The following is a 115343-nucleotide window of genomic DNA, read 5'->3' on the forward strand; positions in this document are numbered from 1 at the left end:
ATTGTGATTTGAATGCTTTCCCGTCAAACTTCACTGGATTGCCGTTCATCGTCAAGAACCACAAGTTCCCCAGTCGGTCTTCGCGAATCTTGAGTATCGCCATTTCGGGCATTTCATTTTCCGAGTCAGGAACACGAATTTGCTGCCCATCAAGGATCATAACCCCGAGATCCGAGGCAATCCAAAGTCGCTGGTCAGAATCTTGATAGCATTGAAAGAGGTTTTGATCACGTAGACCGTCGGTTTTCCGAAAAACCTCATAAATCGGTTCTTGCCCATTAAGTGCGTAAAATGGTACAATAACACAACATATTATTAGGCCAAAGTATGTTACAAGTTTGCGCATATCAGCGGAAAGTTGTACGAAAGTTGCCACTTAGTCCAGACTTTTCCAAATACATTCTAATTTTCATATTCAGGAACAAATCTAAAAATGCGGGTGCATCCCAGCCCCACTTTTCACTACATTTGCCCCACAAATACCGTCTCTTATGCACAAGACTTCGTTTGCTATCATTGGGTTTGGCTACATTGGCCGCAGGCACGCCGAGATCATCAAAGGGCACCCCGATTGCGATTTGGTGGCTGTTTGTGATATTTTGCCGGAGCGCGAAGAGCAGGCCCAGGCCTACGACGTTCCATTTTTTACCGATGCACAGCAAATGCTTGCCGAGGGACCGGCTGCGGATGTCGTCTGCGTTTGCACACCCAACGGGCTGCATGCGCAACATGCCCTCCTTGCGCTCAACCACAAAAAGCATGTCGTGATCGAGAAGCCCATGGGCATGACCAAGGCGGCTTGCGAAGAAGTCCTTTTCAAGTCCCTGCAAATGTCGCGGCAAGTGTTTTGCGTCATGCAAAACCGCTATTCACCGACGTCTGAATGGCTCAAGGAGGTCGTGAATGATGGCGTGCTCGGCAAAATCGAGATGGTGCAGGTCAATTGCTACTGGAACCGCGACGACCGCTACTATGGCAAATCTCCCTGGAAAGGCCGATTGGACATGGATGGTGGACCACTCTTTACGCAGTTCAGCCACTTCATGGACATCATGTATTGGCTGTTTGGGGACATCACCGACATCTCCGCACAATTTGCGAACTTCAATCACCGTCACAACACCGAATTCGAGGACTCAGGTCTCGTGACATTCCGCCTGATTCAGGGTGGAATCGGCGTGATGAACTATTCGACGGCGGTTTGGGACAAAAACTTTGAAAGTAGCATCACGATCGTGGCCGAAAAAGGGACGATCAAAGTCGGCGGACAATACATGGAGCAAGTCGAATATTGTCACGTGCAGGACTATGTGATGCCGACGCTTGCACCTGCCAATCCGCCGAACGACTATGGGCCTTACAAAGGAAGTGCTGCCAACCACCACTACATCTTTGAAAATGTGATCGCCACGCTCCAAGGCAAAGGCACCATCACCACCAATGCGCTTGAAGGCCTCAAGGTTGTCGAAATCATTGAACGCATCTACCAACAGCGGAACTTGCAGGCGCTATTTGCCTGAACAACAAAGACTTGAGGGCACATGGCTTTGCCAACGTGGCTCGGAAATTCACCAAGGATTCTTCAAGTCGTCGGCCCCGTATTTGTGCTCGCGGTCTGAAAAGTAACTTCCGGATGCCTTTTTGCGCAATTGCAGGAGATCCTTCTTCGAAAGGCGACGCAACAGGGCCAGCGGCGTCAAAATCGCAAAGAAGATCACGCCCAAAATGATATGGGAATTGATGAATCCCAGCACCTTGGCGATGCCCATCCATCCGAGGTGAATGTACTTTCCCGCGAACGGAATGGCCAATCCGAGTACGGAAACACCCAATCCGACGTATAGAAACGCCATTTTCTCCGTCAGCAAGAAGAAAACCGACATTCCCGTGGCGATCACGAGCAGGGTTTCAATATGTTTTCCGCGTTGATCCATGTTCTAGTCGAGGACGTATTCTTCACGCCAATTGTCGGTGTCGGTCCAAGTTGGTTGATCTGTCTTGGCGAACAGGAAATCCCCCAAAACAAGGTAATCCATTTCCGTTCGCATGAAGCAGCGGTAGGCGTCTTCGGGCGTGCCCACGATCGGTTCGCCGCGTACATTGAAGCTTGTATTGACGATGAGCGCATAGCCCGTGAGCTTCCGAAAGGCCTCGATCAATTCCCAGTAGCGAGGATTCGTTTTTTTGCTGACCGTTTGAATGCGTGCCGAATAGTCAATATGCGTAATGGAAGGCACATCCGAACGCAAATGGTAAAGTTTTTCGCGCAGGTCAAGCGTGTTGTAGTTGGCGGGAAGCGCATTGCGACGGCTTGGCGAAACCGGATGCACGAGCAGCATGTAGGGCGAGGGACCGGCCTGGGTAAAGTAATCCCCTGCATATTCTTCCAAAACGGAAGGCGCAAAGGGCCGGAAACTTTCGCGGTATTTGATCTTGAGGTTCAGCTTTTTCTGCATTTCAGGATTCCGGGCGTCGCCAATGATGCTGCGGTTTCCCAGCGCACGTGGACCGAATTCCATGCGACCCTGAAACCAGCCGACAACGTTTCCATCTGCTAAAAGAGAAGCTGTTTTTTCTGCAAGGGAATGATATTCAGTGAATTCAGTCGCGACGGCTTTGTATTTGCGTGCCATCAGCGTGATTTCTTTGGCCGTATAGTCGGGTCCCAAATAGGACCCTTCCAAACCGTCGGGCAGCACCAACCTGCGTTCCTGCCCAAACGAAATATACTCAGCCGCCAAGGCGGCTCCCAACGCCCCGCCCGCATCACCCGCCGCCGGCACGATGAAAATCTCCTCAAAAATCCCCGCTGATTGCAGCTTCCCATTGGCAACGCAATTCAACGCCACGCCGCCAGCCAAACAGAGATGCTTGGCCCCCGTGAGCCGCTTCGCTTCACGCGCCATGCGCAGCACGATTTCCTCCGTTACCTCCTGAATCGCCAACCCCAAATCACAGTGGTGCTGCTCCAGGGCAGCTTCTGGTTCGCGGCGCGGAAAGCCGAACAAATTCGCCCATTTTGCATCTTTCACCATGCGCAAACCTGCAGCATAGTTGAAGAAGTGTTGGTCGAGCCAAAGAGATCCATCGTCTTTGATATCAACGAGTTGCTCTAGAATGAGCTTCTTGTATCGCAAAACATTTACCGAGCCAGAATTCCCGTAGGGTGCCAAGCCCATGAGCTTGTATTCCCCGGAATTGACCCGGAAACCCAGAAAGTAAGTGAAGGCCGAATACAGCAAACCCAACGAATGCGGAAAGCGAAGTTCGCGTAACAGCGTGATGTCTTTCCCCTTGCCGTGGCAGATGCTTGCAGTTGCCCATTCGCCGACACCATCAAGGGTCAAAATCGCGGCTTCTTCGAATGGGCTCGGATAGAAGGTACTTGCTGCATGGGACAAATGGTGATCCGGAAACAGGAGCTTGGTCGCCTTCCAGTCCACCTTGCCGATTTTCTTGAGCTCGTCCTTAAGCAGTTTTTTGAGAAAGAGCTTTTCCTTGATCCAAACGGGAATCGACTTCCAGAAGGAAACAAGTCCTTTGGGTGCAAATCCGTAGTACGTTTCCAGCAACCGTTCGAATTTCAGAAAGGGTTTGTCATAGAATACGATGGCATCCAATTCGTCGAGCCGAAATCCCGTATGTTCCAGGCAATAATTGACAGCTTGCGTCGGAAAACCTGCATCGTGCTTTTTGCGGGTGAAACGCTCCTCCTGCGCGGCTGCCAGAACTTTGCCGTCGATCGTGATCGCTGCTGCAGAGTCATGGTAATATGCCGAAATGCCGAGGATCTTCATTCAGGACTTCGATCAATTGTTTACACCAAGATGGGTAACGATTTCTTTGACAATGAATTCTGCGGCGTGGCCATCTCCGAAAATTTCCGGGAAGCTCAAGTTTTCAGCATGGGCAAAGTACGCGAATGCGTCCAAAATTCGTTGCGTGTCGGCATCGGTGAGGATGGCCGTTCCGGCTTCGACAAGTTCGACCCATTCCGTTTGCGGGCGCAGAACAATACAGGGCTTTTCAAGGAAAAAGCTCTCTTTCTGTACGCCACCGGAGTCGGTGATGACAAGTTTGCAGGCAGCTTCAAGGGCTGTCATTTCGAGGAAAGAAACGGGAAGGATAAGCTTCAGGCGGTCACTGTTGCGCAGCTTTTTGAGCACTTCAGGCTCCAGATTGCCTTCGAGCACCTTTTTGGTACGCGGATGCAAGGGAAGGAGCACGGTTTCGCCTTGATTTTCGGTCAATTCCAACAGTGCCTTAAAAATGCTGCTCAGGCGTTCAGGGACATCGGTATTGGTATTCCGGTGAATGGTAGCCAAGATAAACTGACCACGTTTGAGGCCGAGGCTCGCTACCAAATCCACATGGTCACGGGCGTAGTCCCTGAAAAACAGCGTGTTGTCATACATTACGTCCCCGCAATGGTAGACTTTTGGATTGTCCATCGAATACGGACCTGCATTGTCAAGTGCAAAGCCCTCCTTGGCCAGATTGTCGATGCCGGTCGCCGTAGGGCTAAAAAGGAAGGTCGAGACGTGGTCGCAAAGAATGCGGTTGATCTCCTCGGGCATGCGTTTGTCAAATGACCGCAAGCCTGCCTCCACGTGCGCGATGGGCAAGTAGTGTTTGCTCGCAGCAATTGCCCCGGCGAGTGTACTGTTGGTATCGCCGTAGAGAATGACACAATCGGGTTTCTCCTTGAGCAGAATCGTCTCGATCGCGGCGATCATTGCCCCGGTCTGTGCGCCATGGTCTCCCGAGCCGACTTCAAGCATGTGGTCAGGTCGCGGAATTTTCATCTCGTCAAAAAAGACCTGCGACATGTTGGCATCGTAATGCTGACCGGTATGCACGATGACTTCGCGCACTTGGTCACGGTAAAGATCGTGAATGGCCCTGCTGATGGCGGCCGCTTTGATAAATTGCGGCCGTGCGCCGATGATGGTGACAAACTTGATCATGATGTGATAGCGTCAAAAAGCTGCGCAAACTTGCCTGTGAGGGCTTTTCTGGAGAATGCAGCTACACCTTGGCTTTGCACTTCCAATGCATCGCGTTGGTAAAGGTCGTAGTAGTGGGCAATATGTGCCTTGATTTTTTCCTTGTCTTCAAAGCCAGCGACCAAGCCGGCATTGGCCTCGTTGATGATATGTGCGGCGTCGCCGTCCTCCGGGCCAATGCAGAGAATGGGCCTGCCGGAGGCGAGGTATTCGAAGATTTTGCCGGTGATGACGCCCTTGGCATTGGGCGTATTGTTGATGGAGAGGAGCAGCACTTGGGCGCGGCCCTGCTGTTGAACGGCCTCTGCTTGCGGCAGGTAATCAATCATTTCGACTTGACCCTCCATGCCATGCCGGTTGATGCTCTCTTGTGCGCTCACATCCGCCTTGCCTACGAGCTTCACCCGCAGGTCATTGCCAAACGAAGGAATCTCCTGTTTCAATTCGGCGCAGGCTGCCCAAAAAGCCTCATGATTCCGGTGTTGATTGAGCAAACCAATGTGAATCAAGCTGAATTTTTTGTCGCGGGCCTCCTTGGGTTGTGGCTGCAGGTCGGCTTCGTCATAGCCATTGGTCACCACATCGACCTTGCGTCCGGAGATTTCCTCGAATTCCTCCTTCATCTGATTGCCCACCACGACCACGCGGTCTGCAAGCGTAACCACTTCTTTTTCAAGGCGATGGTGCTTGCGGTCAGCCCATTCGCTCAGCATCAATTCCTGGTAGAAATCGATATTGGTCCAAGGATCACGGAAATCGGCCACCCAAGGCAATCCCGTTTTGCGCTTGACACCCATGGCAATCAGGTGCATCGAATGCGGCGGACCGGTGGAAACAATCGCATCCACTGGATGCTCCTTCAGATAATCCACCAAAAAGGATATACTCGGCTTGATCCAGAACTTGCGCGCATCCGGAATGAAGACATTTCCCCGGATCCACATCGAAACCCGGCGCTTGAAGCTCGGCTTCTTTTCGTTCAAAAATCCGGAGACCACACGTGTTTCCTTCTTCTGCCCGGTGAAGCGCTTGTAAAGTTTGTAGGGCTCCCAAATTGGCCTTCGAATCACTTCCACACCGGCAGGAACCTGGGCTTCCAGAGACATGTCGATCACCGGATACTCGCTGTCAAGCGCAGTGTAAACCACTGGCTCCCAGCCAAATTCGCGGAGGTAGCGCACGCACTTCAGCCAGCGCTGTACGCCTGAACCGCCACTGGGGGGCCAGTAATAGGTGATGACCAGCACTTTTTTCATTGCTCTGCCTCAGACCGTCTTCGGATTCGCAGCGTCTCCCGTCTCTTCCTCATCGTCCTTGCCGCCAGTTTTGAAGTCCATGAAGACCGCTGCTGCAGACAAACCAAAGAGAATCAAGGAGAAAACCAAGGCTAGGGACTCGCCGGTAGCGTAGGACTTCGGCTCCATCTTGAAGACGATTTCGTGGTTTCCAGCAGGCACTTTCATACCGCGCAGGGTATAGTCACAGCGGAAATGATCGACAGGTTGGCCATCGACATAGGCCTGCCAGCCCTTGCCGGAGTTGTAGTAGACTTCGGAGAATGCCACCAATTGCTCTTTGCCACCTGTGCTGGAGAATTGGTATTTGACCTCGTTGCTTTGCCAAGCCGTGAGCTTGACCGAGGCAGAAGGATCGGGCGAAGCCGTAAATCCTTTGATCACCTCAGCATCGGCTTCCTCGACCACCATTTTCGCACGGAGGTCAAGCCCTTCCAATGCAGTCATGGATTCCTTGGGACCTTTGACGACTTCGTAGTTGCCAACGACCCAAGCATGTCCCATCGCCGAAGGATTCGGAATCGGCGGTGCTTCGGGGGCATACATGATGTACTTGCAATTGAGCATGTTCAGTGCCGTGACACCCGCCAAGGCAGCCTGAATCTTTTGCATCTGCGTGCTGTCTCGCGTATTCAAAGCAGCCATGATCTCTTGGCGCTCGTCGTCGAATCGGAAGTCGATCAAGTCTTGGTAACGCTGCATCTTGACAGCGCTGTAACCGCCAATCGACTTGTGATGATAGGAGGTCATGGCGTCATTCCAAGTGTTGCCCGTCAGGTTCAACACACGGTAATTGGGGTCCGGATCTTTTTTGATGGCCTGATCGCATGGCGACGGTGTAAAGGGTCGCATCTGCTCGGAGGACTTGATGAAATTGTCGTCGTCGAGGTAGCGCTTGTCGACGGGCACCATGTCCCAATAGATCAATCCGAATAAGATCAAACCGACGACACCAATGCCGATGGGCTTCATTTCCAAGGATCCGACGCTTTTCCGCGTCATGACGTAACCGATCAGTGTTCCTGCTGCGATCAGCGTAATGAGAATGCCTTTGTAAGCTTGGCTCGTGATCATTTCCTCCCGGTCAGCCGGCAGGGCATCGGTCAATGCCGAAATGAGCTGCGGATCTGGATTTTTGAGACCGACTTGGTTGAGGAACCCGGCAATCGCATTGGCATCTTGCGCTTGGCTCAAATCAGCACCCGGGTGTACCCAAGCCAAAATGAGCAAGAGCAGCACGATCGCTCCCGCTGCCATTGCAACCGTCGTTGCCTGTTGCTTGGGGGTCTTTTTCGCGGAATTCCTGAACAATTCCGCCAAGGCCAATCCAGCCATCAAGGCCATGCAAATGCTCGTGATGGTGAGCCACATCGAGACGGCGCGGAAGTTGTTGTATTTGGGGAGGTTATCGAAGAAGAGGTCGGAGAACCATTGGAAGTTACGGCCCCAACTGAGCATCAGGGAGACCAGTGCCGCACCCAAAATCCACCAACGGTAGCGGGTGGGGACGATGAACAAACCGAGGACGAAAAGGAAACAAATCACGATGCCCATATAAGTCGGTCCGCCGTGCATCGGCTGTGTTCCGATATAGGCAGGCCAGGCATTGGCGAGTTGCTCGGCGCCCTGTGGATTCAACGCCCCCTTCAAGACGTCGTACGTCGCCGATTCCTTGCCCAGTTTCGCGTGAGCGGCATCCCCGAAGTAAAAGGGATTGATGATCGTGAAGGATTCGGCAACGCCGTAGCTCCAGACGTAGGCATACTCCTTGCTCAAGCCGCCGCCGCTCGTCGGCTGAGCATCTTGTGTGGGCGCAGCCTCGCGTGGGTGCACGGCACCTCCGCGCATGGTCACGCTCACGTATTCATTGGTAGTCCACAAACGGCTGATGTTGGGCGCGATGGAAATGCCCATGCAGAGGCCCATCAAAACGGTGGCAACCAAAAATGTGCGCATCGGCTTTGCCGCTGCGGTGATGTCTTTTCCAGTGAGCCAAGCCTTGACCGAATTGCCCTCTTTGCGAAGGTTGAGGAAGGCCAGAACCAAGGGAACCCCAAACAGCAACAAGCCCTCAGCCATCCAGACGATCTTGGGCAGTCCGGCAGCCCAGCTGATGAGAATACTCAAAAACGCTGTCCAGGCAATGCCTTTGCCGACATTGTTGACGGTACGCGTGAGTTCACTGAGGACAATGGCACCCACGACAAAAAAGCCGTAATAGGTGATTTGCAAGTGGTTGGCATTGATTTCCAACCCCATTGCCAAGATCGTCAGGGCAGCGCCCAGCCAAAATCTTCCGCGGTAGAGTAGCAGCACACCTGCAAGGACGAGTGGCATGTAGGCAACGGCATTAACTTTCGAATTGTGACCCGCGCCGATGACGCTGAAGTAATACGTGCACATCATAAACCCAAAGGCTGCCACAGCAGAACTGAAGGGATCAACCTTCAGGGTCATCAGCAAGATGCACATCGTCACAAACAGCAGGAACATGCTCCCGATGGGGTGGGGAACGACGTCCCGCAGGTTCATGATGTTGTCGAGCTTCTGCATCAGGTTGTTGGGGTACCAAGTACTGATTTGGTAGGTTGGCATGCCGCCAAACATGGCATTGGTCCAGAGAGGCTCCTTGTCGTCGTTGGCCTTGCGGAAATCGACAATTTCCTTGGTCATTCCCTTGTGTTGTACGATATCACCCTGATTGATGACATAACCCTTTTCATGTGCCTTGGGCATGTAATTCCACAAAACCATGAAGGAAATGAGCAGCATGACGGCGCATCCGATCAAGCGCCACATTTTACCCTCTGAAAAATAAGAGCTACCGCTTTGAAGCCAAGACTGATTCTTGCTCATGAGAACTTGCTATATGAGAGATGAAGACAATTCGACAAAATTAGCAAAAGGACCAACGGCCACAACAAGGGCTGAAAGTAACCTGCGAATCTAGGTGCAAACAGGTTTGATCGCAACATTCAGAATCCGGGAGTAGGTGGTTGCTCAGGTTCGTCTTCGCGTTTGGGAACTTTGATCGGGCGCGGTAAGGGCTTGCGGTTGTAGTCAAAAAGGTAATAACTCAAGCCGAAATGGTAGGTCGTGCGTCCCATGCCAAAGGCCTTTTCGTTGACCACCAATTGCCATCCAAGACCGGATTCGACCTCGAATAAAAACCCAAAATGTTTGAAGAAAACGGTCTCCAGGCCGAGCAAGGCGGTTCCCGAGACATTAAAACGGGGTTTGCCCTTGGCTCGAAATTCGTTGTACTCGACATAACGGTCCTCGCCAAGGTCGGCGGCATATTCCGTGAACAAGATTTTACTTGTGGGTGAGAGCCCCAATTCGACCTTGACGCCTCCGTAGAAGCGGATGCACTTCAGCACCTTGCGACTTTGTTTGAGTGCGGCGAATGAAATGCTTCCAAAACTTCCTTTTTCCGAGGCAATCCGGCCATAGACCGTATCATTGACTTGATAATCGCTTCCATAGTTGACTGAATCCTCACGATGTGAATAGGCCGCGCCGAATCTGAGTTTGACACCCCGAATGGTATCCACCAACGCGGCACGCAAACCAAACTGATAGTATTCCGGGAGAATGGCAAAACGCGAATACAGCCCCCAATCGGGGTAGATCGGCAAGCCGCTCTGGGCATCTGCATAGAGAATCGACGCATCATACCCTTCGAAAAACTGCACACTTCCATCGACCCAAGAAGCCCCGAATTCATGCAACCGGAAGGCGACGGGCGGTAACGGAGGAAATGAATCAATCATTTCGGGAGCGGGGGCAACAGAGTCGGTCTGCGCAGAAACCCCAAGGCCCGCGACCACCCAACACAGCGCTATGCAAATCCTCTTGATCAATCCTGATACTGAATACCGAATGAATGCCCAGCTGGAAATTTACATGGATTTGATGGAAAATGCTAGGCAGGCAATCCGCGCATTTCAACCGCATTCCTGTAAAGCCAAATACCATTCTCCTCCAACTCCAAACCGGACTCAAAAGCAATAGCCTTCAATTCCGCCTTGAATTGCCTCCTCGAACACCAATTTAAACCCCAAATCAGTGTGCTTCCAGCCAGTTATGGCCGGTTCCGACTTCGACGAGCATTGGCACTTGCATGGGAATCGCGCTTTCCATCTTTTCCTTGATGAGCTTGCTCAGCACCTCGACCTCGTCGAGGACCGCCTCAAAAACCAATTCGTCATGCACTTGCAAGATCATTTGCGAACGCATGTTGCGGGCTTTCATCTCACGGTGAATGTTGGTCATCGCAACTTTGATGAGGTCGGCCGCGCTGCCTTGCACCGGCGTGTTGATCGCGTTCCTTTCGGCAAAGCCTTTGGTCGTCGCGTTGGCGCTGTTGATGTCCGGAATGTACCGCCGTCGGCCGAGCATCGTGCTGGTATAACCCAAGCGACGGGCATCGGCGATGCTTTGGTCCATGTATTCCTTGATTTTGCTGTACTGCGCGAAATAGCTGCTGATGATTTCGGCTGCCTCGTGGCGGCTGATTTTCAGGCGTTGTGCCAAGCCAAACGCCGAGATTCCGTAGATGATCCCGAAGTTCACCATCTTGGCCTTGCTGCGCATGTCGCTTGTGACCTCATCGATGGGCACACCAAAAACCTTGCTTGCGGTTGCCCGGTGAATGTCATGCCCGTCCCGGAAATCCGCCATCATGCCCGGATCCTTGCTCAATTCGGCAATCAAGCGCAATTCCACCTGCGAATAGTCGGCAGACATGATCACGCATCCTTCTGATGCGACAAACGCCTTCCGGATTTCCCTTCCTTCCTCGGAACGGATCGGGATGTTTTGCATGTTGGGATTGTTGGAGCTCAAACGCCCCGTCGCCGTGATCGCCTGACTGAAGGTCGAGTGAATACGGCCCGTCTTGGGATTCACCAACGAAGGCAACGCATCCACATAAGTGCTTTTGAGTTTGCCCAGTTTCCGGTACCGCATGATGTAGGCCGGAAATTCATGTTCAAGCGCAAGTGCGACCAAATCTTCTTCCTTGGTACTGTATTGGCCGGTTTTGGTCTTCTTGGCCTTGCCCAGCTTGAGCTTGTCAAAGATGATTTCACCGAGCTGCTTGGGCGAATTGATGTTGAATTTCATCCCCGCAAGGCGGTAGATGTCCTTTTCAATCGACAGCATCTCGATCTCCAACTGCTTGGAGTATTGGTTCAGGAATTCCTCATCGACATGCACGCCCGCAAATTCGATGTCGGTCAAGACGGGCACCAACGGCATTTCCACGGTTTCAAAGACGCGGCGTAGGTCGGCAGCATCCAACATCGGATCCAGTTTGTGCTTCAGCGAAAGGGTGATGTCGGCATCTTCGCAAGCGTATTCGATGAGCTTGGAAAGTTCGACATCGCGCATGTTGAGCTGATCCTTCCCTTTTTTACCGATCAACGTGGTAATGGAGACCGGCTCGTAATGCAACAGCTCCATGGCCATCGCATCCATGCCATGTGGCTTGTCGGGATCGATCACGTAGTGGGCGAGCAGGGTGTCGTAGAGCGGTTCGCAAACGGTCACGCCATGATTGCGCAGCACGAGCATGTCGTACTTGATGTTCTGACCGATCTTGAGAATGGTTTTGCTTTCGAGTACTGCCTTGAGCAAGTCGAGTTGAGCCATCGCGGCGGTATCGCCTTCGGGAAAATATACCATGAAGGCTTCGCCAGGCTCCAAACTGATCGTCATCGCAATCAGTTCCGCCTGCATGGCATCCAAGCCGGTGGTTTCCGTGTCAAAGCAAAAGTATCCTTGCTTCTGAATGTCGGCGATGAGTTTTTTGAGCTCCTTCTCCGAACTGATCGGCATGTAGTTGTGCTTGCGGTCGGCAATGTTGCTGAATCCCGTTTCGTAGGCCGGCTCCTCGGAGACCGTTTGCGTTCCCCCGGAATAGTCAGCAGTGGCGCCACCCCCAATCGCATTGCCAAAAAGGTCGCGTTGCACTTCTTGGTTGCCTCCAAATATCGGGCTGCTCAAAATGCGTTTGGCGGTGTTGCGAAACTCCAACTCGTTCATAAGCTCCACCGTTTTTTCGCGGTCGGGGTCGCCGACCTTGCAGTGGTCCTCATCCCAGGGAATCGGCGCATCCGTTGCAATCGTTGCCAGCCATTTGGATAGCAGGCCCTGTTCGCCAAATTCTTTGACGGATGCTTGGATCGCCTTTTTGGTGATTTCGTCAGCGCGTTTTACAATTTCTTCGACCGACCCGAATTGGTTGATAAGCTCCACGGCCGTGACATCACCGACCTTCGGAATGCCGGGGATATTGTCAACCTTGTCCCCTTTGAGGCCGAGAAAGTCGATCATCTGAATCGGCGTCACCCCATACCGCTCCTTCACCATCGCTGGATTCAGGATTTCGACGCCTTCACCAGCCCGCGACGGTTTGTAAAGGAAGATGTTGTCGGTGACCAACTGACAGTAGTCCTTGTCGGGGGTGACCATGTACACTTGATAACCATGGGATTCGGCGCGTTTGGCGATGGTGCCGATGACGTCGTCAGCTTCGTATCCTACCATTTCAAGGACAGGAATGTTCAGCGCCCTCAACAGCTCCTTTGTTTTTGGAATCGCAAACCGGATGTCTTCCGGCATTTCCTCGCGCGTGGCTTTGTAGGCTTCAAACTTGTCATGCCTGAAAGTAGGGCCTGACAGGTCGAATGCCACCGCCAAGTGGGTCGGCTTTTCCTTGTCCAGGATTTGCAGCAAAAAATTCACGAAGCCAAAAACGGCCGAGGTGTTTTGGCCATTTGCGGTGATGCGCGGGGTCTTGATGAAGGCAAAATGGGCCCGGTAAATGAGGGCAAGCGCATCGAGAAGAAAAATCTTTTTTTCTGCCATAACGGGGTAGGATGAATTCGAGGATGAAGGTAGAAAATAGTTCAGGATCGGCGTCGTTGCCGCTTGAACTAATTCTCTGCCGATGCAAGTTCTTTGTCTAGCTTCTGCTCAGGTTTGCCTTCGCCAATCTTCATTTTGGGCAGCAGGAACAGGTAGCAAATGACGCCGGCCACGATCATCATGATAAACTGCGAGGTGTGAATGATGAAGGCGATATTGGTGCCGACCACCTTTGCAAAGTCTTCGGTCCATCCAAAGCTGCTGGCATAGGCGGTAAAGCTCATGATGATTGCAAAGTGGTAGGTTCCGATTCCTCCTGGCGAAGGCATGACCATGCCGATTCCGCCCATTGTAAAGGCGGTAATCGCAAAGGTGAAACTCAGGCCGCTTGTATCCTTCAATGCAAAAAACACCAAATAGGTCATCAGAATGTAGCAAACCCAAATCATCACCGTTTGGTAGAGGAATAACCAAGGCCGCTTCATTTTTGTCACGCTCTTGACTGCGAGCCAGATGTCCTTGCTGAAGGCGACCCCCTTTGCAAACAATGCAATGCGCATGAACCGCTTCCAAAATATGATCAGGACCAACATTCCTACCGCGAACGTGATTCCGAAGATCAACTTCCAAGGAATGCTTTCCTCATTCATCGTGGCGGGGGCATTGTTTGCGAATGCCTTGTCCATGATGGCCATGATCTCCTTGAATTGGAAGAGAAAAACGCCCAAAACGAGCAATCCCAATGCAATCACGTCAAAAACACGGTCTGTAACCATGGTTCCGAAGCTCACGGAAAGTGGAATCTTTTCGGATTTTGCTGTCATCGTAGCTCGGGTCACTTCGCCTACGCGACTCAATGCCTGATTTACCAAGTAGCCTACCATGATTGAACAAAACAAGTTCCATGCATTGCTTTTGTAGCCTGCCGCCTCAATCAGCAGCTTCCACCGAACGGCACGGTACCAATGACTCAAAATCGCGACGGCCAAACCGATGGCGACCCAGAGATAATTGGCATCCTTAAAACCCTGCTCGACCTGCGTGAAGTCAATGCCACGCATGGCGAGCCACATCAACAAGCCACCCAGTGCCAAACCGAGCACATATTTGACGATCGTGAAAAACGTTTTGCGACTCAAAGCTGAATGGAATCCGTGATGATGCGATTGTTTTCGTCGAGAATACAGACGACGGGCACATGTGTTTTGGCCTCCTCAGGCGTGATGGCGGCGTATGTGATCACAATCACGATGTCGCCCACCTGAACCATTCTCGCGGCCGGCCCATTGAGGCAGATCACACCCGATCCGCGTTTGCCCTCGATAATATAGGTTTCAAAGCGCGCTCCGTTGTTGACATTCACGATTTGAACCTTTTGATGCGGCACCATCTCAGCGGCATCCATCAGATCGCGGTCGATCGTGATGCTCCCCGTATAATTGAGATTGGCCTCGGTAACCGTGGCGCGATGGAGTTTGGATTTGAAGACCTCTATTAACATGGGGGCGAAATTATGGAAAAAATTTCCGTTGGCAGAATGGCGTTAAGGATTCGTAACGCAATGTCGGCAATTGGCTATCCGCGGGGATGTCTTTTTTAGGCGCCTGAGGGACTGTAAGGTTGCAAATCCACTGAGAAAGCTACCTTCCGAGTCCCAAAACCAAGTTGTCGATGAGCCGCGTGTTGCCGCAAAAAGCTGCAATCAGGGCAACGGGTTCATCTTCCGGCCGCAAGACATCTACAAGTGACAAATCACGGGATTTTCGGATTTCAAGGTATTCCAGCCGGATCAGCGGATATGCAGCAGCCATTTCCGTCGCGATCGTCGTGAGTGGCAGGGCTTCCATTCCTGCCCGTGCACGGGCATCCAGCGCTTGCAGGCAGCGCGATAGGTACAGCGCCTGCTGACGTTCCTCGGTGTTGAGGTAGCGGTTGCGGCTGCTTTTTGCCAAGCCATCGGCGTCACGAACGATGTCGCAGGGCACGATCGTGAGGGGGAAAAACAATTCGCGGGCAAGGGCTTGGAGAATGCTCAGCTGCTGAAAGTCCTTTTTCCCGAAGTAGGCGCGTGTCGGAAGCACAATGTTGAAGAGGCGGGCAACCACGAGCAACACGCCGTCAAAATGGCCGGGCCGCTTGGCGCCGTCCATGTACTTGTCCATGGTGCGCAAACCCATCAACACTTCAAAGTTTCCTTTGCCATCAGGGTACATGGTGGCCTCGGTCGGCGTAAATATGTGCGTTGCACCCGCCGATTTGCACAAAGCCAGGTCGGCTTCCAAAGTGCGCGGGTACTTCTCCAGATCTTCATTGGGTCCAAACTGGGTCGGATTCACAAAAATCGAGACAACCGTGATATCATTTTCGGCTGCGCTGCGGGCAATGAGGGCTCCGTGACCTTCGTGCAAGGCACCCATGGTGGGAACAAAGCCAATTGTGCGCCCCAAACAATTTTCAGCGTGCAGGGCCGTTCTTAAGGCAAATGGATGATCGAAGACTTGCATTTAGGAAAGGAGGGCTATTTTGCCGAAAAAACGGCGAAGATAAGTAAACACAACTTGTATTAGCAAGAGAAATATTGTAAATTTGCAGCAGATAATGGGAATTTACAAAGTAGATTTTCAGATTTGGTTCAAGTAACAGAAGTATGAGCGATAAGTTGAAGATTCTTTACGTAACAACCGAAATTGATCCGTTCTTGAAGATAAGCAGTGCAGCCGATTTTATCAGGTTGCTTCCGCAAAAACTGCAGGAGAAAGGGCACGAAATTCGCATCTTGATGCCAAAGTTCGGGGTCATTAACGAGCGCAGGAACCGCCTTCACGAGGTGGTACGTCTTTCGGGGATCAACATTCGGGTTGGAGAAGAGGAGAAGCCGCTCACCATCAAAGTTGCTTCGATCCCAAATGCCAAGCTGCAGGTTTATTTTTTGGACAATGAAGACTACTTCCAACGCAAATCTGTGTTGGTCGACCCAGTCAACAACGCCTTTTACAAAGACAATGACGAACGCGCCATTTTCTTTTGCAAAGGCGTGATTGAAACCGTCAAGAAACTGGGGTGGCAGCCCGATATTATCCACTGCCATGACTGGATGACAAGCTTCATTCCCCTCTACCTCCGCACGCACTACAAAGACGACCCGATGTTTAAAAACACCAAGGTGGTCTTCACGTTGTACAACAATAGTTTCGACTCCAAGCTGTCTACCAACTTCTTGGAGAAGACCAATATTGAAAACCTGATCCCGTCCAATGGAAGCTTTCAGGAAAACAACTATCTAGGTGTGTGCAAGGGTGGCATCCAACTGGCGGATGTCGCAACAATGGGTGCTTCGAGGATTGACTCTACATTGGAGGACTTCATGCAGAGCACCCACAATGAAAAAATCTTCTTTGATGTCGATGACTCCGACAGCTTCGTAGAAGGTTATCAAAACCTGTATACCACGATTTTAAACTGATTTCCTGAATGAAACGTTATTCAGGTGCATGGCTGCTTTCGGTGACGACAGCGGCGATGCTCTTATTTCAAACTGCTTGCACTTCGCCCAATGATGCCGGTGAGGAGGTGTTGCCCCAAGATGAAAACATCACCGGGCATTACGTCGATACGTTTGGCATTTACATGAAGACGCTGCGAATCGATTCTGTGCAGACTTACAAGTTGAGTCGTTGCCTTTTTGGCAACTACTATGACGACCAATTTGGACACATTTTTGCGGAGACTTACATTCAGCCACGTGTGGCGGGCAGCAACCTTACCTTTGGTGCGGATCCTGCCAAGCTCTCCCTGGATTCGATTGTCCTCACTTTGGATTTGACAGGCTTCTACGGTCGTTACGACGATCCGCTTCCGCTCAACATCTTCGAAATCACGGAGGCTTTCCCGACAGACAGTAGTCTGTATTCGCAAAGCAGGCTGGATTCGGATTCGACCTATGACCTCTCCCGCGGTTACAAGGTGGATTTCAGCGGCCGTGCGGGCTTCTTTGACTTCATCGGCATTCGCTTGGATGACAGTCTTGGTCGCAAGTTGCTGTATGCCAATCCGACGGATTTGGCCTCAAATGATGCATTTACAGCATTCTTCAAAGGTCTGCGCATTCTCACACAATCGGCCTCGCTGGGCACGACACGTGAGCCCGGCGGGGTTTTTGCATTCGATCCACGTAGCGAAAAGAGCTTCTTGACCCTTCATTACAAGGATTCTACAGCAACCAAGAAGTACGTATTTCCCATCAATGCCAACTCCGAACGGTTTCATCATATCGAGCGCAACGATGCGGCAGGAAAATTGATCGATCAAGTTGTGAATGCCCCAATGGACCTCAACACAACCTACGGATGTGTGGAAGCAGGCGCTTTGGTGCAGCTTTATGTTGGGATTCCCTCGATGAAGTCGCTTGATCCGGCGATCATCAACCGTGCAACGTTGGTGCTCAAAATTGACCAACAGTATTTTGGTTCATTGGAACGCTTCGATCCGCCAAGTGAATTGTACTTGTTTGTTTCCGACAGCACCCATTCCAAGCCGGAAAATTACAATGTGATCAACAGTACGGGCAGCTACAACAAGGCGACTTATGAATACCGGATCCCGATGACCAATACGTTGCAACAGATATTGAAGGGTACGCTTTCTGATGAAGGGTTCATTTTGGTCCCCGGCGAAAACGGGATTACCCTCAACCGCGTTGTGCTCGGAGGCCCTGGTCATCCCTCGCTTTCTCCAAGGCTTGAGGTGATCTACACCTCGTTGCCAGAATAATACCTCTTGAAATCGTAGCAAAAACTGGATAACGAAGGAGTTTGCTGCTGGAAACGGCCCTTCCAAATTCATTTGCTTTTATAGTATTTTGCCCGAAATACCGAAAATGATATGTGCGGAATCGTAGGATATATTGGCTACCGTGATGCTTATCCCATTTTGATCAATGGGTTGAAGCGCCTTGAATACCGAGGCTATGACTCTGCAGGGGTCGCATTGCTCAACGGTGACCTCAATGTTTATAAAATCAAAGGCAAAGTCGCCGACCTCGAGAATTTTGCAGGGGAAAAGGAACTCTCCGGCAATATTGGCATGGGACATACGCGATGGGCAACCCATGGTGTGCCCAATGACGTAAATGCCCATCCCCACCTTTCCAATTCGCGCAATTTCGCCATCATTCACAATGGCATCATCGAGAATTACTCCTCCATCAAAAAGGAGCTGATATCGCGGGGATATAGTTTTACAAGCGACACCGACACGGAAGTATTGGTGCAGCTGATCGAAGACATCTACGTGAACAGCAAGGTTTCAGCGGATGAGGCGGTGCGTCTTGCGCTGAACAAGGTTGTGGGAGCTTATGGCATCGTGGTGATTTGCAAATCGGAGCCTAACCAATTGATCGCTGCACGCAAAGGCAGCCCGATTGTGATCGGCATTGGTGAGCGCGAATACTTTGTTGCATCCGATGCCACCCCCTTGGTCGAGTTCACCAAAGAGGTGATTTACCTCGGCGAAGAAGAGGTCGCTGTCATCAAGAACCACGTGATCGTCATCAAAACGATCCAAAACGTGGTCACGACACCACACGTGGAAACGTTGGAAATGGAATTGGAAGCCCTCGAAAAAGGTGGATACGACCATTTCATGCTCAAGGAAATCATGGAGCAGCCCCGGTCGATTGCCGACAGCATGCGTGGCCGGTTCAACATTGAGACTGGCGAAGTGACGCTTGGCGGACTTGCAAGTGTGAAGGACAAATTGCGGGATGCACGCCGTTTGCTCATCGTGGCATGCGGCACATCTTGGCATGCAGGTTTGGTCGCCGAATATCTTTTTGAAGAATATGACCGAATTCCGGTCGAGGTAGAATACGCCTCCGAATTCCGGTACAGGAATCCCGTGATTTTCCCCGATGACGTGGTAATTGCCATTTCACAAAGCGGAGAAACTGCGGATACATTGGCTGCGATCCGGCTTGCAAAGGAAAAGGGAGCCACTGTTTTGGGTGTCTGCAATGTGGTCGGATCTTCAATCCCCCGCGAAACAGAAGCCGGCGTCTATTTGCACGCCGGTCCGGAAATCGGAGTCGCATCCACCAAGGCATTCACCTCGCAGGTAACAGTGCTCATGTTGATGGCCCTGTATATCGGCCAATTGAAAGGAACCGTCGCAAAAGGAAGAAACACCCTCGTCAAAGGCTTGGCCGAAATTCCGGCGCAGGTCGAGAAGATTCTTCTTCAGAATGACAAGATCATCGAGATCGCCAAGTTGTTTACCGACGCCACGAATTTCCTTTACCTCGGTAGAGGCTACAATTTCCCCGTCGCTTTGGAGGGTGCGCTCAAACTCAAGGAGATTTCCTATATCCATGCCGAGGGCTATCCTGCGGCAGAGATGAAGCATGGTCCGATCGCCTTGATCGATCAGAATATGCCGGTGGTGTTCATTGCGCCAAACGACTATAGCCATGACAAGGTCATCACCAACATTCAGGAGGTGAAGGCCCGCAAAGGCCGTGTGATCGCTATCGTTTCCGAAGGCGACCAGGAAATCAACACGATGGCCGAGTTTGTCATCGAGATTCCGCAGACTTCAGACGCCTTGCAGCCTTTGCTGTCGGTGATTCCCTTGCAGTTGCTCAGCTACCACATCGCCGTCATGCGTGGCTGCAACGTGGATCAGCCAAGGAATTTGGCCAAGTCTGTGACGGTGGAGTAATCGACCTTGTTCAAATGCTCCTGAGGAGAATCTGTGAAGAGGACAATTCATTTGTCGTTGGTTACAATTGCATTTTCCCCCCATTCTTGCAACCTTTGCCTCTCAAAATTTAAAAGAATGGCGACAAGGGAAAAGGTTCTTATCATTGGTGCAGGTGGTCAAATCGGCACAGAACTCACAGAATTTCTCCGTGCAAAATATACAGGTGCAGACGTGATTGCCACCGATGTGCGTGAAAATGAGGGCCTCTCCAAAGATGGCCCTTTCTTTTTGCTCGACGTGATGGACAAGGATGCGATTTATGCCCTCGTGGAACGTGAAAAAGTCACGCAGATCTACCATTTGGCAGCCTTGCTCTCCGCAACGGGTGAAAAGAATCCGGAATTTGCTTGGAAGCTCAACATGGAAGGTTTGCTGCATGTGTTGAATGCAGCACGTGACTTGAAAGTCGCCAAGGTTTTTTGGCCGAGTTCGATTGCGGTATTTGGTCCGGGAACTCCCGCAAACAATACCCCTCAAGACACGGTGATGGACCCCAACACCGTCTACGGCATCTCCAAGCTCGCCGGCGAACGCTGGTGCGAATACTACTACAACCGTTATGGCGTCGACGTCAGGAGCTTGCGCTACCCTGGATTGATCGGTTACAAGTCAGCTCCCGGCGGCGGAACCACCGACTATGCGGTGGACATTTTCCACCAAGCACTCCAAAAGGGCAGCTTTACCTGCTTTCTCAAGCCTGAGACGGCCCTGCCGATGATGTACATGCCTGATGCCATCCGTGCGACGATCGCCTTGATGGACGCACCTGCCGAACAAGTAAAAATCCGCTCGAGCTACAACCTTGCGGGTATCAGCTTCACCCCCGCGCAAATTGCAGACGCCATTCGCAGGCACTTGCCCGGATTCAGCATTGACTATGCACCCGACTTCAGGCAGGCGATTGCCGATAGCTGGCCCAATAGCATCGACGACAGTCGTGCCTGTGCCGACTGGGGCTGGAAAATGGACTATGATCTGGAGGCCATGACCTCGGACATGTTGCTCCATATCGGCGAGCAACTTGGGAAAACCGTGACTGTGTGATGAAAATCATGCAACAATCATTTGCCGGATGGGTTAATGGCTGTAAAGAGTGAAAATAATATGGCAGTTGTAACTTCTACAGATCAAGACTTTAAAGCCCAGCTTGCTGAGCATCCGTTGGTTGTGGTGAAATACTACGCAGATTGGTGTGGCGCATGCCGCCTATTTGCCCCCAAGTTCAAGAAGATAGCCGACGATGCGCGATTTGCGGGTGTGCAGTTTCTGGATGTGAATGCCGAAACCAGCCCCGAAGCCAGAAAGCTGGCCGGCGTGAGCAACCTCCCGTTTTTTGCCACCTTCAAAAATGGTCAATTGGTCAAGGGTGACTTCACTGCAAAACCCGAATTGGTCGAGACCATGATTTCCGAAATCCTTTGATGAGAACGCGGTTTCGCCTCAAATAGCATTAGAATGAAACTTGCAGAGATTAAGAAACTGGTAGAAACCTACGATCTGACCGCACTTGCTGCCGCAGAGCAGCACTTGATGGAGGGTGAGCCCCTCGGCATCGAGGTAGGTGGCGCAGACGAAGGGGAGCAACTCACCCACATCATGGCAGCGATGGAAGTCCTGAAGGATGTTCAGGAGAATGGCTCAGACCCCAAGGAGGCGTTGCGGAATTACACCAAACGTGTCAGGGAATCCATCAGCTGAGCCTTGCGGTTTGGGATGATGGGTTGTGGGAAAGAGAAAGCTCCCACAGAAAAGCGAAGGTCGATCCCGTTTCCGAGATCGACCTTCGCTTTTTGGGGTTATCATCCGGCAAATTTACCGGAAAGGAGATCAACCACCCTTTGCCTTTACATACTCCAGCCCTTTTTTGGCATCCTCATCTGCGGGATCAAGTTCGAGGATTTTTTCCCAGAAGGGTCTCGACTCAGCAAACTTCTCGGTAACCGTTGCGAGGTAGGCAGCCTTGTAGCGCAATGCAGTGATGAAATCGGTCTTGTACTTGGCAATTTTTTCAGCATCATTTCCAAGCAAATCAAGCACCTTTTGGTAGTGTGGCAGCGCCAATCCCTGCTTTGAACCTGGATCTTGAGCAGCATTGCTGCGGCCTCTCCAAGAATAGCCAATGTGGAGATCAGGCATTTTCTGGGTCATCACTTCAAAGACACTATCGGCATGGATGAAGTCTTTGATTTGGAAATAGGCCTGACCAAGGGCAAAGTTCTCCTTCAATTGGTACTTGCCTGAAGTATTGCTCTGCACAAACTTGCGCAGGTAGTAAATGCGTTTGACGGTATCCTTCTTTTCCTTGTACATCTCTGCAACAGCATTGTACAATTCAAAGTTGGGAGCCCCCTCTGCACCTTTGGCTTTTTCCATCTCGATGGAAAGCTCATAGTTTTTCACCGCCTCGACATCATTGCCCTGAAGTTGGAAAGCCTTTCCGTACACTTCATAGTCAGTGGCGATAATCGCCTTGGGGTTGGTTTTCACAGCGTCCCAGTAAGCATTGAACCACTGCATTGCCTTTGCAGCATCAGGCGGAGTTTTCTTCACGTAGCTGTAAGCAAGGAGACGCTTCACCAAGGTCGAGTTGGTATCGATGATCACCTTTTCGCCAATCTCAATGGTCTTGTCAAATTGGTCGCCCAAGTAATAGATGGTCATCTGAATGATGCGTGACCCTTTGTCGCCACCCATGATTTCCAAGTACTTGTTGATGTTCTCCTCAGCCTTGTCATATTTTTTGGCAAGGATCCACATCTCGGCCATGGCACGGTATACAGGACCGAAGCCAGGGTCAAGCTCGATGGCTTTCTGGAATTTGTCGGCAGCTTCCTGGAACTTGCTTTGCTTTTTGAACAATTGTCCGAGGCGGAAGTAACCGTAGATATAGGCAGGATCCTTTTCGATGGCCTTTTCATACATGCCTTGTTCCAGTTCCTCGACGCCTTGGAGGCCGTAGAGTTTGCCGAGCAACACATAGCTTTCTGCATCGTTGGGGCTCAACTTTTGCACTTTGTAGAGGTAGAGTTCGGCCTCTTTCAAAAAAGGCTGTGCCTTCGCTTTGTCCTTCGTGCTGTAAGCCATATAGGCCTCAGCAAGTGCGAGGAAAGTTTTGGGATCGTTTTTGACATTGAGTCCCGCGGCTTTGTCGAGTTCAAGTTTTGCCTTTTCAAAATTATCCTGATAGGCTGCCACAGCACCTGCTCCGACGAAATTCATCGGGTTGCGGGACGAGTGGCCTTGACCTTTGGTAAACCAAGCGGAGGCTTCGTTGACTCTGTCCGTCTCGAAATAGGCGCGGCCCATCAAATAATCGATTTTATCGTTTTTGGGATCTTGCGCGAGGATTTTTTGACCCATCGCAATCGCCTCTTCATATTTGCCGATATCGATGAGGCGCTTGACCTCACCTTCGGTCTGGGCCTTGACAACAGATTGTCCAACAAACAAGACAACCGACAGGGCCAAGAAGAAGCGTTTTAACTTTGCTGACATATCCATGGTGTGTGAGAATTTCATGCGAATATAGCTGAATAACCTGTTTTCCTTGAGTTCAATCCTCTTTTTCTGGAAGAACGATGAGTCTGGGCGGCATTGACTTTGGCACAAGGCCAGCTTTGAGTAGGATGCGTTGCCCAATCTCTCCTGCACTGTAGTTTGCAAACCCCGTGCCTAATCCGAGGAAGTGCTCCCTGCTTACAATGATTACGGGTCGCGACAGCGGGTATCTCCCTAATGCAATCTCGTTTTGATAGGGCCGAATGAAAAAGCCGCTCACGTCCGAGGTGTCCGTCGCATCGAGCCGTGCAAGTTTGATCTTTTCCAAAACCGCCTGCACAGCGCGGGAGTCCCGATCAGAAACTTGACAGTAACCGATGAACCCGATGGCATTCTTGTCTTGACTGACGTACTCCACGACCTTTTCTTGACTCGTTGCCTCGAATGCATTTTTGGGTAATGCTTGTTCGGGCTTCAAAAACCTTTCCCGAATCATCCGCACCGTGCTCGAGGTGGGGGCATCAAAAACCAAATTGACCGGATCGTCTGAATCTCCGCCGATTTGCCGCCAAGTATAGGCTTCCCCGCGTACAACCTTGCCCAAAGCCTCCATCGTGAGGCTATCCATTGGATTTTCAGGATGCAAAATTGCCACGATGGCATCGCTGGCAATTTGGGTAACAGTGGTGCGGCTTTGCTGCTTGCGCAAGACCGCCGTCTCCGGTGCTGTCAGTTCGCGGCTCAAAATGATCAGACGCATCGAATCTTGCTGCAGACCCTTCACCAGTTCATCCTCAGTGGCATAAATGGCATTGAGCTCCGCTTTAGGATTCTCGATGTGAAAGGCATCCACCAATTGTTGAATCACCGGCTGCATGGTGATGTCGATGCCGATATTGATGCGGCCGGCCTCGGGGGATTCCTTGGACGAAACTTTCGTACGAGGAGTTTCCTTCTCTTTTCCGCTGCCCGCAAACTCGCATCCCCACATCAATACCACCATCGCCAGCGCAACAAGGATGCACCGGCTAAACGAAGTGGGGACGGAAGAAGCGACACTTTTCATTCTTATTTGTCTCTACGAAGTTAAGGCAAAACTTAGTATTTATCCATTTGCAAAAGGTGCGAGCGTTTGCAGGAAATTGATTAACCGGTCAAAGGAAAAAATCCCGAGCCAGAGCAGTGGAATGCTCATTCCGACCAATATCACGGGTATCAAACCGCGAAATGCAGGCCATGTTTTGATCACAGGATTGCCAAAGACCATCGTGCTCGCGACCCGCAAATAGTAAAAAGCGAAAGCACCGTGTTGAGCAAAACCGCGATCAGCAAGACGACCAGCACAACCTGTCCGGTGGACTGATATTCGGTCAATCCGGCTAGAAAAAGACGGAGCTTCGCGATGAATCCAGCCGTCGGCGGCAAACCTGTCAACGATACCATGGCCAATGCGGTGATGAAAGCCACCATCGGAAGGCTTGCCGACAAGCCCTTGAGTTCTTTGATCGTCTTGATGCCAGCCTCTTCTTCGAGCCAACCTGCCAAGAGGAAGGCAACCATGTTCATGCAGAGATAGATCGTGAGGTAAAACATCACGACAGCAAAGCCGGAACTCTGGAAAAACAGTACGCCGGCAAGGATATAGCCAGTCTGAGCAATGGAACTGTAAGCCAACATTCGACGGAGATTGTCTTGCCGCAATGCAGCCAAGTTTCCCAACAGCATACTGCCCATGGCAAGGATGGCTAGCACCCAGGACAGGTTTTGCATCAAGCCCTGCACGTCTTCGGTTGGTAGAAGGGCAATGCTATGGTGTATGCTGGCAAAGAAGCGAATCAACATGGCAAATCCTGCGACCTTGGGCGCAACAGCGAGCAAGGAAGCGACAGGGTGCGGTGCCCCCTCCATGACATCCGGCATCCAGAAATGGAAGGGCAGGGCTCCGATCTTGAAGGCAAAGCCTCCCAAGACCAAAACCAGCATCATGGTCACCGGCCAGACACCTGCCGCCACTAAACCTTCGCCAAACGCCGCCGAATGCGGGTCGAGCGTGCCGGTAAACCCGTACAACCACGAGATGCCATACAGCATTACTCCAGAGGCAAAGCAACCGTAAATCACGTATTTCAAGGCTGCTTCGGCACTTTTGTTGCGCAGGCGCGCATAAGCTGTGAGGGCGTACGCGGGCAAGGAAACCATTTCCAAGGCCAGGTACACCATCACCAGGTTTTGCGCCATGGTCATGAAGGCCATCCCAACGGCCATGCCCAGCAGCACAATGTAGTATTCGCCCATGCCTTTGGCTTCGGTGCGAAGCTTGGTGCTTTGCTGTGCTGCCAGCAATGCCAGCACGGTTCCCACACCGACTAGCAATTTCATATAGGCGGCAAAGCGGTCTGGGGTGATCATCCCGAGAAAGTTGCCGTGCGTAGGAACCTCCGCGGGCCATAGCAACAGCGTGGTCGCGACAAACAAAACGATGGTTCCGATCGCCGCAAAGGGTAAAATCAGTTTGGAGCGTTTGCCGACGGTGATTTCGAGGATGATCGCCAGTAAGAAGCCAGCAATCAGGACGACCTCAGGAAGAATGCCGCCGACGCTGTCGCTGAGAAGGGACAGTTGATGCGCCAGGTATGAGGTGGAGTTGTCCATTTTAGAAATTGGACAGCAGATCGGTATAGCCAGCCACGGCCGTTTCCATTAGCCCGAGCAATAAACCCGGGAAAAGCCCCAAAACGACCATCATCACCGCGAGCGGCACAAACAGCGCGATTTCCTTGGGGGTCAAATCGGTCAATGCCTTGGCATCTCCCGTGCCGACATAGCTGAATTCGCCAAAGAACATTTGGCGGAAGGTGCGCAGGAAATAGACGGCCGCAAAAACGATCCCCAACACAGAAACGATGGGAATCCACACCGGCATGCCAAACCCCGTCGCCTTGAAACTTCCAAGGAAGACCAGCATTTCGGAGACGAATCCATTCAAACCCGGCAAGCCCATCGACGCAAAAAAGGCGATCAGGACAAAGACTGTATAGCGGGGCATTTTGCTCCAAAGGCCGGTGAAGTGCAGGATTTCGCGGTCATGGACGCGGTCACTCAAGACGCCCGCAATCAAAAACAAGCCAGCGGAAACCACGCCGTGGTTGAACATTTGCAAGACCGCCCCGTCCATTCCTGCCGAATCCAAACTGGCAATTCCAAGCAAGACAAAACCCATGTGGGAAATCGAGGAATAGGCAATCATGGCTTTCAAATCCTTTTGGGACATCGCAACCAAACCGCCATACAGAATGGAAACCATTCCCAGTACCGCCACTACCGTCGCATAGTTCACCCCCGCCTCGGGAAACAGACCGTAGCAAATCCGAAGAATGCCATAGCCGCCAACCTTGAGCAAAACCGCAGCCAGCACCACCGAAATCGGGGTACTTGCCTCTACGTGCGCATCGGGCAACCACGTATGGACCGGGACAGATGGCACTTTGATTGCAAATCCGATGAGCAATACAAAAAAGGCCAACGTCCGTGCATCCATTCCCAGCAGGTCCACGCCTTGGGAGAAAATGCCGGTCGAAACCATATTCGGGAAGGCTCCGGTCAAATCGGGCATCATGTACAGCATGTTAAATGTGTACACGGGTCTGCCCAATTCCGCTGTCAATACCGGGTCCGTAAAGCTGAAGGCCAATCCGACCATGATCAGCAGCATGAACACCGAACCAAACAGGGTGTATAGGAAAAACTTGATAGCCGCGTATTCCCGCCTTGCGCCGCCCCACATGCCGATGAGGAAGAACATCGGCAGCAGCATGAATTCGTAGAAGAGGTAAAACAGGAAAAAATCCATCGCCAAAAAGCAGCCCAGCATGCTCAAATCCAGCAAGAGAAACAGTGCCCAATAGACTTTGGGCCGCTTTTCGACATCAAAGGATTTCCAAGCCACGATCGGCAAGACCAACACAGTGAGCATCACCAAAATCAGGCTGATGCCATCCATTGCAAGGTGAAATTCGATGTTGAGCAAACCTGCACTTCCCAAGTCAAGGCGAATCCATTGCAATTGCTCGACGATGCGGAAATCCATGAAGTTGGCGTCTCCCGACAAGAATGCGGGGAGGATGGCCGCAAAAAACCATGCTGTTTGCAGCAAAGTCGCCAGCAAGCCCACTTGACGCAAAACACCGCTCTTCCCGCCAGGCAAAAAGAGTACCGCCAACAGGGCGACGAGCGGCAACAACAGCAGTATGGTGAGCGATCCCATGAATTATGCGGTAAAAATATAAATCAAAGCCAAGAGCAACACCAGCAAGCCAAGGATGGTGTAAAGAATATACAACTGCAGTTTGCCCGACTGCAATTGACCCACGCGTTTGCCGGCGCGCATGATCGTGCCCGCAAAGCCATTGACGATGCGGTCGATGAATTTTTGGTCGATCCAAGCCGAAGCCCGCGAGAGACTATGTTTTTCCTGCGGTTGTATCACTTCGTTTACCACAGGGTCCACGAGATGATGGTCGGTCCATTCAGCGGCGGTGCTCAGGCTTGGCCGATGTCCCTTGCGAAGGATCAGCCCGGAGACGAGGCGCACCAAACCGTCGATCACGTAATGGTCAAACAGCGCGAGAAGCCGCGTGATGGCTAAAAATGGCTTCACCAAGAACCCCGTGTACAGATCGTCGAGGAAAAAATGCTTGAAACTCAGGTCGAAGACGAAGCTGTTTACACGGGAGGGAAGCGGACCTTTGCGGTAAAGGAAAGCGCCGAAACCAATTCCGGTGACGGCCAAACCAGCGAGTGCCCAAGGCAACATTGGAAAGTTTTCCGTGGGCATCTTAAAATAGTGAATGTGAATAGGATCCTTCGGCGAAAGGATGAGCCAAGTGGAGGCGAGCGCCAAAATCAGCAGGGGAATCAGCATCCGGAGGTCGGTCTTGGGGAGCGCTGCGAAGAAGGAATCTTTTGCGCCAGCGCCTTGGGCGCGGTTGCGACCCAAAAAGACGAGCACGCCTTGGCGCGTGATGTAAAATGCTGTGAGCAGGCTCGTCAGGATGGCTGCTCCGGGGATCAGCCAAGCCCAGAAGCCATTTTTTGAGGCAAATTCCATCGCCCCGATCACGATGCCATCCTTGCTCAAGAAGCCCGAAAAAAGCGGCAATCCGGCGAGGGACGCAGCAAAAAAGATCCAGCAGGCAAAAACGAGCGGCATTTTGCGGCGGAGGCCACCCATGAAACGCATGTCTTGGGCATCAAAATGAAGGTGTTCCTTGTCTTGTGCCTTGTGGATGCCATGAATCACCGCTCCTGCCACCAAAAAGAGGCCACATTTGAAGAATGCATGGGCGATCAGGTGCAAAAACGCGAAGCTTGAAGCTCCTACGCCGATTCCCATCACCATAAATCCCAGCTGCGAAACAGTGGAATAGGCCAAAACCCGCTTGATATCGGTCTGTGTCAAAGCCGAAATCGCAGCAATCAAGGCGGTAAATGCCCCCACGCTCGCGATCACGAGCTTCATTTCCGGGATAAAGATCGGCTCCACGCTGAGGAGCAAATAGACACCCGCCGCCACCATGGTCGCGGCATGGATCAAACTCGACACCGGCGTCGGACCCGCCATGGCATCCGGCAGCCATACCTGAAACGGGAATTGGGCCGACTTGCCGATTGCCCCGACAAACAGCCCGAATCCGATCAGGAAATGGGTGAGCCAACTTGCGTTGGGAGCGAGGCGACTGGGAAAATCAAAATCTCCATATTCCCTCCAAATCAGCATCAAGGCCATGATAAAGCCTGCATCTGCAATTCGGTTGACGATGAAGGCCTTTTGGCTCGCCTTGGCAGCCTCGGGCTTTTTGAACCAAAATCCGATGAGGAACCAAGAGGCCACGCCCACCAATTCCCAGCAGACAAAAACCAGCAGCAGGTTACTTGCCAAAACCAGCCCCGTCATCGACGCTGAAAACAGCGACAGATAGGCCCAATAGCGATGCCGCATCGGATCCTTTTCGATGTAGGCCAAGGAAAAAATGTGAACGAGAAAGGTGATTGCCACCACCAACAACAGCATGAGACGGGAATAAGGATCTTGCTTGATGCTGATGTTGAGGGCATTTTCCCCGATTTTGAACCATTCGACAGAAGCTGCCTCGCCCCGGCCATACACAAGACCATAGATCACCAACGCCAGGGCCAAGCCACTTACCCCCAAAGCAATCGCAGCCCCTCCTTTCATCCGCGACCCGAATACCAATAGCAACACAAATCCCAGCAGAAACAGCAAAGGAATCCCACCCATCAAATAGACGGCAAAATTCGCTGGCTCCACTGAAATTGTACCCGGTATTCTCATTTCAAATCGATGGCTTCCTTTTCAACGTGCATCTTGAATCTGCATTAGCTCGGAGTTCTCCATTCTCAATTCTCAATTCTCAATTCCCCATTATTCCTTCATCGTATCAATCTCATCAATATTCACCGTCTTGAACCGCTGATAGACATTCAACACAATGGCAAATGCCACCGCGACTTCCGCGGCAGCCAATACGATCACAAACAAAGCCGCCATTTGTCCCTCCAAAAGGTCAGCATCCTTGGTCGCAAACGCCACGAAGTTGAGGTTCGCAGCGTTCAGAATCAATTCGATGCCCAGCAAAGCCATGACGGCGTTACGGCGCGTGACGACCATGAAGACCCCGAGGGAAAACAGGAATGCGCCGAGCGTCAGGTAGATTTCTGCGGGACTCATTCTGCTTGACCCTCCTTTTCAGACTTGGTTTTGCGGCTCAGGTAGGCAGCCCCCACCAAAACCGTCAGCAACAGGATAGAAACCAATTCAAACGGCAGCAAATAGTCCGTAACCGTTGCAATGCCGACCCGTCGCGTATTTTGAATGGTCGCAACCGCATCCATCGGCGCAGCTTGATGGACGACCCCTTCCCGAATGACAAACAACAATGCCAAAAACAGCGCAATCGCCGTCAATGCTCCGGGAACCAGATTGATCAGTTCCGTTTGGGGGCGCATCTCCCGGATTTTGGCCGTGAGCATCACCCCGAAGATCACGACGATCAAGGTGCCCCCGACATAGACGATCACCTGCGATACCGCCAAAAATTCGGCGCCTGCAAAAACATAGAGTCCAGCGACGCCGATGAGGACTGCAAACAACAAGAAAGCAGCATAGACCACATTCCGGGACAAAGCCAAGGCCATAGCTGCCCCGGCAGTGAGCAGGACGAACAGGTGGAAAATGACTTCCGTCACGCTCATGCCTCGGGCCCTCCTGTTTGGTCTTCAGGCCTCCGCATGATCGGGCGAGGACGAGCCTTGGGTTTGGGTGGCAATTCGGAGGGAGCCTCTGGCGAATCGGAATTTTTCGGATCCTCTTCCAAGCTGGGTTCAGTTACGAGGGGAACTTCCGATGTCAAGGGCGTCGTTTCTGGCGAATCGGTGCTTTCGACAGGCTTCCGCTGCATGATTGGACGCGGGCGTGGCGGCTTTATCTCGGAAACGGGATTTTCGGACACAGCAGGATTCTCCACGATGAGGGCCGGATTTTCGCCGGAATCTTCCGGCTTGCGCTGCATGACTGGACGCGGTCTTGGACGCGGCGGATTGATCTCTGCAACAGGAATTTCAGGTACAGCAGGATTCTCCACGACGGGAGCAGGATTTTCGCTGGAATCTTCCGGCTTGCGCATGACCGGACGCGGTCTTGGGCGCGGCGGCACATTTTCCCCGCTTGACGAATCGGCCTTCGATTCCTCCAACGACGAATTGTCCAATGGCGCTACGGGAGTTTCAGCTTCGCCGTCCGCCTTTTTCATCACGGGCCGCATCATGGGCCGTGGTTTGGGTGCTGGCGGAGTTTCCGGCTTGTTTTCGGTCGGCACTTCGACTGCGGGCGCATCCTCGGGTTTGGGTTCCGCGGCCGGTCCGCGTTGTACCATCGGCCGCCGCTTCACAGGCGCATCGCTCGATTCTGCAACGGGCGCAGTCGTGGCTGCTTTTTCAGCCTTTTTTGCAGCCAAGGAGGCTTCCGTGGCGAGTCGAATCACATTTTCGTCCTCCGGCGAATAGGCCCCGAAGTGATAAACGAAGTTATCGCGGTCGTATTCGCTGAAGTCATAAACCGGGGTCATCGTCAGGCATTCTGTCGGGCAGACCGTCGTGCAAAGTCCACAGAACATGCATTTGCCCATGTCGATGTCGAAGGTCGGCAAATGCAGGCGCTTCATTGTGCCATCAGTGGTACGCCCGAGGTCGCCGTCGGCCCGAAAGGTTTCGATGGTGATGCAATCGACGGGGCAGATGCGCGCGCACTTGTCGCAGCCGATGCAATCGTCGGTTTCCATATAAAGCCGGTACCGCCCAGTATCTGGAATCGGCACCTTGTCCATCGGATATTGGATGGTGATGGGCCCTTGCTCTTTTTTGAAATAGTTGTCGTCGGCGATGCCCATCGGGGCTTCGCGGTCATAGCCCTTGACATAATGTTTGCCCGTGAGCTTCATCCCTTGCATCATGGCCTTGAACGAAGCGACGACGGTGCGCAGATATCCGGAGCGTGGCTTTTTCATCCGTGTGCGCCGACCTCCAGCAGCTTCCAAATGGCAGAAATGGCAAACAAGAGGAACGCAAGCGGCGTGAGCACTTTCCAGCTGACCTTTAACAGTTGATCGACGCGTACGCGCGGAAGCGTCCAGCGCACCCACATCATGAGGAAAATCGAGAAGAATGCCTTGGCAATGATCCAGAATGCGCCCCAGACAGCCATTCCGGCGGCAGAGGTTCCGGTTGTCAGATGCCCGAATTGGAAATGGGAGAAGAGTTCGCCGACGCCCATGCCTGCGGCTTCACCTGGGGCAAGGGCCATGAAATTGGGCAATGGGCTTGCCCATCCGCCCCAGAAAACGATGGCGGCGATCAGTCCGACCAAAAACATGTTGGCATATTCGGCGAGGAAAATGACCGCGAACCGGAAGCCCGAATATTCCACGTGGAAGCCGCTCACCAACTCGGACTCAGCCTCCGGCAAGTCAAACGGTGCGCGGTTGCATTCGGCCAAAGCAGCAACAAAATAAACCAGCCATGCCACAATCAGGTGAGGATACCGGATCATGGACCAGGAAAGTACGCCTCCGACTTGGGTGACATCCAGCCAACCCAGAAAATAGACAGGCTCCGGACTTGCCAAGGACTGCGCAGCTCCCAATTCGCCCAAATTAAGCGTGCCGTACATCATCACCGCCGAGAGTAGCGCAATCGCCGCCGGTACTTCGTAGGAAATGATCTGGGAAACACCCCGCAGGGCTCCCAGAAATGCATATTTGTTGTTGCTGCCCCAGCCGGCCATCAGCACGCCAATGACATCAATCGAAACTATGGCCATGATGAACAACAGGCCGACATTGAGGGATGCACCCAAAATTCCGGGTCCGACAGGAATCACTGCAAAGCCTGCAAAAACCGAAACGAAGATGACAATCGGCGCCAAAGCAAACAGCCACTTGTCCGCAGCGCTCGGAGTGATGTTTTCCTTGAGGAGCAACTTGAGGATGTCCGCGATGGTTTGGAACAATCCCCGAGGCCCGACTTCCATGGGCCCAAGCCTATCTTGAATGTAGGCGGATACCTTCCTTTCGGCATAGACAGCCCCGAGGGCATACAATGCCACGAATCCCAAGAAGATGCCGACTTGCAATATTTCAGGTGCGAGGTTCAAGCCTGAGCGATAACGACCAAAAGCTACAACCACCGGAATGGCCCGATGGTTGCACAATGGCGCAAATATACAAAGGCGATCACCTTATATGTGCGCGAACCTTGGATTGAAGGTGAAAACCTGACATTCTTGGCCCGTCCATTGGAAAGCTGAGGGAACAAGCCACTTATTCGGCGAGCAACGGAACCTTGAGGCTGTATTGCCAGTCTTCCATTTCGCTGTTGATTTTCAAAACATACATTCCTCTTGACCCATTGAATGCCAATTCCTTGCGACCGTTGACCGGCATATCCACCGTTTGCTCCCAGAGTTTGCGGCCACCGAGGTCATACAATTGCCAATGATAAGTTCCCTGCGGCATGCCTTCCCAACGCAATCCCGTTTCCGAAGATTGTTGTGCGCGGTAGAGGGTCAGTTTCGCTTCGGCGAATGGGCTTTCCGCAGAAAGCAGGTCAAATTGTTGGGGGCAAGGCCCAAGCGAGTCGTGGCCGGCTTGCTCGTAGCACAACATTTGATACGTGGCGTCGAGGCAGGTTGTGGTCGTAAAGCCAATGGCGTGGAGGTGATAGGTGTCTCCAAGACCTTTGGTCCACCGTTCAGGCAACGATAGGTTGCAAGGAGGCATGATATTGGGAACGAATCCGCAAGAGTCGGTTGATCCATCCGCACCTGCGTAGTTAAATGGCAACAGAAGCCTACCATTTAAGCCAGTACCCCAAGGCAGCTGAAAGTGGACGTTCTCAGGACCATAATGGACTTCGTAGGTGGCTTTTTCCAGGCCGCCCAATTCACGGCCGGAATAGATTCGTGTTTCATTGTAAGGCGGGACGATGATCGTATCCGGCGTTTGAAACCAGAGTTGAACCCGTTGACAGGTGAAATTCAATTCGATGCTGTCCATGTTGGGGTAATCATAGCGGTTCGTGACAAGCCAACGGTCATAATTTTCATAGCCATTTCCCGAATTTGCATGGTCGAGCGTATGGTACACGTCCCCGGGTTGCCAATCAAAAAAGGATTTCCAGTCGGGTGTCATCGGCAGGTAGGCAATGGTCGCAGCCCGAAGTTGATCGTTGTTGAAATAGTAACTCAGGTTTGGCCCGGCCACCAAGCCGAAATGCTGCGAAAGTTGGTACTGCTTCCCGTCGCTGATGTCGATCACGATGACCGAGTCCATTGTTCCAAGAACATTGCCTTGGGTACGGGCACTGATGGATGCCGTGAGGTTGCTGTCGGAAAGAAATGTCCACGATTGGCCCGTCGGCAGTTGGGTATGAAAGGTCGCAGTGTCTCCCGAGCGATTCACAAAGGCATAGCCGCCATCCGCCTGCCGAATGAATCGGTCGCCAAAAAAGCCTTCATGCCCGGGAATGAAAAGCGGCGTTCGGTAGTAATTGGGCGGGAAGAAAGTTGTGCAAGCCGGGGAGGGGAACAGGGCGATTTCATTCATCCAAAAGGCACTGTCATTTCCAGCGAGGCCAACAGAATCAACCCTGAGGCTGTAATTGCTGGCAGAACTGAAAAAATGAAGTTTTCCTGCATGGAAAGGTTGATAATCCTGAGCGAAAGGGAAAGCGCAAGCAAGAGCAAAAACGTTGTTAAAAACTGTCGTGTCATGTACTTATGTGTTTGATGTAAGTACAAAAGATTCTGGCAAGTCCCCCATGATTTTTGAAAGGATTTGATCGAATGGTAAAGGATGTTGCTTGAACAGGGTTGGTTGTCGCGAAAGAAGCTCTGCTGTGGGTTGGACAGAAAAGTGCTTTTTCGAAGCAACCCAACTCCTTGATTGGCATGGAAATTGAGAAGATTCGCCAGCTATTGAATCTCTAATCACGCTAAAAATGAAAAGTCGCCTTTTGATCGCTCTTGCAGCGATTTGTTTCTTTGCCCAGACCGGAAATGCCCAGACAATCGTCTACGATAAGTACTTTGTAGGAGTCGATTTGCATTGGATTTGGGGTAAATACAACACAAATCCGTCCTTGTCCTTTAAGATTATCGACTCCAAACGCTCCAAAAGCGGAACTTTTTCTGCACGCAAGGGTTGGCGATTTAGACTACATGCCAACTATGACAAGCTTGCGGGTCTCGGGCAAGTAATTTCTGGAGTTACGTTTCCGACTCAGTATGCCTCGGTAGGTTTCTATCCTGGTTATGAATGGCACAAGAGCTATAAGATGTTTGATTTTTTCTATGGTTTTGACTTTCTCATCGGCACGGATTCCGGACGAGAGCTTTATTACTGGTTCTGGGATAACAATCAAGGCAGCCCGTGGCATCAATGGACTTACTGGACGCGACAGAATCGCGTTGGTGGTGGGCCTATCGCCGGGTTATCCATCCGCATCATTGAGGGATTGCACATTTCCTTGGAATCTGCATGGTATGCGTCCTACTACACCAATAAGTACACGACGGTCTATAACCAAGGTCCTCCAGAAGTGGAAAAGGCAAGGGGCTTTCGCACAGCCTTCTCACCCGTGAACACCCTCCAAGTGACCTTCTCCTTTCGGTAGGTCACTGAATTATTTGCAATCCACCCCCTCAAACAGGGATTCTGATCCAGCTACAACGGCGTAGTTGTCTTCGGTGACATTGTATTCCAGCAATTGACGCTTGGAAAAATCCACACGCAGACGCGCAAGCGTGACGATGTTTTCGTCATGCGATTCGTAGATGCGGTAATCCTGCACCTTTGCGGTGGTTTCGTCAGACTCCGGCATCACCCCAATCGTGGCCTCGCCTTTGGAAAGGGACTGGAATACCGCACTGCGCTCCACGATCTGTTCTCCGGCGGTTTGGCAGGGAATTCCCGATGCCCCACGACGGAACATGATGGTATCTTCCCACATCACCCGCAACTCCAGACTCAGCGTTTGCCCATGCGCATCAAAACGCAATGTGGCATCCTCCAGACGCTTTTCAGAATCTCCGGAGGCGAAGTTGACCTTCCCTGAATAAACCCCCGCACCCTTGTGGTCGAGCTTGCCGTCGATTTGAAGGTCGGTGTCGATGGTCGCTTCCCACGAAACGATGAGCTGTTCGCCATTTTTGGCAACCATCATAGGGTCTTCAGGCGCAAGGGTAGAGACCCAAGGACCGGAAGGGTCTTGGGAACCTGGTTGGCCGGCATTCAAATCATTCATTGTTTTTGTGCTATCTGTGGAACCGGAGTTTGATGTCGAAGCACCGTTGCATCCGACTGCCAATACCAATCCCATGGCGAGCAAAGTACGCCCCAAAAGTTGCTTCATCGTTCAAAAATTGTGCGTGGATTATTTTTCCAGCTTCTTGTAGCGGCCAAAGGTATTGGCCTCCTTACTTTGCACCCAGCTTTTGTCGTCGGATGCAGGGTGCGGACCCGACTGACTTTTCCAGGTGTAGTATTTTTTGCCGTCCTGTGATTTCCACCAGCGGGTCATCAAGCCATCGTTGCCCGTTTCCTTGTTGGTGGCGCCCGTCGATTCAGCCGTGCGGAAGTACACAATCTTGTCCTCAACGACGACTTCGTTGATGATACGGATGTGACCTTCGACGTGCATGGTATCGCCAGCCTTCACATTGGCAATCTCAATCTTGGTGAAATCAGTGGTACCGCCCTTGAGCGAACCGCTGCCGTAGTTGCCGGGTTGCAAGCCATCCTTCTTGTCGATGGTCTGATTCCCATCCATCAAGAAGTTAAGGGCCTGCGACACATAACCCGAGCAGTCGGTGCTTAATCCGTATTTGCTCAGGAATTCGTGCATGGCGCTCGCATCGTGCTTCACCAAACCTTGCGAAACTGCTTCTTCCAAGATGGCTTTGAGATCTGCAGGCTGCGCCTTGCCGATCTTGGCCAATGAATTCACCTTGCCCTGCGATACCAAATCAGCAATCAGTGCCGCAACTTTTGGATTGGCTTTGCGTGCGGCCGCAGCATTGTCCATGCGGTCGCCACGGTTGATGTGGTAAGGCGGGGTGACTTCGATGACCTTGTCGCCGCTTTTGACCTTGATCTTGCTGAAGTCGTTGTAGAATTGATCGAGCTTGGAGCCGGTCGAGCCAGCGGTCTGATTCCCAACCTTGCCGGGAGCGTCTTTGGTCGGCGCATCCTTGACGGGGGTTGTAGCAGGCTTGGTCTCACCTTTGGGCTGTGTAGCGGCCTTCGGCGAAAGCATTTCCAGCGCCTTCGACAGTTCATTGCCAAACATGACCGAGTCGCTCAACTCTGCGCGCAAATCCGTCGTGAGGTCGTGGCCATATTTCTTCTGATAGGCAGCCTTGAGCGATTGAATCTTCGTGGCATCCCTTCCCAGAGAACTCAGAACGGCATAAACCTCTGCTTCATTGGTGCCGAGTCCCGAGCCATAGCCCGTATTGAACATGGCATCATAAAGGCGCTGTGCCAATCCGTCGAAATTAGCGCCCGCAGGCGCAGGTGTTGCAGGCTTTGTCACCGGCTTGGTGGTTTCGGGCTTCACGCCGCCACCTTTGAGCAACGCTTGAAAGGTATTGCCTCCAGGCTCAACCAAGCCATCCGGATTTTTCCACCCCAAAACCTTGCTTTGGTAATCCTTGATAAATCCGATGGTTTTTGGGCCGACATCGGGGGTATTGCTCAGGCCATATCCTGCCTTGATGAGCAATTGCTTTACCAGCAATGCATCGGCAGGTTTGTTGGCACCGCCTTCGCCGACACTTCCGGAGATGCTGTTGCCCGTCGTGGGTGTTCCACCGCCTGTTGTCGGCGTTTTGGTTTCGGTGGTCGTTTCCGGCTTTGGATTCTTGGGATCCGGCGTCGAACCGCCAGGTTTTCCTCCCGTGATCGATTTTGAATTACCGGTCGGAATGGCTCCGGCATCGGCAGGCCAATGTTTCTTGACCGATGCAATCATCGAAACCAAGGTGTCCCCATAATTCGAGGCTGTCGCATAGCCTGCTGCCGCAACCGCTTGCGCAAATGCTTCGGGTGTCGTCGTATTGAATGCGCCTGCATAGCGCTTGTTGGTGATCAAAAACCGGGAGTGGTCTGCCAATCCGGCTTCGACCGTTTCATAGTCACGGAACCAATCCTTGACCTTGTATTTGTATTTTCCGTCTTCGACCTTGGTGATGCTGATGACTTCTGGGAAGCGGTGACCCTGTTTGTCGTCCTTGAAATATTCGGTGGTCGTGACCAACTGCTTTTTTCCTTCCCAGCTTGCACCGGCTTTGATACCAAAGAGGGCATTGCCGATGGCTTTTTCTCCCCAACCGGATTCAAGGGCGCCTTGACCCAGCGTGAACAATGCTGGAATGCCGTCTTTGGCCTCCAAAGCAGCTGCACTTGCAGCATATTTTGCGACAAATTGCCCTTGTTTGCTCAGCGGCTTTTTGTCAGCCTTTTGCGGGTCTTCCTTTTTTTGAATCGGCGAAGCAGCCAATGAAAAGGAAGGAGGAGTTTTGGCAACGCCTAAACTCGATTCTTTAGATTCGTTCTCGGCGGTTTGATTGGCATTTTCCTTGGCCTGAACAGGATCTTTCATACTTCTTGTGATTGATTTCTAGACATAGATAAATTCCCGTTCTGCGCGCACGCAACCCGAGGAGACAATTGGCGTCACCAATATAGACGGAAATTCGGCTGAAAACAAGCCTCAAGCGGCCTCAAGCGGGAAAATCAAATGTCCAGAACAACTTTCTCGAATGTAATGGACTCGCCGAGCAAGTCTGCGCCTGTGCGGGTATAGGTCGCTGTCACGTCGGTAAGGCAGGCTTCCAATTTTCCGCCGGTGGATATGCGTTGTGCAATTTCAGGATGCCGGTGCAGGTAGTCTACTAATTTCGGAGGAACAACTTCGTTTTGGGCGATGATGTCAACGGACGGAGGCAGGATTTCCTTCAGTGCATCCTTGAAAAGCGGGTAATGGGTGCAACCCAGGATGAGACTGTCGATCTTGTCGTCCAACAATGGAGCGAGATAGTCCTGCAGAATGGGTTTTGCGTACTTTATTCCGTCATTTTCGGCCAGCGGAACCAACAATGGTGTTGCCTTTGCAGACAACCTGATCGCCGGATTGAGTTTTCGCAGTTCTTCCTCGTAGGTGCCGGATTGGACGGTAAATGCTGTTCCGATCAGGCCGATGCGGTGGTGTCCAGTGCCGATGGTGGCTTCGATGGTCGGCACAATCACGCCCAACGCGCGTCGGTCTGGATAGTTGATCGGCAGATATTCCTGCTGAATGCAGCGAAGCGCATTTGCACTTGCCGTGTTGCAGGCGATGATCACCAGTGGGCAGCCCTTGTCAAAAAGGTAATCCACTGCTTGCGTCGTGAATTGCAAAATCGCATTCGCCGAGCGCGGTCCGTACGGAACGTGCAGGGTGTCGCCCAAATACAGGAAGTCGTATTGCGGCAGCGCGGCCCTGAAGGCTTTGGTCATCACCAAGCCGCCGAGTCCAGAGTCAAATATGCCGATAGGTCCTTGCGCATTCATCGGGGTCAAATATCGCTGCTTTCACATTCTCCCAAAACAAAGAATGCAAAACGAAACCAAGAGGATTTCATTTTGCATTCTTTGATGCTGCTAAAAGCAAGATTACTCGACGGCAATCCCCAATTTCTTGGCGATGGCGGCTGTGACATTGTCACTTTCCTTGCCGTAGAGGATGCTTGGGATGCCAGCTCCGACCGCTTGGTTCAGGATGTAGGTGTATCCACCTTCCTTCGCAACCGCGTCGATCGCACCTTGCATTTTGTCTTGCACGGGCTTGAGGAGATCCATCCGGCGCTTCATCAACCTGTTTTCGGCCTCTGCAACACCTTTTTGGATTTCAGCTTCCAACCTTTGCAATTCGGTAGTAGCCAGCTTTTCATTTTCTGGAGAAAGCGGCTTGCCCGACTGTTTGTACTCCATGAACTCGATGAGTTTCTGTTGGTAGTACTTTTGTTTTACCTCCAATGCTGAAGAAATCGCCTTCTCCAGTTTGGACAACTCAGTCTCGATAGCCTTGGTTTCTGGCATGTATTGCAAGATCAACTCCACGTTGGTGTAGCCGATCTTGGTAACAGTCTGGGAGTTCCCAACCATTGCCACCAAGCCCAACAAGAAAAACAGAATATATTTTTTCATCTCAATGATTCTTAGTGAAAGACTGCATTTGCCATGCAAGTTGCATGAATGACAATGGCAGCTTATTGTTCAGGATACTTGAGACCAAGTTTGCCAAAAAGAGCCTTGGTGATGTCAGCTTCGTCGGGACCGTAGAGAATCGTCGACACACCTGCACTCGTGGTTTGATTGAGGATATAGGTATATCCGCCAGCAATGGCCACGGCATCGATCGCTGTTTGCAGTTTGGCAAGCACAGGCTCCAACAATGCTTGGCGTTTGGCCATCATGTCGTATTCAGCATCTTGTGCAAGCTTCTGCACTTCCTCGTCCAAACGAAGGAGTTCTTTCTCAGCAGCTTCTTGCTCTGCAGGTGTCAAAAACGCACCACGTTCCTTTTTGTCCAAGTATTCTTGGTACTTCTGCTTACATAGTCGTCTTTCACTTTGATTTTCCACCAAGTTTTCTTCAAAAACCTGGAGTTCTCTTTCCATTGTCTTGGCTTCAGGCATACTAGCCAAGACAACTTCAAGGTTGGTGTAGCCGATCTTCACCTGGGCTTGGGCCGAGAAGCTGGTCACAAGTACCGCCACGATGGCCAACAACATCATTTTCAATTTCATCGCGTCAAAATTTGCGTGCAAAGATAATACTTTCTTTTCGGGGCAGACATTGCCCAAATTATCAGTCGGATTACCTACTTCAATTACAGTGCCAATCATTTTTGGATGCCCAGTTTGATCACCCCATCGTCGGTACGATCAAAGGCAGGATTGCTGAACAAAATGCCCGAATTGGCAGCTTTGTCCAAGATAATGTCGAGTTTCCGCTCCTGCGCAACCTTCTCTACGGCATCGTAGACCTTGTCCTGGATCGGTTTGATCTTATCGTCCTGTACTTTGTACAATTCGCCGTCATAACCGAACTTTTTTTCTTTGTATTCCTTGGCTTTGCGTTCAGCGGCCATGATATCTTCCTGCCGCTGCTTTTTGATGTCGTCGGTCAGCAAGACCTCTTCGGCTTGATAGTCTTTGTACATCTTCTCAATGCCGGCATACAATTCCTCCAATTCCTTCTGCCATTTCTGACTCAGATTGTCAACCTCTTGCTTGGCAGCCTTGTATTCCTCCATTTTGCTGAGGATCAACTCGGTGTCGACATAGCCAAATTTCTGCGCTTGGCTGCTCAGACTGAGTGCCGCTGTGAGGATAAAAAGACCAATAATTCGTTTCATGAATACAGGTTATTAGAATTCTTGACCAATAAGGAAGGTAAACTGACTGCCGTGCGGCTTGGCTGCGGCAGAATTGATTTTGTCAAACCCGTAGCCCCAGTCCACACCAAGTAACCCGACCATCGGAAGCATCACACGCAAACCTACACCTGCGCTGCGCTTCAATTCGAAGGGCTTGAAATTGTTCACGCCCATCCAGGTATTTCCGGCTTCCGCAAATCCGACCACCCAAATCGGAGCAGCCTGATTGAGGGTAATGGGATAACGCAATTCCAATGTGTACTTATTGTAGATGTTGCCACCGGTCGGCTGAGCTCCAGAGGCAGAGCCTTCGGGAAGGGGCCCGATCGAGTTGTCAGGATAGCCGCGCAAGCCGACATATTCCCAGCCATAGAAGTTGAATGCGCCAAGTCCGCTGCCGCCCATGTAAAAACGTTCAAACGGCGAGATTCCATACGACGGGTTGTAGTTGCCCAAGAAGCCATACTGCACCTTTGGCTTTACGACCAAATTCTTGAATATCTGGAAATACCAGGTCGAGCTGAATTTCCATTTGTGGTACTCCAAGAATTTGAACTTCTCAGCATCGGGGATGTCTGTGAAGTCGTCGGTGCCCTTGATCGTACTGTAAGGCGGAGTGGCCTCGACCGAAAGTTGATGGCGGGCCGCTTCGCGGGGAACACAGGCGCATCGATGCTCGTACGGTCGATCGTAAGTCGGGCAGAGATGATGTTGATGAAGGCATCGCCAAAGCTCAAGGAGCCAAACCCTTGGTTGCCATTGCGAATGTCATAGTATTTATAGTTGAGCGAGGCAAATGCCTTGAAAAAGTCATCAGGCCATTTCAAGCGCATGCCGTAATCCAAACCGCCACCCAGGGTTTTCATCCTGAATTTGGTGGTTTGATTCTGGTTGATGGTGTAATAGACGCTCGCGCCGAGGGAGTTGGGTTTTTTGCCGCCCAGCCAAGGCTCCAAGAAGGAAATGCTGTAGTTCTGCCAGCCCACGCCGTTCATCTGAACCGCGAGGTTGAGCTTTTGACCGTCACCGGAAGGAATTGGGGACCAAGCCTTCTTCTGGAAAAAGCGTTTGGTTGAGAAGTTATTGAAACCCAATTGTACCGTGCCGACAAATCCGCCACCGATCACGTTGCCTTGGGTGTCACGGATTCGGCCACCCCATCCGCCTTGTACCTGCAATTGATCGCTTGGCTTTTCTTCGACGACATATTTAATGTCAACTGTGCCACTGACGGGATCGGGAATAGGCAAAACCTGAAGATTTTCCTGGTTGAAGTAGCCCAAGTTCAGGATTTCACGCTGGGAACGGATCAAGTCCGTGCGGCTAAACTTCCAATAAGGCAAAGTTCTGAGTTCCCGAAGGATCACGTAGTCGCTCGTTTTGGTATTGCCTTCCACAATGATCTTACGGATTCTTGCCTGCGGTCCCTCAAACATCCTGAACTCCAGGTCAACCGAGTCACCGACAACGGCTACCTCGATCGGTTCGACGTTGAAAAACAGATAGCCATCGTCCAGATAAAGTCCGGAAACGTCCCGGCCAGTTTGATCGCCATGCAGACGCTGATCGATCAGTTCAGAGTTATAGATATCGCCTTTTTCGATACCCAGAATGCGTTTGAGTGAGTCAGAGCCAAACTTGAAATTACCTACAAACTCAATGTTGCGGATGTAGTATTGGCTGCCTTCCAAGACCTTGATGTCGATGTCGAGCGTCTTCTCGTCAAACATATAGGTGCTGTCAAAAACCACTTCTGCATCACGGTAACCGTTGTTGCGGTAAAATGCGATCAGATTTGCTTTGGCCTCGTCGAGTTTCTTGGGCAGGTATTTGCTGCGTGCCCAGAGGCGCCACCACAACTTTTCCTTCAAGGTCTTCATTTTGGCCTTCAAGCGTTTGTCGCTGAAGTCTTGATTGCCTTCGATCTTGATTTCGTTGATTTTGACCTTGGGACCCTTTTTGACATTCATGTAAACCTTCACACCTCCCGCCATATCGTTGGTGCTTTCGACGACGTCAAAAGTCACATCCGTAGTGTAATAGGCCTTTTCCATGTAATAGTTCTCGATCACGCGACGGGCACGGCGTTCCTTTTCGGCGTTCCAGATGGTTCCGCGCAAAAGTTCATTTTGCCTTTGAGGTCATCAGCTTGGCTCTTTGTCACATCTCCCTTGAAGCTGAAGGAGCTGATACGCGGTCTTTCAGTGACTTTGATGAGCAAAAAGATTTTGTCATCGACGACATTGTCGGCAGAGATGGCCACCTCTGAAAACACTTTTTTGGTCCCAAAGGGTTTCATGGCCTTTGAAATCTCCGATCCGAAACAAGGTGATTTCCTGCCCTAGGCCTAACCCAGAGTGGATGATGACGGAGTTTTTACTGGTGTATTGGCATCCTTCAACGTCCAAGCCTCCAATTTTGTAGGTTTTGGGGTTGTCATAGTCGATTTGGGCTACAAGCCCAAGATAGCCGACCAGGCAAAAGAGGATGGAAAGCGCGGTTTTTTTCATAGGGACTTCAATTGTTCGCTGATCATGCCAAATCTTCTTTCCCGATTTTTGAAAATTGTGAATAGCCTCAAGAGGTCTTCACGGGTAAAATCGGGCCAGAATTTTGTGTGATATAAATCTCGGCATAAGCTAGCTCCCACAGAAGGAAATTAGAAATAGGAGATTCGCCTGAAGTGCGGATCATCAACTCTGGATCAGGCAAAAGAATGTGGTCATTTCGCTGCGTAAATCGGCCTCGGTGATGGTCCCCGGCTCAATTTCGCCTGCCTTGACTTTTGGGCAACCTTGTTCACTGCGGCCAAAATGTCATTGCGTCCGCCATAACTCGGGGCTAGTGTCAGCACAAGTCCTGTGTTGTTGGCAGTGCGTTCCATCCCCTGGTTGAGCTCCCGTTGGGCGCGTTTGGGCAGATCCTCGATGTTTCCGATGGCCCGAAAGCGCACGTTGTTCTGGGTGAGTGTCAGGACTTCCTTGCCGATCGTGCTGATCAACAACTCCATCAATGCACGCACTTCCAACTTCCAGGCGTTTCCAGTTTTCGGTCGAGAGGTAAACGGGGTGATGTGGCCATGCCGAGCTCAACGCCTGCCTCAAAACTTCGCGCACAGCACGTAAAGCCTGCCTGTGACCAAAGATGCGCTACCGCCTTTTGCTTCGCCCACCGCCGTTGCCATCCATTATGATCGCAACATGGCGGGAAGCGCTCCTAGATCAATATGCGCCTTTTTACTTTCCATTCAAAAAAACAGAGGGCAAACTTACGAAAATCTTCCACATACCCACAGGGTAAATCAGATTGCCCTGCTTTGTAGTAACTTCAACCTTGAATTCATCGCCAATACCATGTAAATGAACGATTTTACGGATTAACCGAATTTTGCTTCTGGTTGCCAAAAAAACCAAAAGCGTATTGGCACATTTCAATACGCTTTTGTATGATGATATTGTAATTGCTTAGCGGAACTTAGGACAGACGGCCCAGTCGAGGATATACGTTGCAGAAACCATCAAGCTTTCTAGTCTTTCTGCGTGTTGTCGCCACGGATACCGTTCCAGAACTCACCACCTTGTGGATAGATGCTGCGGTCGATACGGTCACTCAAGAGGCGGCGATTTCGCCTTGCTCGGGCGCAGTTGGTCAACGTTTACATAATAACCGCAGCGTCGTCAATATAGTCGGTGGGAATGTTTGCGAAGGCCAGCTCGGCATTCAGTCAATCTTGTCAGCCAACTTATAGCGGATACCGACACCAAGGATGCTTACACTGACCAAGTTATGGGGTTCAGGAGTCGGCGAATTGGCGGCATCGGCATAAATCTGTCCTTGGTGGGGATTAACCATGAACTGTCCTTCAATACCAAGTGGTTTTACAGATCATACCGCTCATTACCCAATTTGCTTGAAAGTTGAAGGCAAACACACCGACACCACCAAAGATAAGGTGTGTACTGTGTCCTGTAACCGCGGAACTTACAGTCGTTAGCGAAGAACTCCCATACCAAGGTCACCAGCTTCGGTGATGGGGAGCGGAAACTCAAGTTGCGGCGCGGGCGTGGATATATCACCGTGCAGCCTTGGCGTCGAAGCCTTCATCGCCCTGAGCAACATCAACCTCACGGACATGTGAGGTAAGCACCTTATCCGCCGATGAAGCCAAGACCGGGTTTTGTGAACTTTAGTGCGAAGTTATCGTCAAGGTCTCCTTGTAGTTAGTGGCTCCCGCTCACACCTACGCATAAGTACCTTGTCCTCAACAGGCGAGTGGCCCGTGGAAAACCCACGCAAAGTGCAGACAACGTCAGTAAGTACTTAACAGATTTCATAGTAAGCTGCCATTTACTTTTAAAAGTATCGGGCAAACCGTCAAGAAGCTAAAAGCTAGAAACAAATATATTCAATCAACCGAAAAAGAAAACTTATTCACACTTTTTAAGACCCCGTACAGGCTCTTTTCCGCCACTCCTTCGGCTTTTCAACAATCCGGCCAATCTCATCACCACCCTGATAGAATATAAAGGTAGGAATTTTTTTCAATCCCACAGCCTGCGCCAATTTTTTTTCGTCCTTTTTCGTAGTGTCCACAGAGATGATTTCCACGGTCGAAATCGGCAGGTCTGCCTTCAAATCATAAAACCGTGGTACCCACTTTGCTGTCACCACAATAGCAGCCCAAAAACAGCTTCATTGTCACACTATCCGTGATAGACAATGTTTTCAGCGAATCAACCACTTCGTATTGAGCTTGTATTTATCGTCTGAGAAATGATCCCAATGGCATTCCTTTTGAAAGGACGCTGGTGTAATAACTGACCAAGTATTGCTTGTCCTTGCAGCCCCAAATCAACAAAACTGCCAAAACGGGCATCACCAACAATGTTCTTTCATGCTTGCATTCCCCAAAGTGGATCGGGTTCAAAGTAAGCAAATCAACCCAAAAAGTGCCAAATCGTGAAATTAGGCAGCCGAATCCCTATCTTGCCGTTGTGATGGTACTTGCCGCATTTCAGCGAATCAATTGGAAAGGACGGAATGGGGTTCCTGGTCGCATTGCTGCTGGGACTTGCTTTGTGGCCGTTTGGCAAATGCATTCTTCTTGACCAACGACGGCCCATGTCACCTTTACAATGCCAGAATTTTGCGGGATATGCTGCTCGGCAACGATTCAGCGTTTTACGCAGAATGGTTCACACTCAATCCCAATATTGAACCAATTGGCTCAACCATTTTTTACTCACCGTTTTCCAACTTGTTTTTCCTCCGGTCTTTTCCGAAAAGTTGTTTTTGACGCTGTACATCTTGGGCTTTGTATTTGCCTTCAGATACCTCGCGCGGAGCATTTATCCCGCAAATGGCGCCTTTCTGCTCGTCGCGATGCCATTCCTGTTTCACAAGGTATTTCTGATGGGATTTTTCAATTATTCGGCGTCGGTGATCCTGTTTTTGTTTTGTGGGCTTTTGGCTCGAAATTTCGAAAAGGAAGGTTGGCGCTGGCGAATTGTACTTGGAACCCTCATGTTGGTGTTGGGGCTGTCGCATCCGGTGAGCTATGCCATGGCAATGGGGACGATATTTTTCATTGGGTGGGGCAGTTTCTCGCTAGCGTAATGCGTGCAGATCGTGGGGTCAAGTTGAAGGCTTTGGCCTTGCTGGCGCTCAAGACGATTTTGGCAGCCTTGCCTTCGCTCATGTTGTTGGAAGCTTCATCCTTCGCAAAGGCACGGATTCCATCGCAAGCCAAGCGAAGCCCCAAACTATTTTCGAAGACTTTGTCCAGTTGCGGGCCTTGATTCTGTTTCATCCTGAGAAACGACTTGGCCTATCGTGCTCCTCCATCCTCATTGCTGTCATGTTGATGGTGGGATTATTCAGCTTATCGCGCCAATCGAAGGGACATACGGGGCATACTTTTTGATGTTGGGACAACCTTGGTTGTTTATTTTTTTCAACCCGCGGTGGTTGCGGGTGTTGGAATTATGCCTGAAAGACTTCAAATCTACCCTTATTTGATTGCGATCATTTGGCTCGCCTGTAGACCATGGCCTACTTGGATGCTGCGAAGCGCGGCCTTGATTGGCTTTTTGGTCGCAGGAATCTTGTTTTCCATTCGTTTACCCAATTATGCAAATACCTCCTTGGCCGTAGAGGAATTTGTGTCGGTCCAGCCGCACATGCGTCCGCACTCTACGGTTTTGATGCTGGATTATGCACCCGAAGGGCGGTATCCCAACGAAGGGCCGCTACTGTCGGATGAGGCGTACATTTTCATGCATATCGCTGAATACCTTGGCGCCCTGCAACCCCACATCATCCTCAATAACTATGAAGCCAATACGCATTGGTTTCCTTTGAGATGGAATCCGGACAAGGATCCTTATGTGCATCTAGGTGAGGGTCCGGGCTTTGAAGGGTGGCTCCCGACGGTAAATTTTGAAAAGTTCCGAATGGAGACCGGCAAAGACGTGGATTATGTGATCACTTGGTGTCTCAACAACGAATTAAGGCAATACGAAGGTGTCAAGCTTATGCAAGACCGCCTCAAGCAAGATTACACTGAGGTGTTGGTGACTGAAGGTGGACGCGTGCGGCTTTGGGAACGAAAACGCCCATAAAACGAGAGGTGCTTGGGTAAATCTCAGATGCACTGCGTGCTTGCCTACGCAAAAGTCTCTTGCAAGCCCAAGTCAACCCATTCTTTCCTTCCAATTCCGCTTGTCCGTTCCCCACATGAGGCGACCGCGAAGGGTGTCCAGATAGTTGCCCGACTGCACACGCAGCATCTTGACCGGCTCCTTGCTCTTGCGAATGGCGATTTCAACTTTGTCGCTTACGGGCACCGTACGCGTGTCCAAGGCAACCATCGCCCGCCCGGTGCGCGTCTCCAGACTAAAGGAGATCACACAGTCATCGGCCAAAATCATTGGGCGAACGGTCAATGAATGCGGTGCTACGGGCGTGACAACCAATGCATTGGCATTGGGGTGGATGATCGGGCCACCGCAAGACAGCGAATAAGCCGTCGATCCGGTCGGGGTCGCAATCACCAATCCGTCACCCCAATAGCTGTTCAGGAACTCGCCATTGATATAGGTGTGGACGGTGATCATCTCATTGCTTTCGCTTTTGTGGATCGTAAAGTCGTTGAGCCCGAAGTTGTAGTCACCAAACAAGCCCGCCGGCGAACTTTCGACTTCAATGCCCCAGCGCAAGTCGATGCGGTACATGTCTTTCATGATCTCGGTCGTTGCGGCAAGCAGGTGCTCCTGCGTCACGGTCGTCAAAAACCCGGAGCCGTCCGGAAGTTGACGCCCAAAACGGGAGAATGCCCCTTGACCACCATGGCCGTATTCAAAGGTGCCGTCCCCGCCAAAGCTGTAGGCAAGTCGCATTCGTCAAGCTGTTTTTCGTCGGTCAGGATAAACGGCGCGATCTGTTCAGGCCATTCGGGCATCACCTTCTCGAGCTCTTCCGAATATTTGTAATGTACCAGATATGCGACTTTCTTCTCCTTCAAAAGCAGAAAAAGCGGGCCAGAAAGGCGAGGTCGGTGCGTTCCGTGATGCGGCCAAAAATTGCGAGTTTCATTGGATGGATACGAGATTACTGAAATAGATGCCGCCCTCTCCCCAGGGGTGGTTGGAGTCGGTCAGATGTTGCGGCTGTATTCGACGCGAAGGTGAAAGTCATAAATCGTGATCAGGTTGATGCCGGCACCATAGCCGAGCAACAAGCGGTCCTTGAGCGTATTGTCGCGGTTGTTGAACGTCCAATCGTGGACATATCCCGCATCGCAGTAGGCACTCAAGTACAATCCACAGGAAAATCCCGGAATTTCGGAAACGGAATCCACTTCAAATGTGCGAAATGGTAGGGGATGATGCCAAATTTCCATTCGGCCTTGGTCAGGTTGATTGCCGAACCGTCGATGACATGCGGCTCATAACCCCTGAGAAAGCTGCCGAATCCGATAAAATACTTGTCAAAAAACGGCACTTGCCTCCCGAGCAGGAAGAATTGTTGGCTTCCGTAGGCAAAATTCCATCGTTTGTTAAGCGGAATGTGGTGGGAAAAGGAGAGTGCCATTTTCCCGAAATGCGTGCTGCTTACGCCGGGAATCCCCAGAAAGCGGAAACTTCCGCCATACTTGTGCCCAGACAGCGGAAAACTCCGCACGTCCCGTTGGTCATTCCTCATAGCCTGCCGACCGATGGATAATGGATCGCAGTAAGGTTGTAGGGAAGGTATTCCGTGTTGAAAAAGGTAATGCTGTCGTTGATGTGGAAAGTATTGGTAGGCGGCGAATCCATACAAAATCTTCCGCGCCGAGAGAAGCGCTTTCCCAGAGTAAGTTGCCCGGTATAGCTTTGGCGCATCCTTTCATCGTTGAGACGGGCGAGTTGCAGGTAGCCGCCTTGGGTGCCGTAGCCGATTTCCTTGTCGTTGAGGATCGAGAAGAAGGCGGTGCCGTCGACCTTGGCCTTCGGAAACAGGAAGGGTCGGCTGTAAGTTGCCGTCACTGCCTGCGTGTAGCCGCCTTGCGCATAGACCGTCAGCTTGTCATTCCACCCCGAGAGGTTGCTCCACTCCACCCAGTCCGTAAACGAGCCTGTCCAGATCGGGATCGTCAGCCATTCGCTCCAAACGCGCTCCGCAAGATTTACATAGGGATTCGGCCAGATATACCAGCGCTCCTGCACGGAAATGTGGACCTCGATCGAGGAGTCTCCGATCTCATTGGCAAATGCCACGGAGGTGAAAAGGCCCATGTTATAGATATTGTCCTTATTGACCTTGTTCAGTGCTTCGAGCTCCTGCAAGTCGATGGTGTCTCCCTCCTGAAAGACCATTTGACGGGTGATGACCGGACGTTTTGTCTTCTTCAGGCCCGTGACCACGATCGAATCCACCCGCATGCGTTGCGTGTACCCATTCGCAGACGCGAGCAGGCATACGCAGATCACCAAGCCTATCAGCCTAGAGACCTTCCAACAATGTGAGTATCCTTTTTGCAACGTGCCTGGGGTTGGATGCAAGACAAAACGCGGAGATAATGGCCAATCCATGGGCACCGGCAGCGATGACTTCCGCGGCTTGCCGCTCTTCGATCCCGCCGATGGCAATCACCGGCCAAGGGGAAGCTGCGCAAAGCCGCGCCAAACCTTCGAGTCCCAAGTCAGGCAAGCCCGTCCGTTTGGAGCGGCTGCCGTAAACCGGACCGACACCTATATAATGTATCGGCGCTCCCCGCAGGGCTTCCAATTCGGCCATGTTGTGCACCGTGGCACCAATCAGTTTCCCCGGGCCCAGCAAGTCGGCCGCCGCTTGTGGCGCACCATCTCCTTGTCCCAAATGTACGCCTTGGGCCTGCAATTCAAAAGCCAAGGCGGCAGCATCGTTGATGATCAGGCAATGGCCGCCCTCTTGTGCCAATTTTACCATTTTGGTGACTTCGGCGAGGTCCTTTTCCCTGCTGAACAGCTTGTTGCGGTATTGAACGGCACAAGGTCCAGCCTCCCAGGCCATCTTCGCCAGCTCAAAATGGCCATGACGCTGCTGCACCGTGGTATCGGTGATAATGTGCAGGCGAGGAACCTCAGGATGGAAACCGGGAAACCAAGGGACTGTCCAGGGGCGAATGTTAAAGGTTCAAGTACCGCAACAGGTTTTCGTAGCTGTCGCGGAAAATCATTGACTTGTTCGGCGTCAAACACGACCAAGGCAATGTCATATTCAAAACGCTCGAAGGTCGCGATCACCCGGGAGAGTTCGCGGACGTTGAGCTTGATGGTCACATAAAGTTTTCCGGCTTCGTCGCTGTTGCCGACCGAGAGGCTGAGGATTTTGGCATCGTTGCTTTCGCAGATACGTCCAATCTCAGAGATCGAATAGTTGTTGTTCGCGAGGTGCAGCACGATCACACCACCGGTTCCTCGACGCAGAGATATTCGGCGGCACGTTTGAGGAGGTCGCTTTTGGTAATGGTCCCGACAAACGTATTGTTTTCCCTCGAACTCAAAACGGGCAGAATCTCCAGCTTCATCAGGCTCGCCATTTTCAAGACGTCGTAAAAATGGCTGTCTTCGTAGACAAACGTTTTTTCAGGTAGGGAGAGATGAATGGCGCCGATGGGCAAGTCTTCGACCCCGGAATTCAACAGGTCTTCCTCGCTCACAATTCCGAGCAGGCGCTCATGGTTCACCACCGGCAATTGCGCGACCTTGAACTCGCTCATCCACTCGAGCACACGCGTCGCGTTGTCCGATGTTTTGATCGAGGGCAGGGTATCGGTGATGAGGTCCTTGGCCAACAGCATGAATCAGGCGGTAAAAAGGGATGGATAAATGCGTTGCAGGAATCGGTTGAGCACGATGTTGAATTCCTCGGGTTGCTCCATCATGGCGGCGTGGCCGCATTGGTCGATGAAGCGCAACTCGGCATCGGGCAGCAACCGCTGAAATTCATGCGCCACGTGGGGCGGCGTGATGTTGTCGTTGAGGCCCCAGACCAGCAGGGTGGGAACCCTTGACCTTGCCCAATTCCTCACTGAGGTTTTGGTGCTGTGCATCCCGTGCGATCTTGAGGATGCGCAGGGTCATGTAGTTGTCGTTGACCCTTTCAAACACCTCGTCGATCAGCTCCTTGGTCGCCGTTTCGGGTTTGAAGAAGGTGTATTCGACACGTTCTTTGATGTATTTGATGTTGCCGCGGCGGGGGAATGTACTTCCCATACCCGATTCGAAGAGACCCGAACTGCCCGTCAAGACCAAAGCATCCACTTTGGAGAGATTCGCCATGGAATACACCAGCCCGATATGTCCGCCCAACGAATTGCCGAGAATGGTGCAGCGCTCAATTTTTTGAAGCGGATGAAGCCATCAATGAACTCCGCTAGCCGACGATCGAAGGCTTGACATTGGTCTTGCGACGATCGGCATGAGCGGGATAAACACCGTGAATCGCTTGGAAAAGGCCTCCACGACCGCTTTCCAGTTGCTCAGGGCACCAAACAGACCATGGAGCAGCAGCAGCGGCGGACCGCTTCCCTCCTGCACGTAGTCATATCCTCCCTCTTGTTTTACCTGGATTTCCATGCGCTAAATGGCCTTCAGATGAATAACGTTCTCAATTCAAAACCAGTATCTGATGCGCCAAAACTAGACGAATTGGCATTCACCAGCGGCAAAAATAGAGAAATCACATGGATTTACCATCGGAACAAATTTTGGGAGGATTGTCAAGCAGAATCACAGCGCCCAACTTGTCATAGGATGCACAGCTCGTGAGCAACGCACACTGGAATATTGAGCCTTCGAAGGTGGATGGCAATGGGTGTCATTTGAAAAATTCGGCGGTGTTCACGTTACCTAGCCCTTTCCGAAAATCTCGAAATGCCCACTTCAATCGACAGGCGGTGAATGTATGGGTTATGCAGGGGTATCCAAGGAGGTCTTCATTACGGGAGACAAGCCAATGAAGCCCGATATCCTCAGCAACAAGGCCCATGATGGACTTAGTTTGGCATGGTACCCTAGATTGATTTCAGCTCCGGGGATGACCCGTCTCCGGATCCTTCCAAAATTGTCGTTGTAGTCTCCCGTCACCACGTCTCCAATCTGTGGGAAAAAGGTTCGAACCCTGTAGCTGCCTGATGTGCCTGAAGAGATGAGAAGAGGGAGACCTGCCCTGATTTGAAATCCGGAGCCAAGTTTCAACCCAAAGCCAGGGGAAACGCGTGTATAAAGCAATTGCAAATCCGCCTCCAAATGGCGGGAATCACGTGTGCTGCCATATAGATACTTGAGCCCATAACAATCGAGCCCAACCTCGGGTTCGAAATGAAGGCCCCCGTGGATTCGTAAGTTCACACCTCCTCCAAGGCCAAAATACTGCTGGGTTGATTGGTAATCATTGGTATAATACTGGCGAGCTAGGTTCTGAAACCACATTCCGCCGGAGAGGTAGGCGTTGATGGAGATTTTGGGCTCTTGCGCCCTCATTTGGGCAAACAATAAGAGCAGCAGAAGCAGAATAAGAAGTCGTTTCATGGCAAAGAATGTCAATCAAACAATGGTCACATTCGCAAGACAATAGCAAGGTCGGCGGTGGAAGCGCAGATGCCAAAGGTAATGGTGTGCAATCTTACGTCCCCATGGGCCGCTAGCGCGGAGTGCGAGTGTGAAGTTTGAGTGCGCGTTGGGGCCTTTTTTCACCCCGTATGCCCTTTTCGATCAGCTGGATGCTGTGACCCAACCGTTTTCACACCGCGATTTCCCGCACCCAATTCGCTAAAATCGCTGCGCCGCCGACCGTCAAGATCGACTCGGGATGAAACTGAACGCCCGCAATGGGCAGGCTGCGGTGTCGGATGCCCATCACCTCGCCAGCCTCGGTCCATGCGGTGACTTCCAATTCGGCTGGAACTGAAACCCCATCCAATACCAAGGAATGGTAGCGCATCGCTTCAAACGGGCTCGGCAAGCCTTCAAACAACCCTTCGCCGCGGTGAAACACCGGGCTCGTTTTACCATGGACGGGCACACGCCCATGCAGGAGCGGCATGCCGAAATGTTCGCCAATCAGTTGATGGCCGAGGCAAATGCCCAAAACAGGCACCACTTTGCTGACATTCGCGCCACCTTGATTCTGGGCACCGCCCATAGCAAGCCGCAAAACCTCCGGCGAAATCCCGCTGTCGGCAGGTCGCCCCGGACCCGGCGAAATCAAAATTCCCTTGGGATGTAGGTTCATCAGTTCGTTGGCGGTCAGTTCATCGTTTCGGAAAACGGCCACGACGTGATGGCTTTGCCGCAGAAGATCCACCAGATTCCAGGTAAAGGAATCGTAGTTGTCGATCACGACGATCATCTGCGCAGGGAGGAATGCTCGAGGGAGTCTTTGCCCGGGACTTTTTGGCTGCGATTCACCGAATCGACCTCGACAAAATAATGCTCCATGTCGTCGAGCACGTTGTGCGCCGCAGGAATCAGGCCGATGGTATAGCCTTGAACCACCTTGCTGTAGGTCGTGACAACGGGATAAGAGGCGGACCCGGCCACAGTTTCCTTCGTTAGTACCTGCGAATTCCCGACGATGCTGAAAAAGGCGCCGACGAGGAAGCCCCATTTCAAAATCCCGAAGCCGAGCCCGGCAAGGCGATTGGGCAGTTCCAATTGAGCGGTATTGAGCAGCTTGGTGGCTGCCCAGCCGGCCAGATAGACCGCCCCCATGCCGATGGCAAAGGCTGTAAAAAAGGCGATCGCCGGCACCCATTTTTCCGGGAGATGGAAATTGTCGCGGTAGTAATGCGCGAAGATGAACGCCAACCGCATACCCGCCCAAAAGCCGATGATCAAGCCCAGCAGGCCTGCGACCTCGATGAGCACGCCATTTTTGAAGCCTTTGTAGGCTCCGTAGGCAAGCACAATCAGTGCGAAGATGTCGAGAAAATTCACCTTGGGATCAAGGAAGGAGTTCCTTTACAAGCACGGAAATTTCCTTGCCGTCTGCGCGGCCTGCCAATTGCTTGTTGGCGGCGCCCATCACTTTGCCCATGTCCTTGGCAGATGTTGCACCAACTTCGGCGATGATCTTTTGGATTTCAGCGCGCAATTCATCGGGAGTCAAGGATTTTGGCAGGTATCGATCGAGGATGGCAAGTTCTTCTTCCTCGCCAACGATCAAATCCAAGCGGCCGGCGCTGCGGTATTGATCAATGCTGTCCTTGCGTTGTTTGCTCTGCTTGATCAAAATTTTCATGCCATCTTCATCGGAGACTGGGCCCGGGGCACGGCCTTCGGATGTTTCAAGCAGGAGAATGGCAGATTTGATCGCGCGCAAGGCACGAAGCGCAGCTTGGTCCTTGGCCTTCATGGCCGTGACGATGTCTGCGTTGATTTTTTCTTTGAAGTCCATGCGAATCAACTATTGTTGCTTCGCAAACTTAACCAAAATTTCGGGTCTTACTTCGTCTTTGAAGGATGCCGTCCGCAGGTATTTGTTGTTGTAAACATAGATGCTTGGCGAAACACTGTCCCCAAACCATTTATCTACCAAGTAGTCCTTGTCCTTGGTCACAATGAGAGTTCCAGGGAATCCGGGGAGGTACTTGCCCGGAAATTCCTTGATCGCCTCTACTTCTGCCCAAGAAATGAGCACCAATGTGATGCCCTTGAAAAGCGCTTTCTGATCATTGATCATGGTGGAAATCAATTGGCAATGATCACAATCCGGATCAAAGTAGAAGAAAATGGTAGGTTGATTGGCGACAAGGGACATGCGGGTGACCGGCTTGTTGTCCATGTCGTAAAACTTGAAATCGGGGATCAATGTGCCGATTCCTTCGTTGGTATTGCCCTTGGAGACGTGTTGTTCCGTGGTCTGGGCGAATGCGAAGCTCGTGCTAAGCAAAAGGGCGAATGCGAGGAGAAACTGTTTCATAGTATTCTGATGCAGATATCGTGTGGCAGGAGAAAAGCAAATACCGTGCCTGAAAACAAAGATAGTCAGAAAGCGGTGTTCAAATTCATTCGAAGGGGCAAAAGAATGCAACACAGACAAGGATGTGAAAAAATGGAAAATTGAAGGATATTTGCAAACATGGACAACAATGCAAAGCCAGGGATTGGCGCATACTTCCGCCTGTTGATGAGCACCTTCTTTGTCGCGGGTGCGGTGGGCATTTTCCTCGGATATGCCGACAATGACTTTATTCAGCCCAACAACCGCTGGATGTTTGCCTTGCCCATTTTTCTGTATGGACTTTTCAGGCTTTACCTCGCCATCAGGGTAATGCGTGGCAAAAACGATACTTTCAATTCCTGAACGAATGCCAATGATCGATTTTCGCACATTGAGGTTTGGTCAGACCCGGTTCGCGTTGCTGCTGCTTGCCGCTTTGTGCCTATCACATCCGTCGCATGCACAGGAGGTTGTGGCGCGTTTGGACCTCGACCGGCGTGATCCCGTGCCGCAGTTTGTGGAGTACGTCGCAGCCGATGGCGGACTTGTTACACTCGGTAATCAAAGCCGCAAATCCAGCCGCTATCTGTCTATCACCAAGTACGACGATCAATTCAACAAGTCGTGGACCAAGCAGGTGTTGCAGCAAAATGGCCACAGTGACATTGACCTCATGGCCGTTTTGGGCGAAGACGTCTACGTTTTTATCTCCGAATACTTCCCGCGCGACCGCACCGTCCGCACAAGCTACAGCCATTTTGACCTCGAAGGCAACGCCATTGAGACCCGCAAGGTGATTTCAGAGCTTCCCAACGAAAAGGAACTTCGGGTGGACCTGAAGTACACACGCTCGATCAACAAGAAAAAGCTGCTGTGTTACAAAAATCTCGATGAGGGCACCAAATCGGAAACGATTCTGTATTACCTCTTTGATGCCCAATCCAAGGAATTCGTGGAGGGCAAAATCGAAATTCCCTATCCCGACGACAAGTTTCAAATGCGCAAGATCATGGTCAGCAATGCGGGCAAGGTCTACGTACTCGGCAAATTCTTCAAGGTCAACAAGGTCAAGGACCCCGACGACTTCGGGTTCAAAATTTACCAATACGAAGCCGGCGAACCGGCAGCCAAGGAAGTCACCATCGACCTCGGCGAATTGTATCTCACCGACCTGACCATGAAGATCGACCGCGAAGAAAACATCTTCCTCGCCGGATTTTTCTCCCACCAAAGCACCGACGAGATCATCGGCACCTGCTTTTTCCGCATCAACAGTCAGTTGGAAGAAGAAGTCCGCAGTTCTCAGCGATTCTCCGACGAATTCTTGGTCAACTTCCTCCGCGACAAACAAATCGAGCGCGGCCGCGAATTGCAAAATTTTTACCTCGACAACATCATCCTTCGCTCTGATGGCGGCGTCTTGCTGATCGCAGAGAAATTTTACACGACCTTCAACTCTTATGTCGATGTCTATGGCTACTGGGTGGACCAAAAAATCTACCACTACGACGAGGTGATTGTCAATTCCGTCTCTGCGAATGGGGATTTGGAATGGAGCGCGGTCGTCCCCAAGCGGCAACAATCCGAAAGGCGCGACCAACTCAGCTACATCGATGTCGTGAGCGGCACCAATGTCTACCTGATCTACGGCTATCAACCCAGAAAAGAGCCGCGGACACTGTATGTCAACAGCGTCGACTTCGATGGCAAAGTCGCCGAGCGCGAAGCCTTGATCTCCAAAACGACCTTCGACGACAGCTTCTTCCCGAGGTATTCCGAGCAAATCAGCAATACCGAAGCGCTGATCGTCTATGAGCAGGAGCGCGACAAAATCTTCTCGATCGTCAAGGTCGCCTTTGATTGAGCCCGTCCCGAACTCGGGACAGGGCAATTGAACATTTGCCTCCGGCGAAAATTGCTGGAATGAAAATGACCAATAAAGGAGCCCTTGGCCAGCAATAAAAGCAAAACGCGGAAAGACCCAAGTCCTTTCCGCGTTCATCAAGAGCATCAGAGCACCGAAATGCCCGAATTTCCCATTTGTAATTTCTAATTTCTAACCTTCTCCGAAGCCATCTCCAAAGCGGCCTGATAGATGCCATTCCGCCCATAGCCACATTCATCAAACAATTGCTCCGGCGAACCATGCTCCACAAAATGATCCGGAATGCCGAGACGCTTCACCTGTGAGGTGTAACCATTGTCCACCATGAATTCGATCACGGCAGAGCCGAAGCCACCTTGCAAGCAGCCATCCTCAATGGTCAATACCCGGTCAAACCGTCCGAAAATATCGTGCAACATCTCCGCATCGATGGGCTTTACAAAGCGCATGTCAAAGTGGGCAGGGTGTAGCCCTTGTGCATTCAGCTTGGCGACAGCCTCCTTGACGTAGTTGCCCATCGGGCCAAAGCTCAAAATGGCAAGTCCTTCGCCGTCATTGATCATGCGACCTTTGCCGACCTCCATTTTCTCAAACGGCGTGCGCCATTCGAGCATCACGCCTTCGCCACGCGGGTAGCGGATGCTGAAAGGCATCAATTGCTCGTCGAGCTGTGCGGTGTACATCATGTTGCGCAGCTCTTGCTCGTTCATCGGCGAGGCCACGATCATGTTGGGGATGCAGCGGAAATACGCAATGTCAAAGGCGCCATGGTGGGTCGGTCCGTCAGCGCCCACAAGGCCGCCACGGTCCAAACAGAAAACCACCGGCAATTTCTGCAAGGCCACGTCATGAATCACCTGATCATACGCGCGCTGCATGAAGGTCGAATAGATATTGCAAAACGGACGCAAGCCCTGTGTGGCCAAGCCCGCCGAGAATGTCACCGCATGTTGCTCGGCGATGCCGACGTCAAAGGCGCGGTCGGGCATTTGCTCCAGCATGAACTTGAGGCTGCAACCCGAAGGCATCGCAGGCGTGATGCCCATGACCTTGGGATTGAGCTTGGCAAGCTCGACCATGGTATGGCCAAACACATCTTGGTATTTCGGAGGCTGCGGCGTTTGAACTTTGGGTACCAAATGAGCACCTGTCATGCGGTCAAACGGGAAAGAAGGCGCATGCCATTTGGTTTGATCCAATTCGGCGAGCTCGAATCCTTTTCCTTTGACGGTGACGCAGTGCAGGATTTTTGGACCTGGAATCTTCTTCAGGTCGTCCATGATGCGCACGAGGTGGTTCACGTCGTGGCCATCGATCGGACCGAAATAACGGAAGTTGAATGACTCAAACAATTCGCCTTTGCGGCCGAATTGCGCGGTGAACAGGTCTTCGATTTTGGAGGCGACTTTTTGGGCACTTGGGCCGAAGTTGCTCATTTTGCCGAGCAGCTTCCAGACTTCGTCGCGGATTTTGTTGTAGGTGCGGCTTGTGGTGACGTCGGTGAGGTATTCCTTGAGTGCGCCGACATTTTGGTCGATGCTCATGCAGTTGTCGTTCAAGACAACGAGGACGTTGGCATTTTCCCAACCAGCATGGTTGAGGGCTTCGAAGGCCATACCGCCGGTCATCGCACCATCGCCGATCACGGCGATCACGTTGCGGTCGGTTTCGCCGTTGTAGCGGCTGCCGATGGCCATGCCCACGCCCGCAGAAATCGACGTCGAACTGTGCCCGACTCCGAAGGTGTCATATTCGGATTCCGAGCGTTTCGGAAAACCCGAGATGCCCTTGTATTTGCGGTTGCTGTGAAATTCGTCGCGGCGGCCGGTGATGATCTTGTGTCCGTAGGCTTGGTGACCTACGTCCCAAATCAGCTGATCATAAGGCGTATTGAAAACATAGTGAATGGCCGTGGTCAGTTCGACAACCCCAAGGCTTGCACCGAAATGGCCGCCGTATTGGGAGCCATGCTCGATCAAGTAATCCCGCAGTTCGTGGCAGAACTGGTACAAGTCTTCGGGTTTCAATTTCCGAAGGTCTTCGGGGTATTGAACTTGAGCGAGGAGTTTTCCTTCTTGGATCATCTTTACTGTGTCCGCTGTTGAAGCATCGGGTCTAAAAAGCTAAACAAGCCTTGGTGGAAATTGTTTTCAGCAAACGAAAATCCATCAGCCTGAAGCAAGTCGGCCAAAATACGAAATTCGTTACGTTTTTGAAAATGTGCATCGGTGCAGAATGTCGGCATGTCCCGGCTCCTGCAACAAACGTTGAATCGAGCGGGAAGGTTACGCTGTTTTGAGGCGATCCTCCTGACTTCCTGTCGAAATCGCCAACAACAACAAAAATGTGATCGCGCCATTCACCGGCAAAGTCGCGAAACCCAGCCATCCGCTTGTGAACCAGAAGTTGATCATGTAGCAGATGAGCGGCGCGATGATGCAAACCAGTGGTACCAGTTTGTCCCGCACTCCCAGCCGCGTAAACAATCCAAAGGCAAACAAGCCCAAAAGCGGCCCATAGGTATAGGTTGCCACCTGAAAAACGGCATCGATCACCGCGACATTGTTCAGAACCTTTGCCAAAAGGATCACGGCGAATGTTACGATGGACATACCGACGTGTACCCAAAGCCGGGTTTTGTTTTTGACCTTCTGATCGGTCTTTTTTTCGAAGTCCAAAAAGTCAATGCAAAAGGAGGTCGTCAAAGCAGTCAAGGCCGAATCCGCGCTCGCGTAAGCTGCTGCAAACAAACCCAAGATGAAAACCACACCAATTCCGACCGGCAAATAATTGAAGGTCAGGAACGGAAACAGTCGGTCGGTCTTTCCGCCTTCCATCAAACCCGTAACCGGATCGAGGTATTGCAACGGAGCGGCTTTGTCTGCGAAATTTTCGACGACATAGCCCTTCGAAGTTCCGTACATATAAAGGAGTACCCCGAGGGCAAGAAAAAGCAGATTCACAAAGACCAACACAAAGCTGAAGCTGAGCATATTCTTTTGTGCGTCCTTCAAAGTTTTGCAGGTCAGGTTCTTTTGCATCATGTCCTGATCCAAACCCGTCATCGTCATGGAAATGAACATGCCCCCGAGCAATTGCTTGAGCCAATGCCGCGGGTGCGCGAGATCTGTCACCACGACATTCGAATATTTGCTACCCGCAACGGCGTCCCAAATCGCACCAGGACCATCCAAATGCAATTCTTGGGCAATGAACCAAACCGCCAATCCGGCAGCAGAGAGCAAAAAGGTAGTTTGCAGCAAGTCCGTCCAGATCACGGTTTTCATGCCGCCCTTGAATGTAAATACCCAGATCATTAAAATCGCCAAGGCGACCGACACCGAAAAGGGCACGCCCAAATCGGCCAAGATGAATTCATGCAGAACCATCACCACCAGAAACAACCGGATCGCCGAACCCAAAATGCGCGACAGCAAGAAGTAGAAGGCCCCGGTTTTGTAGCTCCAAAATCCGAAGCGTTGTTCCAAATATTTGTATATCGAAGTGAGGTTCAGCCGATAGTACAAGGGCATGAGCAAGAAGGCGATCACCAAATAACCCAGCAAATAACCCAGCACCATGATCATGTAGGCAAAGCCTTGTGTGCCGACCCAGCCCGGAACAGAGATGAAGGTCACCCCGGAGATCGACGCGCCGATCATGCCGAAGGCAACGACCATCCACGGAACGGACTTGTTGGCGCGGAAAAACGAATCTTCGTCTGCCTTTCGACCGGTGAGATAGGAGAAAATGAACAGGATCGTGAAATAAATCCCGATCAGGCTGAGGCTAAGCGTCGAATTCATGCAGTGCTTTCAGTGGAAGGGCAAGGTAGGGAGAATTTTGCGTTGCAGAACTTTCAAGAAATCCTCAATCTCGTCGAAGGTGACTAGAAAAGGCTGCAAATCAATTCCGACGAGGCTTAAATCAACCCCGTTTTTGCCCATCCGCCTGGGGGAAGGTGAATGCTGCCGCCACAGACATCCAACTTGGCGCCGGTTACCGAGGCCAGGATATTGGGTTGGCCGAGCAAGGTTTGTAGGCCCAAAAAGGCAAAGATGATGGCCTCCTTGAAGTCCACCACCGCGTCAGGCAATTGCTCGATTTTGATGCCGAGACCGGCCAAAGACTTTTGCAATTCCTCCATCAGGTAGGCATTGTGTGCACCCCCGCCCGTGACAACAAGGGGCATGCTGCGCACCTGCAGGTCGCGCATAGCCACGGTGATGCGACTCACAACGTGGAGCACAAAGGTTTTCATGCGGTCCGCGACCGGCGATTCGCTTTGGGAAATCAGCGGAAGAATGTGCGCAGTAAACCACTCCGTGCCCAGACTTTTGGGACCGGTTTGTTGGTACCAAGGCAGGTTTTCCAAGGCATCGTACAAGGCGTAGTCCATTTGCCCGCTGCGTGCTGCTGCCCCGTCTTGGTCAAACGCTTGCGACGTTTCCAAGGCATTGGCGAGCCAATTGAGGGCCATGTTGCAGGGCACCACGTCAAAGGCTTTGCCGCTGTAGCTCAGGTTGGCGATGCCGCCCAAGTTCAGGAAGAGCTTGTATTTCGGGAAGAGGTGTCGCTCACCGAAGGGGACAAGCGGGGCGCCTTGGCCACCGAGTGCAACATCTTTGTTGCGGAAATTGGCCACCAAGGGACAGGGCAAGTAGGAGGCGATCGTTTCGCCGTCCCCGATTTGGGCGGTGAAGTTCTTTTCCGGCTGATGGAAAATCGTTTGCCCGTGGCTTGCGACAAACTGCGGTTTCAGTTCGTTGCGGTCGATGAACTCGCGCAACGTGCGCCCGAGCAGGTGCCCGTAATACACGTGGGTGCGGGCGAATGCGAGCGCATCTTGCGTGTCGAGGCAGCGCAAGCGCGCGTACCATTGCTCGTCATAGCCGATGGTTTCGGCGGCTAGCAATTCAAACTTCCAAGCACCTTCATTCTCTGAAAACTCGCAATAGGCCAAGTCAATGCCATCGAGGGATGTACCAGACATGAGCCCGATGCCGGTGTAGCGTTTCATTTTTCGGGAGCCGGAACGAAGGCGTCATATTGATAAACCACTTCCTTTTTGGAGCCTTTCTCCAGGGAAAACTTCCAAATCAGGGATTTGACGCCGGGTTCTTCGGGCTTTTCTTCGACTTTGGCTTTGTCGCTTGCGACCACTTCGCCCCGGATGTCGCGCTGCACCTGAATCTGCGCAAACTTTTGTCCAGCATTAAAAAGCAGAAGTTTGGCTTGGATGCTCACGCGGTTATAGCTCAATTCGCCGATTTGCTCGACTTTGTTGCTTTTTTTCACGATGGTTTCCAGCACGTTCACATGCACCATTTTCTCTTCGCCCAACAGCAATTCCAGTTGGCCGTTGGAGGGATTGGGAGTCAGTGGAATCTGCGCGATTTGGCGGTTGTTTTCGTCGAGCACATGGTAACTCTCGCATTGCAGGCCGGGGAGGGACGTGACATTAAACCGAATGATATTCTGAACCGGAAAGCGGTGCAAGCCACCATCGGTCACCTGCGCATTCCATGGAATCGTGCATTGGTAAGCGGCAGTGTACTGCAATTCGGTTTCCTTGAGCGACATCGACTGCCGTTCGCCCTTTTTGATGCTGAGTTTACCCGCCGGCAAGACCTCCCCATTGAGATGACCTTCGGTCAAAATTTCGGAGGCACACAATTCGGCTTCAATATCATTCAGGTCTGCGAGGTCGTTTTGAATGACGGCTGTTTGTTGCAAGAGCACTTTTTCCGTTCCGATGATACGGATGCGGCCGACCGGAACCCAACTGATGCCTTTGTGAATGCTGAACATTTCCATCGGAACGTAAGGCAGGTCTTTGTCGATGCCCAGCTCCATGACCATGAAAGGCACCTTTTTAGGGCTTTGGAAATTGGCTTGGCCCAGGATGATGACTTGTTTGATCTCTGCGAATGGAATGAAGTACTGACTTTCATCCCCGCCTTTGAGCAGCAGCATGCCGCTTTCGGTATTGACGACCTTGGCTTCGCCGGTGACTTCGTCGACTTCCATCCCGGCATCGTAGACAATCGTGATGCGCTTGCCCATGTTGGCTTGCAAGACTTCTCCCCAGTTGCCAACGGAGAGCTTGCTCGGGATGCTGTCTTCGCGCAGTTTGAAATAGACAAGTTTGGTTTCCGAAGTGCCTGCAACCAAGTCGATCGTTTCCGGAACGAGACTCAAGCTCATCGGGATGTCGGCCTTTTGGTCTTTGAAATTCACAATGCCTTTGGAGGCAATCTGTGCAGCATCCTCAAACAACGTGATTTTGAAGGGGCTAAATGTGGTTCCTTGGGCCTGCAGGGCATTTGCCCCGAAAACCAGCAGCATGGCCGCAAAGCAGCTAAGTCGGGTAAGCATCAGTCGCATCAATTGTTTTATCATTGGCCCACCAAATACTGGGCTGACCTGAGGACAAAGATAATCAAATTCAGAAGTGTTGATCGCCGAACTCCCCCGAGAAAGCAACACAAAGAAGCAGGGTAGGCAGCGGGAGCTTTTTCCGCCTTCGAATGTACAATCAACCCTGCGTCATCTTTTGTTCAGAGGGAGCAGGATTTTCTGACTTTTTAAAAAACCGGTCCTTGAGCTTCAAGAGTGGCTTTTCAATGTAGCGAAAGGAAAATATTGCCAAGATGAGGGAAAGCAGGCTGTACAATGGAAACTGAATGATCTCCCGGTGGTAATACAACGCGGACAATCGTCCCCATTCCTCAAATGGAATCTTGGACCAGATCGGCTCAAAGATGTATTTGGAAAAATAGAGACTGATGGGAAGGTGATAGAGATAAAGGCCGTATGAAATCGTACCAATGTAAACTACGCGCGGATTGGCCAAGAACTTACTGAGGAATTGAAGGCGAAAGTCATATTTGGATGCCTTCAGGATCAAATACAGGGAAATGAATGCCAGGCCGAGCGGCTTGATGGTGAGATCGGTCACCAGAAATAGGCAAAGTAGTGCGATCATGGCGAGCTCAATGCCCAAGTTCTTAAAGAACCGGTCCGGCATCGTAAAATGCCGCACATAAATCGCTCCCAAGGAGCCAATACCCAATGCAGGAATGCGGGACAGCAACCCCCCGTGATTGTAGGGACTGAGCGCGGGAAAGATCCCAAAAGCAAGTTGACAGAAGCCCAGGACCACGATGCCGATCATCACTGCCATCAAAACACGCGGCAGGCGGCGAAGCAAAAGGACAATCACAGGCCAGAATAAGTAAAACTGCTCCTCTACACAGAGAGACCACGTATGGTCCAATGATGAATGGGTGATGTGGTAATATTCGCTGGCATAGTTAAAGGTATAGGTGAGTGCAAAAAGGAGGAACTCATGGACGACAGGGTCGTGAAGGAGCCACAAAATAGCCAGCATCAGATAATAGATGGGAAAAATGCGCAAGGTCCGTCGGCCCATGAAATTCAGGTAGGCCTTGCCAAACGGAGTGTTTCCGGAGTCGAGCAAAATCGATGTGATGAGATAACCACTGATCACAAAAAACAATTCTACTCCGTAATAACCCGCGGAAATTCGATGGAAAAAGAAAGAAGCAAAATGGTCGCAAAAGACCAAGGTGATTGCTACAAAACGTAGGCCATCGATCCGTGCGCTGTATTTCATTGGCAAGCGATGAGGAGTGGGTGCAATCCGCCTCTGTAATTCGGGTTAATGATATCAAAATCTATCAGCCAAGCCAAGCTAGCCTAAAACCGAGAGATTGCCATGGTGACGAAGGAAGTTTTTCTCCTAAATACCCAGGAAAGCCTAGAATGGCGGACGCAAACCCCAAAACGCGATGAAAGTAAATTGGGCGGGCGCTCCATAAAGAAACGTCCCGCCCAACTCCCCAAGAGGGTCAAATTATTTCACATCGCCCATGAGCTTCTTGATCAAAGGAGAGAAGCCAATCAGAAGCAGTGCAGCGACAATTGCAATGATGCCGATGATCTTATACCCCTCGGTGTATTGATCGAGCTTATCAAGGTTGGTGAGGACTTTGGTTTTGTCTTCACTCGTTGCAAGTGCAGCTCCAATCAGACCTGCGCCGTACTGTCCAAAGGCACTTGCCAAAAACCAAGTACCCATCATCACCCCGACAAGGCGGTGAGGAGACAGTTTAGTCATGATGGACAACCCGATCGGAGAAAGGCAAAGCTCACCGATGGTGACCGCCAGGTAGGCCAAGGCAAAGAAGGCCATTGGGGTATGTCCACTGTCATCGGCAAAAAACTTGCTGAAGTAGAAGACCAAAAAGCCGATTCCCAAGAAGAGGAAACCAAGGCCAAACTTTACGACCGTATTCGGCTCCTTGTTGCGCTTGTTCAGTGACAACCAGAGCAAGCCGACCAACGGGCTGAAGATGATCACAAAAAGGGCGTTGATACTGTTGTTGACCGAGGTCATGTTGAAGCCATGGCTCTCCACGTTGCCATTAGCAAAGAAGTTGAGCGAGCCACCGCCTTGCTCAAAGAAGGACCAGAATGCTACGGAAAAGAAGATCAGGATCATTGCCGCAATCAACTTGCGTGCTTCCGACTTCGGTGAACGCGAAATGGCAAACCCGAGATAGCCAACGGTACCCAGTGCGGCAAGCATCATGATGACGTCGCTGAATTCCAGGGTTTTGGGTGATCCGTCAACATTCAGGCCCGCGATGAATGAAATGTTGATTGTGACAGGGTAGTAGATCAGCAAGAAAAACAGCGGAATCATGAGCAGGGTAAGCCCCTGAATCAGATAACCGTAAGGAATGCCGGCTGTCTTTTGCTCCAACCGCATGGGGTTGGGAGGGGTGCCGATCGGTCCAAGTGATTTCTGGGTGAAGATGAAAAGGCCCAAACCCATCAGCATGAAAACGCCTGCCAAGCCAAAGCCCAAGGACCATGAATAGGACGTGCCGATCCACGCGATCGTAAGCCCGCTCAAGAACGCACCAATGTTGATTCCTGAATAAAACAGCGAAAATCCAGCGTCTCTTCGTGGATCGCCTGATCGGTACAGGGCCCCGACCATCGTGGATATATTGGGTTTAAAAAACCCGTTTCCGACGATCAGGATACTCACCCCGGCGTAGAAGCTGAAGGCCCCCGGAATCGCCATGATAAATGTACCGATGGCCATCAGGGTGCCTCCCCAGAAGATGGAGCGTCGGAAGCCAAACAACTTGTCAGCAAAAAGGCCGCCGATAAACGCCATGGCATAGATAAAGGCGTTGATCATGCCATACCGCTTATTGGAGATGGCCTCGGCAGCATCTCGATCGGTCTGCAAGGAGGTTTCGATGTACCACTTCGGGTGGTTGATGTCGAGCACTTCCCCGTTTTCCGCCTTGAAATCAGCAATCTTCTTCTGGATTACATCAGCAGGTGCCGGATTGTAAACCGTGGAAAGAATCAAGTGGGAAATATAAAGGCCAAGCAAGGCGCGCATTCCGTAGAATGTGAAACGCTCCCACATCTCAACCAAAAACAGGTACCACAGCTGTTTGGGATACTTGCCTTTAAAATTCTGAATTTCCTCGACCGTCGTAGGACTGTACATATTTCAATCAGATAGGTAATGGGTATAAAAAGGATGGAGCTAGAGTTTCACCCTAGCTCCACCGCAAATTGTCATCAATGAATATTCTTCTCCTTCATGACCCGGTTCAAGAACCCGAGCATCAAGAAAAGCAGCAAGGCAGCCAACAACACGAGACCGCAGTTCATCAGGAAGAAATTGCCTTTGTCTTCAAAACCCTCCCAGAGGCTGGAGAGCGTTCCTGCCAACTTATTGCCCACTGCAGTACTGAGGAAGAAGCCACCCATCATGAGGGCTGTGATACGTGGAGGACTGAGCTTGCTCACGAGTGACAGGCCCATAGGAGAGAGGCAAAGTTCGCCGACGGTGATGACCGCGTAGGCGCCGACCAACCACATGCTGCTGGCTTTGTCGCCGTGCATGTCCGTGGCCTTGACCGCAAAGTACATGACCAACGTGCTGAGTGCAGTAATCACCAAACCGATGAAAATTTTGGTGGGTGTACTTGGTTCCCTATTTCTCCTACGCAGGAATCCGAAGAATCCAACGACAAGCGGCGTCAAGAGAACCACCCAGAACGGGTTGATCGATTGAAATAGCTCCGTGCTCACCAACAAAAGATCAGAATTTTTTGCCGGTCTTTTGGCTTCAGGCAGGTTTTCGAAATACTTTCGAGACTTCTCTCGCACATTCAGCTCCGAGCCTACCGCCTTGACCTGATCCTTGTAGGCCTGCTTTGCGATTGGATCGGTGGAAGTATCAACAAGTTTCTGAAATGAATCTTGACGTGCAGAAAGGCTTGAAGTCAGTCCGCCGAACCTCGCATCATCCCATTTGTCATAGATCGACTCATGGTAATTGGTGGTTTGTGCCAAGCCCAAGGTATTCATTGGCTTGGAAAGCCAAGTGGGCATCGCACGGTCAGAATGGTCTTCAGCCCAAGTTGTGAGCGCATCACCGTTTTGGTGGAAAACAGCCCAGAAAATAACGATACATGCATACACAGACAAAAGTGCACCGATGGGGCGCTTGTCTTCCGCATTCGCAGTGAAGAGCATGTAAAGGAAAAATCCGATGACTGGAACGCAACCAAAAAGGAAGGCATCAGTAGTGTCAGAGACGATCAAATAGCCAGTCGGATTTTCTGGAGTGGTTACCCCTTTGAAAAAGTAACCGATCACACCAAAGGCAAACATCGGCAGCAACACGGTCGCAAAGATTTTCCAAAGTGCCATGTCGCCAGGCTTCGTGGGCTTGATGACGTCGGCTTCCTTGACATGCTTGGTTCCGACGATGAAGATCACCAGGCCGATCAACATACCGATACCTGCGGCTGCAAAAGCATGGCCCCATCCATAGTTGATACGCATGTAGGCAGCAACAAAATTGCAAATGAACGCACCGACGTTGATGCCCATGTAGAAAATGTTGAAGCCAGCATCTTTGTTGGCACGGTAGAGATCGTTGTTGTAAAGGTTGCCAACCAGTGTGGAGATGTTGGGCTTGAAGAAGCCATTGCCCACAATGATCAGCAGCAACGAAATGTAGAAAATCGTTTCGTTGTGAAAGGAGAGACCAAAATAACCCGCAGACATCAGCAGGCCACCAATAATGATGGATAAGCGATATCCCAATAGGCGGTCAGCCAAAAGTCCACCGATAAACGGCGTCAGGTAAACCAAGCCGATATATGTGCCATAGATGTCGGATTTTGCAGCCGCGCTGAAGCCCATCCCGCCATTCTCCCAACTATCCCGCATGAAGAGTGCAAAAATGCCGAGCATCAGGTAGTAGCCAAACCGCTCCCACATCTCTGTGAGAAACAAAATCCAAAGACCTTTGGGATGTTTGGGTCCGACGCTTGCGCCAGCCGCAGCGCCTTTACTCATGTTTACAGCCATGTGATACTATTGTTGCAGTATGTGAATTTTGAATTACAACATCCCAAAATAAGCAAGCCCACGGGCATTCCCAAAATTATTCCCGTCAAAAAGCAATGGACTTTCATTGTCTCGAGGCGGCCGAGGGTTGGCAAAATGGAGCAATTCACTGGACAAAGCCCTCCACGCGCGCATCAAGCGGTTCATATTCATGGTGAAACGATTCCAAAAAGGCTTTTGTCGTGACGCAGCACGGGCGTTATTTTTTCCTAATTTGGCAGCCTCAATGGTAATCGGTAGCAGCGAAGCGCGCACATGAATTTTCTCGCCCATTATTTTCTCGACAAGGATCACCCAAGTGCGCACTTCATCTTGGGGGCTGCAACACCTGACTTGCTGTCCATTTACAATTCCGGGTTGCGGATCAAGGCAGGGCAGGTCGACCACCTGAATGCAGATGCCCAAGCCCATGCAGAGCCGCATTTTCTCGAAGGGCTCGCTAGGCATTTTCATGCCGACCGCGTTTTTCACTCTTCGCCGCTGTTTAGCGCGGAGACACATGAATTTTCAAAACTCCTTGGAGAACGATTTGCCGATCAGGATGTGCCCCGCAAATATTTCATCGCCCACATCCTCCTGGAACTGTTGATGGACAAAGTGCTGATCTTGCACGATGCCGATCTGCTGCCGAGTTACTATCGCCATTTCGAATCCTTGGCGCCGTTTGAGGATGTGCGCAGGGCGACTGAAGCCGTTGCTGCGCACCCCTTGCCCAACTACGAAGCGTTTTTACAGAAATTCGTGGAGAACAAATACCTCTACCACTATACCGAAAACGACCATTTGATTTACATCCTGCGACGCCTGCTCAGGCGCGTAGGCATTGAACACAGCGGGTTTTTGGATGATCCGAGGTTTTCCGAATTGATGGATGTCTTCGAAGCGCGGATCGAAACCTACTACCCGCAATTCTTCGACGAAATCCGTACCACCAATTCCAAATCCACCCCGGGAATGTAATAGCGTCGTTGGCGCTACCCAGAACAAGGTGTGGGCGCCAATGACGCTGAAACCCTCAATCCAATAGCTTGGCAGGCGTCATTGTCACTACCCAGTACACGGTGTGAGCGCCAAAGACCCTAAAAATCGAAGGGATGGGTATTGTCTCCCATTCGTTCTTCCACCTCGCGGAGTTCCAAATCGAGATCTACCAAACCGCGCAAAGCGTCGATGCGACCATGTAGTTTCTTGAGAAAGCCGAGATGTGCTTCGCTGTTGGGTTCGAAAGGCCGATGGGCCAAGTCGCGGTAGACACCGTCCAATTCGGCATTGACCGCGCGGGCCTTGTCACTGAGCCAAGATGTGGCAAACTTTTCCCAGACGTAGTCTTCGGCCATCTCGTTGGGATGCGAGAGGTCGCGCCCGTAAAAGCGGTAGTCGCGGAGGTCGTCCATCAACAATTCGAAGGCAGGGAAATAACTCACCCGCTCAAAGTCGGCGCAAAGTTCGTCGCAGAGTGCCCGCAAAACCGCCTTGCTGCCGCCATTTTCGACCAATCCTGAACGTAGATGCCGCACCGGACTCACGGTGAGCAGCACTTGCACTTTGGGATTCGCTGCAAAAAGTTGATTCAGAAACCCTTCGAATGCCAGCCGGAGTTCTCCGACACGGCTCAAGCGACTTGTAAAACGCTGCTGCGGCAGCTTGTGGCAATTGGCAACAATCCGGCCCGATTCCACATCTTCAAAACCGATGGCCGAACCCAACGTGAGGATCAGCACATCCGCCTTGCGCAAAGCCATGCCTGTGACTTGCAAGGCTGCATGGATCTGATCCTGCAAAAAACGTTTGTCTTGGTGGCTCAACTGCGAATGAAAAGCGAGGCTGCGCCATTTTCCCTCGTGTTGGAAGAGCTCTGAGGAATAGGCATCCTTGCCCGACAAGGCAACCTCCAACGGCGCAATCAGCGGGAGGGGATGGAAAATGATGCCGAATGGATTTTGCAGCAACCGGAATTTGTAATGCCGCAAGCGGTCACCCATGCGTTCTGCAAAGCAGGAGCCGACCGAGACAATGGAGGAACCATGATGCAGCGGCTCAGCCGCCGCCTTTGGGAATATTTCCGTGCGGAACTCCATGCCGGAATGGATTATTTCGCGGCTTTGGCCTTGGCATTTGCGCGACGGCTGCTGAAATAGCCGATCACCATGGGCAACACCGAAATCAGGATGATCGCGATCACGACGGATTCGAAGTGCTCCTTCACCCATGGATTGGTCCCCAAGGCAAAACCCGCCAACGACATCGAAGAGATCCAAAGAAATCCGCCGAGCACGTCAAAAGGGAGAAACTTGCGTTTGTAGTCCATCTTGGCCACACCCGCCACAAACGGCGTGAAGGTGCGCACGATGGGTACAAACCGCGCCATGATGATGGCTTTCGTGCCGTATTTGTCAAAGAAAGCTTGCGTTTTGTCGATGTAGGCCGGCTTGACGACCTGCCATTTTCCCAGCCTCAGCTTAACCGCCCGTCCACCGAAAAACCGGCCGATGGCATAGTTGCTGTTATCGCCCAAAACCGCCGCAATGAACAGCAGTAAAATCAAAACCCAGATGTTCATCGGCGCATCGGGTTGTCCAGCTGTGCGGGCACATATCGCACCGGCTGCAAACAGGAGCGAATCTCCCGGCAGAAACGGCATGACGACAAGTCCCGTCTCCACAAAAATGACCAAGAAAAGGATGGCGTAGATCCATATATTATAGGTGTTCACCAGACAATCAAGGTTGTCGTTAATGTGCAAGATGAAGTCAATAGGATTTTTGACGCACTCCATAAAAAAAGTCATTAGATAAGACGGCGGCAAAGATAGGAATTGGAAGCCGTTTGCCAAGCCGGCCAAAGGCAGCAGGCAAACCGGTTTGTCAAACGCTCGCAAGGCTGTTTGTCAACCCACCCAAAACGCAGAGTAAGGGTTGACAAACGGCGCGTTCAGAGGAATCCGCGCCATTTTTCTCGACATGTAAGAAACCACGCGACTCACATGTGAAACAAGTTTTTCATAAGCAAACACATCAATCCCCCACATAATTATGAATGTGAATAAGTCGGCAAGACGGATGTGGATAAGCAAGGGGATGTTTGCATCAGAATACGGAATCATCATGGGAGCTGTCGCCCTTCAAGATACATATCGCATCGAATTGCCCATTTTTGAGGGGCCTTTTGACCTGTTGCTGTTTTTCATCGAGCGCGACGAATTGGATGTCCATGACATTCCGATCAGCCGCATCACCCGTGATTTCCTCGACTACATGCATCAGATGGACGTCCTGAACATGGATGTCGCCTCCGAATTCATCTTGGTGGCTGGAACCCTGATGCGCATCAAGTCGCGCATGTTGCTGCCACGCCCCGTCATCAACGAGCAAGGTGAGGTCGAGGACCCCCGTCGTGAATTGGTGGACCGTCTCCTCGAATACAAACGCTACAAAAGCGTGCAGGATGCGCTCCACAAAATGGAGGAAGACGGCGCAATGATGTACAAGCGGGAATTTGCCAAGAAAGAAGAGAAACTGTTCATCGATGCCGACAGCGCTGAAGAAGAGCTGAACCATATCGACCTCTACACGATCATGCGTGCGTACAAGCGCGTGGTTGCACGCCACGAGGAGCGTTTGGCGCGCCCGACCCACGTGATCCGCGCCTACCCCTACACCGTCGAGCAAGTCAAAGGGCGCATCCTCTCGATGATCGCCGAAAAGGAGAAGATCGATTTCGTGAGCTTCATCCTGGAACAACCGGATAAAATCTATTGCGTCTTCACATTCCTGAGCATCCTTGAAATGGCCCAAATCGGGCAGATTTCTTTGGTGGTCGGCCAAGGCTACAACAATTTCTGGATTTGCCGTCCGGAAACGCAGCAGGCTGCTTGAATCGCCGCAGGCGACGATCTTCCTCACGCACTCTCCAACTCACACTGAAGCACAGGCTTTCATTGATTCCATGATGCCGACAAATGCCGGGCAAGGCTTTCGCTAGGGTATGGATGGCATCGCTGCACTCAAACAAGCGATTCCGTTGAGATTGGACGGATATATTTGGCGGAATCAACATTATTTTTGATTGGATTCCGCAGATATATTGAATTGATCATGCAAGAATTTGTAGGTAGGGCACACGCAAGCAAATTTCGCTTACGATGATCACCGCCTTTGGCTTGCATCAAAACGAGCATAGCCTCGGGTTGGTGCAGCAATCCATTTCGATGGAGGCGCTTTTTGTTTCGGAATCCTGAGGGAGTAGCCTAAGTTTGCAGCATGACCAAAGCATATTCATTCGAAAAGATCAGTGCCATCTGCGGAATCGTGGGTTGCCTCTGCATGCTGGCTTGCGTCTGGATCACGATGGTGCCTTATGTCGGGATGTACAATGAGGCGTATTCGACGGCGAATCACTTCATTTCAGAGCTGGGTGACCGGCGGTATTCCGAATTACAGGTGGTTTTCAATTTCGGTTTGATGGGTAGCAGCAGCCTGCTTGTGGTCTTCGGGCTGGGCTTTGCGCAGTTTTTCTCGGGTTGGAAAAGAATCGTCAACAGCCTGCTCGGCTTGGTGACGGGCGTATCGTGCTTTTTGGTGGGATTTTTTCCTGAAGATCAATTGCGCCCACACCTCTTGGTGGCGATGATCTTCTTCCACAGTGCCTTGGTGCTCGTTTTTCTCAATACGGCATTCACCTTGTTTGCCAAGCAACCTGTTCTTCCGAAGTGGACCGCAGCACTTGGCTTCCTGACTGCGCTCGCCTTTGCCGCATTTGTGATTTCGCCAAGTGACCTTTTGCGCACCTGGATTGCAAGCCCCAAAACATTCATTCGGCCGCAAGTTTGGATCCAACCGATTTTGGAATGGGCCTGCTTTTATTCGATTTTGCTTTGGATTTTGACCGTGGCGGTGTTGATCTTGCTCGGAAAAATCAAGGGATCCAAGGTTTGAATTTCCCTTTTCGCATCGCTGGAAAGGCAAAATCTGCCAATTGGTGTTGCAATCCGCAGACAGCTGTACCCGTAGCACTGCCACGCGCGGACTGTATTTTTATCACATTGTATGTCAGTCGATTGGATGTGATAAAAAAACCCACTAAATTGTTATTGCTTGAAAAACATATTGGATTTCCATGGCTCGAAATGCGTTGGTTTGGTTGCTTGGCGTGCTGTCGGTTCCGCTGATGGCCATGGTTGTGCACGCCCAAACGCCGGGGCTCGATTGGGCCAACACCATCTCTAGCACGACCGGGGTTTCCGAAGTGAATGAAGTGGTGATCGACCCTGCGGGGTTTGTCTATGCGGTCGGCGGATTTGTGGGAACAGTGGACTTTGACCCCGGTGCGGGCGTTGCCTTGTCAAACTCCCCGAATGGAATCTGGCATGGTTTCATTCAGAAACTGGATACCAACGGCAATTTCATTTGGGCAAGGGTTTTTCCAGGAAATGATTTGACTTGGATTGAGTCGGTCGCTTTGGATGCAGCAGGAAATGTGCTTCTGGCCGGTGCGTTTTCGGGAACCACCGATTTTGATCCCGGCGTGGGTGTTGCAAGCCTCAGCAGTGTTGGTTTTCAAGACATGTGCTGGGTGAAGCTCAATTCGGCGGGAATCTACCAATGGTCCAAACGTGTCGGTGCTGCAGGTCTGTTCTGCACACCGTATATGATCAAAACGGATGCGGCCGGTGGGCTCATCACGGTCGGCAACTTTGACGGACCCATGGATTTTAATCCTGGAGGAGGGACAAACAACTTGTCTCCTAATGGCTTGGAGGATGTTTTTGTCCAGAAGCTGGATGCCGCCGGAAATTTTGTGTTTGCAAAAAAGTTCGGAGGCGGGGATTACGAGTCGCCTGAGTCGGTGAACATCGACGCCGCAGGGAATTTGTACACGTCGGGTTCGTTTTTCAGCAGCACCGTCGATTTTGATCCCGGCGGACCAACTGTGAACGTGAATCTGCTCGGAATGGAGGACTTTTTCATTCAGAAAATGAATTCGGCCGGCAATTTTACATCTGTGGCACGCGTGGGTGGAGCCGGTGCAAGTGTATGGGGTCAATCGGCCTTGGATGCAGCAGGAAACGTCTATTCGGGTGGATCTTTTGAGGGAACGGTGGATTTTGACCCGGGTGCGGGGACAACGAATTTTTCTACAGGCGGGCAGACACATGGGTTTATTCAAAAATTGAATTCCTCCTTGGCGCTTCAGTGGGTGCGGAGAATCACCTGCAACAATATCATCTACAACCGGTCAGTGACAACAGATGCATCTGGCAATGTTTATGTGGCTGGCGACTTCATGGGTACAGCGGATTTTGATCCGGGAGCCGGGGTTGTTTCGCGCAGCAGCCCCAACCAAGTCACATATTTCTTGAAACTTGATCCGTCGGGCAACTTTGTCTGGGTGGCGATTCTGGAAAGTGCCCAATACAATTTCTTGGATGGATTGGCGGTTGATCCCAACACCAACGTGTACGGTGGTGGGTACCACTATGGCACGACCGATTTCGAGCCGCGGGCCACAACATTTTTCATGACTTCCGATGACAATGATTCTTGGTTGCTGAAGTTTGGTCAATCGCCGTTGCCTTTGCCAGTTTCGGAGCTGGAATTGACAGCATCGCCGATGCCTCGGCAGGTTGAATTGAGTTGGTTTCAATCAGCCGCGGTTGGCGTTCAACGTTACGACGTTCAACGCAGTACAGATGGGTTGATTTTTGAGCATTTGGGTTCTGTTAACGACGGATTGGCATTTACTTATTCGGATCGTGGCGTGATACCCGGCAGACAATATTGGTACCGCTTGCGATTGCTTGATTTTAATGGAGGCGAATCTTATTCCGAAGTGGTGGATGCGGTTGTGCCTGAAACGAACGCGGGAATGGGCCTTTTCCCGAATCCGGCGCAAGGTAGCGTGACCATTTGGGCGGATGCTCCTCTTGGCAAATTGAATTTGATCAACAGTGTTGGCCAAGTTGTGCGCGCATTCGACGCGGCAGAGGCAGTGTCGTATCTGTTGGATTTGCAGGGGGTGGCGCGCGGATTGTATTGGCTGCAATCTGACCAACTCGGGCAATCTCTTCCGCTGCAGGTGGATTGAGCCGACCTTCGAAGAAAAGTAAATCAAGGCAATTTCGAGACCAATGCCTCTGGCAACCATTTGAGGATGCGGTAAATGATTTTCCATTTCCACCCGGGCACCACAGTACGTTTGCTCCCTGCCTTGACAGCAGCGCTTGCGACAAAAGCTGGCTCCAAGATTAAGGATTCCGGCAAATTCAGTCCTGCGGTCATTTTGCTGCGGATATAGCCCGCGACGATGGCATTGACCTTGACCTTGCGCGGCGCGAGATGTTGCCGGAGTCCGGCGAGGTACGTCGAAAAGGCGGCCTTGGTGCTGCCATAAACGAAATTGCTTTTTCGCCCGCGCACGCCCGACAGGGATGACAAGCCGATGATTTGTTCCAAACGGTCATTCTTGGGGTCCATCACCACCAAGTTCAGCATGGAAACCGCCCCTGCATAATGCACGTTCATCATTTGATAGGTGCCTTGCCAATCGACCATGGCTTGGTCTTGGTGCACTTGGAATCCGGCTGCATAGACCACAATTTGAGGTTTCGCAGGCAAGCCTTCGTAAAAGGCCCGGTGGCTCGCAAAGTCTACGGCATCCCAGAAGCGGATGTCGACGTTGGCCTGCGGCAATTTATTTTGAGCGGCGAATGCCTGCAATTCCGTGGTATTGCGAGAGGCAGCAATCACAAAGTCTCCCCGCTGCACGTAAATCCGCAGCATTTCCTTGGCCACATCGGAGTTGGCGCCGAGAATGAGAACCGTTGTAGGTTGTCCCATGCAGGAAAATGTCTATTTCAACATGTCATCGATCGTGCTTTGCGTCACCGAATGGTAATTGGGTCGCGCCTTGGCGTAGATTTTCTTCGCCATGACCTTGCCTTCTTCCGATTCGGTCATCGCTTTGAACAAAGGCTTCACAAACTTGCGACGGCCCACATGGACGAGGAAATTTTCCAAGGCTGCATAGCCCGCGGTGTACTTCCTGCGAATGACGGGCTCAAACCAAGCCCCCAAGATTTCGGCGTTGTGAGAGGCTGTGAATCCGAATGCCTTGTCCAAAGCAGCCATCTTGTCGAGGCTGATGTCATCGGGCAAGCCGTGGATGAAGCGCAACCACTCATGCGTGGTCCATTCCTTTGTGCCAACGAGGCTTGTGGGAGCCGTACCTGATTTGTAAAGTTCAAGTTGCGCATCCACAGCGTCAAAACGTTCGCTGGTCGGTGCAGGATAGGTGGATGGAAGGCCAGCTTCGTAGATCCAGCGTTCGAGGCGAATCTTTGCTGCGATTTGTTCGTCGCCTTTGATCAGATCACGCTTGAGCTCTTCGACAAAGGCTTCCGTCGTCATGGTGCCAAAGGCGTGGCTTTTGAAATATTGCTTCAAAAACGCATCCCAGCGCTCACGACCGACGGCCATCTCGATCGTGCGCAGCAAGGAAAAGCCTTTTTCGTAGGCAATGTCGTTCATGCCGTCGTCAGGGTCGCGGCCGTTCAGGCGCAACTTCAACTTGGTGTCAGGATTGTCAGAGCCCAAATCCTGAATCGTTTCGAGCAAACCCTCATAGCCCAAGACGATGAGCATGTCGCTGTAGCTTTTGCCGTAGAGTTTTTCCATGATGCGTGACTCAAAATAGACCGTGAAGCCTTCGTTGAGCCAGAAATCATTCCACGTCGCGTTAGTGACCAAGTTGCCCGACCAGCTATGTGCGAGTTCGTGGGCGATCAAGGCTGTGAGGCTGCGGTCTCCGGCGATAATGGTCGGGGTGGCAAAGGTCAAGCGGGGATTCTCCATGCCACCGAATGGGAAACTTGGTGGCAAAACGATCACATCGTAGCGCTCCCAGCTGTAGGCGCCATAAAGTTCTTCGGCAGCGACCAACATCTTTTCCATGTCCACGAATTCGTTCACGGCACGGTCGATCATCGTGGGTTCGGCATAGACTCCGGTGCGCGCACCGATCGTCTTGAACCGCAGGTCGCCGACCGCCAAGGCCATCAGATACGCCGGAATCGGCTGCGCCATTTCGAAGCGGTAAACTCCGTCTTCCGTGCGCTCCGTGGGATTGGTGGCGCTCATCACAGCCATCAGGTTGCTCGGAACCTTGACTTTGGCATTGTAGGTAAAGCGCATGCCTGGACCGTCTTGGCAAGGAATCCATGTCCGTGCCAAAATCGCTTGACTTTGTGTGAAGAGAAAGGGCTGTTGTTTGCCTTCGGTTTGTTGTGGACTCAGCCATTGCAATGCCGCCGCACCATCGGTGGTGGCATATTTGATTTTGACCTTTTGTGTCTCCGGCTTGAGTTCGACCTCCAGGGCTTGACCCAAAATCGGATCTGCTTCGCCAAGGGTGAAGCCCAGCGAGTCGCCCTCGGGTGTCGTCACATCCAGGATTTCCAGGTTGCGGGTGTCGAAGACGATGACGTTTCCACCCGTTTTGTTTTCAATGGTATAAGTGGCACTGCCCTTGATGCGTTTGGTTTCAAAGTCGACATTGATGTCGAGTTCGAGGTGTTTGGCAACAGCATCGGCAGGCTTGGCGTAGCTGTGAGGATCTTGAGCGCTGAATTGATTCATATTATTGGGATTCGAACCGTCAGAATTGCCTTTGTCCACTTTGTCTTTGTCGCAGGCGGTTACGGTTGACAGCAAGACAAGTAATCCAAATGCAAGCAATTTGGAGGCAGAGAAGGAATTCAAAAACATTCGTGTCATTGAAGTTGAACTAGGGAGTCAAAGATAATGAAATTCATTGCCCGTTTTTCTGCCTTTTCACAATCCTGTCGAATCTGTAGCGAAGCGAGAAGCTTGGTGCAACAACCAATTCGGGCTTTGAGGAGCGCAAATTTCTCAGATGACATGCCGTTATTTCCGATTCGCCAGCCAAACTCCGAGCAAGATCACAGCAAATCCGACAGCATGCCAAGGTGTCAGTTCCTCCTTCAGGAACACCCCCCAAAGCAGGGCCACCAGCGGAATGGTATAAGTAACGGATGTCGCAAAGATGATGGAGCTGATTTGCAGCAGTTTGTTGAAGAGCGCCACGCCAAATGCCGTTCCCACCGCACCCAAGATGGCAATGTACCCAAAGGCTTCCATTGCACCCGGCTGCGTTTCAAATCTTTGACTGAAATCCGTGAAGGCAAGAAGGTAAATCAGTGATGGCCATCCCACCAGCGACAAGGCCATCGTCGCAATCATGATGGGATTCCTGCCGGTAAAGTAATACTTGATCAAGTTGGTGCTAATGCCATAGCAGACAGTCGCACCAACCACCAGGAGCGTGTAGCTGAGCTTCGTTGTTTGTTGGGCATCGACGCCACCGGAAAGGGCCAGAATCGTGGCACCAACAAATCCCAACAAAACCCCTGCGCCATTCACAAGCGGAAACCGCAACTTGAAAAACATCCATCCGAGGAGGAGTGTAAAGATGGGCGACATCGAATTCAACACACCCACAATGGCACTTGGCAATTGCGTCTCCGCTTCAGCAAACAAATAGGCCGGAACCGCATTGCCGGCCATGCCGATCGCGAACAGAATGCCGACATCGCGCCAACTGACTTTGCGGATATAAAGAAAAACCAAAGGACTCAAACAAACTGCAGCGACCGCCATCCTGATCAAGGCCAATTGCAGCGGCGGAAAGACCTTCAATCCAAACAGCATCAGGATGAACGAGCTTCCCCAAATGAGCGAAAGGATGAGCAGCAGGCCCCAGGCAAGTGCCGGACGTGTGGTGTTGGCTGTCATTGTGGGTCTTGTCCCCGCTTTTTCTGGAAAAAGGTTCGCATCAATTGCCGGCATTCGTTTTCGAGGATCCCGTGAACGACCTCCGTTTTGGGATGGAGCATTTCAGGGCCGAAGCGCGTGTAGCCAAATTTTGATTCGCCAGCACCGTAAACCACCTTTTCAAGTTGTACCCATCGCAAAGCGCCTGCACACATCGGGCAAGGCTCAATGGTCACATACAAAGTACATCCTTCAAGGTATTTGCTGCCCAAAAAGTCGCTTGCTGCGGTAATTGCAAGCATTTCCGCATGCGCCGTTGCATCGTGAAGCCTTTCAACCTGATTATGGCCCCGACCGATAATGCGGTTGTTGCAAACGACAACCGCACCAATCGGCACCTCATCATCTGCAAATGCCAGTTCGGCCTCTAAAAGGGCCTGATGCATAAAATGCTCGTCGGAATGGATACTCAACAGACTGGAAGACATGCGGCAAAGTTGAGCAAATTTCGGGGAATTGCCCGTTCCCGGCTTGCTTTTCAGGGCAAGGCTTTGGGCAACAAGACAGTTACTTTCGTTCCGTTGCCGGTGTTTTCAAAAACGAGCAGGTCGTCCCGGCCATAAATCTGCGACATCCTTGTATGCGTATTGCTCAGACCCGTGCTTGCAAAAATGCGCTTGTGGTCGATTCCAGGCCCATTGTCCTCGATTTCGCAACAGACGAGTTCGCCGCGGGGTTTGACTTTGATCGAAACCATGCCCTTGCCGATGATTTTTGCGATGCCGTGTTTGATGCAATTTTCGACGACCGTTTGGATCACAAAGGCCGGCAGGCTCACTTCGAGCAGGTTTTCGTCGATGTCCAAGTGCAATTGCAAGCGCTCTCCGAATCGGATTTTTTCGATGTCGAGGTAGGTGCGCACCAAACTGAGCTCGTCTTTCAGCGTAACCGTAGCTTTATCACTGTTTTTGAGTGTGTACCGGAAAATGAAGGCCAACTTTTCGACTGCGACTTCGGCGTCGTCAGGATCGTCATGGATGAGTGCGGAAATCGTGTTGAGTGTATTAAAAAGAAAGTGTGGATTGATCTGCGAACGTAATGCCGTCAAATTTGCCTCGTAATTTTTTTGCATCAGCAACTTCTCCCGTTCCAGCAAATGCAAAACACCGAGAGTAAGCCGCGTTTGCTGCACGATCCGTTGCAGCAGCTCCTGATCATCCAGGTTGAAAACCCCACGTCGCTTTCTTCCGATCAAAATCATCCCGAATATCTTCTCGTTTACCGTGATCGGATAGATGAGTGAGAAGGGGAGCGGCCGGAGCAATGCCTCGATTTCTGAAGGGTATTGCTGTTGGGCAATTTGTCGGTTACGCGCCCAAAATCCGGCATTTGACTTTAAGTAATGGTAGACCTGTTCGAATTCAGCTTCTTGTAAATCAATAGCTGACCCTGCATCGGGGTCGCCCTTTATTCGAATGCCAGCAACGGTGGTTCCAAAATAATCCTTAAGCTCGGTGACCAGATCTTCCAGAAGTTTCTGGGAGCTGGGATATTGGGATATACTTGAAATGAAGCGGTCAAGTTTGTCTCTCCGACTTTGCTGCGCCAAAACAAAATATCGCCGAATACGTGGTTCGTAGTTTTTGTATCCTGCACGCAAAATCAAGACTACCACGATGACCAAAGCGAGTTCAAGGTAGGACTGATATTTAATCTGTAAACCAAAGGAATCCAAGGATAAATGCAGCAGGAAATAAAGTAAAAGTACAAGTACAGAAAGTACGACGTATTGAAGTGTTCCTGTAAGTACAAGGCTCACTCTTCCGAACTTCAATTGTGCGGCTGAGGCGTTGATGAGGGGGATGAAAATAGCGCCATAGGAAAGGAAATTCGTGAATTCTGTTGTGTGTGGAAGCCACCCAATTTGCCAAAGATTCCCCAGGTACAGGATGGTCAATATGCCTGTGTAAAGCAATGCAAGGACATGGAAAAGTTTGTCAAGGCGGCTACGCTTGGTCCACATCTGAAAGATGGCCAAGAGCAGCATGAGCAAGACCATTGAAAGGAAAAAAAGCAGCACAAACTGTTCTGTTGGAACCGCAAAATGAACGAAGGAGCTTTTCCAGAGGAGATTCCAAATCGCAAAGGCGCTGTAAGTTGCCAGGCCCAAAGGCAAGAGGATAAACCAGCGCATTTGGTTGCCGAGGCGTGCATACAAAGTTGCAATGGCGTAAAGAAAAATGAGAATCGAAATGGCGAATGTAAATATTTGCTCTAAGTCAGGTTGGTTATAGGTGTTGTTAACCAATAAGTTAAGGTGGTGAAATCCCATCGTGAGAAACACCAAAAACGACATCACGACCACAAAAAATATGGGCCAACTTTCACGTAACGCACGCCGAATGATCGGCAGAATGATCAGAATCGAAATCAATGAGATGAGGATCCCGCTGAACAGCATCCACGGGGAGAGGGACCATAGGGCTGGAGTTTCAACAAATGTGAAGCGTGGCCGGAATGATGTTTCGATGAGGAGGCTTTTCCACCCACCTCCGGGCTGCACGGAACCCGGCCGCTCAACCCAGTAGAGAACAACGGTTCCGGGTGGTGTGTGTCGGGCGATTTCCTCCACCATCTCTGCGCGGTACACATCTTGGTACTCTATGCGGCGCAGGATGTCGCCCTCCCTGAAAAATTGATCATACAGCAGCGGATTGCTCTTGATCAGAGGATGAATCTTGGTCGCAACAACGCCTTCTTCTGCGTCCTGCCACGTTACCCAGTCATTTCCACCAAAGTTCAGTTGTTCCGAGGATTCGATTTCGCCAAGACTTGCCCAATCTACACGGTTGAAAAAGCCAAACGCCGCCAAGGCAAGAATGGCGATTGCAAGTCCCAAAACTGGAAGCTGCCGATATGAAAATGCGCTGCGGCTCAAAATCGTCTTTAAGCCGTGAAGTTAACAAGAAAGAAGGGATTTGGTGAAGGGTGGCTGCTTTGCATGGAGACGGTATTCGCTGAGGATTTTGACCGCTTTGTTGATGTGGCGATCACAGCAAACCACGAACCTTGGACACCCATTCAGAATTCAACCCAATCGTGATTCCAGCTAATTCTGAAAATTCTGCTCAAAAAAAATTAGGGGCCTCAATCCGCATGCGGAGATTCCCCTAATCCTTGCTCTTGTTGCCAGGCTTCTCCTGACAATTCGAGTATAGCAGGTTTTTTTCCTAATCCGTTCAAAATCAGCCCGAACTGTAATTTAGTCTGCGCGAACGGTATTTTTTCCGACCTGAACGGTAAAATTAATTTTCATTGTGTGGATTTGTGTATATTTGCATTAGACAGGACAAGGTCGAATAGCCCTTTTCTTGGAAAAACGGGGAATTCCCAATTGGCAATGTGTTATGCACCGAGGTCCTTCGGTGGCTGTTATACCCTAATTCTTGCACTCTTGACTTGTTTTTAGCCAAAGGAAACCTCCCCGTTTGCAAAAATTCGAAAAGCGCGGCCTCGGTTGCGCTTTTTGCGTTGAATAGGCTTGCTAAATCAACCTAATAACAAACGAAATAATTCGTGTAAAACTTTAGGTGATGGATGGTAAGTGATTGTTCAATAATGTTTCCATACAATTCATGAATAAAGCAATTCCAATTGCTTCCCGCCTAGCGCAATCGCCTCCTTCAGCACAGTTGAACGGTCTTCCCCTTTTAGAAAGCGTTGATGAATGTCCTCGGAAAAATCCCTTTTGCTCAATTTCCGGCCATTGGCATCCACCAAAAGGGGATGATGCAAATAAATGGGGTGGGAAGTTTGGCCCAGCATTTCTGCCAAAAGAATTTGTCTACCAGTTGAGCTGAGGATGTCCATTCCTCTGATGATCAAATTTATACCTTGTCGAAGATCGTCAACTACGACGGCAAATTGATAGGTCCAATTCCCATGATTGTCACGAATTGCAAAGTCGCCAATCTGCGTTGCGGGATGCTGGACTTGCCTTCCGAGAATCGCGTCGTCAAATTCGACGGTTATCGCCGGAAGGCGCACCCTTAAAGTTTTTCCCGTATCGTCGTCTAGATTACGGTCCCGACAATATCCATCGTATTGCAATTCCTCAGCCTCGGACTGTCCAGTGCGTGCAAGGATTTGCTTTCTGGAACAATCACAGGCATAGACAAGTCCTCTTTCTTGCAAGCTTAACACTGCCGCTTGGTAGTGGCTTTCACAGTCGCTTTGCCGATAATCGCAAACTCCGGCCCTGAATTCGGCGATTTTGCCAAAGTCGGGTTCAAATCCCAGCCATTCCAGGTCTTGAAGCAAGGCAGTCTCAAATTCGGGTTTGCAGCGAATGCGGTCGTGATTTTCCAGTCTCAAAACGACCTCGCCCTCGCAAGCCCGCGCGACGCCCCATACATAGAGCGCATTCACCACGTGGCCCATGTGCAGGTACCCCGTCGGACTCGGGGCAAAGCGCGTGCGCAAGACGCGGCCATCGAGGCGCTCTAAAATCCATTCGATCGTCGTCAAGGTGGACATGCCGTCAAGTTAGTGTTTTTGAGAAAATCCAAGGCGATCGACTTCTGATTCGGCTAGCATTGGGGGATCGATGTCGCAGATTTGTATTCGCTTGTACATCAATCATCTTCTGCAAGTGACGAAAACTCTACTATTCACTTTCTGCTTTTGCCTGCTTTTTATTGTTGCCAGATCCCAAAACCAACTCCCGAATTATTTTTTCGGAAGTCCGGTGAATATGACCTGCCCCTATGACAGCACCAACTTTGACGGTTTTCTTGAATGGGAGGGTTTTCAAACGACCGACAGCAGCTACTGGGGAACCCGCGATACCCACTGTTTCGGCATCGCCGCACTTCCGAATGCAGGGCTAAGCATCGATCAAGGGAGTATCAATCCGATTTATCCCTTCTATGTTTCAAGTGTCCTTGACAGCTCCAACAAGGTCGCCTTGGACAGCAATGGCCTCTACAAATTGAGCTTCAACATTTACGCCAACAATGGGATGATCAATATGCTGCAAGGCAACAATTGTCCCGACGGAATTTGCAACGGCGTGCAAATCGGCATTGAAATTCCTGACAGCGCTGGCACGGGCCATGAAATTCGGTGGTATTCTGGGGCGGGCTCAATTTTCGGCAATTCGATGTACGTTGAATTTTGTTTCGCTACCGAACTGTTTCCACAAGGGAACTTCATCCGGCATGCTTACATCAAAATGAGTCCCGATGGCCCAAGTGTGGGTGTGGAATTGTATGCTTATAACATCTTGATTGAGGATATGACGCAGAATACCGAGAAGATCCGCAGGATCGACGCGGGGTGGAATGGGACCAATTATTCGGCCTACTTGTATCCATTTTCTGGAGCTTGCTTTTGCAGCAACAAGATGATGATGTACAACGACACGGTGCATCCCGGCCCCAACCATCAGAGTTTTGTGGAGGTTTTTCCTTCGCCCAATGTTGCCACGCAAGAAACGATTGACGTCACGATTGATCCGTTTTCCACGTTGATTTACCAGCCCTACACGCAGATGCGAGGTGGCTTGGTGTTGGGAGACACCATTCGGCATATCGTGAACCTCGTCAACAATGGCGGGAACATTTGTACATATCCGTTCATCGACCTCGTCTTTCAAAACGGAGACGGTTACCGGCATACGAATGGCGAAGTGAAAATGGAAGGCAAAATGGCCTGCATGCAATTTGGAAAAGGAAGTGCCTTGACGGTGACGGCAGGAAGCCATTTCGTCTACGGTCGGCCGGGCCATGGAATGCTCGCAATTCGATCCAATGGCAAAATTGTCTTAGAGCCACGTGCAGAAATGGTGATGCACAACATTTTTTCGATCGGTGAATACCGTGACGAAATAGGTCCGGGAAAATTTTCCTTGCACTTGAAGCCGGGAAGCAAGTTTACTTTCGGGCCGGATGCGATGTTGACGAATGAAAACAGCAGATTCCGGGAAAGCACGATGCTTGACGTGTACATGGAAGGCGGTACGCTCGACGATTCCAATCTTTCAACCGAAGAACGGGCGCTCATTCGCAGAATCTACCCAAGTCCCAGTGCTGAATTTGCCGACAACCTTCAGATTCTGGGCAACCCCTTCTCTGAAACCCTCGAACTCACGCTCACCACGGCAGGAGCAATGCCCATCACCGTCGATTTGATGGGGATGAATGGGCAATTGCTACAACACCATGAACTTGAAGCCACCCTCGGGGCGAACTATTTTCAGCTCAAAACGAATGCATTGCCGGCCGGCACTTACCTGCTGCGCGCCACGACGCCGTATGCAAGCTGCACCAAAAGGGTTCTGAAGGCGGATTGACCTCGGCTGCGAATGGTTGGAAGGCGGCATCGAGGGTGGATGAATCATTTTCCGCCGATGCGAATCTGTCTATTCCTTAAACGGATCCTGCGGATTGGATTCTCCGGGAACGTAATAATTGCTCGATCCGGGCCAGTTTTGGCGATAGTTCCAAGGGGCGGATTCGTCTTGCGGTTCTTGCTCGGGTTCATCTTCCCACTGATAACGTTTGCGGGGCTGAATGTCCTTTTTCCGGAATCCCCAAGCCATGGCAATTCCTGCGAGGGCACCAAAAAGATGGGATTCCCATGAAACGCCCGTCTTCCCCGGGAAAATGCCGACCACCATGCTTCCGTAGAAGATGGCGATCACCAAGGAAAGCATCAGGCTGCGACGATCACGTTTGAAGACACCGTTGAAAAAGAGGAATGCTCCCAAGCCATAGACCACGCCGCTTGCGCCGATGATCGCGGCCGTCGGCGCTGCGATCCACACCCAAATGCCCGTGAGCAACCAGATTCCCACCATTGCCTTCCAAGCACTGCTCGGGTAGTAATAGAGATTCGCAGCAAAGAAGAAAAACAAAGGCCCCGAATTTCCCACCAAGTGTGCGATGTCATCGTGCACCCACGGCGAAGTCAAAACGCCCAACAGTCCCCGGACATGTCCCGGGATGTTGGCGAGGCTGCTTTTGTCAATTTCCAGAATGTAGATCAAGCCATGCACCAGCCACATCAAGACCAGCAGCACAGCCGAATAGGCCAAGCTCTGCAAAATCCTTTTCTGATCTTCCCGGTGATCCATTGCTGCAAGATAATACACTTTTGCCCGTGGAATGTTTCAGGCACGCAATGTCTCTTGGGTTACAGAAAATGGCCCCATGTGCATTAATGTGTACAGCGAATGTGTGCCTTTCTGACCATTTTTCAAAACACATACGGACGGCTTTTTCGACCTAAATCGATTCATTTTCCAGCCTTGAAAATTGCGCTATTGTGGCACAAGGCTTGAATAATCGGAAGGGTATTCGATTTCTATTCACCTTAAAATTTAAATGTCATGAAAAAAATTGTACTCTTCTCTGCATTGATTCTGATGGCTGCTGTTTCTGTTGCCCAGGCACCAAAACCGGTTTCAAAATTGGTCACCATTGCCGGACAGCATGGCGGGGGCCAAGGTTCCAGTTCATCCGGCGGTCAAGGTGGCGGCCCGCAAGGAGGTTATCAAGGAGGTGGACACGGCACCGGCCACAATGGAGGCGGCCACGGAGGTTACCACCACAACAGTGGCCAAAATATGGGACCACCTGCGATGTGCCTCGCCGACTTTCGCATGGCCATGGAGGCAGTTGGTCGTCAAACTTTTGACAGCGACAAGTTGCGCGTCTCCAACCAAGTCTTGCGCGGCCATTTCATGAGCTCGATCCAGGTGCGCGACATGGCGCGGCTGTTTACCTTTGAAAGCTACCGCGTTGATTTTGTGAAGGCTGCCTACGTAAAGGTTGTCGATCAGCAGAACTTCTATGTTGTGAATGATGTCTTTACCTTCAGCTCGAGCATCGCCGAGGTGGTCAACTATACCAACAGTGTCGGCTTTGCCGGCGGCGGTACCTGGACCAGTGGCCATGGCGGAAGCAACGGCGGTGGACACCACAACCATGCCGGACCTTGCAGCAGCGCATGCGGTGGCAACGGTGGCGGATATGGCCAAAATGGATACTACGGTGGTGGCCAAGCTGGCGGCGGTGCTGCCTGCGGAAGCGGAAACGGCATGACCTATTCCGGCGGAATGAACTCCGTACCTGTGCTCCCGATGTGTGGCATGTGCAGCGGGTACCACGAAGTGAGCTTGGTCTGCGAACGCGAATTTGGCAACATTGCCGGCGCGATCGACAACCGCACCTTCGAATCCGATAAGATACTCGTGGCCAAGCAGGCATTGCGTGGCAAGATGGTAAGCTCCGATCAAGTGCGTCGCTTCATGGACCTCTTTACCTTCGAAAGCACCAAATTGGACTTTGCCAAGTTTGCCTTCCGCATGACCATCGACCCCCAGAACTACTACATTGTCAACGATGGATTCACCTTCAGCAGCAGCATTCGCGAGCTCGACGAATTCATCCGACGCGGTTAATCTTCCTTGGAAATTTGTGAGAATGCCCCGCCCCTCAAAAGGCGGGGTGTTTTTTTGTTACCTGATCTTCGAACTCCCCGGCTTGCTGTCGCCTTTGAGCACGGAAAACCCCTTCACATATTCATTGAATGTCCGTGAAATGCCGCCGCGTTGCTTCAATTCGGCAGCGAGGTTTTTCCATTCCTTTTGGCGGTCGGCGTTTTTGGCCTCGTGCGCGGAGATGAGCGCGAGGTCCAAAGGCGTGGAGCCTTTTGGGAAAAAGTAGGCAAAGCCTTCAGCTTGGCGCTTATCTCCGGTGGTGCGGTTGATGTCGAGGCCAGCTTTCAATAGGCGGGAAATCATCGGCAGGCTGCCTTTTTCGGTGGCGATGTGGATGGCAGTATAGCTGCCCAGCGTTGTGGCGAGCGCCGTCGCGCCTTTGTCGAGCAACCAAGTGGCAGTCTGCAAATGGCCGCTTTGGATCGCGTTGGAAAAAGGGCTGTTGCCTGCCGCATCGAGTGCCTTGATGTCGGCACCTTTTTGGACTAATAGCTGCGCAATTTGGCTGATCATCGCATCGGCATCCTCGGGAGATTCCAAGCGTGCATTGTGTGCACAAAGAAAATGGAGGGCCGTCCGGCTTTCGGCATCGACCTTTTTTACGTCGGCATTTGCAGCAAGGAGGCGTGTGATCGTTTGGAGTCGGCCATCGTCCATGAGCGGGCCGCGGGCGGCAAGCAACAAGGGCGTTTCGCCGGCTTCATTTTCAAGCGCGACATCGGCCTTGGCATCGAGCAACATGGTCAAAAGGTCAAACGAGCCTTGGTAGGCGGTATAATGCAAAGCCGAATAACCCTTGGCGTCGACGGCATTCACATCCGAACCTGCTGCGAGCAAGGCGATCACGATTTTCTTTTGTCGTTCCGGGACTACCAATCCGCCGTCGGCGGCAACGGCTGCGAGCAAGGGTGTGCGGCCCTTGGCATCCTGCGCGCTCAAATCGGTTTTGGCATCGATACAAACCTGAACCTGTGCGGGTTCAGCATTTCGAATGGCTTTCCAGATGTCACAAGACTGCGCTTGGACAGAGCCAAACATGAGGAGAACGAGGAAAAAGAGTAGCGAATGTTTCATGCGCATGGACAAAGCCGATCGGGTTACAACCTTGCGCAAAGATACGGATTCCATGACGGCAGCGAAGGCTGCAAGGTTCTTTGGCCTTGATCTTGCCTCGGTGGCTTTTTGCACTTGGAGGAATTGTAGGGATGGCAAGGTGGTTGCATTCAGCAAATTCATTAACTTTCGTTTTCAAGATCCTCCTTTCTATTCAGAATTCAACTTTTCAATTTGATATGCACCCACATCGTTTTGTGTCTGTTTTCTTGCTGATTTTCTGTTTCCTCTACCAACCCACTAAAGCCTGCAATCTCTCTGATTTCGCCTTGACCAGTGTGACTTATGACAACAATACCCAAGAATTTGTGATCAGCACCTTGCTGCATGTTGGCAGCGGGCGCACAGGAAACACCTATGGCGCAGATGATGCAACACGCACCATCGCATTTGGGTTTTACAAAGCCTGTGCACCGATTGTGGTGAATTCTTATTTGCCAGCCACTTTGAATGCCATTTTCTCCGGTTGCAACATGCCGGGAACCAATTTGGGTCCGCAGGGCCCTCCCTACAATTCGCAAGCAACCGTGATTTACATTGACCCGGGGTATTATGGAAATCCACTTTGCACTGCTAATCCGTTCGGATGTATTTCGTCGACCGCCAATTGCGGAAACATCGTTTCGGCGCCTTACAACCTCGTTTGGCGTACCACAAGTATCCCCGATTCCATCCGGGTGTTTGGAGTAGAAGGCAATGGGAACCCTCTTGCAGGTTGTTATCCCAACCCGGACATGAAGATCGATTTCTGCTCGCAAGGTTACTGCTCAGCCAATATTTGGTGTCCCCCCAATCAGGTTTTGGCCGTTGGGGGAACCTGTACAGCATTGCTACCCAGCTACGCTGGCGGCGTAGGATTTTCCTACAATTGCCTGGCACCACCGCAGCCAACGATTACGCAGTCACCCACCGCGGGAACTACGCTCAGTGGTCTGGGAACCACGACAACGGTGACATTGACGGCTCAGTTCAGCACGATGTTGTCTGCAAATTGTTCGTTTGGCGTCACCTTGGTGGACTTGATACCTCCCGTGGTCACTTGTCCAGCCAATGCCATGCTTCAGTTGGGCACCAACTGCCAAGGCCCAATCCCGAATTATACGCAGTCCAATGTCACCGACAACTGCAGCATTGACACAGTGACGCAAACACCGACCGCAGGCACCTTGCTCACGGCGCCAGGGTCAACGACGATTACTTTGACTGCAACCGACGGTTCGGGCAATACCAGCTCATGCAGTTTTACGCTAACTGCGACTGTTCCAAGCATTTTGGGTACCACCACTTTGAGCACCTCCAATCCTTGTGTGGGCGACACCGTGACAATGACAGCGACCTCGGGAATCGGCTACCTTTGGAGCAATGGGAGCACAACCGCCTCCACCATTGCCACAACCACGGGATGGTATTGGGTGGATGTGACCTTGGCCCAAGGTTGTACTGCAAGGGACTCGATCTTTATTACCTTCCAACCCGGACCTCAGCCTACGTTGTTTCAGGTTGGAAGCCAAGTTTGTACAGGCACGTTTCTCAGCTACCAATGGTTCCTGAATGGCGTTCCGATTCCCGGCGCAACCGGTCCTTGTACACCGATCAGCAGCAATGGCAGCTATACCGTTCAAGTCACCGACTCCACAGGCTGCGGCGGCATGGGTGGCCCGTTGATTTTGACGGGAACAGAGAATGCAGTTCTCGGTGCGTTTGCGGTGTATCCGATACCGGCAAGAGACATTTTGCACGTACAAATTTTCCAACCTACCAGCGAGGCAGGAATGGCAATGCTGTATGATTTGAGTGGAAAAATGGTGCGTAAATGGCCGATTGAGTCCAGCAGCACTGCATTGTCATTTTCTTTGCAGGGTCTTCCAGAGGGAACTTACCTTTTTGAATTAAAGGCCCGGGGAATGTCTGGAATGAAGAAGGTGCTGAAACTGCAATAAGCAGTCCTCAGCACCCTCCCCAATTTTTGATCGAATATTTTTACATGCCAAATGCCCGGGCATTTGGCCAATGGCAAAGCTATTTTTTGGCAGCTTCCTTGTCGGCCTTCTTTTTGGCATCTGCTGCTGCCTTGTCGGCCTTCTTCTTTTCGGCAGCCGCGGCTTTATCTGCCTTTTTCTTTTCAGCAGCGGCGATTTTGTCGGCTTTCATTTCCGCTGTCATTTCCCCTTTTTTGGTTTTGACATCCTCCATGTACTTGGCCTGACGCAGTTTGATGCCGATGCCTGTATTGCGCATGTCAAAGTGCATCATGTCGCCATATTTGCCGCCCCAATCCAAGCCAACTTCGCCCATCGACAGGACCATATCCCGATTGAGGTCCATGATGCCGTTGGTGCGGATCATCTCGGACTGATCTTTTTTCTTATCCTTACGGGCCCACCATTGTGAGAGCACGTCGAGGTCATTGTTGATGATGACGCGTGCCTCGGCAGTCGTTTTGCCCTTCCAAGTCGCATCTTTGGTACTGTCAAGAAAAGTTTTGAGTTCGGCATCCTTGGTATCAAGCCCCAAGCCAAAATATGTTTCAAAGCCCTTGTCGATCGCCGACATATTGTCGTAGGTCGTGACCATGTCATAATTGAAATGGTCAGGATTGACGTGCTTGAATTCGAGCGTTTTGCCCATGAGCCCGCCGGCGCGGTCCAGCGCATCCTTCATCACGCCCGTTTTGTCGCGCACGGTTTTTTTCTTGTCTTTGGGGTCGGCTTTGTCCAGTTTCCCGGCGCTGTCACTGATCCAAGGATTTTGTGTGACATTAAAGTCGATGGCCAATCCAAATGCATGGAAAGAAGCCGAATCCTTTTCTTCGCCCCGTAATGTAGAGTAGCCGCCCTTGAGGCCCATAAATTTTCCAATCGAGGCAGCAGTGCCTACGCCTTTGGGATTGGCTTTTGCCCATTCAATGTAATCGGCCGAAGCGGCTATTTTCTCCACGGTTTTGGCTTCTGCATTCCTCAGAAGGTTGGCAAAATCCTTGTGCAATGAATTGGTTGTCAGTCCAAAAAGAGTCATCGTGGTGAAATTGCTCCACCAATCGTTGGGATCTTTGATTCCAGCCTTCTCCAGCATGAGTGTGGTGAGTTCTCCTTGCGGATACTTTTCCTTGGTCTTGGGGTCAATGGCATCCTTTTTATCAAAAGTATATTCGGTCAAGCCCTTGTCATCTTTTTTGCCGGCTTTTGCATCAGCCTTCGGCTCGGAGGCGGGCGCAGTCTTGGTTTCGGCTGTAGGAGCGGCTTTTTCTTCGGCTTTTCTTCCGTTTTAGCAACAGGAGCCGACTTTTCCGCATCCTCTCCGCCAAATCCCAAGGCTTCTGCAGCGTTGGACAACATATTTCCGGCCCATTCGGCGGCACCAGTGAAGGAGTCCCATAATCCGCCTTTCATTTGAACAGGACTTGATTCCAAGGAAAACTGCGGTGGCGCCATTGTTTTTCCCTCGGGCTCCTTGGTTTGGACAGGTTGTTGTGGCGTTTTTTTCTTTTGAGGTGATTCTAGCTTTCCCATGGACATTAAGTGATTTTAGACCACGGAAGATACGCTGGTTTGATTGAAATTCAATGAGTTGTAATTGCAAATTTTCCCAATTCGAAGCAGGGTGGACAAGAATCGCCCTTAAGACGGGATCATGAAAGCCCTAGAGCTGCTCCTTGAGCCGCACGATCTTGGGATCTGAAGGCAAATACACCACGTCGACCTTGTCGCCGTCTTTGTACTTGTCGTATATCGGCTTGGAGACGTCGATGTCTACGGTGGTGTATTCGCCGATGGCGCTGCCGGGTTGCCAGTTGTTGATGCGGTCGGCCATGCTCATCGTGGTGTCTTTGAGCACGTCGTCTTGATGCGCACCTTTGGCGATTTCAGCCGAATCTTGCGCAAAAAAGCCTACTCCGAGGCTGTAATGACGATTTTTTGCTTTGAGCGCTGAAGTTTCCCTTTTAGACAAGACCGTGGCACTCGTCATTTGTCCATTGCTGCGGAGTTGGTCCAAATCGCCGTTGCAGGCTGGCAAAAACAAGCCGAGGGTGAGCATGAACAAAAGGACGTAGGAGAATCGTTTCATGCTGCGAATCTAACCGAATCCTGGGATTCCGCTTATTCCTTCAGCCCGGCAATTTTGGGCAGGTCGTAGATATTCATGAAAAATGGCCCGTGGCGACCCTTTAGCATCTGACGTTCCTCGCGTTCCCAGAAATGGAGGTTGTGTACCGTGTAGAGGTACCCAAAGTCATAGGCGGTGAAGCTTTTGTATTTGCCAGCGAGCAATTCGACGGGGTAGCGGTAGTACTTTTCGCGCCTTTGCACGATCTCCAAGGCGCGTTTTCGGGTCTTTGCTGCTTCGAGCAGGCCAGCTTTGAGGACTGCAGTACTGAAGCTTGAGGCGGCGTAGGCTTGGGCGGCTTCCATCAGCCTGGCGCTGTGTTGGGCACGCAAGGCGGTGATTTTCAGTCCGTCAATGATTTCGGAAACCAACATTGCCTGCAATTGGTTTTTGAGGGGCGCAGCCTGGGAGGAAATCGTCAATGTAGTGGCTTTGACCATCATCGTTGTCACAAACTCATTCAGACTGTCGATGGGCAATTCGGCCAAGCGCTCGGACTGCTTCTGCGCTAATTTGCGGAGGTCGCCTAAGTTTACGATTCCCCGTGGCTGAAACTGCTTGTTCATTGGTGCTGGCAATTCGTCCGTCGGATTGCTCGGGCACAACCATCGCAACAGGTTGCGCCGGATCAGCCATTCCTTTTCCAGATCCGCCAACTGAATCACGCGTTCGGCACTTTTGGGATCTTCAAAAATATCCGCCAAGTATTGATAGGGCCCCTGAATGACCTCCGGCAGGCTTTCCTTGCCCTCCGTTTCGATGCGATAGTCCCAGCTCCAGCGCGCAATGCTCCAATCCACCAGCCAATAGCCCCATTCCCAACCCGAAGAAAACGTTACATGCCCGGGAATCCCGATCGCTTCGCAGGTCTGAATGTCGCGGTATCGGGCATCGAGATAGGGCAGCAAGAGCAAGGGAATGCTGTTGTCAAACGTCACCCAGTAGGCGCTTTCGGGATAATACCAAGTCTCTCGCACGTCATTTTGGTCGATCAACATCTTGTGGAGGTGATCGAAGTTTTTAAGTTCATAGACAGGCACATGCGTATCCGTGAGTGCGTAGCACATCACAGTATGCACGAGTACACCCATTCGCGGATCGGTCGGGACATTCAGGCTTTCTGTCCCATGGCTACCGCCCAATTCGTCTTCGGGTTTCACCACATGCTGCCGCCCGATGAGTTTGGTTTTGGGATATTTTTGCATCTCCGCCAAAACAATGTCCCGCAACCGGATGCGCAATCCTTCCAAGCCCCCGACAAACTCAGCCAAGGCGAATTCCAAATTGATAAAATCCCAATTCGCCAGCATCAACGTCGAAAGCCGATTCCGCACCTGCGTTTCAAACTTGCGAAAGTCCTTGGTCGGGAATTGCACCAACTGAAAGCTCTTTTGTTGCACCATGTGGATGCTCAAGTCGAGTCCGCAGAGAATCCCGCGGTCATGGCCATACTGCGTAAAACGCCGCGCATGACGCACCCAGCGGGGCAAATCGTGGTCCACACCCTCCATCAAGGAAAACTCAAAGTAGTTTTGGCCATTCCGCGCGAGCCAGAGTATGTACTCCTGCACCATCTCCAATCCGCCGGGGAATTCAGGATCGTGCAAGGCTTGCGTCAACTCAAGCGGATGCATGGTATGAAGGTGAAATCCTTTTTTGTCGAAGCGGGGCCGACCAGTCCAAATGCCTGCATTCGTGAGTGGCCACCGTTCAAGGTCAGGATAAATCGTTTGGCGGGCATGGACGAACTTGAAGCCCAATTTTTCCTGCAAAAAGGCATACAACCCGTTAGCAATTCCCTGTGGACTGGAAGCTGAAAGCGTATGTGAATGCACCAGCAGCGGCTCTGTCGAAGTCCAGACAAAACCATGCGCCGGATAATAGAAAAAGGGATAGTTGCGTGACTCGCCCAGCGTTTTGGTTTCCAGAGCTCCGTTGCTCGCAGGAGCTTCGATAAACAAGGTCACATCGGCCCGTGACGCTGGCGACACAATGCAATGGCAAGCGGAATCCAGCAAGGCGGTAAAATCAGCCAGGGCATTTCGGGAAATGGGGTTTTGTTGTACCGCTTCCTCGGCGTCGATCACCAGCCGATAATGGGACGCTTGGCCCGAAAGGGAAACCATCAGCAAACAGAATCCAAACAAAATCCGTTGGTGCATGCCGGCAATTTAGGAAGAATGTACCAAGCAATTCCCGATGGCTGTAAATTCGCAGCATGCAAGACCTGCGCATCCGTTGCCCGAAATGTTCATGGCGTCCCGACGGACAGCCCTATTGGCAATGCCATTGCGGCCATGTCTGGAACACCTTCGAAACTCAAGGCCGCTGCCCAGCCTGCGGTTTCCGGCATCAGGATACACAATGCGTCCCCGAAGCTGGCGGCTGCGACGAAATGTCGCCGCACATTGATTGGTACGAAGGCCTCGACCGCGTGCTCGACGAACTGTTGGAGGAGGAGAAGGTGCCCACGTGGCTGCGCCATGGGGATGTGAGGTGAGCGCGCAGCGCGAACTCTCGCTCTCACACTCAATCTCACACTGAAACTTGCCTTTAAACACAAAAACAAAACCCAGCGCAGATGCTGGGCGTTTGGTCGAGTTGGAAAAAGTGAATTCTTGTAAAAAGGCTCAGATACCGATTAAGATGCAGCGTCTATTGAAAGTGTCAGGGCTCCAATGCCCTCATATCCGAAGCAGAACAGGACCAAGACGAATTCAATTGCGAGCAATCCCGTCTTTGGAGCAGCTTGGCGATCCCCTTAGGAAAAGGAGTTCCAGAACCCGGACGAATCCTGCGAATTCCAATAAATCACCAAATGTCCCTGATCGATGAAGGCGTGATTCAGGATGTGGTCCACGGACCCGTTGGGATCGGAACGGAGCATGGTCCAGCCGGCATTGTCATTGTAAGTGTCGTTGTCGGTAAAAATCATGCCTTGATACGTTGGGCCAGCAATGAATCCGAATCCACTCAAGCCCATTTCAGCCCCGATTTGCAGGATTTCGTCGGTGGTGCGATTGATCGACGCCGCAGACCTTTCAAATGCATTCTGTGAATTGGCCATCAGCGTAGCGAGATCCGTATTGCTGTTGGTGAGCGCCGCTGTGACGGCGTCGGTTGAGATGTTGAAGGCGGTGCTGACAGCATCCTTCCAAGCGTCAACATCTTCACCCTCAGACGCAACTACCATGAGGATGTCGCCAACCTCCTCAATCCCGTCCAAAATGACTTTGAACCACTGCTCAAAATCTACGACGAAACCGGCTGGGACATATACCGAGTTGTCTCCCCCCGTGGGATTGTTGGTGATCGTGCAATCCCAACAACGAGGCCTGCCAGTATGCCATGGTGCACCGCCGCAGCCTTCGTGATAGACACCAAACCATTGTGCTTGCGTGTCAAAATTGCGAAAATGGAATTCCCAGTTCATATCATGTATTCAATTGAAATTGTTCCAGCATGCCTACTCTCTTTCGTCTTCCGCCTGCGGCGGATGGCGGGTTTTGGGCTACCCCCGGCCAATGAAATTCATATTGATTTGGAAGCTTGAGCCTCCCTGAAGAAGATCAGATTCTTATTGAGCCACCGACCGCACGATGATGCTAGAACTAAGCAACGCTGGGACCTGGAGAATGGTAGGGTAGCTGTTGCTGTGTTGCCAGCCCGCTTCTGCACCGAAAGCCTTCAGATAGTTGGTGAATGAATTGTGAAATGAAGATGTAATGTCGATCGGGGGATCGAAGGAATCGAGTGGCTTGAAGGTACCCTGTACCTGAGCAGCGCCAGACACGATTTGGGTGTAACCCCTGCTAGTCAAGATGCTCGCCAACATCGGCAAGATGCTGCCGTTCACCGCTCCCCATTCATCCTTCTGCTTAAATGTCAACTTCTCAAAATCAATGTTGGCACCATAAACCGCAAACAAGGGCGAGTAGGGATTGCCATCCACGCTTTGTGAGATGTTGCTCGCTGTGCTAAACAAGGGTGCAACATCCAGATCGCAACGTACCGCATCGCAGTTGCTCCCCAAGGTTGTGTCCCAGTTGGGCGGCGAAGTCTTGCCATTGAATGCTTGGTCGGAGTAAGCAGCAAAAGCCTGATTGCCCGCCGTTGGTGCGGCAAAGGTGATGCAGCTGATCGTGGATTGATTGGACGCATCCCAGGAGGATTGGTTGTCTGATAGGTAAAGCGCCATCGTGCCGGCCAGCATGCCGCCCAAGCTGTGGCCCGTCACGCAAACATTGATTTTGGTGGGTTGGCCTCCATTTTGGGTCTGCCCCAGCAGAAAATCGTGCAGATTTGTTGGCGCTGCCGAGGAGCCTGGCGTTGATCCCAACATGGACAGCAACACATTCATCCCGATGCTGGTGGACTCTGAAACCATTTCTGCTGGTGCAGGAATGGTGGTGTTTCCCAAGGGCCAAGGCATCATTTGCAACACATCAAAATCCTCCATGAACCAATTGAGGTTCGAGACGAAATTGGTGCCGCGGATGGCGACTGCATATTGGCTTTCGGATCGGCGATGTTTTGGGCGACAAACATGAAGTTGTCTTGGTACAGGGCGCCAGGCACGGTGTAGGGGGCAGCATACCAGACAATTTTCCATGGCGAGGCGGCAAGTGGTGGAATCTGCGGCATGGCTGTTTGAATGAGGCCAAGCATGGTGTTTTCCTGTTCCGGGGTGGTGAAATTCTCTCCCGTATAGGCGAGGTAGGCGAAGCTCAACATGACTTGACGTTGCGCGAGATTTTGGATCGTGGTACTCATTGCAGTACGAGTTGGAATTTTTCATTTGCCTACTCTCTTTCGTCTTCCGCTTGTGGCGGATGGCGGGTTTTGGGCTACCCCCGGCCATTGTACCTGGGAGGGGGAAGGCCCCACTCCCGCGTTTGGATTACTTGGATTCTGATGCGAGGGGACTGGATTGGGCCTGTGCGCCGAGTGAGTCCAAAAGGGCGAGGGCATTGATATTGCGTGCCTCAAGGTCTGGATATATCGGCGTGCGGGAAAGTTCGAGGACGAGTTGGGTCGTGCCATTCTGCTGAAGCTGCGCGACGACGGTGGCGTAGAGTTGCGTGCCGCCGAGTTGGCCAATCCATGTGGTGATGGCCGTGGTATGATCGAGCATTTCTGCCTCGTTGCCGGCCGACATTTGGTTGCCGTTGCCGGATTGGATGCCTTCTGCGAGCGCCTCGGACACTGCCTCCATCGAATTCCATTCGGCGGAAATGGTCACAATCAAGGAGCTTTTGGTGGGATCGCTGAACAGGGTCGCGCCATTGGCGATTTCATTGTGCAGCCAAGTGGAAGAGGTCTGCGTGCCAGCGAAATTTTTCCAGGCTTGGAGCCAGTTTTCTTCCGGGCGGAGGTTTTGGGCAGCGACGGCGCCGAAAGTCAGGACAAAAGCCAACAAGGTGGCGAAGATTCTGGTGCGGGTGGTGGAAGTCGTTTTCATCTTTGTGATTATTGGGTTGGACAAATATTTAGTGCCTTTCAATAATCCAAAGTTGGGGGGTTGGGGATCGGTTTTTCAGCGTAGAATGCCCTGATTTAAGAAATCAGGGGGATTTGCGGGGGGAGTACGTAGAAATACGTGTTCTGTAAAAGGGAATTAGCTGAGACGGTGAAATTGAGCATCAAACGCGCAAAGCGAAAATTGTCGAAGGCTGGAGTTGAGGGTAATTTAAAGGAAGCGAGGGAATTGCTCAATGTGGCGATCGTGATGATAAGGGAGTTTGCCACGATTGACCTTGAGCATCCGGTAGGTATTCCAAGGTCAATCTTAAGCAATTGCCTTAACGGTTAGACTAAAACACGTAAACCGTCCAAACATTATTGGATGATCATCTCTTCCGTCTGAAGATCTACGCACAGTATGGAGCTGCGAGAATTGGTTCCGACGAGCAAATCAAGATACTTCTCGCGGTCTACTCCTAATACTGGTTGTGGTTGGCCGTTTTCATCAATAAATTGAACGCATGGATCATAGATCTTTGCATTCTCATCAAATTGATCGCCGATATACGCCACTTGATGAAATTGAAAACGCCCGGCAGATTGCTTTTTTGTCGACCCTAGGGGCCACAAAGAATTCAGACTAAAGCCTTGATCTGGAATGTTCGTGGTTTTTATCATTCCGATTTTCAGCGTGCCGCCAATGCTATTTGCCAGCAGAAGCAAAGCCCTGGAAAGGTCCACACAATCAACCGCAATTGGTCCTGCGAGGAGGCCTGAAATCGTTTCCATCAATTCAACCGCATCGATTTCCAAGGAACCGATAGGCATTTTATCCTGATCGTTGGTGCGATAGGTTGTAAATCGATTCACCCTGCCATCGTAGACAAAGTGGCTAGAGTTGGCCAATTCTTTGGTGATGAAGGTGGCAACTTCATCTGGATTCGTTGCTCCCGCAGCTAGCCGACAAGCATTGATGACCAATCCAACATGCGGTGGCGTATTTCTTGATGGATTCACGAGCTTAGGGTCGTGTGCAGCCCAAGGGAAAGTCGGGTAACCGACTGTCAGGTAGATGCAGACGTGCACGCGTTCGATATCAATCCACTCGGTTTCGAGGAGGGAAGGATCGCCGAGGCAATATTGCCACAGCCAGGTCTTTGGATATTCCCCAACGACCTTATGATCTGGAATCAATGGCTGCGTATCTACCTCAAAAGGTAAGTAGCCCGTGTACTTCCCGAAAGCAGAAATAAGTTTAGCTTCTGCATGATTGGCCCAAAAGTGGCATGCCATTGTTGTGACCAAATAAGATTCTTGTGGCCCTTCAATAATTGCACGTACATTCGAAACCCTGCATGCGAAATCTGGGTTGGAAGTCTCAAAAGAACACCAAACCAATTGATTTCCATTTATGGAGTCGATTGGATAAGCGACAATACAATTCGAATGCGGCGGATATTCGGGGGAAAACGGCCGATGCATCGCGAGTGCACGTGAGACATCATCACCAGAACGGTAATAAAACTTGGTTGCAGACAACTTGATCCCATCCTCGCGGATTTCACCTGTAGAAGGAGTGATCTCCCTCTTTGGAATTACACTTGGCGAACGAGGGATATTGGCAGAAGCTGCAAGGAGATTGAGTCCTGTCACTTGTTTTGCAACATCCGACAAGACGATGGAACAAGTGTAAAATCCGCAGGGTGTCGGTGCATACGGAAGATAACTGGGGACGCTCAACGCATGGTTGGTCGCTGGATCGGGATTCACTGCTTGCCAAGAACCAACAACAGATGAACTTGAGTTCGAAGGGAATGGCATGTTCACCATCGCAATTCCACCATTGCTGTCTGCAAAAACGACGGTTTGTGCGGTGATTTCGTGGATGAGTTCGACAGCTATTCCATTCTTGCACATCACCCAGATTTGGTTGATGGCGGGACTTGGGGTCATTTCCTTTACAAATGCAAATTCGATCCGAGACGTGCCAAAATTGATGAACCCGTTTGGCGAATCAGCTGCAATCAGATCAGCTGTTCCCATCAAACCATCAATGGTGCTAATCTTGGCGACAAAAACAGCACTTATTCCAAATTCAACTGTGTCCATTTGACTTTCCTGCCTGGAACGATCCCCGTCGCGTATGCGGTTTAGTGGAAATGCAGATCACATCGATGAAAACGGTCTATTTTCCGCCAGCGGCAACTGGGGCCACCAGGGTAAATGTCTCCCCATCATAACTGATATACCACTTCTGTCCTTCTGTCGGATCTTGGTCGTCAGTAAAACTGACGTCAACAGACATGCCCAACTGCTTGCAATCATCCATCACTGGAAAATTCTCCCCTGGAGCATCAATCACGGCGGTTCGTTCTTGATTGGACTCCACCGTTCCGATGGTACCTTGGCCATTTGTAGGAACCCGACTTACCAAATTGTACGTTCCGTCTCCGCCTTCGGCACCAGGGGTATTATACTTAACATACCACACTTGCCCCTTTGCCAAACTTGAGAATGCGCCATCGTAATACCAGGTAACAATTTTGCCACAAGTGACCGACGATGGCATTGAACTACCGAGCACCTTGACGGGCGCCACTGCACCTTGTTCGTCTATACCATCAAGCGTTATTTGACCGTTATCTTCCATGTTTATGTATTTTGAAGTTGGATTCTAAAAGGGTGAAGTTAGAAAAAATACGGACCGTTCCAAATGGTAGCCACCAATCGCTTGTGGTTTCCATGACAACCATGGATCCAAGAAGATCGTGGACGAAGGATTGATCAGTAGTAAGTCATCGTCTGAATTTGACCCAAAATAGAGCGAGAATCTCTATCTTGGCCCAATGAGTTTCCAGAATGTTGCCGGTGGAAATTGGAGAAGGTCCAAGAAGTCAATTCTGGTGGCTTGTTTTTTCGTCTTTGTCGTGGGCAATCTTTATTGTCAAATTGGGCAGCCCTTCATCACTAATTTTCTACCGACTTCCTACCGATCCCCCGATTACACCAGTTCACCCAATAACTGGGGGGTAATTGCAGATCGAAACGGGATCCTTTATTTTGGGAATGAAAATATCGTACTCACCTACGATGGCAAAAAGTGGGCTGCCGCACAAGGTACGCGGGACCAGAAATTTTTCAAGATGGCAGCGGGTAGAGACGGAAGGATTTACACCGGTGGGCTTGGTGATCTCGGTTCCTTTAGCGCCAATCGCAAGGGTGAAACCGTGTTTGAATCCATGCGCCATTTGCTTCCCAAAGAAGCACTTACATTTGAAAAAATCTTGAATGTCGTTTCGGATGGAAATGGCAATGTATACTTTTTAGACAAGAATTGGCTGTTCTGCTGGGACGGGAATAAATTTACCACTTGGCGAAGCAAAACGACCTATCGCAAAGCCTTTTCTACCCAAGGAAAGATTATCGTCCAGACCACCAATGACGGTCTTTGGTCATTTGAAAATGGTGTTAGTGGTAAAATCGGGAATTCGGAAGCCATCGATTCCCTCACCCTCAAAGGTGTGCATCTTCTATCGGCATCAAAGGGATCCACATCAATCCTTCTAACCAAGGACCAAGGGATGTACCTCTTTGATGGGCAAGGATTGGAAAAAATATCCTCCCCGATGGATAGCGTGGTGGTAATTAATACAAACACATTGCCCAATGGTAGAATCGCCGTTGCGACAGAGGAGCATGGTCTGTATATTTTGGATGTACAGGATCTGACTTTTACTGTCGTCAATGAAAACCAAGGCCTTCATTCAAATGAGCTCACGTTTCCTTATGCAGATGGTCGCGACAATATCTGGCTCGCCTCCCAGATCGGTGTCAGCAGCGTTCCGTATCCGATAGCATTGCGGAAAGTCAACTCAACTGGCAAAGCAAAGCCATTGGTAATGGCAATGTTTGATTACAAGGATGAGTTTTTTCTCGGCACAACCGTAGGTGGAAGGTTGTTGCAAAAAGACGATCCCGATTGTCGCTCACGAATCCTTCCTGAAAGCAATGGATTCGTCAATGGATTTGTTTTGTTTCAAGATGCTGTATTGATTGCATCGAGGAGAAGCGGCATTTTAAGCTACAAGAACGGGATCGAAAGCAAGATTTCGGATTACCCTGCAACGGCCATTTGCCTATCAAAAACGGAGCCCAATCGACTATTTATCGGCACTGACATAGGGTTATATTCCTTGCGCTGGGAGGATGGCAAATGGAAGGACGAGGGAAAAATCCAAGGGATTGAGCATGAGGTTAGGCACTTGCAGGCATTGCCCAATGGCGACTTGTGGGCGAGTTTTACCAAAGTTTCCCGCATACAATTCAAGCCTGGATTCACAAATCCGATTGTAACGACCTTTGATTCGACAAATGGTTTTGTGTCTGATCATCTCGAATTCGATTTGTCGGAGCATGATGGGAAGATCCTGTTTGGATCCAACCGGGGCATCTTTCACTTCGACGAAAGGCAACAGAAGCTCGTTCCAGAAACCCTGTTTGGGCAGCGCTTTGCCGACCAAGGCCATGGCGCACGCCACCTCACCCAAGACCTCCTAGGCCAAATCTGGCTCTACGACGGCACCCGCACAGGCTTCCTTCGCAAAGACCAAAACGGCCAATGGCAATGGAACGACCTCCCGCTCCGGCGCATGGAGGACCAGGAAGTCTGGTGCATTTACCCCAGCCCCGACAGCCTCATCTGGATCGGCACCACGACCACGCTGTATTGCTACGACCCGCGGATTCCGAAGGATTACCACGTTCCCTACCATACCCTCATCGACCGCGTGACCGTCAACGATACTCAGGTCGTTTTCTATGGCAATTATGCCGATGCCAACGGCCTTCTCACCGACATTCAGCCCGACAATTACAAGCTCACATTCCCATTCGAACGCAACAACATCGCATTCTCCTACACCGCCACAAGCTACGAATACCCCGAAAAAACCGTCTTCAGCCATTGGCTTGAAGGTTTGGAAGACGATTGGTCGCCGTGGGGACCCGAAAGCGACAAGGCCTACAACGACCTGCCCGAAGGCACTTACACCTTCCATGCCCGCTCCAAGAATCTCTACGACACCCTCGGCAAGGAAGCCGCTTATACCTTTACCATTCTGCCGCCATGGTACCGCACTTGGTGGGCTTATGCATTATATATGTTTGCCGCCATCGGCATGGTAGTTCTCATCGTGCGTTGGCAAGTCGGGCGCGCCAACCGCAAGCAGGAAGTCGCACGCGAGCGCGAGCGGCAACAGCAACGCGCCATCTTGCAAACCACCGTCGAAACCCAAGAGTCCGAACGCATCCGCATCGCGCGTGACCTGCACGACGAAGTCGGCGCCCTGCTCTCCACCGTCAAAATGAGCCTCAAACTCAGCCAACGCAAACTCGCCAAGGATGGCGTGGAAACTTCGCTGGACGAATCAACCGAAATGCTGGACTCGGCGATCGGCTCTGTGCGGCAGATTTCCCACGACCTTTTGCCGCCAAGTCTGGAGTCGCTCGGACTTTGTGCCGCCTTGGCCCAACTCGCCAGCAAAACCGCGCAGCTTTCAGGCATCCCCTTCGAATGCATCCTCATCCAAGAACCGCCAAGACTTGAGATTCGCACCGAACTCACCCTTTACCGCGTCGTCCAGGAATTGATTTCGAATTCGCTCAAGCATTCCCAAGCGACAGAACGCAAGCTTACGCTCGGGTATGCGGATGGGCAGTTCACCATGCTGTTTCAAGACAACGGTGTCGGATTTGACCTCTCCAAGGTCAAAGACAGCGGTGCCGGACTCGGACTTAGGGGAATGGAAAGCAGGGTGGATGCCCTGGGGGGCAAGCTGCGATTCGAAGCGGCACCGGGCCAAGGCTTTTTGGCAGAGATATCCTTGCGGGTCTAGATTGAACCTGCACCGCGATGTTACCACAGCGGATTTTTCCTATCTTTCCTCCCAAAGTGCCACAAGTGTCAAGTCCCAACCCCATCAAAGTCGCTCTCACCGATGACCACAAGCTCTTTCGCAAGGGCATGATCGCCTTGCTCGAAGATGCCGAAGGCATGCAAGTGCTCTTTGAGGCAGGCAACGGCATCGAATTGCTCCAAAAACTCTCCGAAGGAAACCTGCCCGATGTCATCCTGCTCGACATTACCATGCCGGAGATGGATGGCATCGCCGCCCTCCAACGCATTCGCAGCGAATTTCCCACGGTCAAGGTCGTCATGCTCACGATGAACCAAGACGACGCGATGATCCTGCACCTGATCGAATTGGGCGCCAACGGGTACCTGCTCAAGGAATCCGATCCGGACGAGGTCGAAATGGCCATCCGCGCGGTCATGGAAACTGGATTTTATTTCAATGACCGCGTTTCACGTGCCATGCTCTCCAAGATCGTAAAAGGCGACAAGTTCAAGCCGGTGTTCGCTGGTTTGGTGCAACTGACCGACCGCGAAGTTGAAATCTTGGACCATGTCTGCCGTGGCCTCACCAATCCGGAAATCGGCGACAAACTTTTTATCTCCGCGCGCACTGTCGAAGGTCACCGCCAAAACATCATGGAAAAAATGGGCGTGCGCAACACGGCTGGCATGATCATCTACGCCATCAAAAAAGGCTGGGTGGCGCTGGATGAAATCCAATAAGCAAACCCCAATGACGATCTTTGCAGATAGCGTACCAAGCGGCAGCGCCTGAAGAGATTTGGATATTCGGATTATCCTGTTGATTTTTCGGATGTGCAGTTCTCGCCACTTCAACGCATGACATCCATTTGGAACGATGATAAAAGACTTCGCCGACTTTTAGCCTCCGCCATTGCCCTCTTTGCGTTTGGCGTCAATTTGGGGATCAAAGGTTCAATTACCCTCGATTGGCAGCATCTTTACCGACCTGAGGATTTTCATACCTGGAGTGACCTTTGGCGGTTCATGAGCGAATTGCAAACGGGGATTTCACCCGTCTGGGCCTTTCTCGAAGTGAGTGCGCAATTGATCTTGGGCTCGACAGCGATTTTTTCCTTCGGACTCTACCCTTTGTCCATCGGGATCAATGCCTATTTGGGAACTATGGTATTTTCAAAGACGCGCCTTCAAGTCCTGATTTCTGGAGGGCTTTCATTGGTGTTTGCTGTAGCCATTCGGTTCATACACAAAGGCAATACCGAAATGTATGATATGTTGATGCCGGCGTTGATTTTGGGCTGGCTCGCGCTTTTGCAACAGTTGCGCAAGGGTGACGTCCAAAACCGAAGACTATTTTGGCTGAGTTTTGCTGCTGGGGCCGTCCTCAGTTTGCTTGAGCTTACCCGCACGCTCATTTTTCCGTTGATGCCGTTTTTTCTGGTGCTTTCCTTTTTGGCGATGCGGCCGTTGCCGGCGCGTTATTTTTTCGTGTTCCTCTTGCCACTGTTGTTGTTTTCAGGGAGTTGGCATCTCAAACAGGTTTTGTGCCACGATCAGCTCCATTGGAGCAACCACGATGGATTCAACATGCAAAAAAGTTGGGTCGATTTCATTGAAACCCCTAATGAGCGTTTCGAAGACGATCCGCCATTGTATGCGGGTGGCTTTGACAACATCAATACTGATCGGCATACCGCCTACAACAAGATCGTTCGCAAGAAGGTGAGGGAGGCCGTTTTGAAGCAGCCATTGCGCGCTACGCTACATCTCGGCCGGCGGCTTTTGGTACTGTATCAACCCAAAACGGTGCTTTTCATGGCAAAAACGCCCAGTTGGTTCAACTTTATCTATCGACCAGCGGTTTGGTTTTGTGGGCTATCTGTAGTCCTGCTCTTTTTGGCCTCGTTTTGGAGAATGCTCAGGGCGCCATTGCGAGGGCAGTCGTGGCGGGCATTTGGCCGGCCGGAAGTCGCCTCGGCGATCATCATTCTCCTGATCAGCGCCGTATTTGCAGCTGGCGAAGTCGGCGAAGAGGCCCGGTTTTTGATTTCTTTGTTGCCAATGTTGGCTGCGGCAGGCGGCGTGGTCGTCTCCAGTGAATTTCTGCTTCGAATGTGGAAGCGTTGAGTGGGGTCTTCGAAAGTCACGGATCAATTCAGACCAACTCGCTCCAAATCCCTGCGGAGTTCATGCACACGCCCGAAGGTGTAGCCGAGTGCAAGGCCGAGGTAGTTTGCATTTTGCAGAATTGCAACCCCAAAACCCCCATCACCGCTTCCCGACCACCTCAAATGCCTTCTGCAGCCTTTCGCCTTCCTCGTCGACCAAGGTGATCACGTGGTCCCCGGGCGTTGGGTTCAGGGCCATTTGGTGGAAGGTCTCCGTCGTACCGATGAAGGCCTTGTCCAAGTGCCAGTGAATCTTGCTGTCTTGCCGGCGGTGCGCCACCTCAAAAACCACACTGCTTGGATTGCCTTCGAGGTCGATCGGCACATAAACCTTGCTCATCGTCCTTGGATAGACAAATTCCATGTTGGCGCTGTTGGCCTCGGCCTCCGCGGCTTCCTTGCAATCGGCCCGCCAAGGCGGCAAGCTCATATAGTCCACATGCTTTTTGCGGTACCAATCCTCCATCGCCGGGGCAAGTACAAACCAAGGTTTGTGGACCATGTTGTAAGGGGATTCGCAGTCGCCATGCACTTGGAACTGCCCGCTTGGATCCAGGTGAACCATCTTGTGGTAAGGACAAGGTTCGGTGTTCAGTCCCCGTTTGGGCACACGCATCACCTCGAGTTCGTCGCAGACGTCGCTCGCACGGTGGCCGCTTTTTTTACAAATGGTCACCTGCTCCATGTCGTCAAACGGCTCGTCAAACCAGGTATTGGGCGTATGGATCATGTCGAAGAGGTCAAAAAGAATGGGTGCCGCCGCGTACAGGCCGATCAAGCCCGGCCGACCTTCGCCATCGGCATTGCCGGCCCAGACGGCCACGACATGCGTCGGCGTGACCCCGATCGCCCAAGCGTCGCGGTAGCCGTAGCTCGTGCCCGTCTTCCAAGCTACGCGGCGCGACGAACTGAAATTCATCCATTCGCTTTCGCCCTCGGGGCGGGCGAGTTCGAGCAGGGCGTCCAAGGTCGCGTAGCAGGAACCCGCGCTTAGTACCGTCTCATCGACCAAGGTCGGCTTGTAGTCGGTTTGGTGGGTGATGGATTTTTTCCATTCGAAGTTGGGCGCACGGAACTCATTGTCAATGTATTTGCCATTGAAGCGATGGTAGTCGTTCACGCAGCGCGCCATGCTCGCGTACATGCCCGCGAGGTCCCAGAGGCTTGCCTCCGCACCACCCAAGATCAGGGAAAGCCCGTAGTCGTCTGCCGGACGGTCGAGCGTGGTCATGCCAATTTCCTGGAGCCGCTGCAAAAATCGGTGGTGGCCATAGTCGCTCAGCATTCGGATCGCGGGGATGTTCAGCGAACGGGCCAAAGCCATTTTGGCGGGCACTGCCCCATCGAATGTACGGTTGTAATTCTGCGGATTGTAATTCCCATAGTAGGTCGGAATGTCGGGGACAAGGGTCTGGGGCAAGATTTCGCCGTCGTCGAGCATGGAGGCGAAGAGAAAGGGCTTGAGAATGCTTCCCGTGCTGCGCCTTGCCCGAATCACATCGACTTCGTGGCCGCTGCTGCTGTCGGTGGCCTCGGTATTGCCCACGTAGGCGATCACGTCACCCGATTCGACTTCCATCACGAGGGCCGCCGCATTGTGAACGCCATTTTCGAGGAGGCGGCGTTGGTGCATTTGCAGGATATGGCTCGCGCGGGCCTGCAGGTGCATGTCGAGCGTGGTGCGGGTGCGCTTTCCCGTGCCCGCCTCCGCAAATCCGCGGTCAAGCAGGTGGGGCGCAAGGTTGGGCAGGGGATGCGGTCGGTCGGGCAGCGGCTCCATGATGGCGAGGGCGTAGGTCGTCGAATCGAAGATTTCCTCTTCCCACATGCGGCGGAGTAGTCGGTCGCGTTTGGCTTTGAGTGCGGTGCGGTTTCGGCCGGGGTGAATGAGTTTGGGGCTGTTGGGCAAGACCGCCAGCGTCGCGCTTTCGGCCCAGCTGAGTTTGTCGGGGCCGCGTCCAAAGTACCGCCACGCCGCGGCATCCAGACCGACGACATTCCCGCCAAAGGGTGCATTCGAAGCGTACATCGCCAAAATCTCCTCCTTGGAATACTTCATTTCGACCCGAAGGGCAAGAACGGCTTCGATGGCCTTTTGAAAAATGTTGCGGCTTTGCCCTTTTCGGCTCATGCGCATGACCTGCATCGTCAGGGTGCTGCCGCCGCTCACCACACGTCCGCCTTTCAGGTTTTGAAGGGTGGCACGACCGAGGGAAATAAGATCGACCCCGGGGTGAATGTCAAAGCGGCGGTCTTCGAAGGTTACGATCGCCTTGGCGAATTTCTCGGGCACCGTGTCGGTCGCCGGGAAACGCCATTGGCCGTCGGCAGCGATGCGGGCACCGAGCAGGTTGCCATCGCGGTCTTCGAGGACCATGGAGAGCGGGTCTTCGAAGAGCTGTTTGGGCAGGAGGAAAAATTGCCACCAAATCCCGAAGGCCAGCAGCCACAGCAGCAGCTTCCACCGCGGCTGGAAAAGCTTCCGGCGCAGCTTGCCGAGGCCCGACCGTCCCCTGCGGACGATTTGGGAAGTTTTTTGGAGGAATGAATTCATCGGAATGGTGGCTGTCGAGGAATTTTGGGAGTATTAAACGCAAAGGGCGCGGAGGTTCGCAGAGGGCGCAAAGTTCAAATGTGACTTTGCGGCCCTTTGCGCGCTCTGCGGTTTTTTCCTCAGGAATCAGCAGGCTCCACAACCGTCACCCATTGTCCAGGGATTCTTGCCGAAATCGAATTGTCGTACATCGCCTCCACATAAACTGTCGGAAGGTAAAACTTGCCGAGGTAGGAAGCATTCAGCAGGATTCGGAAGGTTTTCTCATTCGGCTCCGTTTTCCGGGTGGGGTAGGCCCAAGGGAATTTGTACTTCTGCCCGGGCGAACCCAAGTCAAAATACGTGAGCACCCTGTCGTCGCGGATGTCTTGGTATTCCGGAATCGAAATCGCCTTTTCGAAGTTGGTGCCGTCGAGGCGGGTGTTGTGAATTTCCCATCCGCTGGCAAAAATCTCGGTCAAGGCCAATTCGTCGAGGTCGCCTTTTGTGCCCGGATTCTTGAGTGTGATTTCGGCCACGAAATCGGTACCCTGCTCCAAGGAAGTGACATCGATCGCGCCGCCCTCCATGTCGAGATAGTCGATCGCCAAGCTGATATGGTTTTGACGTGCGTCCTGATCCCCGACAACGGGAATGCCTTCGGAGATGACCCGCACAAAGAGGATGCTGCCTCCTTTGTTCTTGACTTCGACGCGGCCATCCTTGCCACTTGCCATCAAATCAACTTGGGAAATGGGTTTGGTGCTGCTGCCATCCTGCCATTCGCCGCCATTGATGCGGTAAGCGTATTCCATCTTGGCATTTTGGTTGTTGACCCCGGCATATTTGGCCATTGCGATCAGGCTGTAGCCCGTCGTCTGCGTGCTCATAAAGTCCTGCGAAGACAAGGCTTTCGCAATTTTTTTGGACAAATCCGCCCCGCGCACACGGTTGCCGATGATGCCGATGCACTCGAGAATGATGGCTTGGTCACGCACGTCATCGCCGTAAGTGAAGCCCAATTCCTGATACTGCGGCACGGCAATGGCCAAGTCCTGCGTGAGCTTGACTGCCGTCTCTGGCTGCCCCGCCAATTTGTAGGCTGCGGCAAGCCGCCATTTTGCGACGTTGTCGATGCCCGGCAATTCCCGCAATCGGTTCATCGCGCCCAATTCCGGCGAACCCGCCAAGGCCAGCAAGTACAGGCGGTCACCTTGGATCACCTGATCCGGGCGACTCGTGCTTGACCAGTTTTTCGCAGCCTTCTTCTGGAAAGCGATCCACTTGCTGAGGAAGGACTGCGAAACGCGGTAGCCCTTGTTTTTGGCTTCGATCACGAAGTTGCCCGCATAGTTGGTGCCCCATTCGCTGATTTCTCCCGTTCCCGGCCAATACGAGAGCCCGCCCGATGCTTGCTGAAAGCTCTCCAAGCGGTCGAGTCCCGCGCGGATGTTTTTGTCGATCTGCAACTTGGCTGCTTGTGGCATCTCCATCAAGTTGGAAACGTAGAGCTGCGGAAATACTGCCGAAGTCGTTTGTTCCACGCAGCCATGGGGATATTGCAACAGATAATGGAGCCGTTTGCCGAGGTTGATCGGCGGAATCGTACTGAGTTCGAGCGTGCCTTTGTTGGTTCCCGCCATACCCGGATAGGCATAGCCATAGGCCCAGCTTTCATTCGCATCAATGGCTTTTTCCTGCACATTGACCACCTTCGGATTGGGGTTGCGCACATCAATGTCGATGTGGTACACCGCAACTTCGCTGCCTGAGGTGGCGGTGACTTTGACTGTCCCCTTGCCGATGCGCTCTTTGACTTTCAGGTCGAAGGTCACCAATTCGTCGCCGGGTCTGGCAAATTGGATGGACTTGTTCGCGCTGCCATTGACCGTGAAGAGGTCACTTGCGCTAAGTTTGACACTGACATTTTTGACGTTGTTTTCCATCGCGAAGACGGAAACCGGCAGACGAACTTCCTCGCCCGGGCCGAGTACACGGGGGAGCGTGCCCATGACCATGAGTGGCTTGCGCACAGGTGTGGCCTTTTGTGCAGAGCCGTAGGCGCTCTCTTGACGGGCGACGACCATCGTGCGGACGGAGCCGACGTAGTTGGGCATCATGAAGCTGTGGCGTTTGGTTTCGCCGGCTTTCAAGGAGAATGGCCCCATGAATTTGACGACGGGTTTGAACCGGTTTTGCTTGGTGCCTTCTTTGGGTGCCATGCCATCGTCACCGCCGATGCCCAAAAGCTTGGTCAGATCTGCACCGTAGGCTCCAATGACTTTGTCATATAGGTCCCAGGTTTTGACGTCGAGTGCCTCGCGGGCATAAAAGTCAGCCCAGGGATTGGGCGTCTCGAAGCGGGTGAGATCCAACAAGCCTTCGTCCACCACGGCGACCGTGTAAGTCATCGGTTTGCCGGTGGCTTCGCTCACTCCAATGTCTACACGTTCCATGGGTTCAAGTACCTCGGCCATTTGGATACGGGGCTTGAGCTCGGTCATGGGGTCCGTGACCTCGATGGGGATCACGCCATACATACGCATGGGCATGTCGTTCACGGTCTGCGCATGCGGCTGGATGAGGCTGACGTGGGCGTAAATGTTGGGCGCCATTTCGGCAGTGGCTTTGAAGCTGAATGTCGCGGCATCCATCCCCGTGGATTCGACCCAATGCGTCGACAGCACCTTTGCCCCGGACTCCAGGCTCACCAAGGCGCGTCCTGATTTGCCCGTCGGAATGGTGAGTGTCACGTTGTCGCCGACTTTGTATTTGTCTTTGTCCGCGCTAAATGTGAGCATGGTCGCTCCGCCGGGATTGTCCTTTTGGGCACGTCCCGCCCAGCCGGGCCAATCAATGTAGATGACTTGGCCTGTGCAGTGACCGCCTTCGTCGCATGCACGCACCATGTAGCGGCCCCATGCAGGGTACTTGACATTAAATTTCCAGGAGCCTTGTCCGTCCTTGAGGGTGATGCTTTCCTTGAGCACCTCCTCTTGGTAGAATTTTTCGTTGTAGCTCGTTTCGCTGTTGGCGGCTTGATCCCACCACCATTTCCAATCCAATTTGTACAAGGCGACATCGACCTTGCGTGTTCCGTTCGGATTGCCGCTTGCGTCAACGGCGACGATTTGGACTTTGTGGTCAGTGTCAGTGAGCAACATGCCACGCGCCTTGTCGCCCTTCGGGACCTTGATGCCGACAAACCTTTCGTAGGGATAGTAGGGAATGCTGAAACGGTCCGTACTGAAGGCGCCTCCGGGTTCAAATACCTTCGTCACGAAATTGGCACTGAGCAAGCCTGGAGCTTCGCCTTCAAGGTCAATCTTGAGCGGAACTTTCGCTTGCCCATTTTCGTCCACCGAACCTTCAAAAATGGTCTGCTGCTCCGAGTCGAATGTACGTACGGGGTCGTCAAATTCGTAGTCGACGTATCGCTTGAACGAGGTCGGAATGCTTTTGAGGGAGACGTTCACGTCAGCTTTCATGTTTTTGGCAATCGCGCCGTGCAGCCAGCGCACTTCCAATTCGCCTTTCAAATCCTCCATGGATTTGCTCAGGAATTCCTTGCCGAAGTCGATTTTGATCTTGAGGCGATTGGGCATGACCGTTTCGATTTTCAAGGTCTTTTCGAAGCTCGCGCCGCCGACATCCACACGCAGGTTGTAATTTCCGGTTGGGGCACTGCTTGCGGTTTCTGTTTGGTATGTGTAGACGCCATTGAGGTGCGTCGTCTTGATCGCCTTGTTCACGACTTGGCCCAAGGAATTGGTGAGCGTAAAGGTCACAGGGTGGTCGGCGGGCAATGTCTTGAGTTTGTCTTCGAGCATGAAGGTCGTGAAGATGGAATCCCCCGGACGCCAAACGCCCCTTTCGCCGTAGATGAAGCCTTTGACACCTTTGTAGTAACGTTGACCGCTGATGTCAAACTTGCTCAGGGAGAGCGCGTAGCCGTCGCCGAGTTTGAGGTAGCCGCGCTGATTGCCTTGTTTGGCGACGACGACAAAGGGAACGGTGCCGACATCCGCCTTGGCGGTGCCATAGCTGTCCGTGGAAACGCGCTTCAGGATTTGCTGTTGGTAGTCATAGATTTCGAGCTCGACGCCGGCGAGCGGCGCAGTCGAATGCAAGTCATTGACAATGATCGTCATGCTGCCATCGGTGCCGCGTTTGGCGATGATGCCGAGGTCGCTTGCCAGCACGTTGCGGGCCGCTTCCTTGCTTTGATAGGTGTAATAGGCTTTGTGGCAAGGATTTTCGCGGTTGTCCCAAGCTTCGCCGTAGTCATAATCGTCATAGTAGCTCCAATAGCTGCTTTCGTCGTCCATGTTGTCGCTCCAAGCTCCCTCTTCAGGTTCTTGCTTGGGCTTTTCCTCTTCGTCGGCAGCTTCCGGTTCGCCTTCGCAGGTATAAATGGAATGCGCCTTGGAAAAATTGACCGACACGCGGTAGATGGCACCCGGCTCCGAATTGATGAGCGAACCAAGGTCGATCACGTGGCGGTTCCATTGGTGCAGGTTCAAGGATTTGTCGCCATCCAACCGGATGGTGCTTTTGTGCACGACCTTGCCGACGCGTGCGAGTTCGCGGTCGCCTTCGAGGTCATTCACTTGCAGGAATTGCAGGATGTTCTTTTCGTAGATTTTGGTGATTTTGAGATCGACGGCTTTCAGGCTCACCGCTTCGAAGGCAAACGGCAATTTCGTTCCAGCGCGGGGCAGGATGTTGCCGTTGCCGGCAATGCGAACCTGCGGCTTGACTTCTTCAAATTGAAGGTCAAAGGTTTGTTGATTCTTGAGCTTGTGTCCGAGGATGTTCTGCACCCCTGGTTCGACCACGATCGTATGCTCACCGGTGACGCGAGTGATCGGGAAAACCTTGACATCGTTGCCTTCCACGAGGTAGCGCAAGTTCACATTGGCGATGGTGATAAGGCCGTTCAGGTCTTGCGAGCGACGAATTGGATCGCTGAAGGTGAGCACGACGTATTGGTCTGGATTGTTGTAAGGCTTGTATTCGACGACTTTGAAATCCCCCAATGCCGGGACCGTCACTTCGGATGTTCCTTCCTTTTCGACGTTAATTTCATCGCCGTCCCAAGCCAATTCCACTTTGGATGCCGAATTTCCACGCCGCACACTGTCAAGCCTGAAGGTATGTTCGCGGCCGTCGAGGCTATGGCTCCATTTGATCTTGAATTCGTTGCCGTCTTGCTGAGCGGAAAGGACTTCCTCGACCAGATTGCCGTATTCAAAGTCTGCCGTCGTCAGTGTTCCGTTGACCGCTTGCCAGATGAGCTTTGTTTTGTCAAGGGTTTCGATGCCCAACACACTGACTTCAAAGTTTTGTTTTTCGGTCTCAAACTGAAAGGGAAAGGTTTGGAGCGGCTCTTCCAAGTCCTTGATGTATTCGCCGAGCTTGAATTCGCCCTTGTAGTATTGGTCGGTGGGCATCGGTTCCTTGGG

94 protein-coding genes and 2 pseudogenes (1 of these 96 running past the window's edge) are annotated in these 115343 nt (G+C 51.7%); 23 read left to right on the forward strand and 73 right to left on the reverse strand.

Annotated features, from left to right (window positions below):
- Positions 1-491: 491 nt before the first annotated feature.
- The gene (locus tag IPN95_00005) at positions 492-1520 is read left to right on the forward strand and encodes a Gfo/Idh/MocA family oxidoreductase (GenBank protein MBK9447803.1); all 1029 of its coding nucleotides are present in this window, start codon (positions 492-494) and stop codon (positions 1518-1520) included.
- A 48-nt stretch (positions 1521-1568) separates the two neighbouring features.
- On the opposite strand, the gene IPN95_00010 is transcribed toward IPN95_00005, so the two are convergent.
- The 10 genes from IPN95_00010 to IPN95_00055 all read right to left on the reverse strand — a co-directional run bounded on the left by IPN95_00010 (position 1569) and on the right by IPN95_00055 (position 15678).
- Positions 1569-1934, reverse strand: coding sequence for a hypothetical protein (locus tag IPN95_00010; GenBank protein ID MBK9447804.1), 366 nt, complete (start codon positions 1932-1934; stop codon positions 1569-1571).
- 3 nt (positions 1935-1937) lie between these two features.
- A complete protein-coding gene (locus IPN95_00015) occupies positions 1938-3797 on the reverse strand; it encodes a carbamoyltransferase (protein MBK9447805.1) in 1860 nt (619 codons plus the stop codon).
- Between the two features lie 12 nt (positions 3798-3809).
- Positions 3810-4964 (reverse strand): UDP-N-acetylglucosamine 2-epimerase (non-hydrolyzing), encoded by a 1155-nt coding sequence (gene wecB / locus IPN95_00020; GenBank protein MBK9447806.1) that lies wholly within the window; start codon positions 4962-4964, stop codon positions 3810-3812.
- On the reverse strand, positions 4964-6262 hold the full coding sequence (locus IPN95_00025) for a glycosyltransferase family 4 protein (GenBank protein MBK9447807.1): 1299 nt from the start codon (positions 6260-6262) through the stop codon (positions 4964-4966). The genes wecB and IPN95_00025 overlap by 1 nt, the downstream gene beginning before the upstream one ends.
- A 9-nt stretch (positions 6263-6271) precedes the next feature.
- On the reverse strand, positions 6272-9157 hold the full coding sequence (locus IPN95_00030) for a hypothetical protein (GenBank protein MBK9447808.1): 2886 nt from the start codon (positions 9155-9157) through the stop codon (positions 6272-6274).
- A gap of 119 nt (positions 9158-9276) precedes the next feature.
- Positions 9277-10074, reverse strand: a complete 798-nt coding sequence (locus tag IPN95_00035) for a hypothetical protein (GenBank protein MBK9447809.1) — start codon at positions 10072-10074, stop codon at positions 9277-9279.
- A gap of 292 nt (positions 10075-10366) precedes the next feature.
- Positions 10367-13174, reverse strand: coding sequence for a DNA polymerase I (gene polA / locus IPN95_00040; GenBank protein MBK9447810.1), 2808 nt, complete (start codon positions 13172-13174; stop codon positions 10367-10369).
- A 68-nt stretch (positions 13175-13242) separates the two neighbouring features.
- Positions 13243-14313 (reverse strand): flippase-like domain-containing protein, encoded by a 1071-nt coding sequence (locus tag IPN95_00045; GenBank protein ID MBK9447811.1) that lies wholly within the window; start codon positions 14311-14313, stop codon positions 13243-13245.
- A complete protein-coding gene (locus IPN95_00050; GenBank protein ID MBK9447812.1) occupies positions 14310-14675 on the reverse strand; it encodes an aspartate 1-decarboxylase in 366 nt (121 codons plus the stop codon). Before IPN95_00050 ends, IPN95_00045 begins: the two co-directional genes overlap by 4 nt.
- Positions 14676-14814: 139 nt before the next feature.
- Positions 14815-15678: a pantoate--beta-alanine ligase gene (locus tag IPN95_00055; GenBank protein MBK9447813.1), complete on the reverse strand. Its 864-nt coding sequence runs from the start codon at positions 15676-15678 to the stop codon at positions 14815-14817.
- A gap of 143 nt (positions 15679-15821) precedes the next feature.
- Between IPN95_00055 and IPN95_00060 the strand changes: the two genes are divergently transcribed.
- The 6 genes from IPN95_00060 to IPN95_00085 all read left to right on the forward strand — a co-directional run bounded on the left by IPN95_00060 (position 15822) and on the right by IPN95_00085 (position 21628).
- A complete protein-coding gene (locus IPN95_00060; protein ID MBK9447814.1) occupies positions 15822-16637 on the forward strand; it encodes a glycogen/starch synthase in 816 nt (271 codons plus the stop codon).
- 8 nt (positions 16638-16645) lie between these two features.
- Positions 16646-17944, forward strand: a complete 1299-nt coding sequence (locus IPN95_00065; protein ID MBK9447815.1) for a DUF4270 family protein — start codon at positions 16646-16648, stop codon at positions 17942-17944.
- A gap of 111 nt (positions 17945-18055) precedes the next feature.
- Positions 18056-19888 (forward strand): glutamine--fructose-6-phosphate transaminase (isomerizing), encoded by a 1833-nt coding sequence (glmS, locus tag IPN95_00070; GenBank protein MBK9447816.1) that lies wholly within the window; start codon positions 18056-18058, stop codon positions 19886-19888.
- Positions 19889-20005: 117 nt separating this feature from the next.
- On the forward strand, positions 20006-20974 hold the full coding sequence (locus tag IPN95_00075; GenBank protein ID MBK9447817.1) for an NAD-dependent epimerase/dehydratase family protein: 969 nt from the start codon (positions 20006-20008) through the stop codon (positions 20972-20974).
- 60 nt (positions 20975-21034) lie between these two features.
- The gene (locus IPN95_00080) at positions 21035-21352 is read left to right on the forward strand and encodes a thioredoxin family protein (protein ID MBK9447818.1); all 318 of its coding nucleotides are present in this window, start codon (positions 21035-21037) and stop codon (positions 21350-21352) included.
- Between the two features lie 33 nt (positions 21353-21385).
- On the forward strand, positions 21386-21628 hold the full coding sequence (locus IPN95_00085) for a hypothetical protein (protein ID MBK9447819.1): 243 nt from the start codon (positions 21386-21388) through the stop codon (positions 21626-21628).
- 129 nt (positions 21629-21757) lie between these two features.
- Here the strand turns inward: IPN95_00085 and IPN95_00090 are convergent, their stop codons facing one another.
- The 11 genes from IPN95_00090 to IPN95_00140 form a co-directional block, all read right to left on the reverse strand.
- Entirely contained in the window at positions 21758-23425 is a 1668-nt protein-coding gene (locus IPN95_00090; protein MBK9447820.1) for a tetratricopeptide repeat protein, read from the reverse strand.
- Between the two features lie 58 nt (positions 23426-23483).
- Positions 23484-24494, reverse strand: coding sequence for a substrate-binding domain-containing protein (locus IPN95_00095; protein ID MBK9447821.1), 1011 nt, complete (start codon positions 24492-24494; stop codon positions 23484-23486).
- A 179-nt stretch (positions 24495-24673) separates the two neighbouring features.
- Entirely contained in the window at positions 24674-26080 is a 1407-nt protein-coding gene (locus tag IPN95_00100) for an NADH-quinone oxidoreductase subunit N (GenBank protein MBK9447822.1), read from the reverse strand.
- 1 nt (position 26081) lies between these two features.
- Positions 26082-27692 carry an NADH-quinone oxidoreductase subunit M gene (locus tag IPN95_00105; protein MBK9447823.1) on the reverse strand — a complete coding sequence of 537 codons (1611 nt, stop codon included), beginning with the start codon at positions 27690-27692 and terminating at the stop codon, positions 26082-26084.
- Positions 27693-27695: 3 nt separating this feature from the next.
- The gene (locus IPN95_00110; protein MBK9447824.1) at positions 27696-29780 is read right to left on the reverse strand and encodes an NADH-quinone oxidoreductase subunit L; all 2085 of its coding nucleotides are present in this window, start codon (positions 29778-29780) and stop codon (positions 27696-27698) included.
- Positions 29781-29870: 90 nt separating this feature from the next.
- A complete protein-coding gene (gene nuoK / locus IPN95_00115) occupies positions 29871-30176 on the reverse strand; it encodes an NADH-quinone oxidoreductase subunit NuoK (protein ID MBK9447825.1) in 306 nt (101 codons plus the stop codon).
- The gene (locus IPN95_00120; protein MBK9447826.1) at positions 30173-30700 is read right to left on the reverse strand and encodes an NADH-quinone oxidoreductase subunit J; all 528 of its coding nucleotides are present in this window, start codon (positions 30698-30700) and stop codon (positions 30173-30175) included. Before IPN95_00120 ends, nuoK begins: the two co-directional genes overlap by 4 nt.
- Positions 30697-32010, reverse strand: a complete 1314-nt coding sequence (locus IPN95_00125; protein MBK9447827.1) for a 4Fe-4S binding protein — start codon at positions 32008-32010, stop codon at positions 30697-30699. Before IPN95_00125 ends, IPN95_00120 begins: the two co-directional genes overlap by 4 nt.
- Positions 32007-33137 (reverse strand): NADH-quinone oxidoreductase subunit H, encoded by a 1131-nt coding sequence (locus tag IPN95_00130; protein MBK9447828.1) that lies wholly within the window; start codon positions 33135-33137, stop codon positions 32007-32009. Before IPN95_00130 ends, IPN95_00125 begins: the two co-directional genes overlap by 4 nt.
- Before the next feature lie 184 nt (positions 33138-33321).
- Complete coding sequence (locus IPN95_00135; protein ID MBK9447829.1) at positions 33322-34605, reverse strand: hypothetical protein; 1284 nt, start codon at positions 34603-34605, stop codon at positions 33322-33324.
- Positions 34602-34772 (reverse strand): hypothetical protein, encoded by a 171-nt coding sequence (locus IPN95_00140; protein ID MBK9447830.1) that lies wholly within the window; start codon positions 34770-34772, stop codon positions 34602-34604. The genes IPN95_00135 and IPN95_00140 overlap by 4 nt, the downstream gene beginning before the upstream one ends.
- Positions 34773-34999: 227 nt before the next feature.
- On the opposite strand from IPN95_00140, the gene IPN95_00145 reads away from it, so the two are divergent.
- Positions 35000-35674: a hypothetical protein gene (locus IPN95_00145; GenBank protein ID MBK9447831.1), complete on the forward strand. Its 675-nt coding sequence runs from the start codon at positions 35000-35002 to the stop codon at positions 35672-35674.
- A gap of 9 nt (positions 35675-35683) precedes the next feature.
- On the opposite strand, the gene IPN95_00150 is transcribed toward IPN95_00145, so the two are convergent.
- The 11 genes and pseudogenes from IPN95_00150 to IPN95_00200 form a co-directional block, all read right to left on the reverse strand.
- A complete protein-coding gene (locus IPN95_00150) occupies positions 35684-36412 on the reverse strand; it encodes a hypothetical protein (GenBank protein MBK9447832.1) in 729 nt (242 codons plus the stop codon).
- A gap of 21 nt (positions 36413-36433) precedes the next feature.
- The gene (locus tag IPN95_00155; GenBank protein ID MBK9447833.1) at positions 36434-38662 is read right to left on the reverse strand and encodes a glucosaminidase domain-containing protein; all 2229 of its coding nucleotides are present in this window, start codon (positions 38660-38662) and stop codon (positions 36434-36436) included.
- Between the two features lie 134 nt (positions 38663-38796).
- Positions 38797-39612 (reverse strand): glutamate racemase, encoded by an 816-nt coding sequence (gene murI / locus IPN95_00160; protein ID MBK9447834.1) that lies wholly within the window; start codon positions 39610-39612, stop codon positions 38797-38799.
- A gap of 102 nt (positions 39613-39714) precedes the next feature.
- Positions 39715-40248 (reverse strand): OmpH family outer membrane protein, encoded by a 534-nt coding sequence (locus IPN95_00165; protein MBK9447835.1) that lies wholly within the window; start codon positions 40246-40248, stop codon positions 39715-39717.
- 62 nt (positions 40249-40310) lie between these two features.
- Positions 40311-40850, reverse strand: coding sequence for an OmpH family outer membrane protein (locus IPN95_00170; GenBank protein ID MBK9447836.1), 540 nt, complete (start codon positions 40848-40850; stop codon positions 40311-40313).
- A 95-nt stretch (positions 40851-40945) separates the two neighbouring features.
- A complete protein-coding gene (locus IPN95_00175; GenBank protein MBK9447837.1) occupies positions 40946-41461 on the reverse strand; it encodes an OmpH family outer membrane protein in 516 nt (171 codons plus the stop codon).
- 12 nt (positions 41462-41473) lie between these two features.
- Entirely contained in the window at positions 41474-42028 is a 555-nt protein-coding gene (locus IPN95_00180) for a BamA/TamA family outer membrane protein (protein ID MBK9447838.1), read from the reverse strand.
- On the reverse strand, positions 41962-43602 hold the full coding sequence (locus IPN95_00185; protein MBK9447839.1) for a BamA/TamA family outer membrane protein: 1641 nt from the start codon (positions 43600-43602) through the stop codon (positions 41962-41964). The genes IPN95_00180 and IPN95_00185 overlap by 67 nt, the downstream gene beginning before the upstream one ends.
- The gene (locus IPN95_00190; protein MBK9447840.1) at positions 43551-43781 is read right to left on the reverse strand and encodes a hypothetical protein; all 231 of its coding nucleotides are present in this window, start codon (positions 43779-43781) and stop codon (positions 43551-43553) included. The genes IPN95_00185 and IPN95_00190 overlap by 52 nt, the downstream gene beginning before the upstream one ends.
- Before the next feature lie 207 nt (positions 43782-43988).
- A pseudogene (gene uppS / locus IPN95_00195) lies at positions 43989-44670 on the reverse strand (di-trans,poly-cis-decaprenylcistransferase).
- Positions 44671-45922: 1252 nt separating this feature from the next.
- The gene (locus IPN95_00200) at positions 45923-46117 is read right to left on the reverse strand and encodes a thioredoxin family protein (protein MBK9447841.1); all 195 of its coding nucleotides are present in this window, start codon (positions 46115-46117) and stop codon (positions 45923-45925) included.
- Between the two features lie 657 nt (positions 46118-46774).
- On the opposite strand from IPN95_00200, the gene IPN95_00205 reads away from it, so the two are divergent.
- Complete coding sequence (locus tag IPN95_00205) at positions 46775-47098, forward strand: hypothetical protein (protein MBK9447842.1); 324 nt, start codon at positions 46775-46777, stop codon at positions 47096-47098.
- Here the strand turns inward: IPN95_00205 and IPN95_00210 are convergent.
- Positions 47067-47291 carry a hypothetical protein gene (locus IPN95_00210; protein ID MBK9447843.1) on the reverse strand — a complete coding sequence of 75 codons (225 nt, stop codon included), beginning with the start codon at positions 47289-47291 and terminating at the stop codon, positions 47067-47069. The two genes, IPN95_00205 and IPN95_00210, sit on opposite strands and share 32 nt — an antisense overlap.
- A gap of 175 nt (positions 47292-47466) precedes the next feature.
- Between IPN95_00210 and IPN95_00215 the strand changes: the two genes are divergently transcribed.
- Entirely contained in the window at positions 47467-48102 is a 636-nt protein-coding gene (locus IPN95_00215; GenBank protein ID MBK9447844.1) for a hypothetical protein, read from the forward strand.
- 72 nt (positions 48103-48174) lie between these two features.
- On the opposite strand, the gene IPN95_00220 is transcribed toward IPN95_00215, so the two are convergent.
- The 12 genes and pseudogenes from IPN95_00220 to IPN95_00275 form a co-directional block, all read right to left on the reverse strand.
- The gene (locus tag IPN95_00220; GenBank protein MBK9447845.1) at positions 48175-48879 is read right to left on the reverse strand and encodes an NAD(+)/NADH kinase; all 705 of its coding nucleotides are present in this window, start codon (positions 48877-48879) and stop codon (positions 48175-48177) included.
- Between the two features lie 257 nt (positions 48880-49136).
- Positions 49137-49295, reverse strand: coding sequence for a hypothetical protein (locus IPN95_00225; GenBank protein ID MBK9447846.1), 159 nt, complete (start codon positions 49293-49295; stop codon positions 49137-49139).
- Positions 49292-49684 carry a BamA/TamA family outer membrane protein gene (locus IPN95_00230; GenBank protein ID MBK9447847.1) on the reverse strand — a complete coding sequence of 131 codons (393 nt, stop codon included), beginning with the start codon at positions 49682-49684 and terminating at the stop codon, positions 49292-49294. The genes IPN95_00225 and IPN95_00230 overlap by 4 nt, the downstream gene beginning before the upstream one ends.
- Positions 49681-50454, reverse strand: coding sequence for a hypothetical protein (locus IPN95_00235; protein ID MBK9447848.1), 774 nt, complete (start codon positions 50452-50454; stop codon positions 49681-49683). The genes IPN95_00230 and IPN95_00235 overlap by 4 nt, the downstream gene beginning before the upstream one ends.
- 10 nt (positions 50455-50464) lie before the next feature.
- Positions 50465-51049 (reverse strand): thiamine phosphate synthase, encoded by a 585-nt coding sequence (locus tag IPN95_00240; protein MBK9447849.1) that lies wholly within the window; start codon positions 51047-51049, stop codon positions 50465-50467.
- A 355-nt stretch (positions 51050-51404) separates the two neighbouring features.
- On the reverse strand, positions 51405-51803 hold the full coding sequence (locus IPN95_00245; protein ID MBK9447850.1) for a CBS domain-containing protein: 399 nt from the start codon (positions 51801-51803) through the stop codon (positions 51405-51407).
- Between the two features lie 3 nt (positions 51804-51806).
- Positions 51807-52581: pseudogene (locus tag IPN95_00250) on the reverse strand (alpha/beta hydrolase).
- A gap of 333 nt (positions 52582-52914) precedes the next feature.
- Positions 52915-53535, reverse strand: coding sequence for a hypothetical protein (locus tag IPN95_00255; protein ID MBK9447851.1), 621 nt, complete (start codon positions 53533-53535; stop codon positions 52915-52917).
- Positions 53536-53746: 211 nt separating this feature from the next.
- Entirely contained in the window at positions 53747-54355 is a 609-nt protein-coding gene (locus IPN95_00260; GenBank protein ID MBK9447852.1) for an aminodeoxychorismate/anthranilate synthase component II, read from the reverse strand.
- The gene (locus IPN95_00265; GenBank protein ID MBK9447853.1) at positions 54352-54942 is read right to left on the reverse strand and encodes a CvpA family protein; all 591 of its coding nucleotides are present in this window, start codon (positions 54940-54942) and stop codon (positions 54352-54354) included. The genes IPN95_00260 and IPN95_00265 overlap by 4 nt, the downstream gene beginning before the upstream one ends.
- A 7-nt stretch (positions 54943-54949) precedes the next feature.
- Entirely contained in the window at positions 54950-55402 is a 453-nt protein-coding gene (locus IPN95_00270) for a GatB/YqeY domain-containing protein (GenBank protein ID MBK9447854.1), read from the reverse strand.
- Positions 55403-55411: 9 nt separating this feature from the next.
- The gene (locus tag IPN95_00275) at positions 55412-55927 is read right to left on the reverse strand and encodes a redoxin domain-containing protein (GenBank protein MBK9447855.1); all 516 of its coding nucleotides are present in this window, start codon (positions 55925-55927) and stop codon (positions 55412-55414) included.
- Between the two features lie 159 nt (positions 55928-56086).
- Between IPN95_00275 and IPN95_00280 the strand changes: the two genes are divergently transcribed.
- Complete coding sequence (locus IPN95_00280; protein ID MBK9447856.1) at positions 56087-56311, forward strand: hypothetical protein; 225 nt, start codon at positions 56087-56089, stop codon at positions 56309-56311.
- Between the two features lie 10 nt (positions 56312-56321).
- Positions 56322-57812 carry a hypothetical protein gene (locus IPN95_00285; protein MBK9447857.1) on the forward strand — a complete coding sequence of 497 codons (1491 nt, stop codon included), beginning with the start codon at positions 56322-56324 and terminating at the stop codon, positions 57810-57812.
- 185 nt (positions 57813-57997) lie between these two features.
- Here IPN95_00285 and IPN95_00290 read toward each other — a convergent pair whose 3' ends face one another.
- The 7 genes from IPN95_00290 to IPN95_00320 form a co-directional block, all read right to left on the reverse strand.
- On the reverse strand, positions 57998-59917 hold the full coding sequence (locus tag IPN95_00290; protein ID MBK9447858.1) for a 1-deoxy-D-xylulose-5-phosphate synthase: 1920 nt from the start codon (positions 59915-59917) through the stop codon (positions 57998-58000).
- 201 nt (positions 59918-60118) lie between these two features.
- The gene (locus IPN95_00295) at positions 60119-61639 is read right to left on the reverse strand and encodes a sodium:solute symporter (protein MBK9447859.1); all 1521 of its coding nucleotides are present in this window, start codon (positions 61637-61639) and stop codon (positions 60119-60121) included.
- A 116-nt stretch (positions 61640-61755) separates the two neighbouring features.
- Entirely contained in the window at positions 61756-62853 is a 1098-nt protein-coding gene (locus IPN95_00300; GenBank protein ID MBK9447860.1) for an anhydro-N-acetylmuramic acid kinase, read from the reverse strand.
- Positions 62850-64211, reverse strand: coding sequence for a hypothetical protein (locus IPN95_00305; protein ID MBK9447861.1), 1362 nt, complete (start codon positions 64209-64211; stop codon positions 62850-62852). Before IPN95_00305 ends, IPN95_00300 begins: the two co-directional genes overlap by 4 nt.
- 160 nt (positions 64212-64371) lie before the next feature.
- Positions 64372-65472 carry an acyltransferase gene (locus tag IPN95_00310; GenBank protein ID MBK9447862.1) on the reverse strand — a complete coding sequence of 367 codons (1101 nt, stop codon included), beginning with the start codon at positions 65470-65472 and terminating at the stop codon, positions 64372-64374.
- A gap of 240 nt (positions 65473-65712) precedes the next feature.
- On the reverse strand, positions 65713-67392 hold the full coding sequence (locus IPN95_00315; GenBank protein ID MBK9447863.1) for a peptide MFS transporter: 1680 nt from the start codon (positions 67390-67392) through the stop codon (positions 65713-65715).
- Between the two features lie 74 nt (positions 67393-67466).
- Positions 67467-69260, reverse strand: a complete 1794-nt coding sequence (locus tag IPN95_00320; GenBank protein MBK9447864.1) for a peptide MFS transporter — start codon at positions 69258-69260, stop codon at positions 67467-67469.
- 306 nt (positions 69261-69566) lie between these two features.
- On the opposite strand from IPN95_00320, the gene IPN95_00325 reads away from it, so the two are divergent.
- The gene (locus tag IPN95_00325; GenBank protein ID MBK9447865.1) at positions 69567-70271 is read left to right on the forward strand and encodes a hypothetical protein; all 705 of its coding nucleotides are present in this window, start codon (positions 69567-69569) and stop codon (positions 70269-70271) included.
- Positions 70272-70390: 119 nt separating this feature from the next.
- On the opposite strand, the gene IPN95_00330 is transcribed toward IPN95_00325, so the two are convergent.
- A complete protein-coding gene (locus IPN95_00330) occupies positions 70391-71389 on the reverse strand; it encodes a GSCFA domain-containing protein (protein ID MBK9447866.1) in 999 nt (332 codons plus the stop codon).
- Positions 71390-71400: 11 nt separating this feature from the next.
- Positions 71401-72087: a VTT domain-containing protein gene (locus tag IPN95_00335; GenBank protein ID MBK9447867.1), complete on the reverse strand. Its 687-nt coding sequence runs from the start codon at positions 72085-72087 to the stop codon at positions 71401-71403.
- A gap of 328 nt (positions 72088-72415) precedes the next feature.
- Between IPN95_00335 and IPN95_00340 the strand changes: the two genes are divergently transcribed.
- The 3 genes from IPN95_00340 (at position 72416) to IPN95_00350 (ending at position 76394) form a co-directional block, all read left to right on the forward strand.
- Positions 72416-73186: a segregation/condensation protein A gene (locus IPN95_00340; protein MBK9447868.1), complete on the forward strand. Its 771-nt coding sequence runs from the start codon at positions 72416-72418 to the stop codon at positions 73184-73186.
- A gap of 384 nt (positions 73187-73570) precedes the next feature.
- Positions 73571-74245 carry a DUF998 domain-containing protein gene (locus tag IPN95_00345; GenBank protein MBK9447869.1) on the forward strand — a complete coding sequence of 225 codons (675 nt, stop codon included), beginning with the start codon at positions 73571-73573 and terminating at the stop codon, positions 74243-74245.
- Between the two features lie 181 nt (positions 74246-74426).
- Positions 74427-76394 (forward strand): hypothetical protein, encoded by a 1968-nt coding sequence (locus IPN95_00350; protein MBK9447870.1) that lies wholly within the window; start codon positions 74427-74429, stop codon positions 76392-76394.
- A gap of 23 nt (positions 76395-76417) precedes the next feature.
- Here IPN95_00350 and IPN95_00355 read toward each other — a convergent pair whose 3' ends face one another.
- The 6 genes from IPN95_00355 to IPN95_00380 all read right to left on the reverse strand — a co-directional run bounded on the left by IPN95_00355 (position 76418) and on the right by IPN95_00380 (position 84634).
- Complete coding sequence (locus IPN95_00355; GenBank protein MBK9447871.1) at positions 76418-77146, reverse strand: SDR family NAD(P)-dependent oxidoreductase; 729 nt, start codon at positions 77144-77146, stop codon at positions 76418-76420.
- A 12-nt stretch (positions 77147-77158) separates the two neighbouring features.
- The gene (locus IPN95_00360; protein MBK9447872.1) at positions 77159-79072 is read right to left on the reverse strand and encodes a M1 family metallopeptidase; all 1914 of its coding nucleotides are present in this window, start codon (positions 79070-79072) and stop codon (positions 77159-77161) included.
- 159 nt (positions 79073-79231) lie between these two features.
- A complete protein-coding gene (locus IPN95_00365; protein MBK9447873.1) occupies positions 79232-80119 on the reverse strand; it encodes a DMT family transporter in 888 nt (295 codons plus the stop codon).
- Positions 80116-80586, reverse strand: a complete 471-nt coding sequence (locus IPN95_00370; GenBank protein MBK9447874.1) for a nucleoside deaminase — start codon at positions 80584-80586, stop codon at positions 80116-80118. Before IPN95_00370 ends, IPN95_00365 begins: the two co-directional genes overlap by 4 nt.
- A 50-nt stretch (positions 80587-80636) precedes the next feature.
- The gene (locus IPN95_00375) at positions 80637-82997 is read right to left on the reverse strand and encodes a histidine kinase (protein MBK9447875.1); all 2361 of its coding nucleotides are present in this window, start codon (positions 82995-82997) and stop codon (positions 80637-80639) included.
- 734 nt (positions 82998-83731) lie between these two features.
- Complete coding sequence (locus IPN95_00380) at positions 83732-84634, reverse strand: hypothetical protein (protein MBK9447876.1); 903 nt, start codon at positions 84632-84634, stop codon at positions 83732-83734.
- Positions 84635-84851: 217 nt separating this feature from the next.
- Between IPN95_00380 and IPN95_00385 the strand changes: the two genes are divergently transcribed.
- Positions 84852-86450, forward strand: coding sequence for a T9SS type A sorting domain-containing protein (locus IPN95_00385; GenBank protein ID MBK9447877.1), 1599 nt, complete (start codon positions 84852-84854; stop codon positions 86448-86450).
- A gap of 69 nt (positions 86451-86519) precedes the next feature.
- Here the strand turns inward: IPN95_00385 and IPN95_00390 are convergent, their stop codons facing one another.
- Positions 86520-87233, reverse strand: a complete 714-nt coding sequence (locus IPN95_00390; protein MBK9447878.1) for a rhomboid family intramembrane serine protease — start codon at positions 87231-87233, stop codon at positions 86520-86522.
- Positions 87234-87488: 255 nt separating this feature from the next.
- Between IPN95_00390 and IPN95_00395 the strand changes: the two genes are divergently transcribed.
- Entirely contained in the window at positions 87489-88562 is a 1074-nt protein-coding gene (locus IPN95_00395; protein MBK9447879.1) for a DUF4476 domain-containing protein, read from the forward strand.
- A 57-nt stretch (positions 88563-88619) separates the two neighbouring features.
- Here the strand turns inward: IPN95_00395 and IPN95_00400 are convergent, their stop codons facing one another.
- On the reverse strand, positions 88620-89837 hold the full coding sequence (locus IPN95_00400; protein MBK9447880.1) for an ankyrin repeat domain-containing protein: 1218 nt from the start codon (positions 89835-89837) through the stop codon (positions 88620-88622).
- Positions 89838-89893: 56 nt separating this feature from the next.
- Between IPN95_00400 and IPN95_00405 the strand changes: the two genes are divergently transcribed.
- Complete coding sequence (locus IPN95_00405) at positions 89894-91654, forward strand: HYR domain-containing protein (protein ID MBK9447881.1); 1761 nt, start codon at positions 89894-89896, stop codon at positions 91652-91654.
- Positions 91655-91733: 79 nt separating this feature from the next.
- Here the strand turns inward: IPN95_00405 and IPN95_00410 are convergent, their stop codons facing one another.
- The 4 genes from IPN95_00410 to IPN95_00425 all read right to left on the reverse strand — a co-directional run bounded on the left by IPN95_00410 (position 91734) and on the right by IPN95_00425 (position 95980).
- Positions 91734-92870, reverse strand: a complete 1137-nt coding sequence (locus IPN95_00410; GenBank protein ID MBK9447882.1) for a hypothetical protein — start codon at positions 92868-92870, stop codon at positions 91734-91736.
- Positions 92867-93223, reverse strand: coding sequence for a hypothetical protein (locus IPN95_00415; protein ID MBK9447883.1), 357 nt, complete (start codon positions 93221-93223; stop codon positions 92867-92869). The genes IPN95_00410 and IPN95_00415 overlap by 4 nt, the downstream gene beginning before the upstream one ends.
- Positions 93224-93353: 130 nt before the next feature.
- Positions 93354-93779: a hypothetical protein gene (locus tag IPN95_00420; protein ID MBK9447884.1), complete on the reverse strand. Its 426-nt coding sequence runs from the start codon at positions 93777-93779 to the stop codon at positions 93354-93356.
- A 32-nt stretch (positions 93780-93811) separates the two neighbouring features.
- Positions 93812-95980 carry a hypothetical protein gene (locus IPN95_00425; GenBank protein ID MBK9447885.1) on the reverse strand — a complete coding sequence of 723 codons (2169 nt, stop codon included), beginning with the start codon at positions 95978-95980 and terminating at the stop codon, positions 93812-93814.
- 56 nt (positions 95981-96036) lie between these two features.
- On the opposite strand from IPN95_00425, the gene IPN95_00430 reads away from it, so the two are divergent.
- Positions 96037-96318, forward strand: coding sequence for a hypothetical protein (locus tag IPN95_00430; GenBank protein MBK9447886.1), 282 nt, complete (start codon positions 96037-96039; stop codon positions 96316-96318).
- A gap of 261 nt (positions 96319-96579) precedes the next feature.
- Here IPN95_00430 and IPN95_00435 read toward each other — a convergent pair whose 3' ends face one another.
- The 5 genes from IPN95_00435 to IPN95_00455 all read right to left on the reverse strand — a co-directional run bounded on the left by IPN95_00435 (position 96580) and on the right by IPN95_00455 (position 101931).
- Positions 96580-97251 (reverse strand): hypothetical protein, encoded by a 672-nt coding sequence (locus IPN95_00435; protein ID MBK9447887.1) that lies wholly within the window; start codon positions 97249-97251, stop codon positions 96580-96582.
- Between the two features lie 144 nt (positions 97252-97395).
- The gene (locus IPN95_00440; protein MBK9447888.1) at positions 97396-98430 is read right to left on the reverse strand and encodes a hypothetical protein; all 1035 of its coding nucleotides are present in this window, start codon (positions 98428-98430) and stop codon (positions 97396-97398) included.
- Between the two features lie 288 nt (positions 98431-98718).
- Entirely contained in the window at positions 98719-99279 is a 561-nt protein-coding gene (locus IPN95_00445; GenBank protein ID MBK9447889.1) for a hypothetical protein, read from the reverse strand.
- Between the two features lie 377 nt (positions 99280-99656).
- Positions 99657-101390 (reverse strand): hypothetical protein, encoded by a 1734-nt coding sequence (locus tag IPN95_00450; protein MBK9447890.1) that lies wholly within the window; start codon positions 101388-101390, stop codon positions 99657-99659.
- A gap of 76 nt (positions 101391-101466) precedes the next feature.
- Positions 101467-101931 carry a hypothetical protein gene (locus tag IPN95_00455; GenBank protein ID MBK9447891.1) on the reverse strand — a complete coding sequence of 155 codons (465 nt, stop codon included), beginning with the start codon at positions 101929-101931 and terminating at the stop codon, positions 101467-101469.
- 196 nt (positions 101932-102127) lie between these two features.
- Between IPN95_00455 and IPN95_00460 the strand changes: the two genes are divergently transcribed.
- The 3 genes from IPN95_00460 to IPN95_00470 all read left to right on the forward strand — a co-directional run bounded on the left by IPN95_00460 (position 102128) and on the right by IPN95_00470 (position 107304).
- Positions 102128-105175, forward strand: coding sequence for a hypothetical protein (locus IPN95_00460; protein MBK9447892.1), 3048 nt, complete (start codon positions 102128-102130; stop codon positions 105173-105175).
- A 17-nt stretch (positions 105176-105192) separates the two neighbouring features.
- Positions 105193-105918, forward strand: a complete 726-nt coding sequence (locus tag IPN95_00465; GenBank protein MBK9447893.1) for a response regulator transcription factor — start codon at positions 105193-105195, stop codon at positions 105916-105918.
- 117 nt (positions 105919-106035) lie between these two features.
- Entirely contained in the window at positions 106036-107304 is a 1269-nt protein-coding gene (locus IPN95_00470) for a hypothetical protein (GenBank protein ID MBK9447894.1), read from the forward strand.
- Between the two features lie 141 nt (positions 107305-107445).
- Here IPN95_00470 and pbpC read toward each other — a convergent pair whose 3' ends face one another.
- A complete protein-coding gene (gene pbpC, locus IPN95_00475; GenBank protein ID MBK9447895.1) occupies positions 107446-109899 on the reverse strand; it encodes a penicillin-binding protein 1C in 2454 nt (817 codons plus the stop codon).
- Between the two features lie 119 nt (positions 109900-110018).
- Positions 110019-115343, reverse strand: partial view of a hypothetical protein gene (locus IPN95_00480; GenBank protein ID MBK9447896.1) — the 3' portion only. Its footprint extends 306 nt past the window's final position; 5325 of the gene's 5631 nt are visible here — the last part of the coding sequence; its start codon lies off the right edge, out of view; its stop codon occupies positions 110019-110021.

The sequence above is a fragment of the Bacteroidota bacterium genome, from assembly GCA_016718825.1.
Classification (GTDB): Bacteria; Bacteroidota; Bacteroidia; order J057; family JADKCL01; genus JADKCL01.

Coding starts and splice junctions, on each gene's coding strand:
- IPN95_00005 (MBK9447803.1), top strand. CDS start 492: ATGCACAAGACTTCGTTTGCTATCATTGGGTTTGGCTACATTGGCCGC.
- IPN95_00010 (MBK9447804.1), bottom strand. CDS start 1,934: ATGGATCAACGCGGAAAACATATTGAAACCCTGCTCGTGATCGCCACG.
- IPN95_00015 (MBK9447805.1), bottom strand. CDS start 3,797: ATGAAGATCCTCGGCATTTCGGCATATTACCATGACTCTGCAGCAGCG.
- IPN95_00025 (MBK9447807.1), bottom strand. CDS start 6,262: ATGAAAAAAGTGCTGGTCATCACCTATTACTGGCCCCCCAGTGGCGGT.
- IPN95_00030 (MBK9447808.1), bottom strand. CDS start 9,157: ATGAGCAAGAATCAGTCTTGGCTTCAAAGCGGTAGCTCTTATTTTTCA.
- IPN95_00035 (MBK9447809.1), bottom strand. CDS start 10,074: ATGATTGATTCATTTCCTCCGTTACCGCCCGTCGCCTTCCGGTTGCAT.
- polA (MBK9447810.1), bottom strand. CDS start 13,174: ATGGCAGAAAAAAAGATTTTTCTTCTCGATGCGCTTGCCCTCATTTAC.
- IPN95_00050 (MBK9447812.1), bottom strand. CDS start 14,675: ATGTTAATAGAGGTCTTCAAATCCAAACTCCATCGCGCCACGGTTACC.
- IPN95_00055 (MBK9447813.1), bottom strand. CDS start 15,678: ATGCAAGTCTTCGATCATCCATTTGCCTTAAGAACGGCCCTGCACGCT.
- IPN95_00060 (MBK9447814.1), top strand. CDS start 15,822: ATGAGCGATAAGTTGAAGATTCTTTACGTAACAACCGAAATTGATCCG.
- IPN95_00065 (MBK9447815.1), top strand. CDS start 16,646: ATGAAACGTTATTCAGGTGCATGGCTGCTTTCGGTGACGACAGCGGCG.
- glmS (MBK9447816.1), top strand. CDS start 18,056: ATGTGCGGAATCGTAGGATATATTGGCTACCGTGATGCTTATCCCATT.
- IPN95_00075 (MBK9447817.1), top strand. CDS start 20,006: ATGGCGACAAGGGAAAAGGTTCTTATCATTGGTGCAGGTGGTCAAATC.
- IPN95_00080 (MBK9447818.1), top strand. CDS start 21,035: ATGGCAGTTGTAACTTCTACAGATCAAGACTTTAAAGCCCAGCTTGCT.
- IPN95_00085 (MBK9447819.1), top strand. CDS start 21,386: ATGAAACTTGCAGAGATTAAGAAACTGGTAGAAACCTACGATCTGACC.
- IPN95_00090 (MBK9447820.1), bottom strand. CDS start 23,425: ATGTCAGCAAAGTTAAAACGCTTCTTCTTGGCCCTGTCGGTTGTCTTG.
- IPN95_00095 (MBK9447821.1), bottom strand. CDS start 24,494: ATGAAAAGTGTCGCTTCTTCCGTCCCCACTTCGTTTAGCCGGTGCATC.
- IPN95_00100 (MBK9447822.1), bottom strand. CDS start 26,080: ATGGACAACTCCACCTCATACCTGGCGCATCAACTGTCCCTTCTCAGC.
- IPN95_00105 (MBK9447823.1), bottom strand. CDS start 27,692: ATGGGATCGCTCACCATACTGCTGTTGTTGCCGCTCGTCGCCCTGTTG.
- IPN95_00110 (MBK9447824.1), bottom strand. CDS start 29,780: ATGAGAATACCGGGTACAATTTCAGTGGAGCCAGCGAATTTTGCCGTC.
- nuoK (MBK9447825.1), bottom strand. CDS start 30,176: ATGAGTCCCGCAGAAATCTACCTGACGCTCGGCGCATTCCTGTTTTCC.
- IPN95_00120 (MBK9447826.1), bottom strand. CDS start 30,700: ATGAGCGTGACGGAAGTCATTTTCCACCTGTTCGTCCTGCTCACTGCC.
- IPN95_00125 (MBK9447827.1), bottom strand. CDS start 32,010: ATGAAAAAGCCACGCTCCGGATATCTGCGCACCGTCGTCGCTTCGTTC.
- IPN95_00135 (MBK9447829.1), bottom strand. CDS start 34,605: ATGAATGAAATCGCCCTGTTCCCCTCCCCGGCTTGCACAACTTTCTTC.
- IPN95_00140 (MBK9447830.1), bottom strand. CDS start 34,772: ATGACACGACAGTTTTTAACAACGTTTTTGCTCTTGCTTGCGCTTTCC.
- IPN95_00145 (MBK9447831.1), top strand. CDS start 35,000: ATGAAAAGTCGCCTTTTGATCGCTCTTGCAGCGATTTGTTTCTTTGCC.
- IPN95_00150 (MBK9447832.1), bottom strand. CDS start 36,412: ATGAAGCAACTTTTGGGGCGTACTTTGCTCGCCATGGGATTGGTATTG.
- IPN95_00155 (MBK9447833.1), bottom strand. CDS start 38,662: ATGAAAGATCCTGTTCAGGCCAAGGAAAATGCCAATCAAACCGCCGAG.
- murI (MBK9447834.1), bottom strand. CDS start 39,612: ATGAATGCGCAAGGACCTATCGGCATATTTGACTCTGGACTCGGCGGC.
- IPN95_00165 (MBK9447835.1), bottom strand. CDS start 40,248: ATGAAAAAATATATTCTGTTTTTCTTGTTGGGCTTGGTGGCAATGGTT.
- IPN95_00170 (MBK9447836.1), bottom strand. CDS start 40,850: ATGAAATTGAAAATGATGTTGTTGGCCATCGTGGCGGTACTTGTGACC.
- IPN95_00175 (MBK9447837.1), bottom strand. CDS start 41,461: ATGAAACGAATTATTGGTCTTTTTATCCTCACAGCGGCACTCAGTCTG.
- IPN95_00190 (MBK9447840.1), bottom strand. CDS start 43,781: ATGAAACCCTTTGGGACCAAAAAAGTGTTTTCAGAGGTGGCCATCTCT.
- IPN95_00210 (MBK9447843.1), bottom strand. CDS start 47,291: ATGAAACAGAATCAAGGCCCGCAACTGGACAAAGTCTTCGAAAATAGT.
- IPN95_00215 (MBK9447844.1), top strand. CDS start 47,467: ATGCCTGAAAGACTTCAAATCTACCCTTATTTGATTGCGATCATTTGG.
- IPN95_00220 (MBK9447845.1), bottom strand. CDS start 48,879: ATGCGACTTGCCTACAGCTTTGGCGGGGACGGCACCTTTGAATACGGC.
- IPN95_00230 (MBK9447847.1), bottom strand. CDS start 49,684: ATGAGGAATGACCAACGGGACGTGCGGAGTTTTCCGCTGTCTGGGCAC.
- IPN95_00245 (MBK9447850.1), bottom strand. CDS start 51,803: ATGCTGTTGGCCAAGGACCTCATCACCGATACCCTGCCCTCGATCAAA.
- IPN95_00255 (MBK9447851.1), bottom strand. CDS start 53,535: ATGAAACGACTTCTTATTCTGCTTCTGCTGCTCTTATTGTTTGCCCAA.
- IPN95_00260 (MBK9447852.1), bottom strand. CDS start 54,355: ATGATCGTCGTGATCGACAACTACGATTCCTTTACCTGGAATCTGGTG.
- IPN95_00270 (MBK9447854.1), bottom strand. CDS start 55,402: ATGGACTTCAAAGAAAAAATCAACGCAGACATCGTCACGGCCATGAAG.
- IPN95_00275 (MBK9447855.1), bottom strand. CDS start 55,927: ATGAAACAGTTTCTCCTCGCATTCGCCCTTTTGCTTAGCACGAGCTTC.
- IPN95_00280 (MBK9447856.1), top strand. CDS start 56,087: ATGGACAACAATGCAAAGCCAGGGATTGGCGCATACTTCCGCCTGTTG.
- IPN95_00285 (MBK9447857.1), top strand. CDS start 56,322: ATGATCGATTTTCGCACATTGAGGTTTGGTCAGACCCGGTTCGCGTTG.
- IPN95_00290 (MBK9447858.1), bottom strand. CDS start 59,917: ATGATCCAAGAAGGAAAACTCCTCGCTCAAGTTCAATACCCCGAAGAC.
- IPN95_00295 (MBK9447859.1), bottom strand. CDS start 61,639: ATGAATTCGACGCTTAGCCTCAGCCTGATCGGGATTTATTTCACGATC.
- IPN95_00300 (MBK9447860.1), bottom strand. CDS start 62,853: ATGAAACGCTACACCGGCATCGGGCTCATGTCTGGTACATCCCTCGAT.
- IPN95_00305 (MBK9447861.1), bottom strand. CDS start 64,211: ATGCTTACCCGACTTAGCTGCTTTGCGGCCATGCTGCTGGTTTTCGGG.
- IPN95_00310 (MBK9447862.1), bottom strand. CDS start 65,472: ATGAAATACAGCGCACGGATCGATGGCCTACGTTTTGTAGCAATCACC.
- IPN95_00315 (MBK9447863.1), bottom strand. CDS start 67,392: ATGTACAGTCCTACGACGGTCGAGGAAATTCAGAATTTTAAAGGCAAG.
- IPN95_00320 (MBK9447864.1), bottom strand. CDS start 69,260: ATGAGTAAAGGCGCTGCGGCTGGCGCAAGCGTCGGACCCAAACATCCC.
- IPN95_00325 (MBK9447865.1), top strand. CDS start 69,567: ATGAATTTTCTCGCCCATTATTTTCTCGACAAGGATCACCCAAGTGCG.
- IPN95_00330 (MBK9447866.1), bottom strand. CDS start 71,389: ATGGAGTTCCGCACGGAAATATTCCCAAAGGCGGCGGCTGAGCCGCTG.
- IPN95_00335 (MBK9447867.1), bottom strand. CDS start 72,087: ATGGAGTGCGTCAAAAATCCTATTGACTTCATCTTGCACATTAACGAC.
- IPN95_00340 (MBK9447868.1), top strand. CDS start 72,416: ATGGGAGCTGTCGCCCTTCAAGATACATATCGCATCGAATTGCCCATT.
- IPN95_00345 (MBK9447869.1), top strand. CDS start 73,571: ATGACCAAAGCATATTCATTCGAAAAGATCAGTGCCATCTGCGGAATC.
- IPN95_00350 (MBK9447870.1), top strand. CDS start 74,427: ATGGCTCGAAATGCGTTGGTTTGGTTGCTTGGCGTGCTGTCGGTTCCG.
- IPN95_00355 (MBK9447871.1), bottom strand. CDS start 77,146: ATGGGACAACCTACAACGGTTCTCATTCTCGGCGCCAACTCCGATGTG.
- IPN95_00360 (MBK9447872.1), bottom strand. CDS start 79,072: ATGTTTTTGAATTCCTTCTCTGCCTCCAAATTGCTTGCATTTGGATTA.
- IPN95_00365 (MBK9447873.1), bottom strand. CDS start 80,119: ATGACAGCCAACACCACACGTCCGGCACTTGCCTGGGGCCTGCTGCTC.
- IPN95_00370 (MBK9447874.1), bottom strand. CDS start 80,586: ATGTCTTCCAGTCTGTTGAGTATCCATTCCGACGAGCATTTTATGCAT.
- IPN95_00380 (MBK9447876.1), bottom strand. CDS start 84,634: ATGTCCACCTTGACGACGATCGAATGGATTTTAGAGCGCCTCGATGGC.
- IPN95_00385 (MBK9447877.1), top strand. CDS start 84,852: ATGACCTGCCCCTATGACAGCACCAACTTTGACGGTTTTCTTGAATGG.
- IPN95_00390 (MBK9447878.1), bottom strand. CDS start 87,233: ATGGATCACCGGGAAGATCAGAAAAGGATTTTGCAGAGCTTGGCCTAT.
- IPN95_00395 (MBK9447879.1), top strand. CDS start 87,489: ATGAAAAAAATTGTACTCTTCTCTGCATTGATTCTGATGGCTGCTGTT.
- IPN95_00400 (MBK9447880.1), bottom strand. CDS start 89,837: ATGAATTTGCTGAATGCAACCACCTTGCCATCCCTACAATTCCTCCAA.
- IPN95_00405 (MBK9447881.1), top strand. CDS start 89,894: ATGCACCCACATCGTTTTGTGTCTGTTTTCTTGCTGATTTTCTGTTTC.
- IPN95_00415 (MBK9447883.1), bottom strand. CDS start 93,223: ATGGGAAAGCTAGAATCACCTCAAAAGAAAAAAACGCCACAACAACCT.
- IPN95_00420 (MBK9447884.1), bottom strand. CDS start 93,779: ATGAAACGATTCTCCTACGTCCTTTTGTTCATGCTCACCCTCGGCTTG.
- IPN95_00425 (MBK9447885.1), bottom strand. CDS start 95,980: ATGCACCAACGGATTTTGTTTGGATTCTGTTTGCTGATGGTTTCCCTT.
- IPN95_00430 (MBK9447886.1), top strand. CDS start 96,037: ATGCAAGACCTGCGCATCCGTTGCCCGAAATGTTCATGGCGTCCCGAC.
- IPN95_00435 (MBK9447887.1), bottom strand. CDS start 97,251: ATGAACTGGGAATTCCATTTTCGCAATTTTGACACGCAAGCACAATGG.
- IPN95_00440 (MBK9447888.1), bottom strand. CDS start 98,430: ATGGAAAATTGTCTGGTATGCTGCCCCCTACACCGTGCCTGGCGCCCT.
- IPN95_00445 (MBK9447889.1), bottom strand. CDS start 99,279: ATGAAAACGACTTCCACCACCCGCACCAGAATCTTCGCCACCTTGTTG.
- IPN95_00450 (MBK9447890.1), bottom strand. CDS start 101,390: ATGGACACAGTTGAATTTGGAATAAGTGCTGTTTTTGTCGCCAAGATT.
- IPN95_00455 (MBK9447891.1), bottom strand. CDS start 101,931: ATGGAAGATAACGGTCAAATAACGCTTGATGGTATAGACGAACAAGGT.
- IPN95_00460 (MBK9447892.1), top strand. CDS start 102,128: ATGAGTTTCCAGAATGTTGCCGGTGGAAATTGGAGAAGGTCCAAGAAG.
- IPN95_00465 (MBK9447893.1), top strand. CDS start 105,193: ATGTTACCACAGCGGATTTTTCCTATCTTTCCTCCCAAAGTGCCACAA.
- IPN95_00470 (MBK9447894.1), top strand. CDS start 106,036: ATGACATCCATTTGGAACGATGATAAAAGACTTCGCCGACTTTTAGCC.
- pbpC (MBK9447895.1), bottom strand. CDS start 109,899: ATGAATTCATTCCTCCAAAAAACTTCCCAAATCGTCCGCAGGGGACGG.